The organism is Streptomyces sp. x-19 (genome assembly GCF_046549115.1).
Lineage (GTDB): Bacteria > Actinomycetota > Actinomycetes > Streptomycetales > Streptomycetaceae > Streptomyces > Streptomyces albulus_C.
The window spans coordinates 1-115,343 of sequence record NZ_JAJPWK010000018.1 but is presented as its reverse complement, the minus strand read 5'-3'; the positions used below and the strand labels follow the sequence as shown (position 1 = coordinate 115,343).

Annotated in this window: 80 protein-coding genes, 1 tRNA gene, 2 rRNA genes, 1 other RNA gene and 1 pseudogene (1 of these 85 running past the window's edge); 36 read left to right on the top strand and 49 right to left on the bottom strand. The window is 73.6% G+C overall.

The window, feature by feature from the left end; all coding sequences use genetic code 11:
* The 5 genes from ACLJT4_RS30800 to ACLJT4_RS30780 form a co-directional block, all read left to right on the top strand.
* A protein-coding gene (locus ACLJT4_RS30800) for an Lrp/AsnC family transcriptional regulator (protein WP_016576396.1) crosses the window boundary here: on the top strand, positions 1-30 show its 3' portion. 438 nt of this gene lie to the left of the window's left edge; only the last 30 of its 468 coding nucleotides appear in the window; the start codon falls outside the window, past its left edge; the stop codon is at positions 28-30.
* A gap of 46 nt (positions 31-76) precedes the next feature.
* Positions 77-724, top strand: a complete 648-nt coding sequence (locus ACLJT4_RS30795; protein WP_411127264.1) for an ABC transporter permease — start codon at positions 77-79, stop codon at positions 722-724.
* Positions 717-2,024: a betaine/proline/choline family ABC transporter ATP-binding protein gene (locus ACLJT4_RS30790; protein ID WP_411127262.1), complete on the top strand. Its 1,308-nt coding sequence runs from the start codon at positions 717-719 to the stop codon at positions 2,022-2,024. The genes ACLJT4_RS30795 and ACLJT4_RS30790 overlap by 8 nt, the downstream gene beginning before the upstream one ends.
* On the top strand, positions 2,021-2,905 hold the full coding sequence (locus tag ACLJT4_RS30785; protein WP_411127261.1) for an ABC transporter permease: 885 nt from the start codon (positions 2,021-2,023) through the stop codon (positions 2,903-2,905). Before ACLJT4_RS30790 ends, ACLJT4_RS30785 begins: the two co-directional genes overlap by 4 nt.
* 116 nt (positions 2,906-3,021) lie before the next feature.
* A complete protein-coding gene (locus ACLJT4_RS30780; RefSeq protein ID WP_411127379.1) occupies positions 3,022-3,918 on the top strand; it encodes a glycine betaine ABC transporter substrate-binding protein in 897 nt (298 codons plus the stop codon).
* 61 nt (positions 3,919-3,979) lie between these two features.
* On the opposite strand, the gene ACLJT4_RS30775 is transcribed toward ACLJT4_RS30780, so the two are convergent.
* The 4 genes from ACLJT4_RS30775 to ACLJT4_RS30760 form a co-directional block, all read right to left on the bottom strand.
* Entirely contained in the window at positions 3,980-4,765 is a 786-nt protein-coding gene (locus ACLJT4_RS30775; protein WP_411127260.1) for a S16 family serine protease, read from the bottom strand.
* A 157-nt stretch (positions 4,766-4,922) separates the two neighbouring features.
* Positions 4,923-5,564, bottom strand: a complete 642-nt coding sequence (locus tag ACLJT4_RS30770) for an IclR family transcriptional regulator (RefSeq protein WP_411127259.1) — start codon at positions 5,562-5,564, stop codon at positions 4,923-4,925.
* 402 nt (positions 5,565-5,966) lie between these two features.
* Positions 5,967-7,763: a DEAD/DEAH box helicase gene (locus tag ACLJT4_RS30765; protein WP_411127258.1), complete on the bottom strand. Its 1,797-nt coding sequence runs from the start codon at positions 7,761-7,763 to the stop codon at positions 5,967-5,969.
* 141 nt (positions 7,764-7,904) lie between these two features.
* On the bottom strand, positions 7,905-9,413 hold the full coding sequence (locus ACLJT4_RS30760; protein WP_411127257.1) for an MFS transporter: 1,509 nt from the start codon (positions 9,411-9,413) through the stop codon (positions 7,905-7,907).
* Between the two features lie 150 nt (positions 9,414-9,563).
* On the opposite strand from ACLJT4_RS30760, the gene ACLJT4_RS30755 reads away from it, so the two are divergent.
* Entirely contained in the window at positions 9,564-10,427 is an 864-nt protein-coding gene (locus tag ACLJT4_RS30755) for an alpha/beta fold hydrolase (protein ID WP_411127256.1), read from the top strand.
* Positions 10,428-10,550: 123 nt separating this feature from the next.
* Positions 10,551-10,622 (top strand) — tRNA-Cys (locus tag ACLJT4_RS30750).
* 251 nt (positions 10,623-10,873) lie between these two features.
* Here ACLJT4_RS30750 and ACLJT4_RS30745 read toward each other — a convergent pair.
* From ACLJT4_RS30745 to ACLJT4_RS30710, 8 genes and pseudogenes are all read right to left on the bottom strand, one after another.
* Positions 10,874-11,153, bottom strand: a pseudogene (locus tag ACLJT4_RS30745) (GntR family transcriptional regulator); the annotation flags it as partial.
* Between the two features lie 489 nt (positions 11,154-11,642).
* Positions 11,643-12,701: an HNH endonuclease gene (locus ACLJT4_RS30740; protein ID WP_411127255.1), complete on the bottom strand. Its 1,059-nt coding sequence runs from the start codon at positions 12,699-12,701 to the stop codon at positions 11,643-11,645.
* 539 nt (positions 12,702-13,240) lie between these two features.
* Positions 13,241-15,583, bottom strand: a complete 2,343-nt coding sequence (locus ACLJT4_RS30735; protein ID WP_411127254.1) for a xanthine dehydrogenase family protein molybdopterin-binding subunit — start codon at positions 15,581-15,583, stop codon at positions 13,241-13,243.
* Between the two features lie 106 nt (positions 15,584-15,689).
* The gene (locus tag ACLJT4_RS30730; protein ID WP_411127253.1) at positions 15,690-17,675 is read right to left on the bottom strand and encodes a 2Fe-2S iron-sulfur cluster-binding protein; all 1,986 of its coding nucleotides are present in this window, start codon (positions 17,673-17,675) and stop codon (positions 15,690-15,692) included.
* Positions 17,672-18,568, bottom strand: a complete 897-nt coding sequence (locus ACLJT4_RS30725) for an FAD binding domain-containing protein (RefSeq protein ID WP_411127252.1) — start codon at positions 18,566-18,568, stop codon at positions 17,672-17,674. The genes ACLJT4_RS30730 and ACLJT4_RS30725 overlap by 4 nt, the downstream gene beginning before the upstream one ends.
* 233 nt (positions 18,569-18,801) lie before the next feature.
* Positions 18,802-20,460 (bottom strand): beta-N-acetylhexosaminidase, encoded by a 1,659-nt coding sequence (locus tag ACLJT4_RS30720; RefSeq protein WP_411127250.1) that lies wholly within the window; start codon positions 20,458-20,460, stop codon positions 18,802-18,804.
* Between the two features lie 199 nt (positions 20,461-20,659).
* Entirely contained in the window at positions 20,660-20,947 is a 288-nt protein-coding gene (locus ACLJT4_RS30715; protein WP_078487141.1) for a DUF3039 domain-containing protein, read from the bottom strand.
* Positions 20,934-22,115: an MFS transporter gene (locus ACLJT4_RS30710; protein ID WP_411127377.1), complete on the bottom strand. Its 1,182-nt coding sequence runs from the start codon at positions 22,113-22,115 to the stop codon at positions 20,934-20,936. Before ACLJT4_RS30710 ends, ACLJT4_RS30715 begins: the two co-directional genes overlap by 14 nt.
* A gap of 133 nt (positions 22,116-22,248) precedes the next feature.
* On the opposite strand from ACLJT4_RS30710, the gene ACLJT4_RS30705 reads away from it, so the two are divergent.
* A complete protein-coding gene (locus ACLJT4_RS30705; protein ID WP_411127248.1) occupies positions 22,249-23,214 on the top strand; it encodes a LysR family transcriptional regulator in 966 nt (321 codons plus the stop codon).
* A gap of 47 nt (positions 23,215-23,261) precedes the next feature.
* Here ACLJT4_RS30705 and ACLJT4_RS30700 read toward each other — a convergent pair whose 3' ends face one another.
* Both ACLJT4_RS30700 and ACLJT4_RS30695 read right to left on the bottom strand, forming a co-directional pair.
* Complete coding sequence (locus ACLJT4_RS30700) at positions 23,262-23,945, bottom strand: hypothetical protein (RefSeq protein ID WP_411127246.1); 684 nt, start codon at positions 23,943-23,945, stop codon at positions 23,262-23,264.
* A gap of 268 nt (positions 23,946-24,213) precedes the next feature.
* On the bottom strand, positions 24,214-24,912 hold the full coding sequence (locus ACLJT4_RS30695; protein WP_411127244.1) for a YqgE/AlgH family protein: 699 nt from the start codon (positions 24,910-24,912) through the stop codon (positions 24,214-24,216).
* A gap of 295 nt (positions 24,913-25,207) precedes the next feature.
* Here ACLJT4_RS30695 and murA point away from each other — a divergent pair, with 295 nt between their 5' ends.
* Positions 25,208-26,554: a UDP-N-acetylglucosamine 1-carboxyvinyltransferase gene (gene murA / locus ACLJT4_RS30690; RefSeq protein ID WP_411127242.1), complete on the top strand. Its 1,347-nt coding sequence runs from the start codon at positions 25,208-25,210 to the stop codon at positions 26,552-26,554.
* A gap of 201 nt (positions 26,555-26,755) precedes the next feature.
* On the opposite strand, the gene ACLJT4_RS30685 is transcribed toward murA, so the two are convergent.
* The 4 genes from ACLJT4_RS30685 to ACLJT4_RS30670 all read right to left on the bottom strand — a co-directional run bounded on the left by ACLJT4_RS30685 (position 26,756) and on the right by ACLJT4_RS30670 (position 32,412).
* On the bottom strand, positions 26,756-27,037 hold the full coding sequence (locus ACLJT4_RS30685; protein ID WP_004951951.1) for an HU family DNA-binding protein: 282 nt from the start codon (positions 27,035-27,037) through the stop codon (positions 26,756-26,758).
* A gap of 245 nt (positions 27,038-27,282) precedes the next feature.
* Positions 27,283-28,716: an NAD-dependent malic enzyme gene (locus ACLJT4_RS30680; RefSeq protein WP_037634840.1), complete on the bottom strand. Its 1,434-nt coding sequence runs from the start codon at positions 28,714-28,716 to the stop codon at positions 27,283-27,285.
* 478 nt (positions 28,717-29,194) lie between these two features.
* Entirely contained in the window at positions 29,195-31,654 is a 2,460-nt protein-coding gene (locus tag ACLJT4_RS30675; RefSeq protein WP_411127240.1) for a HelD family protein, read from the bottom strand.
* A gap of 173 nt (positions 31,655-31,827) precedes the next feature.
* Positions 31,828-32,412 carry a CGNR zinc finger domain-containing protein gene (locus ACLJT4_RS30670; RefSeq protein WP_411127239.1) on the bottom strand — a complete coding sequence of 195 codons (585 nt, stop codon included), beginning with the start codon at positions 32,410-32,412 and terminating at the stop codon, positions 31,828-31,830.
* 455 nt (positions 32,413-32,867) lie between these two features.
* Between ACLJT4_RS30670 and ACLJT4_RS30665 the strand changes: the two genes are divergently transcribed.
* Entirely contained in the window at positions 32,868-33,641 is a 774-nt protein-coding gene (locus tag ACLJT4_RS30665) for a class I SAM-dependent methyltransferase (RefSeq protein ID WP_411127237.1), read from the top strand.
* Between the two features lie 78 nt (positions 33,642-33,719).
* Here ACLJT4_RS30665 and ACLJT4_RS30660 read toward each other — a convergent pair whose 3' ends face one another.
* Both ACLJT4_RS30660 and ACLJT4_RS30655 read right to left on the bottom strand, forming a co-directional pair.
* Positions 33,720-34,904 carry a uroporphyrinogen-III synthase gene (locus ACLJT4_RS30660; protein WP_411127235.1) on the bottom strand — a complete coding sequence of 395 codons (1,185 nt, stop codon included), beginning with the start codon at positions 34,902-34,904 and terminating at the stop codon, positions 33,720-33,722.
* Between the two features lie 208 nt (positions 34,905-35,112).
* Positions 35,113-36,522: an MFS transporter gene (locus ACLJT4_RS30655; protein WP_411127233.1), complete on the bottom strand. Its 1,410-nt coding sequence runs from the start codon at positions 36,520-36,522 to the stop codon at positions 35,113-35,115.
* 642 nt (positions 36,523-37,164) lie between these two features.
* Here ACLJT4_RS30655 and ACLJT4_RS30650 point away from each other — a divergent pair.
* Positions 37,165-39,069 (top strand): asparagine synthase-related protein, encoded by a 1,905-nt coding sequence (locus tag ACLJT4_RS30650; RefSeq protein WP_411127231.1) that lies wholly within the window; start codon positions 37,165-37,167, stop codon positions 39,067-39,069.
* A gap of 65 nt (positions 39,070-39,134) precedes the next feature.
* On the opposite strand, the gene ACLJT4_RS30645 is transcribed toward ACLJT4_RS30650, so the two are convergent.
* Together ACLJT4_RS30645 and ACLJT4_RS30640 are read right to left on the bottom strand one after the other, a co-directional pair.
* Positions 39,135-39,671: a DUF4232 domain-containing protein gene (locus tag ACLJT4_RS30645; protein WP_411127229.1), complete on the bottom strand. Its 537-nt coding sequence runs from the start codon at positions 39,669-39,671 to the stop codon at positions 39,135-39,137.
* 194 nt (positions 39,672-39,865) lie between these two features.
* A complete protein-coding gene (locus tag ACLJT4_RS30640) occupies positions 39,866-40,888 on the bottom strand; it encodes a LysR family transcriptional regulator (protein WP_411127227.1) in 1,023 nt (340 codons plus the stop codon).
* 123 nt (positions 40,889-41,011) lie between these two features.
* Between ACLJT4_RS30640 and ACLJT4_RS30635 the strand changes: the two genes are divergently transcribed.
* Positions 41,012-42,280: an MFS transporter gene (locus ACLJT4_RS30635; protein ID WP_411127225.1), complete on the top strand. Its 1,269-nt coding sequence runs from the start codon at positions 41,012-41,014 to the stop codon at positions 42,278-42,280.
* A gap of 88 nt (positions 42,281-42,368) precedes the next feature.
* Here the strand turns inward: ACLJT4_RS30635 and ssrA are convergent.
* The 5 genes from ssrA to ftsE all read right to left on the bottom strand — a co-directional run bounded on the left by ssrA (position 42,369) and on the right by ftsE (position 46,259).
* Positions 42,369-42,738, bottom strand: a transfer-messenger RNA (tmRNA) gene (gene ssrA, locus ACLJT4_RS30630).
* Positions 42,739-42,862: 124 nt separating this feature from the next.
* Positions 42,863-43,363: an SsrA-binding protein SmpB gene (smpB, locus tag ACLJT4_RS30625; protein ID WP_016572289.1), complete on the bottom strand. Its 501-nt coding sequence runs from the start codon at positions 43,361-43,363 to the stop codon at positions 42,863-42,865.
* 18 nt (positions 43,364-43,381) lie between these two features.
* A complete protein-coding gene (locus ACLJT4_RS30620) occupies positions 43,382-44,581 on the bottom strand; it encodes a S41 family peptidase (protein ID WP_411127223.1) in 1,200 nt (399 codons plus the stop codon).
* A 67-nt stretch (positions 44,582-44,648) separates the two neighbouring features.
* Positions 44,649-45,560, bottom strand: coding sequence for a permease-like cell division protein FtsX (ftsX, locus tag ACLJT4_RS30615; protein ID WP_016572291.1), 912 nt, complete (start codon positions 45,558-45,560; stop codon positions 44,649-44,651).
* A 9-nt stretch (positions 45,561-45,569) separates the two neighbouring features.
* Positions 45,570-46,259: a cell division ATP-binding protein FtsE gene (gene ftsE, locus ACLJT4_RS30610; protein ID WP_016572292.1), complete on the bottom strand. Its 690-nt coding sequence runs from the start codon at positions 46,257-46,259 to the stop codon at positions 45,570-45,572.
* Between the two features lie 318 nt (positions 46,260-46,577).
* On the opposite strand from ftsE, the gene ACLJT4_RS30605 reads away from it, so the two are divergent.
* Positions 46,578-46,769, top strand: coding sequence for a hypothetical protein (locus ACLJT4_RS30605; protein ID WP_016572293.1), 192 nt, complete (start codon positions 46,578-46,580; stop codon positions 46,767-46,769).
* A 142-nt stretch (positions 46,770-46,911) separates the two neighbouring features.
* On the opposite strand, the gene ACLJT4_RS30600 is transcribed toward ACLJT4_RS30605, so the two are convergent.
* From ACLJT4_RS30600 to ACLJT4_RS30585, 4 genes are all read right to left on the bottom strand, one after another.
* Positions 46,912-47,823, bottom strand: coding sequence for a hypothetical protein (locus tag ACLJT4_RS30600; RefSeq protein WP_411127220.1), 912 nt, complete (start codon positions 47,821-47,823; stop codon positions 46,912-46,914).
* Positions 47,824-48,158: 335 nt separating this feature from the next.
* On the bottom strand, positions 48,159-49,265 hold the full coding sequence (gene prfB / locus ACLJT4_RS30595; protein ID WP_016572295.1) for a peptide chain release factor 2: 1,107 nt from the start codon (positions 49,263-49,265) through the stop codon (positions 48,159-48,161).
* 137 nt (positions 49,266-49,402) lie between these two features.
* Entirely contained in the window at positions 49,403-50,707 is a 1,305-nt protein-coding gene (locus ACLJT4_RS30590) for a serine/threonine-protein kinase (protein WP_411127215.1), read from the bottom strand.
* Between the two features lie 181 nt (positions 50,708-50,888).
* Entirely contained in the window at positions 50,889-52,514 is a 1,626-nt protein-coding gene (locus ACLJT4_RS30585; RefSeq protein WP_411127213.1) for a protein kinase domain-containing protein, read from the bottom strand.
* 533 nt (positions 52,515-53,047) lie between these two features.
* Between ACLJT4_RS30585 and ACLJT4_RS30580 the strand changes: the two genes are divergently transcribed.
* From ACLJT4_RS30580 to ACLJT4_RS30560, 5 genes are all read left to right on the top strand, one after another.
* Positions 53,048-56,827: an FtsK/SpoIIIE domain-containing protein gene (locus ACLJT4_RS30580; RefSeq protein WP_411127375.1), complete on the top strand. Its 3,780-nt coding sequence runs from the start codon at positions 53,048-53,050 to the stop codon at positions 56,825-56,827.
* A gap of 1,080 nt (positions 56,828-57,907) precedes the next feature.
* Complete coding sequence (locus tag ACLJT4_RS30575) at positions 57,908-59,281, top strand: ABC transporter substrate-binding protein (RefSeq protein WP_411127211.1); 1,374 nt, start codon at positions 57,908-57,910, stop codon at positions 59,279-59,281.
* Positions 59,282-59,342: 61 nt separating this feature from the next.
* Complete coding sequence (locus ACLJT4_RS30570) at positions 59,343-60,677, top strand: carbohydrate ABC transporter permease (RefSeq protein WP_411127209.1); 1,335 nt, start codon at positions 59,343-59,345, stop codon at positions 60,675-60,677.
* Between the two features lie 8 nt (positions 60,678-60,685).
* Positions 60,686-61,606 carry a carbohydrate ABC transporter permease gene (locus tag ACLJT4_RS30565; RefSeq protein WP_411127373.1) on the top strand — a complete coding sequence of 307 codons (921 nt, stop codon included), beginning with the start codon at positions 60,686-60,688 and terminating at the stop codon, positions 61,604-61,606.
* Between the two features lie 236 nt (positions 61,607-61,842).
* Entirely contained in the window at positions 61,843-62,817 is a 975-nt protein-coding gene (locus ACLJT4_RS30560; protein WP_411127207.1) for a class I SAM-dependent methyltransferase, read from the top strand.
* Between the two features lie 42 nt (positions 62,818-62,859).
* Here ACLJT4_RS30560 and ACLJT4_RS30555 read toward each other — a convergent pair whose 3' ends face one another.
* A complete protein-coding gene (locus tag ACLJT4_RS30555) occupies positions 62,860-63,549 on the bottom strand; it encodes a class I SAM-dependent methyltransferase (RefSeq protein ID WP_411127205.1) in 690 nt (229 codons plus the stop codon).
* A 250-nt stretch (positions 63,550-63,799) separates the two neighbouring features.
* Between ACLJT4_RS30555 and ACLJT4_RS30550 the strand changes: the two genes are divergently transcribed.
* The 3 genes from ACLJT4_RS30550 (at position 63,800) to galE (ending at position 70,380) form a co-directional block, all read left to right on the top strand.
* Entirely contained in the window at positions 63,800-67,357 is a 3,558-nt protein-coding gene (locus ACLJT4_RS30550; RefSeq protein WP_411127203.1) for a CDP-glycerol glycerophosphotransferase family protein, read from the top strand.
* A gap of 313 nt (positions 67,358-67,670) precedes the next feature.
* The gene (locus tag ACLJT4_RS30545; RefSeq protein ID WP_411127201.1) at positions 67,671-69,350 is read left to right on the top strand and encodes a glycosyltransferase family 2 protein; all 1,680 of its coding nucleotides are present in this window, start codon (positions 67,671-67,673) and stop codon (positions 69,348-69,350) included.
* A 43-nt stretch (positions 69,351-69,393) separates the two neighbouring features.
* Positions 69,394-70,380: a UDP-glucose 4-epimerase GalE gene (gene galE / locus ACLJT4_RS30540; protein WP_411127199.1), complete on the top strand. Its 987-nt coding sequence runs from the start codon at positions 69,394-69,396 to the stop codon at positions 70,378-70,380.
* 67 nt (positions 70,381-70,447) lie between these two features.
* Here galE and ACLJT4_RS30535 read toward each other — a convergent pair whose 3' ends face one another.
* Entirely contained in the window at positions 70,448-72,136 is a 1,689-nt protein-coding gene (locus tag ACLJT4_RS30535) for a CocE/NonD family hydrolase (RefSeq protein WP_411127197.1), read from the bottom strand.
* Between the two features lie 69 nt (positions 72,137-72,205).
* On the opposite strand from ACLJT4_RS30535, the gene ACLJT4_RS30530 reads away from it, so the two are divergent.
* Entirely contained in the window at positions 72,206-72,907 is a 702-nt protein-coding gene (locus tag ACLJT4_RS30530) for a TetR/AcrR family transcriptional regulator (RefSeq protein ID WP_411127195.1), read from the top strand.
* Positions 72,908-72,970: 63 nt separating this feature from the next.
* On the opposite strand, the gene ACLJT4_RS30525 is transcribed toward ACLJT4_RS30530, so the two are convergent.
* On the bottom strand, positions 72,971-74,941 hold the full coding sequence (locus tag ACLJT4_RS30525) for a glycosyltransferase family 2 protein (RefSeq protein ID WP_411127193.1): 1,971 nt from the start codon (positions 74,939-74,941) through the stop codon (positions 72,971-72,973).
* A 147-nt stretch (positions 74,942-75,088) separates the two neighbouring features.
* Between ACLJT4_RS30525 and ACLJT4_RS30520 the strand changes: the two genes are divergently transcribed.
* From ACLJT4_RS30520 to ACLJT4_RS30510, 3 genes are all read left to right on the top strand, one after another.
* Positions 75,089-77,776, top strand: a complete 2,688-nt coding sequence (locus tag ACLJT4_RS30520; RefSeq protein ID WP_411127191.1) for a YfhO family protein — start codon at positions 75,089-75,091, stop codon at positions 77,774-77,776.
* Between the two features lie 84 nt (positions 77,777-77,860).
* Positions 77,861-78,847, top strand: coding sequence for a glycosyltransferase family 2 protein (locus ACLJT4_RS30515; RefSeq protein WP_411127189.1), 987 nt, complete (start codon positions 77,861-77,863; stop codon positions 78,845-78,847).
* Positions 78,847-79,311 carry a GtrA family protein gene (locus ACLJT4_RS30510; RefSeq protein WP_411127186.1) on the top strand — a complete coding sequence of 155 codons (465 nt, stop codon included), beginning with the start codon at positions 78,847-78,849 and terminating at the stop codon, positions 79,309-79,311. Before ACLJT4_RS30515 ends, ACLJT4_RS30510 begins: the two co-directional genes overlap by 1 nt.
* On the opposite strand, the gene ACLJT4_RS30505 is transcribed toward ACLJT4_RS30510, so the two are convergent.
* The gene (locus ACLJT4_RS30505) at positions 79,272-81,455 is read right to left on the bottom strand and encodes a PIG-L family deacetylase (protein WP_411127184.1); all 2,184 of its coding nucleotides are present in this window, start codon (positions 81,453-81,455) and stop codon (positions 79,272-79,274) included. The two genes, ACLJT4_RS30510 and ACLJT4_RS30505, sit on opposite strands and share 40 nt — an antisense overlap.
* A gap of 333 nt (positions 81,456-81,788) precedes the next feature.
* On the opposite strand from ACLJT4_RS30505, the gene ACLJT4_RS30500 reads away from it, so the two are divergent.
* The gene (locus ACLJT4_RS30500; protein ID WP_411127182.1) at positions 81,789-83,453 is read left to right on the top strand and encodes a serine/threonine-protein kinase; all 1,665 of its coding nucleotides are present in this window, start codon (positions 81,789-81,791) and stop codon (positions 83,451-83,453) included.
* A 76-nt stretch (positions 83,454-83,529) separates the two neighbouring features.
* On the opposite strand, the gene ACLJT4_RS30495 is transcribed toward ACLJT4_RS30500, so the two are convergent.
* Positions 83,530-84,171 carry a TetR/AcrR family transcriptional regulator gene (locus ACLJT4_RS30495; protein ID WP_233659378.1) on the bottom strand — a complete coding sequence of 214 codons (642 nt, stop codon included), beginning with the start codon at positions 84,169-84,171 and terminating at the stop codon, positions 83,530-83,532.
* 163 nt (positions 84,172-84,334) lie between these two features.
* Here ACLJT4_RS30495 and ACLJT4_RS30490 point away from each other — a divergent pair, with 163 nt between their 5' ends.
* Complete coding sequence (locus tag ACLJT4_RS30490) at positions 84,335-85,276, top strand: ABC transporter permease (RefSeq protein ID WP_411127180.1); 942 nt, start codon at positions 84,335-84,337, stop codon at positions 85,274-85,276.
* Between the two features lie 4 nt (positions 85,277-85,280).
* Positions 85,281-86,084 carry an ABC transporter ATP-binding protein gene (locus ACLJT4_RS30485; RefSeq protein ID WP_078487352.1) on the top strand — a complete coding sequence of 268 codons (804 nt, stop codon included), beginning with the start codon at positions 85,281-85,283 and terminating at the stop codon, positions 86,082-86,084.
* A gap of 223 nt (positions 86,085-86,307) precedes the next feature.
* Here ACLJT4_RS30485 and ACLJT4_RS30480 read toward each other — a convergent pair whose 3' ends face one another.
* From ACLJT4_RS30480 to ACLJT4_RS30470, 3 genes are all read right to left on the bottom strand, one after another.
* On the bottom strand, positions 86,308-91,269 hold the full coding sequence (locus tag ACLJT4_RS30480) for an NAD-glutamate dehydrogenase (protein WP_411127178.1): 4,962 nt from the start codon (positions 91,267-91,269) through the stop codon (positions 86,308-86,310).
* Between the two features lie 424 nt (positions 91,270-91,693).
* Complete coding sequence (locus ACLJT4_RS30475) at positions 91,694-92,356, bottom strand: HAD family hydrolase (protein ID WP_411127370.1); 663 nt, start codon at positions 92,354-92,356, stop codon at positions 91,694-91,696.
* A gap of 101 nt (positions 92,357-92,457) precedes the next feature.
* Positions 92,458-92,964 carry a DUF6912 family protein gene (locus ACLJT4_RS30470; RefSeq protein WP_016573116.1) on the bottom strand — a complete coding sequence of 169 codons (507 nt, stop codon included), beginning with the start codon at positions 92,962-92,964 and terminating at the stop codon, positions 92,458-92,460.
* 278 nt (positions 92,965-93,242) lie between these two features.
* Here ACLJT4_RS30470 and ACLJT4_RS30465 point away from each other — a divergent pair, with 278 nt between their 5' ends.
* The gene (locus tag ACLJT4_RS30465) at positions 93,243-93,959 is read left to right on the top strand and encodes an Rv3235 family protein (RefSeq protein ID WP_411127175.1); all 717 of its coding nucleotides are present in this window, start codon (positions 93,243-93,245) and stop codon (positions 93,957-93,959) included.
* An 86-nt stretch (positions 93,960-94,045) separates the two neighbouring features.
* On the opposite strand, the gene secA is transcribed toward ACLJT4_RS30465, so the two are convergent.
* Positions 94,046-96,868 (bottom strand): preprotein translocase subunit SecA, encoded by a 2,823-nt coding sequence (secA, locus tag ACLJT4_RS30460; protein WP_411127173.1) that lies wholly within the window; start codon positions 96,866-96,868, stop codon positions 94,046-94,048.
* Between the two features lie 320 nt (positions 96,869-97,188).
* Here secA and ACLJT4_RS30455 point away from each other — a divergent pair, with 320 nt between their 5' ends.
* A complete protein-coding gene (locus ACLJT4_RS30455) occupies positions 97,189-97,812 on the top strand; it encodes a GNAT family N-acetyltransferase (protein ID WP_411127171.1) in 624 nt (207 codons plus the stop codon).
* Between the two features lie 75 nt (positions 97,813-97,887).
* A complete protein-coding gene (locus ACLJT4_RS30450; protein WP_411127169.1) occupies positions 97,888-99,141 on the top strand; it encodes a winged helix-turn-helix domain-containing protein in 1,254 nt (417 codons plus the stop codon).
* A gap of 105 nt (positions 99,142-99,246) precedes the next feature.
* Here ACLJT4_RS30450 and ACLJT4_RS30445 read toward each other — a convergent pair whose 3' ends face one another.
* The 7 genes from ACLJT4_RS30445 to mtnA all read right to left on the bottom strand — a co-directional run bounded on the left by ACLJT4_RS30445 (position 99,247) and on the right by mtnA (position 108,588).
* Entirely contained in the window at positions 99,247-100,005 is a 759-nt protein-coding gene (locus ACLJT4_RS30445) for a response regulator (RefSeq protein WP_016574174.1), read from the bottom strand.
* 235 nt (positions 100,006-100,240) lie between these two features.
* The gene (hpf, locus tag ACLJT4_RS30440; protein ID WP_411127167.1) at positions 100,241-100,936 is read right to left on the bottom strand and encodes a ribosome hibernation-promoting factor, HPF/YfiA family; all 696 of its coding nucleotides are present in this window, start codon (positions 100,934-100,936) and stop codon (positions 100,241-100,243) included.
* Between the two features lie 689 nt (positions 100,937-101,625).
* Positions 101,626-102,327: a ComF family protein gene (locus ACLJT4_RS30435; protein ID WP_411127165.1), complete on the bottom strand. Its 702-nt coding sequence runs from the start codon at positions 102,325-102,327 to the stop codon at positions 101,626-101,628.
* Between the two features lie 395 nt (positions 102,328-102,722).
* Positions 102,723-104,618, bottom strand: a complete 1,896-nt coding sequence (locus ACLJT4_RS30430) for an LpqB family beta-propeller domain-containing protein (RefSeq protein WP_411127163.1) — start codon at positions 104,616-104,618, stop codon at positions 102,723-102,725.
* Positions 104,608-106,677 (bottom strand): MtrAB system histidine kinase MtrB, encoded by a 2,070-nt coding sequence (gene mtrB, locus ACLJT4_RS30425; protein ID WP_411127161.1) that lies wholly within the window; start codon positions 106,675-106,677, stop codon positions 104,608-104,610. Before mtrB ends, ACLJT4_RS30430 begins: the two co-directional genes overlap by 11 nt.
* 64 nt (positions 106,678-106,741) lie before the next feature.
* Positions 106,742-107,419: a two-component system response regulator MtrA gene (gene mtrA / locus ACLJT4_RS30420; protein WP_018542117.1), complete on the bottom strand. Its 678-nt coding sequence runs from the start codon at positions 107,417-107,419 to the stop codon at positions 106,742-106,744.
* Positions 107,416-108,588: an S-methyl-5-thioribose-1-phosphate isomerase gene (gene mtnA, locus ACLJT4_RS30415; RefSeq protein ID WP_411127158.1), complete on the bottom strand. Its 1,173-nt coding sequence runs from the start codon at positions 108,586-108,588 to the stop codon at positions 107,416-107,418. Before mtnA ends, mtrA begins: the two co-directional genes overlap by 4 nt.
* Positions 108,589-108,740: 152 nt before the next feature.
* Here mtnA and ACLJT4_RS30410 point away from each other — a divergent pair, with 152 nt between their 5' ends.
* The 5 genes from ACLJT4_RS30410 to ACLJT4_RS30390 are packed head-to-tail and all read left to right on the top strand — an operon-like array spanning position 108,741 to position 114,609.
* Positions 108,741-110,417 carry a hypothetical protein gene (locus tag ACLJT4_RS30410; RefSeq protein ID WP_411127156.1) on the top strand — a complete coding sequence of 559 codons (1,677 nt, stop codon included), beginning with the start codon at positions 108,741-108,743 and terminating at the stop codon, positions 110,415-110,417.
* Positions 110,418-110,421: 4 nt separating this feature from the next.
* Complete coding sequence (locus ACLJT4_RS30405) at positions 110,422-111,114, top strand: DUF4129 domain-containing protein (protein ID WP_411127154.1); 693 nt, start codon at positions 110,422-110,424, stop codon at positions 111,112-111,114.
* Positions 111,111-112,343, top strand: coding sequence for a DUF4350 domain-containing protein (locus tag ACLJT4_RS30400; RefSeq protein ID WP_411127152.1), 1,233 nt, complete (start codon positions 111,111-111,113; stop codon positions 112,341-112,343). The genes ACLJT4_RS30405 and ACLJT4_RS30400 overlap by 4 nt, the downstream gene beginning before the upstream one ends.
* On the top strand, positions 112,315-113,289 hold the full coding sequence (locus tag ACLJT4_RS30395; RefSeq protein WP_411127150.1) for an AAA family ATPase: 975 nt from the start codon (positions 112,315-112,317) through the stop codon (positions 113,287-113,289). The genes ACLJT4_RS30400 and ACLJT4_RS30395 overlap by 29 nt, the downstream gene beginning before the upstream one ends.
* Before the next feature lie 9 nt (positions 113,290-113,298).
* Positions 113,299-114,609 carry a DUF58 domain-containing protein gene (locus ACLJT4_RS30390; RefSeq protein ID WP_411127148.1) on the top strand — a complete coding sequence of 437 codons (1,311 nt, stop codon included), beginning with the start codon at positions 113,299-113,301 and terminating at the stop codon, positions 114,607-114,609.
* A 439-nt stretch (positions 114,610-115,048) separates the two neighbouring features.
* On the opposite strand, the gene rrf is transcribed toward ACLJT4_RS30390, so the two are convergent.
* Both rrf and ACLJT4_RS30380 read right to left on the bottom strand, forming a co-directional pair.
* Positions 115,049-115,165, bottom strand: a 5S ribosomal RNA gene (rrf, locus tag ACLJT4_RS30385).
* 72 nt (positions 115,166-115,237) lie between these two features.
* Positions 115,238-115,343: ribosomal RNA gene (locus tag ACLJT4_RS30380) — 23S ribosomal RNA — on the bottom strand; the annotation flags it as partial.

The window sequence follows — 115,343 nt, the reverse complement described above, 5'->3', positions numbered from 1 at the left end:
CCGTTGGTGAAGCAGGCCGCGGGCGACTGAACCGCGGCGGGCGGGCCGCAGCGGTGACGGACCGAGGAGGCGACGGGTGAGCTTCTGGGAGTACGTCGGCAGCCGGCACGCCCAGCTGCTGACGGACACGTTTCAACACGCCAGCGCCGTCTTCCAGTGCATGGTGATCGCCACCGTGCTGGGCGTCGCGCTCGGCGTCGCCACCTACCGCAGCGAGTGGGCCGGCGCGCTCGCCACCATGACCACCGCGACCATCCTGACCATCCCGTCCCTGGCCATGATCGGCCTGCTGATCCCGATCGTCGGCCTCGGCGTCGCACCGACCGTCGTCGCCCTGACGCTGTACGGACTGCTGCCGGTGGTCCGCAACGCCATCGTGGGGCTGCGCGGGGTGGACCCGGCACTGGTCGACGCCGCCAAGGGCATCGGGATGTCACGCGCCGCCCGGCTGTTCCGGGTCGAACTCCCGCTGGCCTGGCCGCCGATCCTCACCGGCATCCGGGTCGCCACCCAGATGCTGATGGGCATCGCGGCCATCGCCGCCTTCGCCTCGGGACCCGGCCTGGGCAACGAGATCTTCCGCGGGATCGCCTCGCTGGGCAGCGCCAACGCGCTCAACCAGGTGCTCTCCGGGACGCTCGGGATCGTCGTCCTGGCCCTCCTCTTCGACGCCGCCTACGTCCTGATCGGACGCCTGACCATTTCCAGGGGGATCCGTGCCTGAGCCGCCCGTGAGCGACCGGAGCGCCACCGGGGCGGCCGCCCGGCCGGCCCCCTCGACCGGCGCCGCCATCCACCTGGAGCACCTGACGAAGGTCTATCCGGGCACCCCGGCCCCGGCCGTGGACGACGTCAGCATGGAGATCAAGGCCGGCGAGACGGTGGTGTTCGTGGGGCCGTCCGGCTGCGGGAAGTCCACCACGCTGAAGATGATCAACCGGCTGATCGAGCCGACCTCCGGGCGGATCCGGATCGGCGACGAGGACGTCACCGCCATCGACCCGGTCGGGCTGCGGCGCAAGGTCGGCTACGCGATCCAGGCGTCCGGGCTCTTCCCGCACATGTCGGTGGCGGAGAACATCGCCCTGGTGCCGAAGATGACCGGCTGGTCGAAGGCGCGCACCCGGGAGCGGGTGGCGGAGATGCTCGACCTGGTCGGGCTGGACCCGGGCGAGTTCCACGACCGCTACCCGCGCCAGCTCTCCGGCGGTCAGCAACAGCGGGTCGGGGTGGCCCGCGCACTCGCCGCCGACCCCCCGGTGCTGCTGATGGACGAGCCGTTCGGCGCGGTCGACCCGATCACCCGCGACCACCTCCAGGACGAGCTGATCCGGCTCCAGCACGAGTTGCACAAGACGATCGTCTTCGTCACCCACGACTTCGACGAGGCGATCAAGCTCGGCGACCGGATCGCGGTGCTCCGCGAGCGCTCGCACATCGCCCAGTTCGACACCCCGGAGGCCATCCTGACCAATCCGGCGGACGACTTCGTCTCCGGGTTCGTGGGCGCCGGGGCGGCGCTCAAGCGGCTGAACCTGACCCGGGTGCGGGACGTGGCGGTGGTCGACTTCCCCACCGCGCAGGTCGACGACCCACTCCAGTCGATCTTCGACCTGCTGCGCGACGGCGCCACCAACGAGATGCTGCTGCTGGACCGGCACCGCCGCCCGTACAAGTGGCTGCGCCGCGGCGACCTCTCGCGCGCCAAGCAGTCGCTGGCCCGCGCCGGCACCCTGGTCACCGACACGGTGACCCGGGACGCGACGCTGCGCGACGCGCTGGAGGCGGTGCTGACCGACAGCGCGGGGCGGGTCGCGGTCACCGGTCGGCGCGGCGAGTTCCTCGGCGTGGTCGACATGGAGACGCTGATGAACAACGTCCACGAACTGCTGGAAGCGGACCGCCTGGAGGCCCTGGAGCACCAGCACGAACTCCAGACGCTGAGCGCCCACCGGACCCAGCTCGCCCAGGAGGGCCTGGACGGCGCCGGCGGGGCCGACGGCGGCCCGGGGGGCCGGGCGTGACGCCCGGCACGTCCCCGAGCCGCGGAGGCCGTCCGGGGCCCGCTGACGGGCCCGACGGGGCAACCCTCCCGGACGACGCGGCGGACGCGGAACGGGAGTCGGCGGCCTCAACCGCGCCCAGCGGGTCCGCGACCGCCGGCGGGCGCCGGATCAGCTGGCAGAAGTGGACGTTCATGCCGGCGTTCCTGACCGCCGCGCTGCTGGCGACCTGGCTGTGGTTCCGCGGCGCCCGGCTGGACTCCATCGCCCACCAGGCCGTCGACCACGGCAAGGTGTGGCTGGCGCTGCGCCAGCACATCCAACTGACGGCCGTCTCCACCTTCTTCGTGTTGGTGATCGCGATTCCGCTGGGCATCGCGCTGACCCGGCCCCGGCTGCGCCGGGCCACCCCGTTCGCGATGGTCGTCGCCAACCTCGGGCAGGCCGTGCCGGCGCTCGGCCTACTGGTGCTGCTGGTCATCTGGCTCGGCATCGGGGCCCGTTCGGCGATCGTGGGCATGGTGATCTACGCCGTGCTGCCGGTGCTGGCCAACACCATCGCCGGACTGCGCGGGATCGATCCGACGCTGACCGAGGCGGCCCGCGGGATCGGCATGTCCCCGCTGGGGGTGCTGGGCCGGGTCGAACTCCCGCTGGCCGTCCCGCTGATCCTGGCCGGCGTGCGCACCGCGCTGGTACTGAACGTGGGGACCGCGACGCTGGCCACGTTCGGCGGGGGCGGCGGGCTGGGCGACCTGATCTCGGCGGGCATCATCACCCAGCGGATGCCGGTGCTGATCCTCGGCTCGGTGCTGACCGTGGCGCTGGCGCTGCTGGTCGAGTGGCTCGCCTCGTTGGTGGAACTGCTGTTGCGGCCGCGCGGTTTGGAGGTGGCCACGTGAGGGGGTGGCGGGGGTCCCCGGGGCGGCGGGAGCACCGGGGGGCGCGGGGGGCGGTCGTCGCGGTGGTGCTGGCCGCGGCGCTGCTGGGCGGCTGCGGGCTGGTCAGCGGCAGCCCGATGACCGACGACGTCACCCCGGGGACGGTCGGCCGGGGACTGCCCCTCAAGGGCGCCGAACTGACCGTCACGTCGAAGGAGTTCACCGAGAACATCATCCTCGGCCAGATCATGGGGCTGGTCTTCAAGGCCGCCGGCGCCACCGTCATCGACAAGACCAACATCCAGGGCACCATCGGCGCCCGGGAGGCCGTGCGCACCGGCACCGCGGACGGCATGTACGAGTACACCGGCACCGGCTGGATCACCCACCTCGGCCACGTCAAGCCGATCCCGGACCCGCAGCGGCAGTGGGAGGCGGTACGGGACGCCGACCTGCGCAACGGCATCGTCTGGCTGCCGCAGTCCCGGCTGAACAACACCTACGCCCTGGCGCTGAACGCCGCCAACGAGAAGAAGTACCAGGTGCGCACCCTCTCCGACGTCGCCGCGCTGCTGAAGAAGGACCCGGGCGCGGTCACGCTCTGCGTGGAGAACGAGTTCGCCACCCGCAACGACGGCCTGCCCGGCATGGCGAAGGCGTACGGCATGAACGTCCCGCCCGGCAACGTCCGGCGGATGACCGGCGGCGTCGTCTACACCGAGACGGCGAAGGGCACGTCCTGCACCTTCGGCGAGGTCTTCACCACCGACGGCCGGATCAAGGCCATGGGGCTGACCGTGCTCGCGGACGACAAGCACTTCTTCCCGAACTACAACGCCGCACCGGAGATCAACGCCGCCGCGCTGCGCGCGCACCCGCAGATCGCCGCCGTCCTCGCGCCGGTCACCGCCGCCCTGGACAACGCGGTCGCCCAGAAGCTCAACGCCAAGGTGGACGTCGAGGGCCAGGATCCGCACGCGGTGGCCAAGGAGTGGCTCCTCAAGGAGGGCTTCATCAAGGAGGGCGGCCGCTAGGTGCACTCGGCCAAGAGGGAGGTCACCGCGACCCTCTGAGCGCGGTCGTCGGGCCCTCGGCTCAGTCGGTGCAGCTGGGCACCGCGCCGCCGGAGTTGAGGGCCTTCAGGGCGTCCACCGCCCCGGCCAAGGTGGTGATCGGGATCAGTCGCATCCCCTGCGGGAGCTCGGCGCGGGCGTCCGTGCACTCCTTGCGCGGGACGAGGAAGACGGTCGCGCCGTCGCGGTGCGCCGCCTGGGTCTTCAGGGCCACCCCGCCGACCGCGCCGACCGCGCCGTCGGCGTCGATGGTGCCGGTCCCCGCGATGGTGCGGCCGCCGGTGAGCTCGTGCCCGGCACCGTCCCCGTCGAGCTTGTCGACGATGCCCAGCGCGAACATCAGGCCGGCGCTCGGCCCGCCGACGTCCGCCAGGCTCAGCGTGACCTTGACGTCCTTGGGGGACTTCCCCAGCCGGTTCAGCGCGGCCCGGGTCGCGCTGTCCTGCGACTGCTTCATCTGCTCCGCGTTGTGCTCGGCGATCTCCTCGGTGTTGTTGCCGACCGGGTAGACCGAGTCCCGCGGCATCACCGCCTCGTCGGTGCGGAACCACGCGCGGACCACGTCCGGCAGGTGGACGGAGGCGGCCGGTCCGGTGGCCGTGATGGAGGTCATCCGCAGCTGCCCGCTGGTGTCGCGGGTGGGCACGCCGGAGACGGTGATCACCGGCTTGCCCTTGTCGTCGCCGAGGACGTTGGCCGTGATGCCCGGATACGCGACCGAGTACGGCAACGGGGCCAGGGCGGCGGTGACGAGGACGGCGAGGACGAGGGCGGTGCAGACCAACAGGGCACGGGCGCGTGAGGACACCCCGCCACCCTAAATGACCCCCGCCCCGCCCGCCCCGTGCGAGGCCCTGGTCACACGGCAGCGCCACAGGGTCCCCACACCGGGCACGCGAGCGTCGTCCTGCGCGCCGTCCGCCCACCGGGCGCCGGCTCGTCGGCCGGCGGCGGGCCCCGCGGCGTCAGCGCAGGGCCTCGGAGACCTCCCGGGCCGCGTCCAGCACGCGCGGGCCTATCTGCTCCGCGACGGAGTCGGTGAGCATCACCACGCCCACGCTGCCCTCTATGCCACTGACCCCGAGCAGCGGCGCCGCGGCACCGCTGGCACCGGCCTCCAACTCCCCGTGCGTCAGGGCGAGCCCGCCGTCCTGGAGGCGGCCCTGGCGGGCCTTGAGGATGGCCCGCCCGGCGGCCCCGCGGTCCAGCGGGTGACGGAATCCGGTGCGGTAGGCGACGTGGTAGTCGGTCCAGGTCGGCTCGACGACCGCGACCGCCAGCGCCTCGGTGCCGTCGACGAGGGTGAGGTGGGCGGTGGCGCCGACGTCCTCGGCCAGGGAACGCAGCGCCGGCAGCGCGGCCTCCCTGACCAGGGGGTGGACCTGGCGACCCAGGCGCAGCACGCCCAGTCCGACCCGGGCCCGACCGCCGGCGTCCCGGCGCACCAGAGCGTGCTGCTCCAGCGTCGCCAGCAGGCGGTAGACCACCGTGCGGTTGACCCCGAGCTTGTGGGAGAGCTCGGTGACGGTCAGCCCGTGGTCGGTGTCGGCGAGCAGTTTGAGGACGCGCAGTCCTCGGTCGAGCGTCTGGGAGGTCTCTGCGGTCACGACGCCCCCTCCTGGAGTGAGTGGCGGCGTCCGTGCGCGGCGCACTGCTCGTCCCGGAACAGCGCGCAAGAGCCGCCGGCCGCTTTGCACCGGCTGCGCTCCGCGGCGGCGCTGCCACGGGGCGTGTGCGTGACCGGGACAGTAGCGAGCGACTCCGGTCAGCGGAAGAGCGCGTCCAGAATCCGGGCTTTCGCGCCCGGAATATCCGCTCTCGTCCGTACCGTGGTCCCCTCCGGCGGGGTTCGAGTCACGCCACCGTGACCGGGGCGTTATCAAACGGCCGCGCTTCGGCGGGGCACCCGCGGCGCGCCGTGCACACCGCTTCCGCACCGGACCTGCACCGCACCTCCCCGGCCCGGCCCCGTATCCGCACAGGCCCCCGGGGCCGGGACCGGGACACGCTCAGCGCATGCGGGTGGCCCACTCCCGCACCTTCTTGATGCGCTCGCCCAGCTGCCCGGCCGTCGCCTCCGCGCTCGGCGGGCCGCCGCACACCCGGCGCAGCTCGGTGTGGATCACCCCGTGCGGTTTGCCGCTCTGGTGGACGTAGGCACCCACGAGAGTGTTGAGCTGCTTGCGCAGTTCCAGCAGTTCCTTGTGCGTGACCACCGGGCGCCGCTCGGCGGGCATCTCCAGCAGGTCCGCCTCGGCGTCCGGCTTCTTGCGGCTGTGCGCGATCTGCCGGGCCTGCCGCTTCTGAAGCAGCATCTGCACCTGGTCGGGCTCCAGCAGGCCGGGGATGCCGAGATAGTCCTGCTCCTCCTCACTGCCGGCGTGCGCCTGCATGCCGAACTCGGCGCCGTCGTAGAGCACCCGGTCGAAGACGGCCTCCGACTCCAGCGCCTCGAACGAGAACTGCTCCTGCTCGCCGGTGTCCTCGTCCTGCTCCTTGTTCGCCTCGTCCATCTCCTTCTCGGACTCGGCGTACGGGTCCTCCTCGGCGTCCTTCTTCGGCTTGTCGAGGACGTGGTCGCGCTCGACCTCCATCTCGTTGGCGAAGCCGAGCAGCGACGGGACGGTGGGCAGGAAGACGGACGCGGTCTCGCCGCGCTTGCGGGACCGCACGAACCGGCCGACCGCCTGCGCGAAGAACAGCGGGGTGGAGATCGTGGTGGCGTACACGCCGACCGCGAGGCGGGGCACGTCGACGCCTTCCGACACCATCCGGACCGCGACCATCCAGCGGTCCTCGGAGTGCGAGAAGTCGTCGATGCGCTGCGAGGCGCCCGCATCGTCGGAGAGGACCAGGGTCGCGCCCTCGCCGGTGATCTCCCGGATCAGCTTGGCGTAGGCCCGGGCCTGCTCCTGGTCGGAGGCGATCACCAGGGCGCCGGCGTCCGGGATGCCCTTGCGGACCTCGGTCAGCCGCCGGTCGGCGGCCCGCAGCACGTTCGGCATCCACTCGCCGCGCGGGTCCAACGCGGTGCGCCACGCCTGGGAGACCGCGTCCTTGGTCATCGGCTCGCCCAGCCGCGCCGCGATCTCGTCGCCGGCCTTGGTGCGCCAGCGCATGTTGCCGCTGTAGGAGAGGAAGATGACCGGCCGGACGACGCCGTCGCCGAGCGCGTTGCCGTAGCCGTAGGTGTAGTCGGCGGACGACCGGCGGATGCCGTCGTTGCCCTCCTCGTACGCCACGAACGGGATCGGGTTGGTGTCCGAGCGGAACGGGGTGCCGGTCAGCGCCAGCCGTCGGGTCGCCGGCTCGAACGCCTCCAGGCACGCCTCGCCCCACGACTTCGAGTCGCCGGCGTGGTGGATCTCGTCGAGGATGACCAACGTCTTGCGCTGCTCGATGCGGTTGCGGTGCAGCATCGGGCGGACCCCGACGCCGGCGTAGGTGATCGCGATGCCGTGGTACTCGCGACCCAGCGGCCCGGCGCTGTACTCCGGGTCGAGCTTGATCCCGATCCGGGCCGCGGCCTCCGCCCACTGCTTCTTCAGGTGCTCGGTCGGCGCGACGACCGTCACCTGCTGCACGACGTGGTGGTGCAGCAGCCACGACGCGAGGGTCAGCGCGAAGGTGGTCTTGCCGGCGCCGGGCGTGGCCACGGCGAGGAAGTCCCGCGGCTGGGTCTGGAGGTAGCGGTCCATGGCCGCCTGCTGCCAGGCGCGCAGCTTGTTCGCGGTGCCCCACGGGGCCCGTCCCGGGAAGGCCGGGGACAGGTGATGGCTGTTGGTGGCGCTGGTGGTAGTAGTCACGGTCTCCGTCGGCTGAGGTCGGCGATCGGCAACCGCGTCAGCCTACCGGTGCCCCGCTTTCCGCCCGGCGCCGAACGCCCGCTCCCGCCCCGCGGTGGGAGCGAGGTCACACCCCACCGGCGAACGGGGTGCGCCCCGGGCCTACTCGGCCTTCGGCCGCAGCCGGCCGGCCACCAGCGCACCGGCGGCCGCGACCACCGCCATCGCCGCGAAGACCGCCAGGAACGCCGCGGGGTGGCCCGCCGGTGCGGCGCCCGCGGCGCCGGCCGACGCAGCGCCGGCCGCGGCGATCGAACCGCCGCCGAAGGCCACGAACAGCACCCCGCTGACCCCGACGAAGGTCACGTTGCCCAGTGCGTCGGACATCTGCAGGGAGGAGGAGTTGCTGCCCGCCTCCTCCGGCCGTGACAACTTCAGCAGCAGCACGCCGCCGCTGGAGATGTTCAGCCCCATGCCGAACCCGCCGATCGTCCAGGCCGCGGCCACCGTCCAGACCGGCACCGCGTCGATCAGCACCAGCGGCACCAGCACGATCGCCACCGCCAGCAGCGCCATGCCCAGTCCCATCAACCGCTCGCGGTGCCGGTCCATGCGCGGGCGGCTCTGGACGTACGAGCCGAGCGCCCAGGTCAGGCCGCCGCCGGTGAGCGAGAGCCCTGCGAGGGTGGCGGACAGGCCCCGCTGGGTGACCAGCAGCAGCGGGATGAAGCTCTCGGCGGCCACCAGCGCCCCGGCGGCCAGACCGCGCATCAGCACCACCGTCGGCAACCCCCGGGCCGCCCGGAACGTGCCACGGGGCAGCAGCCGCACGATGGCCGGCACCAGCAGCACCAACCCGCTCGCGGCCGGCAGCAGCGCGAACCAGCTCGGGTGCTGGCCCGCGTACTGCACCAGCGAGGCGCCCACCGCGACCGCCAGGGCCAACAGGCAGCGGCGACTGCCGAGGATCCGCCGGAGGCCGGCGTCCGGCCCCGGTGCGCTGCGCGGCAGCTTGCGCAGCGCCGGCAGCATCACCCCGAGCGGCAGGAGTATCAGCACGGGTATGGAGAGGAACACCCAGCGCCAGCCGAACTGTTCGGTCACCGTCCCCGCGACCAACGGGCCGACGATCACCGGCACCACCCAGGCCGCCGAGAACGACGCCATCACCGACGGCCGCAACCGCTCCGGGTAGCCGCGGCCGACGACGACGTACAGCGACACCACCGCCAGCCCGCCGCCCAGCCCCTGGACGCCGCGCCCAGCGACGAACATGCCCATGCCCTGCGCCCCGCCGGCGACCAACAGTCCCACGCCGAACGCGGCGATCCCGCTGAACAGCGGCGCCAGCGGACCGCGCCGGTCGCTCCACACACCGGCGAGCGCCATCGCGAAGAGACTGGCCGTGAAGAACGCCGAGAAGGCGAAGGCGTAGAGCCCGATGCCGTCGAGGGCCCGGGCCGCCACCGGCATCGCGGTGTTCACCGCGCTCGCTTCGAAGGCGATGAGGGAGACGACGGAGATGATGCCGAGCGTCAGCGCCCGGTGCTCCCGGCCGAGGACGCCGCCGGAGCCGGCCGGGGGCGCGGTGCCGGCCGGGGCGGGTGCGGTCGTGCGGCCCGTCGCGACGCGGGCGGCCGCGTCCGCGGGGCTCGAAGGGTCAGCGGTCATCGGGCCAGCGTAAGGGCCGTAGGGCAGGTGCGCCCCTGTCCGGAGGCGGGGATCGCCTCGGCCGTCGGTCCTACGCCGCAGGTCGCCACCGCCGCCCGCCGCGGCATCCCGGAAACCCTCCCGTCCCGCACCGTCCGGCAAGCTGTCCGCATGCCCTACTTCCGCACCTACGACGACACCGAGCTGCACTACCGCGTGCTCGGCCCCGTCGACTCCGCACTGCCGCCCCTGGTGTGCCTGGCCGGCGGCCCCGGGCGGGACGCCGCGTACCTGGGGGACCTGGGAGGACTGGCCGGGCACCGGCAGCTGATCGTCCCGGACGGGCGCGGCACCGGCTCCTCCCCGGCCGCCGCGGACCCCGCGCGGTACGCCTTCCCGCACCTCGCCGCGGACGTCGAGGCGCTCCGCGCCCACCTCGGCCTGGAACGCTTCGCCCTGCTCGGCCACGACGCGGGGGCCACGGTGGCACAGGCTTACGCGGCGACCCACCCGGAGCGGCTGACCCGCCTGGTGCTGGTCTGCCCCGGCTCCCGCCTCCAGGGCGAACTCCCCGACGACGCCCAGGAGATCTTCACCTCCCGGATGCACGAGGAGTGGTGGCCGCGGGCCTCCGTGGCGGTGCAGGAGCTGGCCGAGGCGTCCGACCTGGCGCGGGTGCGCGACCTGCTGTACGCGGCGGCGCCACTGGCCTACGGCCGGTGGGACGAGCCGCAGCGGGCCCATGCGGCCACCGAGGGCGAGCAGTTGGGGCCGGTGCCGCGGGCCGGCTTCTGGCAGGGCGTGGACGAGTCGACCCGGGAGGCGCTCCTGGCGGGGCTGCGGCAGGTCGACTGCCCGGTCCTGGTGGTCACCGGCGACCGCGACGGCGTGGTCGGCATGCGCGCCGGCGAACTGGTCGCCGCCGCCTTCCCGCACGCCGAGGTGCGCCCGCTGCACCTCGTGGGGCACTACCCCTGGGTGGACGAGCCGGACCTCTTCCGCCCGCTGGTCGAGGAGTTCCTCAGGGCCTCCTGACGCCGGCGGACCGGCACCCGCCGCCCGTTCATGAACCGCGTGTTGCAGCCTTGTGGCAGTCGCCCCGCCACTCTTGCCGCGCCCCCCACCGGGCGGCCTACAGTCGGGACAGCACCGCACCCCGGCCGTGTGCCCGAGTGGTTTAGGGACTCGCCTGCAAAGCGAGTTACGTGGGTTCGATTCCCGCCACGGCCTCTACTGCCTTCACCAGGCAAGTCGTAAGGGTGGCACCCTCCGAGGGCGCCACCCTTACGCGCGTCCGTCTCGATTCCCGTCTCAGTTGGCCGGTACGAGGGCGCCAGCCGCACCGTCGTCATCGTCCGGCCGGTCCTCCTCGGCCTTCCAGATCAGACCGTCCACCTGTAAGAGAGCGCCCAACTCATTTACATGATTTAACCCGCCGCGCAAAATTCGTGCGACGGGCCAAGGCTCAGGAGGCGGACTGTTCAGCAGCCCGCAGGGAACCCGTGCTCCAAAACGAACTGTTCAGCAGCCACGAAGGTATCGCAAACCTCGACGACACGACCCGCTGTAGATTCTTCCTGCTACGTCGTCAGGCACACCCGCACCGTCTCTGTCAGCTCCGTCAGCGTGAGACCGTGCTCCTTCCAGCCAGGCGTAGATGCCGCCATCGCCAGGGTTCTCCTCGAATAGCTCCCGGATGTCCTCGGCGATGTCCCACGGCAGGTAGGAGATGGCTTACTCGGTCGAAGTGCCGTCCCTGAACTACAGGCGGCGCCCCAGCGCATTCCCGTCGGAACCGAGAGCCTCGGCGGGGTCCTTCATCTGGACGAGCGCCCACGAGATAGCGGTGGAACGCCTGACGGGGGTCTACAAGAGCATGAGCCGGAGCGTCGTCGTTCTCGAAGGGCCCGGAGCTCATCGGCCTCGCCCCTCGTCTCTGGGCTGAGACCTAGGCTCAGAGCCGCTCTGCCCTGGTCTTTGTCCGGTGCATTGGCGGACGCCACCGTGCACCTCAGCGCGCGCACCCTGCCCTACAGCCCCGCGAACCCTCGCGGACGCTCCTGTACAGCCAAGCGGACAGTTGGAAAGCGCGTTGGAAGCAACTCTCACGAGTGGGAATCTCGTATCCTCCACCAGCCCAGAGGGCCGGACGCGAAACCGCTCCGGCCCTCTGGGGTTTGTCCGTCTGCCCACGCCGAATTCCGACCGCCGGGGGCGACGGGTGGGACAGGAACGGATGCTGGACATCGCTCAGGTGGCAAGGGGGTCCCTTTCATCCGCCTCCAGCCGCGGCCTCGGTACCGCTGCTGCCATCACCCCAGCCTGTTCCTGCACCAACGCACGCAGTTGTGCCGGCGTGGGCCACGGCGCACAACGGTGGATCATGCGGTGGCAGTTCGAGCAGATCAGAGCGAGGTCTGCAAGCTTGGTTGTGCCTTCCCCTGCCTCATGGAGCGGCACCACATGGTGGCACTCGATGTAGCCCTGCCCCCGCTCGCCGTAGACCGCGCTGAAGTCGAAGCCGCACACTTCGCAGGCAAGGGTGCCGCCCTTCTTAAGGACAGCGGCGATCTTCCTCGCGCGGAGCGCCTTGTTCCGTTCGCGTGTGCGGTGGCGGCGGTAGAGCACGCGCCCCTCCGGCGCACCAACCTCATCGTCATCGGTGTTGTCATCCATGGGCAGCACAGGCTGAAGAGTCCCGGAGCGCAACCCCTCGCGCAGCAGTGCCGCAGCCCGTGCCATCTCCGCCGGGCGCTCAAGAAAGTCCTGCAACACCTCACGGTCCAGCTGCCCGCCGTTCGTCGGCGCGCCTTGGTAGTCAGGATGGAAACTGGCGATGTTAAGCGTCTTGTAGGCGGCACCGTTGCGGTTACGGTACTCAGCCGCACGCTCCTCCGGTGGATAGGCGCCAAGAAGTTGAAGAAGTTCGGACAGCTCCGCGATACGCGGATCGGAGGCAGACAAGCCCTGCCAGCCGGTCTGTGCAACGACGTCGCAAGCCAAAATCAGTTCGTCGCGCGTCCACTTCGGACTGCGCGATACACCGATCTTGAACCCTTCTCGCTTGAGCCAATCAACGGCGTGGCCTACGCCTCCGCTTAGTTCTTGCCACGTGAGGGGCCTGCCGTGCTGGTGCTTGTGAGCTACAGCCGCGATGGCTTTGGAGTCGTACTCCTTGCCATCGTGCAGGATGAGGAACTTTCTGGCCGCTTTAAAGCCGTACAGGCTGAGAAACGCCGATCTCCCCAGGTCGTCGTACTCCTGCATGGTCTTCAGAACGTCGTCCCGCGAGAAGGCTCCCTTTTCCATGGACGAAGCCTACGGTCCGGCTATGACAGCGTCCTCGCGGCTGCGTTACGTACCTCGGCATCCAAACGGCATGAGGCGTCTCGCGGCCCCACATCGTTGCATGCCTGAGGCCCCGGTGGGCAGTGCGCGGGCGCTTCGGCGCAGCCACCCGGAGGCGGTCCCCATCACCGTGGGGACCGTCTCCGGGCGCTTTCGCACCGCGTTCGTCCCCGCTGCGCGGCGTTCCCGGCGTTCCCGCTCTCCCCCGTGCATCCCGCTCGCCCCCTCCCCCGGCCGTGCCCGCCGCCGGGCGTCCCCCGCCGGTCGTCGTCCGGCGTCGCGCACGGAATCGCACGCTGGAAACAACGGTAAGTGACGGCACTGACAACGACCGTGACGGAGAGTGAAATCGCAGGTCGGGCAGGGGCGAGCGAAGGGGAATCGGGTGGGCGTGGGCAGGACCGTGCGGGCCGGGCGGCCCGCACGGCACGGTGTCCCGCGGGGTCAGTGCGGCGGCATCGGCACGGACCCGCCGCCGCCACCGCATCGCCACGACGGCGTCACTGCGCCCCCTGCGCCGACTGCACCGGCTGCGCCACCGCCGCCTGCGGACGGATCGGCAGGCGGCCGATCGGCCGTCCGGTGGCCGCCCGGACCGCCGACGCCACCGCGGCCGGCGACGTCACCACCGGCACCGCGCTGGCCGCCTTGGCGCCGAACGGCGCGACCACGTCGCGCTCCTCGACGAGCTTGACGATCCGGATGTCCGGCGCGTCCAACGCGGTCGGCAGCGCGTAGCCGGTCAGGTCGGGGTGGCGGACCTGACCGCGGGTGGTGCGGAGGTTCTCCATCAGCGCGGCGCCCAGGCCCTGGGTGACCCCGGCCTCGATGCGGGCCCGCAACTGACGCGGGTTGAGCACCCGGCCGACGTCCTGCGCCACCGACATCTCGACCACCCGGACGGTGCCCAGCTCGATGTCCACGTCGGCGACGCAGCGGATGGCGCAGAAGGCGAGGCCGACGAACGCGTCGCCCTGGCCGGTCTCGTCCAGCGGCTCGGTGGGATGCGGCCGGCACTGGGCGGTGGCCCAGAGTTCCTTGCCGTCCAGCGCCTCGGCGACGGTCGTGCTGAGCACCCCGTCGTACGAGGTGATCTTGCCGTCGGTGATCTGCAGCAGTTCGGTGGACATCCCGAACTTGTGGGCCAACGGCTGCAGGAGCTGGGTGCGGACCATCTTCGCGGCCCGCTCGACGGCGCCGCCGGAGACCCAGGTGTGCCGACCGTGACAGGCCCGACCGGCCGGCGGCTGGTCGGTGTCCACGCCCGCGACGTGCACCTCCTCGATGCCCAGGGTCTCCTGGACGATCTGCCGCGCCAACGTGGCGAACCCGGAACCGGTCTCCACCGCCGCGCAGATGACGGTGGCCACCGAACCGCTGACCTTCACGGTCGCGGTGGACACCTCGTCGGTGCCCTCCGCGCCCAGCATGTGCACCATGCCCAGCGCGTAGCCGACGCCGCGTCGGACCGCGCCCGGCTCCCCCGCGCCCTCGGGGCCGCCCGGCAGCAGCCACTCGGCCTCCGGGGTGTCCTTGGGCAGCTCGGGCAGCGGAGCCTCGGTGACGGCCCGCAGGAGCTCGGCGACCGGGGCGGGGCAGGTGACGGTCTGCCCGGTGGGCAGCAGGTCTCCGGTGGCCATGACGTTGCGCCGGCGGATCTCGTCGGGCTCCAGGCCCAGGTGGGCGGCGAGCCGGTCCATCTGCCCCTCGTAGGCGGCGCAGACCTGGAGCGCGCCCTCGCCGCGCATGTGGCCGGACGGCGGGTTGTTGGTGCGCACCGCCCAGCCCTCGACGACGGCGTGCGGGACGACGTACGGGCCGCAGGCGAACGACACCGCGGCGGCCAGCGCCTCTGCGGAGGTGTCGGCGTAGGCCCCGGCGTCCATCAGGATCTGCGCCTCCACCTTCACCAACTTGCCCTCGCCGTCCGCGTGGTGGCGGTAGCGCAGCAGCGTCGGGTGCCGGTGGGCGTGCGTGAGGAAGGACTCCTCACGGGTGGCGGCCAGCTTCACCGGGCACCCGGTGCGGAGCGCCAGCAGGCCCAGGGACAGCTGGATGCTGGGGTCCTCGCGGTCCCCGGTGGCGCCGGGCACGCCGGTCACCACGACCTTGACCTGCGCCGGATCCAGGCCGAAGGAGGCCGCGGCCAGATCGCGGTCGCCGTGCGGGTCGGTGGAGGCGGTGTAGATCTCCACCCCGCCGTCCGGACGCGGCACCGCCAGGCCGGCCTCGGCCCCGATGGGCGCCGGGTCCTGGCGGCCGATCCGGTAGAAGCCCTCGACCATCACCTCGCCGACCGCCTCCGCGTCGCCGAAGCGGAGCGGGATGTGCCGGATGAGGTTGCCGTCGGGGTGCAGCGGCTCGGCCTCGAAGGCGAGTTGGGGGTCGGTGACGGCCTCCAGGACCTCGTACTCGACCACGATGGCGGCGGCGGCGAGGCGGGCCGTGTCGGGATGGTCGGCGGCCACCGCGGCGATCGGCTCGCCGTGGTGGCGGACCTCGTCCCCGGCGAACACCGGACGGTCGGCGACGCCCCGGCCGTGCCCCTTGTCACCGGGCACGTCCTCGTGCGTGACGACGGCGCGCACGCCCGGCATCTCGGTGGCGTGCCGGACGTCCACGGAGCGGATCCGGGCCCGGGGGTGCGGGGAGCGCAGCACCGCCGCCCACAACAGGCCCTCGGCCCACAGGTCGGCGGCGTACGGGAAGGTGCCCTCGGTCTTGGCCGGCGCCTCGGCCGGCGTCAGGGAGACGCCCAACCCGTGCGGCGGCGGTTCGTCGGGAATCTGGACGCCCGCGGGGGGCGTCGCGGTGACGGCGGCGCCGTCGGTCGTACCGCTCATGCCGAGACCTCGCTCCGCTCACCCGCGCACGCGCGGGACGCGCACCTGTTGACGACACTCCCCCGGCCTGCGGCCCGGGGGACCCGGACCCCCGTGCTGCGCTCGCTCATCCAGCGCCTCCCGGCTGCGGATCCTGGTGGTGCGGTGCCCCGTCCATCGGGTCGGCGGGCCCCGCCTGGTGGGGGATGCGGGCGGTCGCGGCCGACGCCGGCGCCCCCGCGGACGGGTCGTTGGCCCCGGTGCGGGACTTCACAACCTCGGCGACGGCGTCCAGGACACCGCGGTACCCCGAGCAGCGGCACAGGTTGCCGCAGAGCGCCTTGCGGGTCTCCAGCTCCGTGGGGGCGTGGTTGCCCTCCAGGAGGTCGTGCACGGTCATCGCCATGCCCGGTACGCAGAAGCCGCACTGCACGGCCCCCGAGGCGGCGAGCGCCTGTTGGACGTCGGACGGCACGCCGTGCTGCGCCAGGCCCTCGACGGTGCGGACCTCGCTGCCGGCCGCGGTGGCGGCGGGCACCAGACAGGAGGCGACCAGCCGTCCGTCCACCTGGACGGAGCAGGCCCCGCACTCCCCCTGGGAGCAGCCGTCCTTGGCTCCGGCCAGGCCGAGCCGTTCGCGCAGCACGTACAGCAGCGACTCGCCGATCCAGGCGTCGGTGACCGGCCGGTCGGCGCCGTTGACGCGCAGCACGTAGGAGGCGGAGGGGTGTTCGTCGTGGTGGTCGAGGACGGCGGGGGCGTCCGGTGCGGCCTCGTCGTCGGCGGGGGCCGGTGCGGGAGCGACCGTCGCTGCGGCCTCCTCGGCCGGGTGGACGTCCGGGCCGGTCGGCGCGGCGGCCTCTGCGGGCACCGGCTCGGCGGGCGCGGCGGCGTCCGCGGCGGGCTCCAGCGGGTGGCCGGCGTCCGCGGCCTCCCCACCGTGCGCAGCGCCCGCGACGGGCTCCTGGGCGGCGACGGGCGGCTCCGCCACCGGCAGCGGGCCGGGATCCGGGGCCGCGGCGGGGACCTCGGGGGCCGCGGGCACCCCGTGCTCGACGGGGACGTGCCCCTCGACCGGGGCGGCGGGTGCGGCGCCGGCGTCGGCGGTCCCGTGACGGGCGTCGAGGACGAACCCGCCCGTGGTGTCGGACTGTTCGCCCTCCACCACCGGGACCGACCACGCTTCGGCGCCGCCCGGGGCGGGCACCTCCGCGGCGGCGTCCTGGCCGGCGGTCACGTCCTCGTGCTGGGTCGGGTGCTCGGCGGGCGGCCACTGGGCCAGCGCGTCGGCGGGCAGCGACCAGTGGCCGGTCGCCCCGCCCGGGGCGGTCACCGCGGGGTCCTGCGCGTACGGGTCGGCGGCGGGCGCCGGGAACGGCTCGCCCGCACCCGGGTCGACGGCACCGCCCTGATCGACGGTCCCGGTGTGCCCGTTGGTGGCGTTGAGTCCGGCGGTGAAGTTCCAGTGGCCGGTGGCGCCGGTCTCCGCGGGGCCGGTCGCGCCGGCGCCCTCGTAGCCGCCGGGGTAGCCACCGTCCTGGTAGGGCGCGGCGGTTGTGTGTCCGGGCAGTTGGTCGTCGCCGACCAGGTATTCGCCGGACTCCTCCAGGGTGTCGTCGGCCGCCGGGACGGTCCAGGCGCCGCCGGCCGCCTCCGGGCTGCCGGCGACCGGCCAGTGCACCTGCTCGCCGGGCCACGCCTGGGCGTTCTCGGGCGGGTTGGCGTGGTAGCCCGCGGACGGGTCCTGGTGCGGTGCGGTCGCGTGCTGTCCCGTGGCGCCGTAGCCCGCGGCGGGGTCGACGTAGCCGGCCGACGGGTCGGCGAACGGCATCGTCCACTGCCCGGTCGCCGCCGGGTCGGTGCCCGCGCCCGGTACCGGGGGCGTGGCGGAGTGCGCGGGGAACGAGGCGGGCGGGGTGTAGCCGTGCCCGGGGGCGGCCAGCGGGTCCGCGCCGGGAGTGCGGTAATCGGCGCCGTACGCGCCGGTGGTGAAGCCTTCGGGGAGTTGGACGAAGGCGGTGGCCTCCGACTCGTACTCGCCGCCCGGCGGCAGCGGCTGCCACCCCTGCTCGGGGTGCGGTTGCTGCGGGTGACGGTGGTCTTCGTTGCTCACGAGAGCGCCCTCCCAAGTGCGCGGCGGGCCAGGGCCGCCACCGTACGGCGCAGGTGCAGCGCGGCCGGCGGCAGGGTCGCCGGTTCGGAGCCGTCCTGCGGCGGCACCGGGTCGGGGATGCAGGCGGCCGCCACGTAGTCGCCGAAGGCAGCCAGCGCCTCGGGTACCAGGCCGCGTTCGCCGTCCCAGTCGATGAGCGAGGCCACCCACTGCTCGGCCTCCAGGGGGCGCAGCGGCATGGCGGCGACCGCGCCGACCGCGCAGCGCACCGCGCGCCGGGCCGGGTCCAGGACGAGCGCGACGGAGGCGGTGGCGCGGCCGGGGCCGGTGCGCCCGGTGGCCTTGAGGAAGGTCTGCGGGGCGTGCAGCAGCGGCACCCGCACGAAGCCGACGAGTTCGCCGGGGCTCAGCATCTCGCGGCCGGTGAGCAGGTGGCTGACCGGAATCTCGCGGCGGGCTCCCCCGGGGCCGGCGATGATCACCGTGGCTTCCAGGGCGGCCAGCACCGGGAGGGTGTCGCCGGTCGGGGCGCAACTGACGATGTTGCCGCCCAGGGTCCCGGCGTTGCGGATCTGCGGCGGGCCGGCGGCGCGGGCCGCCGCGGCCAGGCCCGGGATCAGCGCGGCGAAGTCGGGGCGCCCCATGCGGGCGAGGGTGAGACCGGCACCGAGCAGCGCATGACCGTCCAGGTACTGCCAGCCGCGGATCTCGCTGATCCGGCCGAGGCCCACCAGGCCGGCTGGTCTGAGGAGTCCGGCGTTGACCGCCGCCATGAGGTCCGTGCCGCCCGCCACCGGCACGGCGGCGGGCATGGCGGTCAGTGCCGCCACCGCCTCGTCGAGCGAGGCCGGCAACGTCACCGATGGCGACGCGTGCGGTGCGTGCGTGGTCAACCCAGCTGCCCCTTCCCCGGTGTCCCGGCAGTTCCGCTCCGCCGTACGGTACGTGCTCACGGCCCGGACGTGGCAACTCTGGCACATCTTCGCGGGCCCGGTACGCGCGAGGGTCCGCGAAGCGGTGTTCCGTCCTCGAAGAGGGCGCTGGTCCGGTTTCGTCCGGCGGTTCCGGTCACCGGGCACCACCGTTCCAGGGTCCGGCCGGACGAGCGCCCTCCTTGCACGGCGGCTCACACGTTTGGGGGCGCCCCCTCGAAGGGTCGTCCGAGGATGCCGGGGCGTTTCTGCCAGGGGTGGGGGCCGCCGGGCGGGCGGTAGCCGACGCCGAGGGCGTCGAGGCGGGCGTAGTGGTGGGTCATCCGGCGGGTGAAGTCCTGGTAGTCGCGGAGCTCGGGGCCGGGCAGCCGGGACCAGGCGACTTCGGCGAGCGCGGTCAGCCGCGGGAAGACCTGGTAGTCGAGGCGCTGCTGACTGTCCATCCCCTCGGACCAGGCGTTGGCCTGGGTGCCGAGGACCCGGGCGGCCTGTTCGTCCGTCAGGTCCGGCGGCACCGGTTCGAAGCGGTAGACGTCCTCCAGGGTCCGCACGTAGCCGATCGGCACCGGCTCGTCCGGGGAGGTGTCCTGACGGTGGTCCAGGTACACCTGCTGCTCGGGGCACATGACGACGTCGTGGCCGGCCTTGGCCGCGGCGATGCCGCCCGCGTACCCGCGCCAGGAGGAGACCGTCGCCCCCTCGGCCAGTCCGCCCTCAAGGATCTCGTCCCAGCCGACGAGCCGTCGGCCGCGCTCGGTGAGCCAGCGGTCGAAGTGGCGGATGAACCAGCTCTGCAGGCCGTCCTCGCCGTCCAGGGACAACTCGGCGATCCGGGCCTGGGCGGTGGGCGACGCCCGCCACTGGTCCTTGGGGCACTCGTCGCCGCCGAGGTGCACGAACCGCGCCGGGAAGAGGCCGAGCACCTCCTGGAGCACGTTCTCGTAGAAGCGCAGGGTGGTGTCGGTGGGGGCCAGGACGTTGGGGTTGACGCCCCAGGTGTCCCAGACCTTCAGGGCGGCGGTGTCGACGACGTCGGCGTTGCCCAGCTCCGGGTACGCCGCGATCGCGGCCTGCGAGTGCCCGGGGACGTCGATCTCGGGCACGACGGTGATCTGCCGCTCGGCGGCGTAGGCGACGATCTCGCGGATGTCGTCCTGGGTGTAGTAGCCGCCGTGCGGGCGCGGGTCCCACAGCGGCGAGTCGCGGTGGCCGAGTCTGCTGCGCTCGCGCCAGGCGCCGGTCGCGGTCAGCTCCGGGTAGCGGAGGATCTCGATCCGCCACCCCTGGTCGTCGGTGAGGTGGAAGTGCAGGACGTTCAGCTTGTGCGCGGCCATCAGGTCGAGGTAGCGCAGCACCCCCTCCTTGGGCAGGAAGTGCCGGCAGACGTCCAGCATCAGGCCGCGCCAGCCGAAGCGGGGGGCGTCCTCGATGGTCTGTTCCGGCAGGCCGACGGCGCGCTCCGGGTCGAGCGGGGCGCGGCGGAAGGCGGCGGGCCCCAGGAGCTGACGGAGCGTCTGTGCGCCCCAGAAGACACCGGCCGGGCCGCCGCCGGTGAGGCGGACGCCCCAGCGGGCGTCGGCTTCCAGCCGGTAGCCCTCCTTGGGGAGGGCCGGGTCGAGGGCGAGCGCCAGGGTGTCGGGGGCCTCGGGGGAGCCGGGCGGCAGCGGCAGCGCGAAGGCGGCGCCGAGGGTGGCGCGCAGCCAGCGGGCGGTGGCCTCGGTGCCGGGTGCGGCGGCCAACGCGGTGTGCGCGCCGAGCCGTACGGTCCGGGGGCGGGACTCGGCGTCGGCCAGGTCGTGGCTCAGCGGCGCCGGGATCAGACCCGTGTGGGCAGCGGTCTCCAGATCTGTCACGACGTCAGTCTTCACCGTGCCGCCGCGGAGGGAAACCCTTGATCGCCGGCCCCTCAGGAGGCCGGTGCGCCCGGGGGTTCGGGCGGGGCGGGTACGGCGACGGGCCCGGGCCCGTCAGGGACCCGGGCCCGTGCGGACCCCGGGCGCGGAGCGGTGCGCCGCGGCGCCGTGCCCAGCGGGCGGGCGCCGCGGCGGGCGGTCACTTCTTGCCGCCGCCGTCCTTGTCCTTGTCGCCACCGGCGCCCATGGACTCGAAGATCTCCTTGCACAGCGGGCAGACCGGGTACTTCTTCGGGTCGCGACCCGGGACCCAGACCTTGCCGCAGAGCGCCACGACGGGCGTGCCGTCGAGCGCGCTCGCCATGATCTTGTCCTTCTGGACGTAGTGGGCGAAGCGCTCGTGGTCGCCGTCGCCGTGCGACACCTGCGGTGTCGGCTCTACGAGGGTCCCCGTACCTGCCCCGCGCTCGGGCTCAAGAGTGCTCATAACTGCCAAGGGTACTCACGCGCGGCGCGGGTCGGGAGCGTCGGCCCGTCACCAGGTGCACCACCAGTGCCAGGGCCGCCACACCGGCCGCCGCCCAGGGCAGCGCGTCCGGCGCCACCCCCGCGGCCAGGGCCAGCCCGCCGAGCGCCGAGCCGACGGCACTGCCCAGGTAGAGCGCCGAGTTGTTCAGCGCGAGGGCGACGGTGCCGCGCTGCGCGCCGGCCCGGAGCAGCCGGTGCTGCTGCGGCACCTGGAACGCCCAGCCGGCCGCGCCCCAGGCCAGCAGGGCGACCACCGCACCGGGCAGCGCCACCGCCGCCAGGGTCGGCAGCAGGGCCTGGGCCACGGCGACCACCAGCAGGATCCCGCCGGCCAGCATCCGCACCCGCCCGGTCCGGTCGACCAGCGGCCCGGACAGCACGCTCCCCAGTACGCCGCCGGCGCCCCAGGCCCACAGGTACGGGGTGACCTCCTGGACGCCGCCGGCCGCGGCCAGCACCGGTGCCAGGTAGGTGTAGAGGCCGAGGCTGGCCACCGCGGCGAGGAAGGACACCGCGACCACCGGCGCCACCGCGCGGTCGGCGAGGGCCGTGAGCCGGGCCCGTACCGGGACGGCGGGCCCCGCGGGCACCTGCGGCAGCAGCGCCGCCAGTCCGCCCAGCGCGACCGCGCCCAGTGCCGTGACCAGCCAGAGCGTGGCCCGCCAGCCGGCGTGCTCGGCCAGCAGCACGCCGATCGGCACGCCCAGCACGGTGCCCGCGCTCATCCCGCCCATCACCAGGGCCAGCGCCCGTCCGCGCTTCTCCTGGGGGACGAGTGCGGCGGCGGCCGCGGTGGACAGCGCCGAGTAGACGCCCGCGCCGGCGCCCGCGACGATCCGGGCGCCGAGCAGCAGGCCCAGCGACGGTGCCAGCGCGGTCAACGCGTTGCCGACGGTGAAGACGGCGAGCGCGGCCAGGATCAGCAGTCGGGGCCGCGCACCGGAGAGCAGCCCGGCGACCAGCGGCGCGGAGATCGCGTAGGCCAGCGTGAAGGCGGTCACCAGTTGGCCCGCGAGGGACACCCGGGTGCCGACGTCCGCGGCGAGTACCGGCAGCAGCCCCGCCATCACGTACGCGTCCAGGCCGAGGGCGAAGGCCCCCAGCGTCAGTAGCCAGACCTTGCGCACCGCGCTCAACTCCCCTGGTGGTCCGGGGGTCCGGGGACCGTCCCCGGGCCCGGAGCGGACCGCCGCGGGGAAACGTAGGCAGTCTCCGGATGGCCGGGGAAATGCCCGTACGGAGCACTTATGCTGGGGCGGCATGAATGGTGACCGCGGCGTCCCGGACGACGCCGACGCCCCGGCCGGAGACGGCCCCGACCCCCACGACGCCGACACCCACGACCCCGACCCGTTCGCCGACCCGGTCCTCGACGGGATCGAACTGCGCCACCTGCGAGGCTTCCTGGCCGTCGCGGAGGAGCGCAGCTTCACCCACGCCGCGGACCGGCTGCGCACCGGCCAGCCGACGCTGACCCGCGCCGTACGGGCCCTGGAGGCCGCGCTCGGCGTACGGCTACTGGACCGGACCACCCGCCGGGTCGCCCTCACCGACGCCGGCCGCCGCCTCTACGCCGACCTCGCCCCCCTGCTCCCCCGGCTCGCCGCCGCACTGCGCTCGCCCGCCGGGCCGGGGACGCTGCGGCTGGGCTTCACCTCGCTGCTGCCGGCCGCCGGCCGCACGCTGATCACGGAGTTCAAGGCCGCGACCGGCGCCAAGGTCCGGCTCGTCCGCCGGGACACCCCACTGGCCGGACTGGAGACCGGGGAGTCGGACGTGGCGGTGCTCCGGGGCGACGTGCCACCGGACGCCGGACTGCGCACCGCGCTGCTCTTCCAGGAGCCGCGGGTCGCCGCCGTGCCGCGCGCCGCCACCCCGGGGAGCCTGGCCCGCCGGCGGGTGCTGGACTGGGCCGAACTCGCGGAGCTGCCGCTGGTCGTCAACACCGTCACCGGCACCACCCGGCCCGAGCTGTGGCCCGCCGGCCGACGCCCCCGACTCGCCTGCACCGCGGGCAACTTCGACGAGTGGCTGGAGGCGGTCGCGGCCGGCCACGGGGTCGGCGTGGCCCCGGAGGGGGTGGCCGAGCGCCACCCGCACCCCCAGATCCGCTACGTCCGGCTGAAGAACGCCCCACCGGTGCCCGTGCACCTCGCCCTACCCGCCCGCGACGCCGATCCGCTCGCCGAGCGCTTCTTCACCCTGGGCGGGCGGCACCGGAGCTGACGGCCCGCTCGCCCTTCGGGGATCCGCCGCCGCGCCCCGCGGCGCGCCTACGACGCCGCCGCCGGCACCCCGCCGCGGTCGCCGGCCGTCAGGCCCAGCTCGACGGCGAACGCCCAGGCGGCCTCCGGGCGGACCTCGTACCAGCAGTCCGGGCCGCAGACCGCGTCCAGCAGCGCCGAGACGTCCGCCGCGCCGACCGTGCGGGCCGCGGCGGAGGCGATGAACGCGCGGACCGTCGCCGCGGGGCGGACGTCGGTCTCCAGGAGCGCCACCAGGTGCTCGGTGATCTCCTGGACCGCCGCGTCACCCGGCGCCGCCCAGCTCATCGCCATCTCCAGGCCGTCGTCCGGCAGCGCCGCGGGGTAGGGGGCGCGGGACCAGGCGCCGCCCTCGTACCAGTAGGCGAAGCCGAGGAGGTTGCCCTGGGCGTCGTCCCGCAACTGCTCCCAGGGCAGCCACGCGGGACCACCGGCCAGGAAGTCGATCTGCTTGTCGCCGTTGTGCGTGTAGCTCCCGTCGGAGTCCTGGCCGCACAGCAGCGCGCGGCCGTCGTCGTACAGCTTCAGCCGCCACCAGTACGAGCCGCCGCAGTTCCAGCAGTGCAGACCGTCCGGGCCCCAGGAGTACTCGTCCCCGTCGTTCATGGCCGCGGCCACCACCGCCAGCGTCGCGGCGCGCGCCCACACCTGCTCCGGATGGTCCAGGTCCTCGGGCAGGCTCGGCCTGTGCATGGTGCTCTCCCCCGTCAGTTTCGGTCGCGGTCGCGAGCTCCCCTGTCCGCGCGAGGCTCAGGGTTCGGGGACGCGTCCGCGCAACGTTCTTGCCACCCCGAACGATAGCGACGGGGTCTGACAATTCCCCATGACGAAGCCGTCACAAAATGCCCCGACGATCGCCCGGGTGCACCACCCGGCGCGCGGCGTACGAAACGCGCTGCACGGCGGCGCCCGACACCGCCCGGCAACCGGACCGCAGATGCCCCGGCAACCGGCCTGCGGGCTAGTTCAACGACGGGTCGTCGGGGTACGTCGCCACCATCGCCAGCTCGTTGCGCTGCCGGCGCAGCACGGCCCGCCACAGCTGCTCCGGATCGGGCGAGGAGACGTCCCCCGGCTCGGACTCGACGACGTACCAGGCCCCCTCCACCAGCTCGTCCTCCAGCTGGCCGGGCCCCCAGCCGGCGTACCCGGCGAAGATCCGCAGGCTGCCGAGGACCGCGGCGAGCAGCTCCGGCGGGGCCTCCAGGTCCACCAGGCCGATCGCGCCGTGCACCCGGCGCCAGCCCAGCGGCTCGTCGCCCGGCCCGGCACCGCCGGCCGTGCCGGTGGCCTGCGGGTCGCCCCGGCGCGTGGAGCCCGGGGGCGCACCGGCCGCCCCGCCGACGGCGCCGCCGGTGCGGGTGCCGCTGCCCGACGGGGCGCCCTCGCCGGACGGTCCACCGGGCACCACGGCCACACCGAGCGCCGAGTCCAACGACACGGGGCCGCCCTGGAAGACCACCCCGGGCTCACCGGCCAGCTCGGCCCAGGGGGCGAGGATGTCGGCGACGCCGACCGGTGTGGGACGGTTCAGGATCACACCGAGGGAGCCCTCCTCGTCGTGGTCGAGGAGGAGCACCACCGCGCGGTCGAAGTTCGGGTCGGCGAGCGCGGGCGTGGCAACGAGCAGCCGGCCTGTGAGCGAGGACACCTCGGTCATGGCCACATGATCCCGCACTTCCGGCCCGAAGGGGGAGTCAACGCCCGGACCCGCCGGGAGAGCAGGGCCGGCGTACGGCGGCAGGCCCCGGCGCACGCGCTACGTACCCGGATGTCCCATTAGCGACATTGGACGCTTTCCAGGCAAAAGGTGATTACGAATCAAAGGTCGGCCGTAGCGGAGCGTGTTGTGACAAAGCCATTACATGGCCGGACCAGGGCCACCGCAACGGACACCCCCTCGGCCGCCCTTACCATTTCTCCTGGCCCTGACCGACTCCAGGAACGCGAGATCCATGACCGTCTCTACTGACGACGTACTGCTTGTCCACGGCGGCACCCCGCTCGAGGGCGAGATCCGGGTTCGCGGTGCGAAGAACCTTGTGCCCAAGGCCATGGTCGCCGCCCTGCTGGGCAGCGGTCCGAGCCGACTGCGCAACGTTCCGGACATCCGGGACGTCCGTGTGGTGCGCGGGCTGCTCCAGCTGCACGGCGTGACCGTGCGTCCGGGCGACGAGCCCGGCGAGCTGGTCCTCGACCCGTCGCACGTGGAGAGCGCCAACGTCGCCGACATCGACGCGCACGCCGGCTCCTCACGGATCCCGATCCTGTTCTGCGGCCCGCTGCTGCACCGACTGGGCCACGCCTTCATCCCGGGCCTGGGCGGCTGCGACATCGGCGGCCGGCCGGTCGACTTCCACTTCGACGTGCTGCGCCAGTTCGGTGCCAAGATCGAGAAGCGCGACGACGGGCAGTACCTGGAGGCCCCGCAGCGGCTCCGCGGCACCAAGATCCGGCTGCCGTACCCCTCGGTCGGCTCGACCGAGCAGGTGCTGCTGACCGCGGTGCTGGCCGAGGGCGTCACCGAGCTGTCGAACGCTGCGGTGGAACCGGAGATCGAGGACCTGATCTGCGTCCTGCAGAAAATGGGCGCGATCATCTCCATGGACACCGACCGGACGATCCGGATCACCGGTGTCGACAAGCTCGACGGCTACACCCACCGCGCCCTCCCGGACCGCCTGGAGGCCGCCTCCTGGGCGTCCGCGGCGCTGGCCACCGAGGGCAACATCTACGTCCGCGGCGCCCACCAGCGCTCGATGATGACGTTCCTGAACACCTTCCGCAAGGTCGGCGGCGCCTTCGAGATCGACGACGAGGGCATCCGCTTCTGGCACCCGGGCGGCTCGCTCAAGGCCATCGCACTGGAGACCGACGTCCACCCCGGTTTCCAGACCGACTGGCAGCAGCCCCTGGTGGTCGCCCTGACCCAGGCGTCGGGCCTGTCGATCGTCCACGAGACGGTCTACGAGTCCCGGCTGGGCTTCACCGAGGCGCTCAACCAGATGGGCGCCCACATCCAGCTCTACCGCGAGTGCCTCGGCGGCTCCGCCTGCCGCTTCGGCCAGCGCAACTTCCTGCACTCCGCGGTCGTCTCCGGCCCCACCCGGCTACAGGGCGCCGACCTGGTCATCCCCGACCTGCGCGGCGGCTTCTCGTACCTGATCGCGGCGCTGGCGGCGCAGGGCACGTCCCGGGTGCACGGCATCGACCTGATCAACCGCGGCTACGAGAACTTCATGGAGAAGCTCGTGGAGCTGGGCGCGAAGGTGGAGCTGCCGAACGGCAACCCGCGGGGCTGACGCCCACCGGCCCCCGGCCGCGCTGGATTCCGAAGGCGCCGCACAGTCCTCGCAGGAGGACCGTGCGGCGCCTTCGCCGTGCCCGCCCGCCCACCTGCCCACCCGGGGCCCGGCAAGGGCCCTGGGCCGGCCGTACGCGGGCACGCACGAAGGCGGCCACCCCCGGGAGGGGTGGCCGCCTTCGGTGCCGTCGGAAGGGCCTTACTTGCCCTTGGCGGCTTCCTTGAGCTTGGAGCCCGCGGAAACCTTCACGCTGTAGCCGGCCGCGATCTGGATCGGCTCACCGGTCTGCGGGTTCCGGGCGGTGCGAGCGGCACGGTGGGTGCGCTCGAAGGTCAGGAAGCCGGGGATGGTGACCTTCTCGTCGCCCTTGGCAACGACCTCGCCGACGGTCTCGGCGAGCGCGGCCAGAACGGCGTCGGCGTCCTTGCGGGTCACCTCGGCGCGATCGGCCAGAGCGGCCACCAGCTCACTGCGGTTCATGTATGTACTCCCGTGTTCTTCTTGCCAATGCGGCGTGAGATCGAAGCCGATGCTGCCAGGGCCCTCGGACGGCCCACCGAACCGGGTCCGTCCTTCAGCTCCCTCGCGCCTGAGGTCCCCCTGGACATTGTCCTTGGGAGAGCATCCTGCCCCCACCTGCGGCGGTAAAGCCAATCCGGCACCCTGGAGGGTCACCCGCCACCCTATGGGTGGCTCGCTGGGGGCAGGTCCCGCGACGCGCCGTCTCAGACGCCCGTGGCGGCCGTCACAGCGTCGCCCGCGGCCTTCGCCGCGTCACGCACCGCGCCGGCGACCGCACCCGCGACCTTCTCGTTGAAGACGCTGGGGATGATGTAGTTCGCGTTGAGCTCGTCGTCCAGCACGACGTCGGCGAGGGCGCCGGCCGCTGCCAGCATCATTTCGGTGTTCACCGTACGCGAGGCGGCGTCGAGCAGCCCGCGGAAGACGCCGGGGAACACCAGGACGTTGTTGATCTGGTTGGGGAAGTCGGAACGGCCGGTGGCGACCACGGCGGCGGTCTGGCGGGCGATCGCCGGGTCGACCTCCGGGTCGGGGTTGGCCAGCGCGAACACGATCGCACCCTCGGCCATCTGGGCCACGTCGTCGCCGTCGAGGACGTTGGGGGCCGAGACACCGATGAAGACGTCGGCGCCGACCACGGCCTCCTTGAGGGTGCCGGTGACGCCCTCGGGGTTGGTGTTGTCGGCGATCCAGCGCAGCGCCGAGTCGGGGTCGGCGTCGACGAGGTCGGGGCGGCCGGCGTGGACCACGCCGTGGATGTCGGCGACCACCGCGTGGTGCACGCCGGCGGCCAGCAGCAGCTTGAGGATGGCGGTGCCGGCCGCACCGGCGCCGGACATCACGACCCGGACGTCCTCGATCTTCTTGCCGACCACCCGCAGCGCGTTGGTGAGCGCCGCGAGCACCACGATGGCGGTGCCGTGCTGGTCGTCGTGGAAGACCGGGATGTCCAGGGCCTCGCGCAGGCGGGCCTCGATCTCGAAGCAGCGGGGCGCGGAGATGTCTTCCAGGTTGATGCCCGCGAAGCCGGGGGCGATGGCCTTGACGATCTCGACGATCGCGTCGCTGTCCTGGGTGTCCAGGCAGATCGGCCAGGCGTCGATGCCGGCGAAGCGCTTGAAGAGGGCCGCCTTGCCCTCCATGACGGGCAGTGCGGCCTTGGGGCCGATGTTGCCCAGGCCGAGGACCGCGGAACCGTCGGTGACCACCGCGACGCTGTTGCGCTTGATGGTGAGGCGGCGCGCGTCCTCAGGGTTGTCGGCGATCGCCTGGCAGACCCGCGCGACGCCCGGGGTGTAGACCATGGACAGGTCGTCACGGTTGCGGATGGGGTGCTTGGACGACATCTCGATCTTGCCACCGAGGTGCATCAGGAAGGTCCGGTCCGAGACCTTGCCGAGCGAAACGCCTTCGATGGTGCGCAGCTTGGAGACGATCTCCTGGGCGTGCGCGGTGGAGGTCGCGGCGATCGTGACGTCGATCCGGAGCTTCTCGTGACCGGATGCGGTCACGTCGAGGCCGGTGACCGACCCGCCGGAGGACTCCACGGCCGTGGTGAGCTGGCTGACGGCGGTGCCGCTTGCGGGAACTTCCAGTCGCACCGTCATCGAATACGAGACGCTAGGCGCCGTTGCCATGGCCGACTTCCTCTGCTTTCCCTGGTTTGGCTCTAAGCGGCTCCGGGACTCAGGGGTGCCCGAGCCGGAGCGCGTCGTTCGATCGTCCCACCTACCAGCCGGTATACGGTAACCAGCTACGAATTTCGGAAAGACTCTTCCACCATACGAGAGTTGCCCCGTCGAGCGGAACCCCCTCGGGCGACGCGAATCAGCCACGACGTGCACCGCGCCCGCACCGGCCGGGAAAACGACCGCGGGCGCCCCTCCCGAAGGAGGGGCGCCCGCGCCTCGCTGGCTTATGACACCGACCCGCCATGCTCGCCTCGCGGCAAGTGGTCGCTCGTAGCGACGATGGTTGGGCCCGGGGGCTTGGATCGAGCCGGTGCCGCCACCAAGGCTAACAAACCATCCCGGCAAGCGAATCCCGTCCCGCGCGACGGATTTCACAACCCCTCGGATGGCAGCACGACCGCACCCGCCGCGCCCCCGACCCGCCCTAGTCGCGCAGCAGGTCCGGCACCCCGTCCGCGTCCGGCTCGTCCGGGGCGGCGGAGAGCACGGTCAGCTGCTGGGTGGCTCGGGTCAGGGCGACGTAGAGCACCCGCAGCCCGGCCGGCGACTCGTCGGCGATCTCGGCGGGCGAGACCACCAGGGTGGCGTCGTATTCCAGGCCCTTGGCCTCCAGGGAGCCCAGCGCCACGACGCGGTCGCCGAGCCCGGCCAGCCAGGTGCGGGCCTGTGTGCGGCGGTGCATCGCCACCACGACGCCGACCGTGCCCTCGACCTCGGCCAGCAACCTCGCGGCCTCGGCGACGGTGGCCCGTTCCAGCGCCCCGTCGGCCGCGCCGCCCGAGCCGGCCGAGCCGGCCGAGCCGCCCGCGTATGCGCCGTCCACGACGGCGAAGCGCGGCTCCAGGCCGGTCGAGCGGACCGCCCGCGGCGACGGGGCACCGGGCATGGCCAGGGCCAGCACCTTGGACGCCAGCTCCGCGATCTCGGCCGGGTTGCGGTAGTTCACGGTGAGCGTGAAGCGGCGGCGCGGGCGGGTGCCCAGTGCCTCGTCGCGGGCCTCGGCGGCCTCGTCCGGGTCCGACCAGGAGGACTGCGCCGGGTCGCCGACCACGGTCCAGGTGGCGTGCCGGCCGCGGCGGCCGACCATCCGCCACTGCATGGGCGTCAGGTCCTGGGCCTCGTCGACGATGACGTGGGCGTAGTCGGTGCGCTCCTCCTCCAGCCGCTCGCGCCGGCCGCGGCCGGACGAGAACCGGTCCGCGTAGGTGGTCAGCTCCTCCAGGCCGGTGAGCTGGTCCAGCGGGTCGGCCTCGCGGGGGCGGGCCGGCCGGGCCGGAGCGCCCAGGACCAGCTGGAGCTCGTCCAGCAGCGCGATGTCGTGCACCGACAGCGGGCCCCTGCCGTCGTCGCCCAACCGGCGCAGCGAGCGGGCGAGTTGCCGGACCTCGCGCGGGTTGAGCAGGCGGCGCGCCCAGCGGCCGAGGCGGCGGTCGTCGGCCATCGTGGCGAGCACCCCGCGCGGGGTGAGTTCGGGCCACCAGCCCTCCAGGAACTCCTGGAAGTCGGGTTCGGTGACGAGGTCCTCGTCGAAGCCCTGGCGGGCCTCGGCGGCCAGCTCCGGGTCCGGGAAGCGGCGGGCCGCGCCGGACTTGGCCCACAGGGCGTCCAGGATCAGCCGGCGGGCGCGCGGGCGCAGCAGGTTGACCGGGGCGGTGCCGCCCAGGGCGGAGTGGCGGATGGCGCGCAGCTCGGCCTCGTCGAGTTCGAGCCGGGTGCCGAACGCGACGACCCTCAGGCGGGTCGGCGGGGCCGCCTCGTCGGTCGGGGCGTCCGCCCCCGCGGCGAGGTCCTCCAGGGACAGCTGGGCGTCCTCGGCGGGGCGGGCGCGCCGCGGGGCGGGAGGGGCCTCCAGCGCCCCGCGGGCGGCCTTGCGCAGCAGTTTGACCATCCGCGCCGAGCCCTTGATGCGGGAGACCGCAGGCGGGTCGTAGGCGGTCGCCTCGGCGCCCTCGACGAGCGAGCCGAGCGCCCGGATGGCGACCTGGCCCTCCTCGCCGAGCGACGGCAGCACGCCCTCGGTGTAGGCGACCAGCAGCGGGGTCGGGGAGACGATCAGGATGCCGCCGGCGTAGCGGCGGCGGTCCTGGTAGAGCAGGTAGGCGGCGCGGTGCAGGGCGACCGCGGTCTTGCCGGTGCCGGGGCCGCCCTCGACCTCGGTGACGGAGGCGGCGGGCGCCCGGATCACCAGGTCCTGCTCGGCCTGGATGGAGGCGACGATGTCCCGCATGGTGTGGCTCCGGGCCCGGCCCAGGGCGGCCATCAGGGCGCCGTCGCCGACCGCCGGGAGCTCGACGCCGTCCAGCGTCGCGGTGACCTCGGGGCGCATCAGGTCGTCCTCGACGCCCAGCACCTTGCGGCCCTTGGAGCGGATCACCCGGCGCCGGACGACCCTGCCGGGGGCGACCGGGGTGGCGCGGTAGAAGGGCGCGGCGGCCGGCGCCCGCCAGTCGATGACCAGCGGCGAGTAGTCCGCGTCCAGGACGCCGAGGCGCCCGATGTGGAGCGTCTCGGCGATGGCGGCGCGGCCGTCCTGGATGACGCCGTCGGCGGGCTCGACGGAGGTGTACGCGCCGTCCGGGCCCTTCTTGCCGTCCTTGCCCAGGAGCAGGTCGATCCGGCCGAAGAGGAAGTCCTCGTACTCGGAGTTGAGGCGGTGGAGGTGGACGCCGGCCTGGAAGACCTGGGCGTCGCGTTCGGCGAGCGCGCCGGGCGTGCCGACCTGGCCGCGCTTGGCGGCGTCGTCCATCAGGAACTCCGCCTCGTGGATCTTCTCCTCCAGGCGCCGGTAGACACGGTCGAGATGCGCCTGCTCGGACTCGATCTCACGGTCCCGAACGGAATCCGGTGTGTGGTCCGGTGCGTGCGTGGCGTTGTGCGCGGCCACCCAGGCCCCCTTCTGCTGTGCGTAGGCAGCCGTCAACCGTACGCGAAGCCGGCACCGCGCGCACCTGGAGGTACGGACAAAGCCGGACGTTGTCGGTCGGATGTTGACTCAGGACGCGGTTCGGTCCGACAGGTCCGGTCGCGCACCGCGTCCGGCTGCGGTCGCGGGCGCCGTCACGGGGTCCGGCCGGCCCGTCGCCGGTGCCGGGCCACTCGGGCGCGGTTGCCGCACACCTCGCTGGAGCACCAGCGGCGGCGTCGGCCGCGCGAGGTGTCGAGGTAGACCAGCGTGCAGCCCTCGCCGGCGCATTGGCGCAGTTGCCCGCGCACCGCCGGGTCGGTGAGCAGTGCGACGGCGTCCCGGGCCACCGCCGCCAGCAGCGCGGCGCAGTCGGGCGGGCCGGCCAGGATGCCGGCGAGCGCGCCGTCGGGGCCGCGGACGACCTGGACGGCGGGCGGCGGGGCGGCCCCGGCCGCGGCGTTCAGCAGCGTCAGGTCGGACGCGGCGGCCCGGCCGAGCAGTTCGGCGCGGACGGTCCGGGCCAGTAGGTCGCGCAGGGCCCGGAAGCGGGCGACCCAGTGGGCGTCGACGGCGTCGAGCGGGGCGCCGGGCGGCACCACGCCGGCGCCGACCAGCCAGGCGGCCAACGCCCCGGGGTCGGTGAGCCGTTCGACGGCGAACGCAGCGCCGCCGGCGGTGGCCGCCAGATCCAGGCTGGTCCGCCCGCAGTCGAACCGGAGGCCGTAGGGGGCTGCCATCGGGCTGTCACTCCTCGGGGACGCACGCGGGGAACGGGGAGAGGCGGGGGAGCAGGGAGAGGTGGGGAGAAGCGAGGGACAGAGGGGATGAAGGGAGCGAAGGGGAGGAAGGGATTGAAAGGGAGGAAGGGGGCGAAGGGATCGGGGGCGTGCGGGGAAGGGGGCGGAGGGGGCGGAGGGGGCGTACGGGAGCGTTCCCAGGGTGCCCGGCCGCGCCGCCCGCCGGAACCCCGCGGTCGGCCGCACCGTGCGCGGTCGGGGCGGCGGACCTGGGCACGGGGTGGTCGACTTCGCGACACGGAGGGGCGGCCGCGGCTCCGGGAAAGCCGCCCTGCCGGCCGTGTGCCGGCACGGGCACCGACGTACACCATGCATGTAGAGCACGGGCGTAGAGCATCCATGTAGACCACCCGTGTAGACACGCCGCGTATACATGTGTTGTATAGTCCGGCGACATGTCCACTCCGCTGCTCAAGAACCGCGCCAGCCTGACCCACAAGCTCGGTTACGCGGTCCGCAATCCGGCCCGGATCGCCCCCTACGTCAAGCGCACCGCCCGGGACACCTGGCTGCGCCTGAAGCACCCCGACCACGTCGCGTACTACCGCGCGGTGATGGCCTCGGACACCGACCGCAACCCGGAGGCCGCGGTCGGCAGCCGCAGCCACGAGCGCTGGCTGGCGCTGGGCGAGATGCAGTTCGACTACCTGGTGGAGCACGGGCTGGAGCCCCGGCACCGGATGCTCGACATCGGGTGCGGCAACCTGCGCGCCGGCTGGCGCTTCATCGCCCACCTGGACGCCGGCAACTACTACGGCATCGACATCTCGCCGGACATCCTGATAGCCGCCAAGCGGACCCTGACGACCTACGAACTCCAGCCCAAACTGCCGCACCTGACGATCACTCAGGACCTGACGCTGGAGTTCCTGCCGTCCGGGCACTTCGACGTCGTCCACGCGCACAGCGTCTTCTCGCACTCGCCGATCCACGTGATCGACGAGTGCCTGGCGCACGTCGGCCGGATCCTGGCCCCCGGCGGGTTCTTCGACTTCACCTTCGACCGCACCGAGGGCGCCGAACACCAGGTGCTGCGGGAGGACTTCTACTACCGGACCGAGACCCTGCTGCGGCTGGCCGGCAAGCACGGGCTCGAAGCCCGGTTCATGGAGGACTGGGAGACCCGGCCGCACGGCCAGTCCAAGATCCGGGTGAACAACCCGACCTGAGGCCCGGACCGCCGCCCGGACCGAGGCCCCGGGCGGCAGGGGGCGTGCGCACGGGCCCCGGGGCCTTCCGGACGGCTCCTAGTGGCCGCCGTACTTGTCGGTGTCCACGGGGGTGTCCAGCGCCAGCCGGTAGCCGCGCTTGACCACCGTCTGGATCAGCCGGGGCTCCCCCAGGGCGGTGCGCAGCCGGGCCATCGCAGTCTCCACCGCGTGCTCGTCCCGGCCCGTGCCCGGTAGCGCCCGCAGCAGTTCGGCGCGGCCCACCACCCACCCGGGGCGGCGGGCCAGGGCGCGCAGCAGCGCCATCCCGGCGGGCGGCACCGGGCGCAGCGCACCGTCCAGCACGGCGGCCCGGCCGCGGATCTCCAGGCGCTGCCCGGCGACCGGCAACGGCGGCACGCGGCCCGGGAGTTCCCGGCACAGCAGCTGTACCAGCGGCCCCAGCCGGAACCGCTCCGGCTGCCGGGTGGGCACCTCCAACGCCTCCAGCGGCAGCGCCGTCACCGGCCCCACGCACGCCACCAGCACGTCCTGCCGCAGCGCGGCCAGCACCTCCGGTTGGAGGCCGCGCTCGGCGGCCCGACGCAGCAACGAGGCGGCGGCCGGGGCACTGGTGAAGGTCACCGCGTCCACCCCTCGGGCCAGCACCGCGTCCAGAAGCCGGTCCACCGGCCCGAGGTCGGCCGGCGGCATCCACCGGTACACGGGCACCCCGACCACCTCGGCGCCGCCGGCCCGCAGCGCCTCGACGAACCCCGGCAGCGGCTCCCCGTGCAGTTGGACCGCGATCCGCCGCCCGGCGACGTCCCCGGCCAGCAGCCGGTCCAGCACCTCGGCCATCGACTCCGAAGCCGGCGACCACTTCTCGGTCAGCCCGGCGGCCCGGATGGCGCCGCGCACCTTCGGGCCGCGGGCCAGCAGTTCCACCCCGGCCAGCCGGTCCAGCAGCGCCTCGCCCAGCCCCCAGCCCTCCGCCGCCTCGATCCAGCCGCGGAACCCGATGGCGGTGGTGGCCACCACCACGTCCGGGGGGTCGTCGGTCAGCGCGCGGGTGGCGGCGAGCAGTTCGGTGTCGTCCGGCAGCGGCACGATGCGCAGCGCCGGGGCGTGCACCACCTGGGCGCCGCGGCGCTCCAGCAGTGCGCCCAGTTCGTCCGCCCGGCGGGCCGCGGTGACCCCGACCGTGAAGCCGTCCAACGGGCGCACCGCCCGCTCCGGCTCCGCGGGCCGTTCCCGCCCGGCCGCCTCCTGCTGATCGTGCATCGGTCCGTCCCGCTCCGCCCGAGTGGTTTGCTGCGCCGCGCCTTGCCGGTGCCGCCGGCGCTCCCGTCCGTCGTACGCCCTGGTACCGCCGCGGATCCGGCGGCACCGGATGGCGCGGCCAAGGTGTCGAGCCTGCCAACGGCACATGACAGACCCGGTGCGCCAGTATTTCCCGCCTGTTACGGACGCGCCTGCTGGGGCACGGTTTTCAGACGTCGGCGTACGCCGGACGGACCGTCGTCCCGGCCGGATCCGCGGCGGTCGGCCCGGGTTCCGGGCGGCGCAGGTACGCCGCCCAGGTCACCGCCCCGCACACCCCGTAGAACGCCAGGAACGCGGCGAACGCCGGCACCCCGGAGCCGGTGGCCGCGAACGCCTCCCGGAAGGCCAGGTTGATGCCCAGGCCGCCGAGTGCCCCCACCGCGCCGATCAGCCCCATCGCGGCCCCCGAGAGCCGGCGCCCGGCCGCCGCGGCCGCCTCGCCGGTCAGCCCGCGGCGCCGCGCACGGGCCAGGAAGATGCCCGGGATCATCTTGTAGGTGGCGCCGTTGCCGAGGCCGGTCAGCAGGAACAGCGCGGTGAAGCCGACGAGGAACAGCGGCAGCGAGCGCACCACCGAGGCGACCAGCACCACCGAGGTGGCCAGGCCCATCGCCGCGAAGTTCGCCAGGGTGATCCGCGCCCCGCCGCACCGGTCCGCCAGCCAGCCGCCGAGCGGCCGGGCCAGCGAGCCCAGCAGCGGCCCGACGAAGGTCAACGACGCCGCCTGGAGGGGCGTGCGCGCGAACTGGCCCTGGAGGACGAGCCCGAAGGCGAAGCTGTAGCCGATGAACGACCCGAAGGTCCCGACGTAGAGCAACGCCATCAGCCAGGTGTGCCGCTCCCGGGCCGCCGCCACGGCCGCCCCGGTGTCGTTGGCGACCGGCGCGAGGTTGTCCATGCGCAGCGCGGCCAGCAGCGCCGCGAGCACGATCAGCGGCAGGTAGCCGGCGAGCAGCAGCCGCGGGTGCGCGGCCCCGGCCGTCCCGATGACCAGCAGCCCCAGCAACTGGACCACCGGCACCCCCAGGTTGCCGCCGCCGGCGTTCAGCCCCAGCGCCCAGCCTTTCCTCCGCAGCGGGTAGAAGGAGTTGATGTTGGTCATGGACGAGGCAAAGTTGCCGCCGCCGACCCCGGCCAGCGCGGCCACCGCCAAGAACGTCCCGTACGACGTCCCCGGCCGCATCACCACCGCCGCCGCGACCGCCGGCACCACCAGCAACAGGGCGCTGAACACCGTCCAGTTGCGCCCGCCGAACCGCGCCACGGCGAACGTGTACGGCACCCGCAGCACCGCCCCCACCAGCGTCGGCACGGCGACGAGGAAGAACTTCCCGGCCGGGTCGATCCCGTACTCCGGGCCCATGAACAGCACCAGCACCGACCACAGGCTCCACACCGAGAAGCCGATGTGCTCGGTCATCACGGAGAAGACCAGATTGCGCCGGGCGATCCGCGCCCCGGACTCCCGCCAGAACACCTCGTCCTCCGGGTCCCAGCGCTCGATCCAGCGCCGCCCCTTCCGCACCCGGCCACCCGCCGTCCCGGTGCCGGTGGCCTCCGTCGCGGTCTCGGTCATCGCGCCTCCCAAGGGTCGCTCCGGTCCCCCAGACCGGGTCCGTCCCGACGCTAGGGACGACGGATTACCGCCCTGTGGCCGCACGTGACCAGCGCGAAACCTTGCGCTCACGCACCACGGATGCACGCAGTGAGCCACCGCGGCACACACGCGGCGTACGCGGCACAGGAGGTGCGCCGCGATGCACCACGCGCCCCCGCGTTCACCCGAACGGGGTAATGGCACGTGCCGCGGACACTGCCAGCCTGTTTATCCGACGCACGGAGTGACCAGCCCACCACGCTCCGTCGCCGACGCGGAGGCGCCTCCCGCCCGGCGGCGGCCGTTCGCCCCTGCCAGGGCGCCACACCCACCCCCGCAGGGATGCCGGGCACCCCGGACACCGGAAGGAAGGGATGCGATGCACCGAACACCACAGCGGATCACCGGCGGACCGTACGGCTCCTGACGCGTCCCCCACCCGCCGCGCGATCCCCCGGCCGGGCGCCTCCCCGCCCCGGCACGCACCGAGGGCCGGTCCGGTCGGTCGCCCCCGACCGACCGGCCCCGTGCCCGTCCACCCGCCACCCCACCACCCCGCACCGGCACCGCCACGCGGCGGCACCGGCCCGCACGCCCGAGGCCAAGGAGCGGTAACCCCCCGTGGATTTCCTGGTGTTCCCCGACCACCCCGTCACCGACCGGCTCGCCGCCTGCCTGCCCCGGACCCGGGCCACCCGCACCGTCCACCACCTCTCCGGCCGCCCCTGGATCGTCGGGCACTGGCGGCGCGAGGAACTGGTCACCGCGCGCGTCGGCCCGCGCTGCGCGGTGCTGCTCGGCACCACCTCGGCCACCACGGACGCCCTGACCCGGCTGCTGCGCCGGCTGCGCGACCTCGACGACCTCACCGGGCTGCGCCACGAACTGCCCGGCAGCTTCTTCCTGTTGGCCTGCACGGGCGGCGAGATCCGCGCCCGGGGCAGCCTCTCCGCGGTCCGCCGGCTGCACCGCACCGACCTCGGCGGCCGCACGGTGCTGGGCAACCGCCCGCAGGACCTGGCCGCGCTGGCCCGCGCCGCGGCCGACGCCGGACTGTCCTGCGCCCCTCGGACCGGGGCGCTCGACGAGGAGGCGCTCGCCACCCGGTTGCTCGCGCCCGGCGCCCCACTGCCGCTCGCGCTGCGCACCCCCTGGCACGCGGTGCACGCCGTACCCCCCGGCCACTGCGCCGCCCACGACCCGACCGGCCAGTACCGCGAGGTCCGCTGGTGGCACCCGCCGCAACCGGACGTGCCGCTGCCGGACGCCGCCGAGGGCGTACGGGAGGCCCTCGGCGCTGCCGTGCACGCCCGGACGCGCCGGGCCACCCTCAGCGCCGACCTCTCCGGCGGCCTGGACTCCACCAGCGTGTGCTTCCTGGCCGCCCGCGACACGACCGAACTGGTCACCACCGCCTGGGAGGGCCGCGACCCGGCCGACGACGACCCCCTGTGGAGCGCGCACAGCGCCTACCGCCTCAGCCGGGTCCGCCACGGCGGCCGCCACCTCGCCCTCCCCTACACCGACGCCCCCACCTGGTACACCCCGCCCGCCGAGCCCGACCACACCGACCCCGCCGGGCCGCTGGTCGCCGTCCGGGAAGCGGCCCGGCTGGTCCACCAGGCGCGGCTGGTCGCGAAGTTCGGGTCCCGGATGCACCTGGCCGGCGTCGGCGGCGACGAGTTGTTCGCACTCCGGCCGATGGCGTTGAACTCGCTGGCCCGCGGCGACCTCCGCGCCGCCGCACGACTGGCCCGCCGGGCCCGCCGGCTCGCCCCCTGGACGCTGCCGGCCACCGTGCGCATCCTGCTCGGCGGCCGCAGCTACCCCCGGTGGCTGGCCGCCGGCGCCGACCGGATCGTCCCCGGCGCGCGCCGCCGGCCCGGCCGGGCGGACTGGGAGGAGCTGGCGGCGATGCCGCCCTGGGCGCACCCGGACGCCCTCGCCACGGTCCGCCGGCTGCTGCGGGAGGCCGCCGCCGCGGCGCCCGCGCCCTTCGACCCGTTGCGCGCCCAGCATGAACTGGCCGCCGCCGCGGTCCGGGCCGGCGAGCGGGTCCGCGGCATCGACGCGCTGACCTCGGTGCACGGGGTGGCCTACGAGGCGCCGTTCCTGGACGACGCGGTGATCGAAGCGGCGTTGGCGGTCCGGCTCGCCGACCGGGTGCCGGGCGGCGGCGGAAAACCGGTGCTGGCCGCGGCGATGCGCGGCACCGTGCCCGGACCGGTGCTGGGCCGCGGCGGCCGGCGCGCCCACAGCGCGGAGCTGCACGCCGGGCTGCGCCGCAACCGCCGGGCGCTGGCGGCACTGTGTGAGGACTCCCGGCTGGCCGCCCTGGGCCTGATCCGCCCGGACGTGCTGCGTCCGGTCCTGACCTCCCTGCAACCGGACACCGGTGCGCTGCGGCCGCTGGACCCGACGCTGGCCGCCGAGTTCTGGTTACGGGCGCTACCGGCCCACCCCGCACACGACGCCGTCCCGGCGCCCGCCGCCCGGACGTCCGCACCGGCCGGCGAGGGCGACTGACCCGCGCCCGGCGGACGACCCGGCCGACGACGCGGCGCAGGCCGACCGGGCCGGTGCGTTCGGCGTCAGCCGGTCCGTTCGGCCGGCGGCGCCATCCAGATCGTCGACTCGCAGACGTTCATCCGGGTCTTCTTGCCCTTCTCGTCCCGGACCTTTATGGCCTTCTGGTGCCGGTCGCGGGGCGCGCCCACGATCGCCTCGTCATTGCTCACCAGGCAGTCCGCGGGCGTCATGCCGGGCCCGTGGTCCTTGTAGCGCAGGCTGGTGGTCACCATGCCCCCGCGCGCGAGGTCTATCGGCATGGTGCGGCCCTGCCCCTTGCCGTCCGACTCCGGCCCCTTGCCGACGTGCACCGCGAACGAGGGGAAGCCGTCGAAGACGCACGGCTGCGAGCCCTTGTTCACACCCGACAGGCGGGCCTCCCGGTGGGTGCTGTGCGGCGCCGCCTGGAGAACGGTGATCTTCCAGCTCAGGCCCCTGGTCTTGCAGTTGGCGTGCAGGGCCGCCATCCGCCCCGATCCGCAACCGGTCAGAGCCAGTCCGGCGGTGACGGTCAAGGCGAGTGCGGCCACCGTCGTCGCGAGCACGGAACGTCGCTGCACGACTCCCCCCTGTTCCATCCGTTTGTCTTGTTCGCACACATCGTTCGCACACGATGTCTTTCCGTAAGGAAGGAATTCCGGTGCCGTTGGTTGCCTGCACCGGGAACGGATATGCGCCGGGTAAGGAGACGTCGGTCACGTCGCGGTGGTGCGCGCACCCTCGTCCGCCCGGCGCCCGGCGGGAGTTGCCGCCCTCAGACGCCCGGCGCGGCCCCGTCCGCCACGGCGTCCCTCGCCGCCGGCCGCGTCGCCACGCCCATCGCCGCACCGTCCGCCGCCGGCAGCCACCAGTCGACGTCCGGGAGCGCGCGCCAGCCCTCCCGGGCGCCCACTTCCCGGGCGGCGGCGCGCAGGGCGTCCAGCCCGGGATGCCGCAACCCCCTGCGCCACGCCATCCCCACCGGCGACAGCGGCACCGGATCCACCAACGGACGCAGGACCATCCCCGGCACCTCAATGAACTCCGTGCTCGCCAGCACCGACCAGCCGTGCTTGCGCACCACCCGGACGAACTCCTCCGCCCCCTCGATCTCCGGGAACGGCTCCGCCATCGCAATCCCCCGCCCGTCGAAGAGCCGCGCCGCCAGGTCCGTCCACTCCGCGGTGTGCGGGTTCCCGGCCGCCGCGTAGAGGGTCTCGCCGGCCAGCCCGCCCAGCGGTACGACGGCGGCGCCGGCCAGCGGATGGTCCGCGCGCAGCAGCACCGCCATCCGCTCCAACCGCACCGGCTCGTGGTCGAGCCCGGCCCGGGCCGGCGCCGGCAACCCCGCGAACCGCCCGAAGGAGACGTCCAGCCGCCCGGCCGCCAACGCCGCGGCGGCCCCGGTCAGCCCGCTGTGGAAGCGCGCCACCAGCTCGCAGCTCTCCGGCACCCGCCGCCGGGCCTCCGCCAGCACCCGATGCGCGGTCCCGACCGGAGCCCCCACGTCCACCACCAACGGCCGCGCGGGCTCCGCCCGGAAGGCCGCGGCCAACTCCTCGTGGGCCGCCAACACCCGCCGCGCGTACGGCAGTAGCCGCTCGCCCTCCGCGGTCAGCGCCACCTGCCGAGTGCTCCGGACGAACAGCTGGGCCCCCAACTCCCCCTCCAGCCGCCGGACATCACGGCTGAGCGCCTGCTGGGCGACATAGAGCCGGGCGGCGGCCCGGGTGAAGTGCAGCTCTTCGGCGACCGCGGCGAAGGCCCGCAGCAGCCGGGGGTCGATGTCGTACGGCACCGCCCCATCCTCACACCGCTCCCCGCCCGACGGACGCCCCGCCCGGGACTCACCACTGCACTGCGTGAATCGCTCCGACCAGGTGTTGGACGGTCCCCGACCCGCACCCCGATCGTGGCAGGCGTGATCCTCTTCCTCGCCGCCCGCCCGGTCACCGCCCCGCCGGTCCGCCCGACCCGCCGTCGCCGCTCGCCCTACGCCCGGCTCTTCGCCGTCCCCGGCACCCGCGCCTTCGCCGCCGCCGGTCTCCTGGCCCGGCTCCCGATGGGGATGCTCGGCGTCAGCGCCCTGTTGATGATCGCCGGCAGCCGCGGCTCCTACACGCTGGCCGGCGCGGTCACCGGCACCGGGCTCGCCGCCACCGCCCTCGTCGGCCCCTGGACCGCCCGGCTCGTCGACCGCCACGGCCAGGCCCGGATCGCCGTCCCGGCCACCGCCCTCGCCGTCCTCGGCTCGTTCTCGCTGCTGCTGTGCGTCCGCGCCGGCGCCCCGGACTGGACCCTGTTCGCCTCCTACGCGGCCACCGCCACCACCCCCAACACCGGCGGCATGTCCCGCGCCCGCTGGGCGCACCTCTTCCGCGACGACCCGGCCGCCCGGCACACCGCCAACTCCTTCGAGCAGGCCGCCGACGAACTGTGCTTCCTGCTGGGCCCGGTCCTCGCCACGCTCCTGTGCACCGGCGTCGCCCCCGAGGCCGGCACCGCCGTCGCGGCCGCCCTGCTGCTCACCGGCGTCCTGCTCTTCGCGGCCCAGCGCCGCACCGAACCCCCCGTCGCCCCCGCCCGCACCCCCGCCCGGCCCTCGTCCGGGAGGACACCCGCCCCGCTGCGCTCCCGCGGCCTGCCCCCGCTCCTGCTCACCTTCCTGGCCACCGGCGCGGTGTTCGGCTCCCTCGAAGTGGTCACCGTCGCCTACGCGGACGCGCACGGCTTCCGTCCGGCGGCGGGCGGCCTGCTCGCGCTCCAGGCGGCCGGCTCCGGCGCGACCGGGCTGCTGCTCGGGCTGCTGCCCCCGGCGGCCCGGCCCGGGCGGCGGTTCCTGGGCTGCGTCGCCGCGATGGCCGCGCTGCTCACCCTGCCGCTGGCGGCCGCCGCGAGCGGCGCACCGGTGCTGCTCGCCGCCGCCCTGCTGACGGCCGGCACCGCCACCGCTCCGGCGATGGTCACCGGCATGGGCCTGGTCCAGTCCCGCATCCCGGCGGGCCGGTTGAACGAGGGGATGGCGCTGGCGGTGACCGCGCTGCTGGCCGGCATCGCCACCGGCTCGGCGGCCGGCGGCTGGGCCGCCGAACACCTGCCGTCGCCGACCGCCGGGTACGGGGTACCGGCCGCGGCCGCGGCCCTGGCGATCACCGCGGCGGCCACCGCGATCACGGCCCGGCGGTCCTGAGGGCCGGTCCGTGGCCTGCGCCGGGCAGGCAAAACGAAAGCCCCGCCGCTCCGTTTCCGGAACAGCGAGGCTGTCATTCACATGGGAATTGTGGAGATGGCGGGAATCGAACCCGCGTCCAACGGTGCAGAATCAGGGCTTCTCCGAGTGCAGTCCGCTTCGATTTTCTCAGCCCCGGAGATCACGCGGACAAGTCTCCGACGGGCTCAGTCACTGTTAGATGTCCTTCTGGACCCCGTGACCGGGCTCAGAAGTGAAGTCCCCTAGCTGATGCCAGGATCCGGGACGGGAACGGCCCCGGGCTGACACTTCGCAGGTCGCTACTTAGGCAGCGAGGGCGAAGGAATCGCGCTTGGTGTTGGCGATTATTGGTTTCGGCATATGGTTAACGAGATCATTGCCGCTTCCTCGACTCGCTTCCCCTGCTTCGACATCCGCTGTCGAAACCGATCATCCCCATGTTTTCTTTTCAAGGTGGTGCCACACCCTCGCGGGGTGTGTCCCCATCGTACGTGACCAACACGCGCGGGTGCCAGCACATTCCCGGCGGCCGTCGCGGACGCCCCTCCGGCCGCCGGTGCCTCAGGCCCGCTGCCGGCGCCGGATCGCCGACATCGTCCGCTCCGCCTCGCGGCGGTCCTGCTGCTCGCGCAGCGTCTGCCGCTTGTCCCACTCCTTCTTGCCCTTGGCCAGCGCGATCTCGACCTTGGCCCGACCGTCCTTGAAGTACAGCGACAGCGGCACGATCGTGTGACCCGAGTCCTGGGACTTGGCCTCCAGCTTGTCGATCTCCACGCGGTGCAGCAGCAGCTTCCGCTTCCGCCGGGCACTGTGATTCGTCCAGGTGCCCTGCGCGTATTCCGGAATGTGCACGTTGTGCAGCCACGCCTCGCCGCGGTCGATCTGGACGAATCCGTCCACCAGCGACGCCCGGCCCTGACGCAGCGACTTCACCTCGGTGCCGGTCAACACCAGACCACACTCGTAGGTGTCCAGAATGTGGTAGTCGTGCCGCGCCTTCTTGTGCTGCGCGACGAGCTTGCGCCCGTCGTTCTTCTCTTTGCCCTTGCCCTTGGTAGCCATAGTGCGGCCATTTTCGCACTACGCACCGGTGCCGAGGCCACTCAATACTGTGCGGGCCCGTTTTTCCGCATGGTCCTCGACGATCAGGTCCGGGGTGATCCCGGCACCGTCCACGGCCCGGCCGGCCGGGGTCCGGTAGTGCCCGACGGTCAGCTCGGCGACCGAGCCGTCCGGCAGCTCGCTGGGCATCTGGATGGAGCCCTTGCCGAACGTCGGCGACCCCACCACGACCGCCCGGCCACGGTCCTGGAGAGCACCGGACAGCAGCTCGGCGGCGCTCATCGTGCCCCCGTCCACCAGCACGACCAGGGGGATCCGGGTGTCACCGGGGCCCTCGGCGTACAGGGCGCGCTGGCTTCCGTGCACGTCGTAGGTGGCGACCAGCCCGCCGTCCAGGAAGACGGAGGCGGTGGCGACCGCCTCCGTGACCAGGCCACCGGTGTTGCCACGCAGGTCCAGCAGCAGCCCGTCGCGCGGATCGGCGGCGCGCACCGCGCGGCGGACCGCGGCGCCGGTGCCCTTGGCGAACGCGCTGATCTTGATGCGGGTCGGCCCGTCCGCGCCGGCCGGGCGGTCCACGGTGACGTTGGGGGTGCGCAGACGGGTGCGGTGCAGGGTCACGCTCCGACTGCGGCCGCCGCTGTGCAGGTCCAGCCGGACCGGGGTGCCGGCGGCGGCGCCGGAGCCCCGGGGGCCGTCGCCGCGCAACCGGGCCACGGTCTCGGTGACCGGGCGGCCACGGGCGGGCCGGCCGTCGACGGCGTCGAGGCGGTCGCCGACGGCGATGCCGGCGCGGGCGGCGGGGCCACCGGGCTGGACCCGGGAGACCGTGATCGCACCGCCGTCGTCCTGCCGCACCCACAGCCCGACGCCGACGTAGGCGCCGCCCAACTGGGCCTGGAAGTCCTCGAATTCGCCGTGGGTGTAGACCGTCGACCAACGGTCGCCGCTGCGGCTGACGACCTCGGCGGCGGCCTCGGCACCGGACTTGCCGTCCGCGGCGGCCCGCGCCGCGGCCCGCGCGGCTCCGTCGGCGGTGGCCCGTCCGGCGACCGCGCCGCCGGCGGGCCGGCTGCGGGCGGCGGGCTCCGCGACGTCACCGGGGTCGTCCCAGGTGCCGGTGGCCGCGCCCGCGGCGAGCACCCCGGCGAGGAACAACGTCAGGGCCGCCCCGCGGCGGATGCGGCGGGGCCGGTCGTACGCACACGGGCCCGACATGCCGGTGAGTCTAGGCGACGCAAGGGCGCCGTACGGGGAGTTGCCCGTACGGCGCCCTTGGCGAAGCTCACACCTTGAGGTACTTGCGCAGCGCGAAGAACGCGGCGAGCGCGGGCATCAACAGGCCGATGAGCAGGACCAGCGGCAGCACCGCCAGGACCGAGTCCCAGCCGATGAAGTTGACCACCTGGATCTGCTTGGCCAACCACTGGTTGATCATGAAGTACTTGCCGCCGACCAGCAGCACGCAGGCGAACACCGCACCGATGAGGCCGGCGATGGCGGCCTCCATGATGAACGGCAGCTGGATGTAGAAACTGGACGCACCGACCAGCCGCATGATGCCCGTCTCCCGGCGGCGGCTGAAGGCCGAGACCCGCACGGTGTTGACGATCAGCATCAGCGCCACGACCAGCATCAGGCCCATGACGCCCAGGGCCGCGTACCGCATGCCGTCCAGCAGACGGAACAACGGCTCGACGGTGTCCCGTTGGTCCTGCACCTGCTCGACGCCGGGCCGCTCGGAGAACGCCGACTTGATGACGTCGAACTTCGTCGGGTCCTTGAGCTTGACCCGGAAGGACTCCGGCAACTGGTCGGGCGTCACCAGACCGGCCACGGGGGTGTCGCCGAACTGCTCCTTGTAGTGCTTGTACGCCTGGTCGCTGGTCTCGTGCTCCACGTTCTGCACCAGCGGCAGCCGGTGCAGTTCGGCGAGGATGTCGTTCTTCTGCTGCTCGGTCGCCGCGCCCTTGGCGCAGTTGGCGGCCGTTTCGGCGTCGTTCTTGTTGCAGAAGAAGATGGAGACGTTGACCTTGTCGTACCAGTAGCCCTTCATCGTGCTCACCTGGTCGCGCATCAGCAGCGAGGCGCCGAACAGGCCGAGCGAGAGGGCTACGGAGACGATGACGGCGAAGGTCATCGTGAGATTTCGGCGGAGACCGACACCAATCTCCGACAGGACGAACTGGGCGCGCATGGCGTCCTTTCAGTGCTGGTAGCCGTACACGCCGCGCGACTGGTCGCGTACGAGCCGGCCCTTCTCGAGTTCCATGACCCGCTTGCGCATCTGGTCGACGATCTGCTGGTCATGGGTGGCCATGACCACCGTCGTCCCGGTGCGGTTGATCCGGTCCAGCAGCTTCATGATGCCGACGGAGGTCTGCGGGTCGAGGTTGCCGGTGGGCTCGTCGGCGATGAGCAGCAACGGGCGGTTGACGAAGGCCCGCGCGATGGCGACGCGCTGCTGCTCACCACCGGACAGCTCGCCCGGCATGCGTTCCTCCTTGCCGCCGAGGCCGACGAGTTCGAGGACTTCGGGCACCGTCTTGCGGATCTGGCCGCGCGGCTTGCCGATGACTTCCAGGGCGAAGGCGACGTTCTGTCCCACCGTCTTGTTGGGGAGCAGTCGGAAGTCCTGGAAGACCGTGCCCACCTGGCGCCGCATCTGCGGCACCTTCCAGTTGGAGAGCTTGGCCAGGTCCTTCCCCAGTACGTGGACGGCGCCATGGCTGGCGCGCTCCTCGCGCAGGAGCAGTCGCAGGAAGGTGGACTTACCGGAGCCCGAGGAGCCCACCAGGAAGACGAACTCGCCGCGCTCGATCTCCAGGGAGACGTCCCGGAGGGCGGGGCGGTTCTGCTTCGGGTAGGTCTTGGAGACGTTGTCGAATCGGATCACAGATGCACCACGGTCGACCTGGGTAGGGGCACGGGTTGCCGATCACGGCTCCCGTCGGTGAGCGTGACCATACGCGAACCTCGGGTGGGGGCGAAGTCGCCGACGGGGGTTGGTGCGTTTCTTCACGGCGCCTATGGGACAAAACGAGCACAATTCCGGGCGAGCGGGCGCGGAGGGGACGGCGGGATCCGGTCGGACGGGAGGGGTCTGGGAGTGGTAGCCGTCCGTGGGGCGCGCCGTCCGGCTGCGGAGCTGGCACAGTGGTAGAGGGAACCGACGCGCTTCCCGGTGCGTTGGTGCAGTGAGTAAGGAGGTCGCATGACGTACGACCGATTGGTGTGCGCCAACTGCGCGGCCCCTGTGAGCGAGGGCCGCTGCCCCGTGTGCCGGGCCAGTAGGGAACGCCTCCAGCGGCAGGCAGGCATTTTCGGCCAGCTCAATCCCGTGGTACTGGCGGCCCTGCTGATCGCGCTGATCGCGGTCGCGGCGCTGCTCCACCAGGCCGTGTGACGGTCCCGCGCTCGACCGCGGCGCCATGGCGTGACGGCGCCGCCGCCCAGCGTGTTCGGATCCTTGCACGCCTCAGCCGTACGCCCGAGGGGCCCGGGACGGTCATGCCGTCCCGGGCCCCTCGTCGTGCGTCGCGCCAGCGTCAGGCAGCCGCCGCGCCGCCGCCGTTCTTGTTGATCAGGCGGGGCAGGACCCGGAAGCCCACGCCACCGGCGATCATCGTGGCCGCACCGATGAGCAGGAAGGTGGTGCCGGACGAACCGGTCTCCGCCAGCTGCTGACCGCCCTTGGCCTGCTGCTTGGCCTGGCCCGGAGTGTCGACGACCTGCTCCTTGCCCTGGCCGGGCTGCTCGATCGGCTTGGAGCCCTCGTTGTCGGTGCCGGTACCGGTGCTGTCGCCACCGGTGCTGCCGCCGCCGGAGTGGCTACCACCGGTGCTGCTGCCACCGGAGTGACCGCCGGTGCTGCTGCCGCCCGAGTGACCGCCGGTGCTGCTGCCACCGGTCTGGCCGCCGGAGTTCTGGCCGCCGGTGGTCTCACCACCCGTGGTCTGACCACCGGAGCTGTGGCCACCGGTGGTCTCACCACCCGTGGTCTGACCGCCGGAGTTGTCGCCACCGGTGGTCTCGCCACCCGTGGTCTGACCGCCGGTGGTCTCGCCACCCGTGGTCTGACCGCCGGTGGTCTCACCACCCGTGGTCTCGCCACCGGTGGACTGACCGCTGGTGGACTCGCCGCTGGTGGACTCGCCGCCGGTGGACTCGCCGCCGGTCTGGCTGCCGATCTCACCGCCGGTGGACTCACCACCGGTCTGGCTGCCGATCTCACCGCCGGTGGTGTCACCACCGGTGGACTCGCCACCGGTGGAGGTGCCACCGCTGGTGTCGTGGCAGAACAGCTCGAGCACGTCCCACGGCTTGCAGACCTTGCCCGCAGCCTGGCCCTGTCCGGTCTCGGCGGCCGATGCCGCGCCGGCCGCGGTAAGCGACGCACCGGCCGCGATCACCGCACCGGCCGCAATGCGCGCAACGCGCAGCCGCGTCTTCTTCGTCATGTACTGCTACCCCCAGTAGCTGAACTCGTCAATGGAGCACCGCCGCACGGGGCAACGACCGATGGGGTTGTGCACACCACGGCCGCGCAGCGCCTGCGGACCGTTCGCCTCCCCGTTCCTGCACGCGCCCCATGACACACGCATGCCGCGCTCAGCCTTCCCAGTTCTCGGAACATCGTCAAGGCCGAATAAAGGCTTGATGCCTGAATTGCCATGAGTTGGGCGATACATGGACGTACGACTGTGACCTAACCGCCATGACAAAAGGCAACTGCCTCCCCGAGGGAGGCAGTTGCCGGGAGGTTTCGCGGGTTTTTGTCCGCTTGCGTCGGCGGTTACTTCGCCTGCTGCTTGCGCCAGCGGATGCCGGCCTCCAGGAAGCCGTCGATGTCGCCGTCCAGCACGCCCTGCGGGTTGCCGACCTCGAACTCCGTCCGCAGGTCCTTGACCATCTGGTACGGGTGCAGGACGTACGAACGCATCTGGTTGCCCCAGGAGTTGCCGCCGTCGCCCTTGAGGGCGTCCATCTTGGCCTGCTCCTCCTGGCGGCGCCGCTCCAGCAGCTTCGCCTGGAGGACGTTCATGGCGGAGGCCTTGTTCTGGATCTGCGAGCGCTCGTTCTGACAGGAGACGACGATGCCGGTGGGCAGGTGGGTCAGGCGGACCGCGGAGTCCGTGGTGTTGACGCCCTGACCGCCGGGGCCGGAGGAACGGTAGACGTCCACCCGCAGGTCGCTCTCGTCGATCTCGATGTGGTCGGTCTGCTCGACGACCGGCAGCACCTCGACGCCCGCGAACGAGGTCTGGCGGCGGCCCTGGTTGTCGAACGGCGAGATGCGCACCAGGCGGTGCGTGCCCTGCTCCACCGAGAGCGTGCCGTAGGCGTAGGGCACCTGGACGGCGAAGGTGGTCGACTTGATGCCGGCCTCTTCGGCGTACGAGGTCTCGTACAGCTCGGTCTTGTAACCGTGGCGCTCGGCCCAGCGCAGGTACATCCGCTGGAGCTTCTCGGCGAAGTCGGCGGCGTCCACCCCACCGGCCTCGGCGCGGATGCTCACCAGGGCCTCACGGGCGTCGTACTCGCCGGACAGCAGCGTGCGGACCTCCAGCTCGTCCACCGCCCTGCGGACGTCGGTCAGCTCGCGCTCGGCCTCGGCGCGGGTCTCCTCGTCGCCCTCGGCCTCGGCGAGCTCGAAGAGCACCTCGAGGTCGTCGACGCGGCCGCGCAGTTCCTCGGCCCGGCGCAGCTGGCCCTGGAGGAAGGACAGCTTGCTGGTGATCTTCTGCGCGTTCGCCGGGTCGTCCCACAGGGACGGCGCCGCGGCCTGCTCCTCAAGCACGGCGACATCGGCCCTCATCTTGTCGAGGTCCAGGACGGCCTCGATCGACCCCATGGTCGAGGAGAGGGACTTCAGCTCTTCGGATACATCGACGACTGCCACGCACCCAGCCTAACGGCTGCCACCGACAATGTGCCCCGGCCCCGGCCCGCCGGCCGGGGCGAAGCCGGCCCGCGCGGGCCCGCCGCCGGGCCCGCGCGCGGTGTCCGCGCCCGCGCCGCGGCGGCGTCCGGCCCAGGTCACGGCGTTCCGTGCGGCTGGTGCACGCCCGGCCGGGCGTCGCCCGGTTCGCCGCCGCCCGAGGCCAGCAGACCGCCGATCGTGGCGGCCACGACGACCAGGGCGGCCACCGCGCCCACCTTCAGACGACGGCGACGCACCGCCTCCGGTGACGAACGGTGCCGGGCCGAACCCGCCCGGCGCTCCCCCGCGGCCCGCGGGGCGCGGGCCGTGCCGTGCGCGCCACCGGCCAGTTCGTCCGGCTCGGGCACCCGCATGCTGGTGTGCGTCTCCCGGCTGGAGTCCGGGGTGGCTCCCTGGACGAGGGGGACCGCGCCGCGCGGCGGGCCCTCCGGCTCCGTCGTCGGGTAGTGCGCCTCCTGGCGGGACCCGGCGGGGCCGCCCTCCGGGTCGTCCGCCGGCGGCTCGTCGCCGGGCTCGTCGATGTCCAGGGGCGGGATGCCGGCCAGGCCGGGCAGGATCTCCCTCAGTCGGGCGGCCAGTTCCGGGGCGCGCAGCCGGGAGGCGGGCGCCTTGGCCAGGCACTGGAGCAGCAGTTGCCACAGCTCGTCCGGGATGCCGGGCAGCGGGGCGACGCTCTCGGTGACGTGGCGGCGCAGCACCGCGCCGGGGTGGCCGCCCCCGAAGGGCGTGAAGCCGGCGAGCATCTCGTACAGGACGGTGGCCAGCGCGTAGACGTCCACCGAGGCGCGTGGCGGGAGCCCTTCGATGATCTCCGGGGCCAGGTAGTCGGGGGTGCCGATGACCTTGGTCGAGCGGAGCGAGAGGGTGGTGCCCCCGGTCGACGACTGGGGCAGGGTGCGGCGGGCGGAGTCCACCAGGCGCGCGATGCCGAAGTCGGTGAGCAGCGCGGGGTGCGCGCCACCGGGGCCGAGCGGTCCCTGCATGTCCAGCAGGACGTTCTCCGGCTTGACATCGCGGTGCACGATCCGGGCGGCGTGCGCGGCCGCAAGGCCGTCGGCGACGTCGGCCGCGATGGCCACGGCGGCCTCCGGGGCGAGCCGCCGCTCGCGCTCCAGACGGGTGCGCAGGTCCGTCCCGCGGACCAGGTCCATGACGAGCGCGAGGTCGGCGCCGTCCACGACGAGGTCGCGGACGCCGACGACGCGCGGGTGCTCCAGGCTCAGCAGCGCCGCCCGCTCCTGCACGAAGCGGCCGACGAGCTCCTGGTCGGAGGCGAGATCCTCACGCAACAGCTTGATGGCCACGGCCCCTTCGGGACCCTCGCCCAGCCATACCGTGCCCGCACTGCCGCGCCCCAGGATCTGGTGGGCGGTGTACCGGCTGCCGATCTTCCGTGCCAAGACTGCTCCGACGTGTCGGGCCCCCGAGGCGTCCTGCGGGGGCTGAGGTTGGCGTCAAAGCTACGCGGGCGCCAGAGGGTTCAGTGCCCCCAATAGCGGCAACCGTCACTTCTGTCCGCGAATTCACCGGCCGGAAGTCGACAAAGCGACGATGCCGCCACCGCTCCGTCCGTACGGGCCGTCAGCCACCGACTTTCTGTACGAAGTCCTTCACGCTGGTGAAGACGTCGCCGATCTGCTGGAAGAAGCCCTTGGTCGTCCCGATCCACTCCTGGAGCGGGGTGAACTCCCAGATCAACCAGGCCGCCACGAACAGCAGCAGCAGCGTGAAGAGGCAGCCCTTCAGGCAGCCCAGGCCGGGGATCCGCATCGGGTTGGCGCTGCGCTGCCGCGGCTCGCGCGGGGGCCGGGGCTCCCGGGCGGGCGGCGGGGGCGGCTCGTAGCGCTGCGGCGGCGGCTCCTGGCGGCGCTGCGGGGCCGGCGGCCGCTGCGCGGCGTAGCCGGCCGGCTGGCCGCCGTACTGGGGCTGCTGCTGCGGGGCGGGCCCCGGGCGGCGCTGCGGGCGGCGGCGCAGCGGGTCGTCCTGCGGGTCCAGGTACTGCACCTGGGTCTGGTCGTTGCGGTCGCGGGCGGCCCGCAGCTGGGACTCCCACGGGTGCGGGCCCTCGGGCTCCGGCGGGCCGGCGGGCGAACCCATCGGCATCGGGGGCACCGGCGGCATCGCGCGGGTCGGCGCCGGGCCCTGGCCCACGGGGCCACCGGCGCCGGTGGCCGGCAGCACGCTGGTCGGGGCGCCCGGGTCGTAGGAGGACGCGTTGGTCGGCAGCACCTGGGTGGGCGCCGCGGCACCTGCCCCCTGGGAGCCCTCGGTGCCGGGGACCGTGGCGGGGTCCGGGTCCGGGGCGAGCAGCACGGCGACGCCCAGCGCCGCCTGGGCCTGCTCCGGGGTGGCCTGCGCGCCGACGCCCGCCGCGACGGTGCGCAGCCCGCGGGCGAGGTTCTCGGCGCTGGGGCGCTCCTCGGGGCGCTTGCGCAGGCAGCGCTCGATGACCGTCCACATCGGGTCGGGGACCGAGGCGGGGCGCTGCGGCTCCTCGGCGAGGTGCTTGTGCAGGACCTCCAGGGCGGTCGCCCCGGCGAACGGCGGACGGCCGGTGACCAGCTCGTAGAGCAGGATGCCGGCGCCGTAGACGTCCACCGCGGAGGTCTGCGGGCGCCCCTCGGCGGACTCCGGCGCCACGTAGGCGGGGGTGCCGACGAACTCGTGCGTCCGGGTCAGCCCGGGGGAATCGGCGAGCCGGGCGATGCCGAAGTCGGTCAGCATCGGGTGCATCTCGCCGCTGCCGTCCGAGCCGGCGAGCAGGACGTTGGCGGGCTTGAGGTCGCGGTGGACGACGCCGTCGGCGTGGCTGGCGGCCAGCGCGTCGGCGATCTGCGCGGTGAGCAGCGCCGCCGCCACCGCGCTGAACGGGCCGTTGTCGCGCAGGTAGCGGTGCAGGTCGGGGCCGTCGACCAGGTCCATGACGAGCGCCAGCAGGTCGCCCTCGACGACCAGGTCGCGGGTCCGGACGATGTTGGGGTGGGTGAGCCGCAGCAGGACCGAGCGCTCCCGCAGGAAGCGCATCACCACGTCGGCGTCGGACGCCAGCTCCTCCTTGAGGACCTTGATCGCGACCGTTTCGCCGGGCTCCCCCGGGACGGCGGCCTCGGCACCCGCCGTCTCCCTCTGGCGGGCACGCCAGACGGTGCCCGTGGCGCCGCGTCCCAGCGGCTCCTCAAGCAGGTACTTGCTGCCTACCGGCCGCACGTCATGCGCTCCCTGGTCGTGGTGGATCCTTGCCTGGCCCGCTGGGTCAGCTCGCGGCCCGTCCGCCCCACTGTAGTGCCGTCGCACAAACATCTCGGTGCGCCGGACGGGGCGGGGCTCCTCGGAAAGACGCCGGTTCCGGGCCGTTGGTTGCCCCGGTCGCAGGCGCCGCACGGCCCGGCGGGCACGGCGCGGGCGGCGGGCGCGTCAACTCGGCCGGAACCCGCTTCAGCGGTCCGGGTGCCGTCCGCCACTGATCGCTTCCTCGGCATCCGATGATCGAAATCGGCCGGTTCAATGCGGGTAAGCAGGCAGTTTTCCGCCGGGCGCCGACCAATCAAGATCATTAATGGGCGGTCGACGGGCGTGTTGTCAGCGGCAGGTGCGAGGATGCATCCCAGCACGCACGCGGTGGGGGCGCGCGGTCACTGTCGCGACGTGCATGGGACATGTCCGTGCCGACGTGCCCGGGGTGCGGTGGGGGAGCGAGCGAGCCCCTGCCGGATTCCCGGCAGAAGGGACCGTTGACGGCGATGCAGATCCGGCTGACCGTCCTCGGGCCGCGCAGCGGCCCCACCACGCGGGCCTGCGACGTCCTCGTGACGGCCCCCGCCGGCACCGCCCTCGCGACGGTGGCCGGCTCCCTCGCGGCGGCCGTGGCGGGCACCGGCGCGGACGTCGGCACCACCGGCAGCAGCGCCCCCGTCATCCTCTACGCCGGCACCGAACGCCTCGACCCCCAGCGCGCCGCCCTCGGCGAGCCGCCCCTGATCGACGGCGCGGTGCTCTCCCTCCAGGGCCCCGGCCCCGCCCCCGCACACGGCCTGCCGCACGGCTCCGCCCGCCTGCGCGTCGTCTCCGGCCCCGACGCCGGCGGCGTCCACCTCCTGCACGGCGGACAGATCCGCATCGGCCGCTCCGCCGACGCCGACGTCCCCCTGGACGACCCCGACGTCTCCCGCCTGCACTGCGCCGTCACCGTCGAGCCCGACGGCGCGGTCTACGTCGCCGACCTGCGCTCCACCAACGGCACCGCCGTCGACGGCACCGAGCTCGGCGACCGCGCCGTCCTCCTGCCGCCCGGCGCCCTGCTGCGCATCGGCGAATCGGCGCTCCGCCTCCAGTCCCCGCCGCGCACCCCGGACCCGGCCCTGAACGCCACCCCCGACGGCGAGGGCCACCTCCGCGTCGCCCCCGGCCAGCTGGGCCCCGGCGCCACGGCCACCGGGGCGACCACCTCGGGCGCCCTGTACGCCGGCCCCGGCCACTCCCCCACTCCGGCCACCACCGGCACGGGCCGCCGGGGCACCCCGCTGCGCGGCGTCCCCGCCCCCACCAGCCGCGCCGCACACGACACCGCACACGACGCCGACGTGCCCCCGGGCCCGCCCGGCTCCCCCGCCCCGGCACCGGGCGGACCGGCGGGCGGCGGCCTGTTCCCGCCCGCCGCACCCCACCAGCAGACCGCCCCCGGCCCCGCCCCGCACACCCCGGCCGCACCCGACCCCACGGCGCCCGGCGCCGTCCCGCCGCCGCACGCCCCGACCCACGCCACGTACGGCACCGGGCCCACCCACCCGGCAGCGGCCTACGGGACGAGCCCCGCGCCCGTGTCCGGCCACGGTGGCGCGCCCATGGACGGGCAGACCCACGGCGGCCAGCAGTCCCTGGTCCCGGTCGACCCGATGGCCCGCAAGGCCGGCCGGCGCGGCGGCATCGGCGCCTGGGCCCGCCGACTGGCCGGCGGACGCCCCGTGGTGGACCCGGACGCCCCCGAGCCCGGCCCCCCGTACGACGACGACGGGCCGGCACCCGCCGGCGAACCGGCCCGCAGCACCGCCGTCGCCGCGCCCACGGCCACGGCCACCGCCACCGCCACCGCCGCCGCCACCGGCCCGGCCGACCACGAACGCTGGCCGGACGCCGCCGCGGTCCTGCTCACCGTGCTCGGCCCGGGCCCCCGGCTCTGGGAGCGCGGCCCGGACCACCCCGACGCGCTCACCGTCCGCCTGGGCACGGCCGAGCGGGACGGCGGGCGCACCGTCGCACCGGTCACCGTCGACCTGCGCCGCGCCGGCGCCCTCGGGCTGGCCGGCCCGCGCGGGCGCCTCGTCGGCCTCGCCCGGTCCGTCACCGCGCAGCTCGCCGCCCTGCACTCCCCCGGCACGCTGGAGATCGTGCTGCTCGGCACCGACCGGGCGCAGGCCACCGAGGAGCGGGTGGCCGACTGGTCCTGGCTGGGCTGGCTGCCGCACGTCCGCCCGACCCGCGGCCAGGACTGCCGCCTCCTGCTCGCCTTCGACAAGGAACAGGCCACCGCCCGCACGTCCGAACTGGTGCGACGCCTGGACGACGGCCCCCTGGGCCCCGGTTGGCCCAGCGCCGACCGCGCCGAAGTGGCCTCCGCCGCCGCCCGCCACCACGGACCGCACACCCTGCTGATCGTGGACGGCGACCCCGGTTCGTCGGCGCTGCGCGAGACCACCGCACGGCTCGCGGCGGGCGGTCCGGCGGCCGGCATCCACGTGCTCTGCCTGGCGGAGACCCCGGCCGCCTCCCCCGCCTTCCCGCTGGCCGCGACGTACGAGGCGGCGCGCGTCGCCTCACCCGCGTTCGGCGAGTGCGGCGCGGTCGCGGTGCTCAGCGGCGACGTCGCCACGGCCCTGCGGGTGGTCCAACCCGGCTCGGGGCCGAACGGCGCGGTCGCGACCGTGGACGCGGTCTCCGCCGCCTGGGCCGAACGGTTCGCCCGGTCGCTGGCGCCGCTGCGCGAGACCGAGACGGGCGCCGGCGCGGGCGGGCCGACGGCACCGCGCGCCGCGGTGCCGCTGCCGGACGCGACGCGCCTGCTGGACGAGCTGGGGCTGGCCCGCGCCACCCCCGCGTCCCTGCTGGCCCGTTGGGCGGCGGCCCAGGACACCGACCGTCCCAGCGCCGCCGCGGTGCTGGGCGCCGGACCGCACGGCCCCGTGGTCGCCGACCTCGCGGCCGACGGCGCCCACCTGCTCGTCGAAGGCGCCCCGGCCACCGGCAAGACCGAACTGCTGCGGTCGCTCGCCGCGTCGCTGGCCGCCGCGGACCGCCCGGACCGGCTGTCGCTGGTGCTGGTGGACGGCGCCGGCACCGAGCGCGGCGACGGCCTGCGGGCCTGTACGGAACTGCCGCACGTCACGACGCACCTGGCCGCCTCGGACCCGGTGCGGATGCGGGAGTTCGCCCAGGCCCTGTCCTCCGAGCTGAAGCGGCGCGCCGAAATACTGGCCGGCACCCCCTTCTCCGAGTGGCGCACCAAGCACCTCCCGGCCCCCCGCATCGTCGCCCCCCGACGCTCCGCCGAAAGCACCGCCACCCACGGCGCCGCCACGGCGAACGCCCGCGCTCCGCACACCGCGAACGCGACAGGGCCGAACCCCTCCGGCCCCTCAAACACCACCGGGATCACAGGCACCGCCAGCGCCTCCGCCACCACCTCGGGTGCGCGTCCCGCGACGGCCCGCGCTTCCGCAGCCGCGCCGCACCAGCAAGCCAACTCCACCCCACCCACCCCACCCACCTCATTCACACCGAGTAACGAAACGCCGGAACAATTCACTCTCCGTAATCGTTGCCGTAATGAGGAAGAGGGCGGCGGCACCACGGCCGGACCCGCGGACCCCTCCCGCACGGGCACCCTGCGCCTCCGCACCCGCACGGAAGCCTCCGAGCCCGGCCCGGCGGCGTCCCAGGCGCCGACGCAGGGCCCCACCCACACCTCCGCCCCGATGCCCCGACTCTTCGTCCTGGTCGACGACTTCGACGCGCTGGTCTCCCCGGCGCTGGGCAGCACCGGCCGCCCGGCCGCCGGTTCCGTGGTCCGCGCCCTGGAGGCGGTGGCCCGGGACGGCGCGGCGCTGGGCGTGCACCTGATAGCGGCGACCGGCCACCCGGACCGCACCGAAGGCACCGCCACCGCCGAACGGGCCGCCCTGCGCATCCAGTTGGGACGCATCCCGTCGGCCGTCGGCCGCGCCGGCCCGGCCGAGTCGGCACCGTCCGACGCCGAGCCGGTGCCGCCGGGCCGCGGGTGGCTGCACCGCGCCGAGGACGGCGCGTCCACGCCGTTCCAGGCGGGTCGGGTGACCGGCCGGATACCCCGTACGTCCACCCTGCGGCCGACCGTCGTGCCCCTGGAGTGGCAACGGATGGGCGACCCGCCGGCCCGGCGCCCGCTCCGGGAGCTGGGCAACGGCCCGACGGACCTGGCGCTGCTGGCCAGTGCGCTACAGCGGGCCGCACAGTCCTCGGGCGCGCCGGCGGGGCCGTCGCTGATGTGAGGCCGGCGCTGGGGCCGGTGTTGACGTGAGGCCGGCGCCGCTTCGTGGCCGACGCTGGGGCCGTCGTTGACGTTCGTTTCCGGAGCTGGGGTGCGGGAGGCGCTGCTTCGTGGCCGGCGCTGCTCTGTGGTCGTGGAGGGCTGTCGTGGAGGACTTCGGCCGATAGGGGCTCGGGTTTTAAGGGCCTGGGCCTTCGGGGGTTGTGCCTTCGGGGCCTGGGGCCCTTGGGGTAGTGGCCGGCAGGGTGGGGCGGAGGCTGCCCGGGGGTGGCGGCTGCAGTGGGGGTGGCGGCTGCGGTGGGGGGCGAGGTCGGGTCGGCTCGGGCCCGTAACAGGCCGATCACAAAAGGGCAGTTGGCGAGGGCGGCGGTATTGCGGAGCCGGTGGTGGGGGCGTAGGACTGTCGCACGTGCCGCGGTCCCGGTCCGCTTCGCGATCTCGGTCTTCGCGATGCTGGTTTCGGGGATCTCGGTGGTCTTGGTGATCTCGGTGGCCCCGGTGCCGGTGTGGTGTCGGTAGTGGTGTCGGTGTCGGGCCCGGTCGTGGTTGCCGGGTGGGCATGGACCGGGCCGAGCGGGTGGGTCGGCCCCTGCGGGAGCCGCGGGGTGCCGGGTGCCGGCAGGACCGGTAGGGAACGGCAGAACAGCTGTAGAGACCGGTAGAACAGCTACGGAACGACTGCACCGCCAGTACGGACAGCACCGTCAGCACTGCCAGCACCGCCAGCACGGACAGCACCGCCAGGTTCGCCAGCACCGCCGGTAACGACGGCTCGGACAGCGCCACCGGCACCACTGCCAGCACCACCGCCGGCGCCAGCCGCCGGCACGGTTGGCGCCAGCGATGCCGTCAGCGCCACCGGCACGGAGCACGGCAGCACCACACCGCAGCACGGCACAGCTCAGCGACGCCGCAGCGCGGCACAGGCGCGGCGGCGCCGGAGCACGGCAGCACAAGCACTCAGGCACTCAGGTCAAGCAGGTCAGGTCAGGCAGGTCAGGTCAGGCAGCTATGTGGGCGGATGGGCTGGGCGGGATCGTTGGGTGAGCGCTCGGTCAAGGGCTACGGAGGGGCTACGGGGATGCGTGGACGAGTCGGGCGGGGCGGGCGCGCGGGGGTGCGGGTGGCGGCGGCCGTGGCGGTGGTGGCGCTCGGGGCCGCCGGGTGCGGGGGCAGTGGGAGCGGTGGGGGTAGTGGGAGCGATGGGTCGGGAGGTGGGAGTACGGCGCCGACGGTGGCGTTGCCGAAGTTGAGCGGGCAGCGGTTGCAGGTGACGGCGGTCTGGACGGGGGCCGAGCGGGACAACTTCACGAAGGTGTTGGCGGAGTTCGAGAAGCGCACCGGGGCGAAGGTGGACTTCGTGCCCAGCGGCGATGACATGGCGGGCTTCATCGGGTCCAAGATCGCTGGTGGTGGGCCGCCGGACGTGGCGCTGTTGCAGCAGGTGGGGGTGTTGAACGAGTTCGCCGGGAAGGGGTGGCTCAAGCCGCTCGGGGCGGACGCCAAGGCGCAGTTGGCGAAGAACTTCAGCAAGGGGTGGCGGGAGCTGGGGGCCCACGGGGGCACCGAGTACGGGGTGTACTTCAAGGCCAGCAACAAGTCGTTGGTCTGGTACAACGCGAAGGTCTTCGAGAACGCCGGGGTGTCCGAGCCGAAGACGTGGCCGGAGTTCTTGAAGACGGCGCAGACGATCTCCGAGTCGGGTGTGGAGCCGGTGTCGGTGGGCGGGTCGGACGGGTGGACGCTGACCGACTGGTTCGAGAACGTGTACCTGTCGCAGGCCGGTCCTCAGAAGTACGACCAGTTGGCGAAGCACGACCTGAAGTGGACGGATCCGTCGGTGACGCGGGCGCTGACCACGTTGGGGCAGTTGTTCGGCCGCAAGGAGTTGTTGGCGGGCGGCAATGCGGGGGCGTTGCAGACGGACTTCCCGACGTCGGTGACGCAGACGTTCACCGGGGGTGACGCGCCGAAGGCGGCGATGGTGTCGTCGGCGGACTTCGCGGCGGCGAACATCGCGCAGACGAAGGCGAAGGTGGGGACGGACGCGAAGGTGTTCCCGTTCCCCGCGGTGGGTGCCAAGTCGCCGGTGGTGACCGGTGGGGACGTGGCGGTGGCGCTGAAGGACTCCAAGGCGGCGCAGGCGTTGTTGACGTTCCTGGCGTCGACGGACGCGGCGAAGATCTGGGCGCAGGCGGGCGGTTTCCTGTCGCCGAACAAGGAGTTGGACCGGGCGGCGTACGCGGACGACGTGATGCGGAAGATCGCGCAGGCGTTGGTCGCGGCGGGGGACGACTTCCGGTTCGACATGTCGGATCAGGCGCCGGCGTCGTTCGGGGGGAAGCCGGGGCAGGGCGAGTGGAAGGACCTGCAGGACTTCTTGAAGGACCCCAAGGACGTGGCGGGGACGCAGCAGCGGTTGGAGCGGGACGCGGCCAAGTCCTTCGGGCACTGAGCGGGCCGGGCAGTACCTCGTTGGGTGGGGCACCTCGATCGGGAGCGGGGGTTCGTCGGCGATGAGCGAGGCGGGTACGGGTGCGGGGCGGGCCGGGGCGCGGCGGCGCGGGGTGGCGGGGACGCGGTGGTGGGTCGCCGCGGTGTTCTTGTTGCCGGCGTTGGTGTTGCTGGGTGCGCTGGTGGTGTATCCGATCGGGTTCTCGGTGTACCGGAGTCTGTTCGATGCGTCCGGCGACGGCTTCGTGGGGCTGGGGAATTACGGGGCGATGTTCTCGGACGAGGGCATCCGGACGGCGTTGCGGAACAACGTGGTCTGGGTGGTGGTGGCGCCGACGGTGTCGACCGCGCTGGGGTTGATCTTCGCGGTGTTGACGGAGCGGGTGCGGTGGGGCACGGCGTTCAAGTTGGTCGTCTTCATGCCGATGGCGATCTCGATGTTGGCGGCCGGGATCATCTTCCGGTTGGTGTACGACCAGGATCCGCAGCGCGGGGTGGCGAACGCGGTGTGGGTGGGGGTGCACGACACGTTCGCGGAGCCGGCGCCGTTCCCGGGGGCGAAGCCGCGGCCGAACGCGGAGTTGCGGCCGTCGGGGGGCGGGGCGTTCACGTCGCGGTCGGTGGTGCGGGCGGGGGCGCAGGTGGCGCTGCCGTTGGTGGCGGTGCAGCCGTCGGACGTGCGGGGGGCGCGGTCGGCGGTGGTGGCGCGGCCGCGGGCGGGTCAGGTGACGGGTACGGCGTGGTTGGACTTCACCCGTGGGGGTGGGGGGCGGCCGAACGTCATCGATCCGGGTGAGAAGGCGTTGGCCGGGCTGAGGGTGGAGGCGGTGAAGGACGGCCGGGCGGTGGCGTCGGCGGTGACCGCGGCGGACGGGACGTTCGCGTTGCCGGCGGCGGAGGCGGTGGGGGCGCGGGTGCGGTTGCCGGCGGCGGATTTCGCGGCGGCGTACAACGGGGTGGACTGGTTGGGTCCGGCGTTGGTGACGCCGGCGATCATCGGTAGTTACGTGTGGATGTGGGCTGGTTTCGCGATGGTATTGATCGCGGCGGGGTTGGCGGGGGTGCCGCGGGAGTTGTTGGAGGCGGCCCGGGTGGACGGGGCCGGTGAGTGGCAGGTGTTCCGCCGGATCACGGTGCCGTTGTTGGCGCCGGTGCTGGTGGTGGTGTTGGTGACGTTGATGATCAACGTGCTGAAGATCTTCGATCTGGTGTACATCATCGCGCCGGGGTCGAGTCTGCGGTCGGCGAACGTGTTGGCGTTGCAGTTGTTCCAGTCGTCGTTCGGGACGGATGTGGACGAGGGGCTGGGGAGTGCGATCGCGGTGTTCTTGCTGGTGCTGGTGGCGCCGGTGATGTACGTGAATCTGCGCCGGATACGGAAGGAGCGCCGTCGATGACGTCGTCGATGTCGACCGTGGGCGGGGGCTTGGGGGCGGCTGGTCGTGGGGGTCGTGCGCGGGGGCGGGCGGCTGGTGGGCCGTCGGTGGGGGCGCGGCTCGCGGCGCGCGCCGGTGGTGGTGCGGTGCGGGTGTTCCTGGTGTTGGTGGCGTTGTTCTGGTTGATGCCGTCGGTGGGGTTGTTGGTGTCGTCGCTGCGCAGTCCGGCGCAGATCGCGGAGTCGGGTTGGTGGGAGGTGTTCACCCGGCCGGCGCAGTTGACGTTGGACAACTACAGCCAGTTGTTGTCGAACGGGAAGGTGACGGGGTCGCTGGTGACGACGGCGGCGATCACGGTGCCGTCGACGGTGCTGGTGGTGGTGATCGGGTCGTTGGCGGGTTATGCCTTCGCGTGGTTGGACTTCCCGGGGCGGGACGGGTGGTTCATGGTGGTGGTGGGGCTGCTGGTGGTGCCGGTGCAGGTGGCGTTGATTCCGGTGGCGAAGTTGTTCGGTGCGGTGGGGCTGTTCGAGACGACGGCCGGGGTGGTGTTGTTCCACACGGCGTTCGGGTTGCCGTTCGCGGTGTTCCTGTTGCGGAACTTCTTCGCGGAGATCCCGCGGGAGTTGTTGGAGGCGGCACGCCTGGACGGGGCGGGTGAGCTGCGGTTGTTCACGCGGGTGGTGATGCCGCTCGGCGGGCCGGCGATCGCGTCGTTGGGGATCTTCCAGTTCCTGTGGGTGTGGAACGACATGCTGATCGCGTTGATCTTCGCGGACAGCGGGCATCCGCCGATCACGGTGGCGTTGCAGCAGGAGGTGCGGCAGTTCGGCAACAACATCGACGTGTTGGCGCCGGGGGCGTTCTTGTCGATGGTGGTGCCGCTGATCGTGTTCTTCGCCTTCCAGCGGCAGTTCGTGTCGGGGGTGATGGCGGGGGCGGTGAAGTGACCGCGGGCGGGCGTGGTCCGGGCGGTGGGGCGGGTTCGGGGGTCGGGCGGCGGAGATGACCGGAGCGCGGCGCGACGCTCACCTTCCGTTCATGTTGCTGCCCCACGATGGCGCCGCTCCGTGAAACGCATGGTGCGACCGGGGTGCTGCGCGCGGCCGGCCGGATCCCGGGGCCGTGCCGTGCCCCCGTGTCGTACATCGCCATCGATTCCCGACCGTCTGGAGACGGACCGCACATGACTGCCGCTATCGCAGGCCACAGTGCCGACCAGCTGCCGCGCCCGACCCGGTTGTCCGAGGTCAAGGGGTGGTTCTTCACCGCCGATCAGTTGCTCTTCGACTGGTTCCTGCGTGATCAGCAGGACCGGGGGGTGGCGGGGGACCTGCTGGAACTGGGCGCGTACATGGGCAAGAGCGCGATCTTCCTGGGTGCGCGGTTGCGTCCGGAGGAGCGCTTCACGGTCTGCGACCTGTTCGACTCGCCGGCCGAGGACGTGTCGAACTCGCGGGAGATGGCGAAGTCGTACGCGACGTTGACGCGTCGTGCCTTCGAGGCCAACTACCTTTCGTTCCATGAGGAGTTGCCGGTCGTCGTGCAGGGGTTGAGCTCGTCGGTGAGCGAGCACGTGGCGGCGGGCAGCGTGCGGTTCGCGCACATCGACGCGTCGCACCTGTACGCGCACGTGCACGGCGACATCCTGGCGGTGCGGGAGCTGTTGGCCGATGCCGGGGTGGTGGTGATGGACGACTACCGGGCGGAGCACTGTCCGGGGGTGGCCGCCGCCACGTGGCAGGCGGTGACGGACCACGGGCTGCGGCCGATCTGCGTGACCGGCACCAAGTTCTACGGCACGTGGGGGGACCCGGAGCCGTACCGGGCGGGGCTGTTGGCGTGGTTGGCGGAGCGCGGTGACGTGTGGCACGAGGTGCAGGAGGTCAACGGTGCTCCGCTGGTGCGGTTGAGCGCCAAGGGGGCGAAGGAGCCGGCGCACCCGGTGTCGCGGCACGAGGCGGCGCCGGCACGGGCGGCGGATGCGGCGAAGCCCGGGAAGCCCGCGGAGGCGGCGCAGCCGGTGGTCGGGCGGCCGGCGCCGCGGCCGGCGCGGGGTGCGTTGCGCCGGGTGGCGCTGGACGTGTTGCCGCCGGTGGTGACGCGGGCGCTCGTGCGGGCCCGGAAGCGGGCGCGGGCCCAGGGTCCCGCCGGGCGCTAGCCGGGGCGTGGGGGCGGGCCGGTGGGGGTCGGCCCGTCCGGTTCAGCCGCGGGGGACCTGGCCGACGAGGACGAAGGAGTTCGCGCGCAGGACGCGGCCGGCGGTCCGGGGCAGCGGGTGGGAGTAGGTGCGGCGGACGGCGAGTCCGGCGGCTTCGGCGAAGGCCCGCAGCAGGGTGAAGTCGGTGAAGCGGACGGGTTCCGGGCCGGTGCGGTGGCCGGCTTCCTGGGCGGTGATCAACAGGACGCCGCCGCCGGGCCGGACGTAGGGGACGTAGGCGTGCAGGAGTTCCTCGACCTGTTCGTCGTCGAGGTGTTCCAGGACGTGGGCGGTGAGCAGCGCGTCGAAGGCGCCGGGGCGGGCGTGCGGGCCGGCGAGGAAGGCGTCGGCGGTGTAGGCGGTCAGGCCGCGGGCGCGGCAGTGGGCGACGGACCGCGGGTCGTGGTCGATGCCGACGCTGCCGGGGGCGCAGGCGGCGAGGGTGTCGCCGTCGCCGCAGCCGATCTCCAGGACGCGGCCGGGTCCGATCCGGCGCAGTTGCCGCGCGAACGGGGGCCGGGCGGGCAGCAGCCGGGTCAGGGGGTGCCGTGCGTGGCGGGCGGGCAGGCGGGCGGTGGAGGCGGCCGGGGCGGTGCCGGCGGGGTGTGGGGGGCGGGCGGCGGGGGTGCCGGGGGCGGGGGCCGCGGTGTCGGGGCGGTCGGTGGCGGCGGAGCTGTCGGTTCGGCCGGGCATCGCGGGGCGGTCACCTTCCTGGGCGGCGGGCGGTTGCCGGTGTCCGGTGGGTGGGGCACCGGGCACGCTGTCCACGGTCTACGCCATTGCGGGGGCCGGGCCGCTTCGCCGCACCTTCGCCTCACCCTTTCAGCGCAGCGTCGGTGACCGGGTCGGCGATGGACGAGTTGAGGGACGAGTCGGCCGCATCGTCGCGTGTGTGACGTGGGGTTGGTCCCGTGGTCCGCCTGTCCGGAAAGGCTCGTCCGCCATGAAGCCTCGGCTCACCGTCGTCGTCCCGGTCCCGCGCGGAGCGGGGTCCGCGCGCCATGTGGAGGAGTGTCTGGAGTCGGTGGCGGCCCAGACGTCGGAGGCGTTGGACGTGGTGGTGGTGGACGACGGGCCGGCCCGGGGTGCGGCGGAGTCGCCGCCGGGCGGGTGGCGGCGGTGGGTGGAGCGGGATCCGCGGTTCCGGGTGGTGCACGATGGCGGCGGCGGGGGGCGGGGCGGGGGGTGGAACGCCGGTGCGCGGCATGCCTTTCCGCACACCGAGTATCTGGCGTTCCTGGCGCCGGACGACGTGCTGCTGCCGCGGGCGTACGAGGACCTGATCGGGTTGTTGGACAAGTCTGGGGCGGATCTGGCGACCGGGAACGTCTACCGGTTGGGGGCGGCGGGGCGGAGCCAGTCGGCGTTCCATCCGGCGGCCCGGGAGACGGTGTTGCGCACCCACGTCCGCCGGGATCCGGTGCTGCTCGGTGACCACTTCGTGCGGAACAAGGTGTTCCGGCGGGCGTTCTGGGACCGGCACGGGTTCGTCTTCCCCGACGGGGACGGGTGCGACGGTGCGGCGGTGGCGCTGCCGGCGCACGTGCTGGCCGAGGCGGTGGACGTGCTGCACGAGCACGTCTGTTACTGGCGGCTGCCGTCGGGGGCGGGGCGGTCCGGGCGGCCGGGGGCGCAGGAGGTGCGGGACCGGTTCGCGGCGGTGGCGCGGATGCGGGCGCTGCTGGCCGATCCGGTGCACCGGGTGGACGCCGGGCTGCGGGCGGCGTACGACCGGGCGCAGTTGACCGGGGGGTTGTTGGACCTGGTGGCGGCGGCGCCGGGGGCGGCGCCCGAGGTGCGGACCGCGTTCTTGGACTGTGCGCGGGACTTCCTGGCGGGGACCGATCCGCGGGCGTTGCGGGCGCTGCCGGTGGAGTTGCGGATGCGGTGGTACCTGGTGCGGTCCGGGCGGTTGGCGGACTTGGGGACGCTGTTGGCGCACGAGGCGCGTAATCCGGGGGGTTTCGCGGTGGCCGGGCCGCCGTTGCGGCGGCGGGCGGTGCTGCCGGTGGAGTTGCCGGCGGGGGTGGTGCGGCTGGAGCGGTCGGACTTCCCGGTGCGGGCGGAGGTCCGGGAGGCGGTGTGGCGGGGCGGGGTGCTGTTGCTGCGGGGTTGGGCCTACGTGCGGAACCTGCCGGCCGCCTCGCGGCACGGGGCGCTGCGGACGGTGGTGTTGTCGTGCGGGCGGCGGCGGGTGGTGCTGCCGGTGCGGACGGTGGCGATGCCGGAGGCGACGGCGGCGTCCGGGCAGGAGCTGCACTGTTACGACTGGTCGGGGTTCGAGGTGCGGCTGGATCCGGCGCGGTTGCGGCGCGGGGGGCGGCTGGTGCCGGGCGAGTGGCGGGTGGAGGTGCTGCTGGCGTCGGCGGGGGCGGTGCGGTCCGGGGAGTTGGCGGCGCCGGACAGCGGGTCGGGGGCGGCGCCGGCCGGGCACGAGGGTGCGGACGGGGTGCGGGTGACGCCGCGGTACGTGGACGGGCGGTTGCGGATCGCGGTGTCCCGCCCGGTGCGGCGGCTGGTGGGGTCGCCGCGGGTGGCGGGTGGCGCGTTGGAGATGGCGGTGGCGGCGCCCGGACCGGTGCCGCTGGGGCTGCGCCTGACGCACCGGGGCACGGGGACGGTGGTGTCGTTCCCGGTGGAGGCGGCCCGGGCTCCCGGGGAACCGGCCGGCGGCGGGAGCGGCGCGGCCGGTGGGGCGCGGTGTGTGGTGCGGGTGCGGTTGGACGTGTTGGCCGCGGCGCGGCCCGCGCGGGACGGGGAGCCGGCCGCGGTTCCGCCGCCGCACACCGAGACCTGGTGGCCGGAGCTGGTGCTGCCCGGCGGCGGCACCGATCGGGTGGTCTGCCCGCCGGGGATGGTTCCGGTGGCGCATCCGCTGCCGCACGGCCGGGAGGTGGTGGCGTCGGCGTCGCCGGCCGGGGAGCTGGTGTTGCAGGACCGGGTGCCGCAGGCGTACGCGGACCGGGTGGTGTGGCGGGCGGACGGCACGTTGCTGCTGGCGGGGACGCTGCCGGATGCCGCGCCGACCGCGCCGGAGCTGGTCCTGAAGCACACCGTGCACGCCACCGAGGTGGTGTTCCCGGCCGCGCATGACGGCGGGCGGTTCCACGGGGCGCTGCCGTTGGCCGCGGTGCCGTCGCTGGCCGGGGAGGTGCCGTTGCGGGAGGGCCGTTGGACGGTGCATCTGCGGGAGCGGGGGGCGGTGGGGTCGCCGCTGGATCCGCCGGTGCGGTGCGCGCCGTCGGTCGTCGACGGGCTGCCGGTGTCGCGGACGGTGCGCGGCAAGCCGTTCTCGTTGGACCGGCTGGGGCAGGACGAGGTGTTCGTGGCGGCGGGGCCGGCGGTGCCGCCGGTGGACCGGGGTCCCTACCGGCGGCGGGTGCTGCGCGAGCAGCACTATCCGCTGCACCGCTCGCGGCCGTTGCGGGACACCGTCCTGTACAGCAGCTTCGGCGGCCGGGCGTACGGGGACTCGCCGCGGGCGGTGCACGAGGAGTTGGTGCGGCGGGGGGTGGACGTGGAGCACCTGTGGGCGGTGCGGGACGCGCAGGCTCCGGTGCCGTCGAGCGCGCGGCCGGTGGTGGTGGGCAGTGCCGCCTGGCATGGGGCGCTGGCGCACAGCCACTGGATCGTGACCAACACGCACCTGCCGCGATGGTTCGTGCGGCGGGCCGGGCAGCGGGTGATCCAGACGTGGCACGGGACGCCGTTGAAGCGGATCGGGGCGGATCTGGCGGGGACGCTGTGCGGCGGGTTGGCGCATCTGGCGCCGCGGCCGCGGCTGGGGCGGCAGTGGAGCGTGCTGTTGTCGCCGAACGCCGCGAGCACCCCGGTGTTGCGGTCGGCGCTCGGCTATGCCGGGAAGCTGGTCGAGACGGGGTTGCCGCGGACCGATGCGCTGCACGCCCCGGACCGGGACGAGGTGGCCGCCGCGGTCCGCGCGCACCTGGGTGTGCGGCCGGACCAGCGGGTGGTGCTGTACGCGCCGACGCCGCGCGACGACGTGGCGTACGACGCCTCGCACCACCGGTTGCACCTGCCGCTGGACCTGGACGTGGCGCGGGCGGCGTTGGGCGAGGACCACGTGGTGCTGGTGCGCAGTCATCCGCAGGTGCCGGACCGGTTGCCGGCGCACCACGCGCCGTTCGCGCGCGATGTGTCGTCGTACCCGGATGCGACGGAACTGCTGCTGGCCGCGGACGTGTTGGTGACCGACTACTCGTCGTTGGCGGCGGACTTCGCCGGGACGGGTCGGCCGATGCTGTTCCTCACGCCCGATCTGGCGCACTACCGCGATGCGCTGCGCGGTTTCAGCCTGGACTTCGAGGCGCGGGTGCCGGGTCCGTTGCTGTCGTCGACGGACGAGGTGGTGCAGGCGTTGGGGGACCTGCCGGCGGTGGCGCGGGAGAGTGCGGCGGCGTACGCGGAGTTCCGGCGGGCGTTCTGTCATCTGGACGACGGTGGGGCGGCGGGGCGGGTCGCGGACCTGGTCGTGGAGTGAGGGGGCCGGCGGCGGGGTGAGGGTGTCGGGGCGCGGGCGGGGGCGCGGGCCGGTGGGGTGCGCGGCGGCCGGATCGGCATCTCCCGGCACCCGCGTCGTTACAGCATGTGCAGGCGCCCTCGCGGGGCGTCCGCGCGGGCGAACGCACGGCCTCGCTGCGGGGTCCGGGGGGTTACGAGACGGCAATGAGGCGGAAAAAGAAGGCGGCCGCTGCAACCACTCGGTGGATTTCGCCCTCTGACCCTGGAGAACAGGGGTCCGAACCTGCCCGCGCCACGAGCTGCTGTCGACACGAAATGTAGATTTAGTGACTGTGAATGACGCCCTTGAGTCACAGCCTGGGCCCGCCCCCACGCCCGCCGCGCAGGTCAGCGTCGTCGTCATCGCCTTCAACGATGCCGTGCACGTCGCCGATGCGGTGCGTTCGGCGCTCGCGCAGGGGGACGCGGTCGCCGAGGTGATCGCGGTCGACGACGCCTCCACCGACGGCACCGGCGCCGCCCTGGACGCCCTGGCGCGCAGCGAGCCGCGGTTGCGGGTACTGCACCGCGGCGAGAACAGCGGGGGGTGCGGGTCCCCGCGCAACGACGGGTTGCGGGCCGCCGCCGGCCGGTACGTGATGTTCCTCGACAGCGACGACGTGCTGCCGCCGGGTGCGGTGCCGGCGCTGCTGGCCGCGGCGCTGCGGCACGGGGCGCCGGTCGCCGCGGGCGCCTGCGTCCGCCGGGAGCTGCCGGCCCGCCGTGACGTGCCCTGGCAGCCGGCGCTGTACCGCGAGCCGGCCGTGTACGACACCCCGGAGGCCGCGCCGCAGCTGGTCCGCGACACCCTCTGCGTCAACAAGCTCTACGCCCGGGACTTCCTCACCGGCCACGCCATCACGTTCCCCGAGGGCCGCTACCACTACGAGGACTTCGTCTTCACCGCCCGGGTGCTGGCCGCCGCCCCGAAGATCGCCACGGTGCCCGACACCGTGTACGTCTGGCACGTGCGGCGGGCCGCCGCGAAGCAGTCGATCTCCCTGGACCGCAAGGACGTCGCCAACTGGCGGCAGCGCCTGGAGGCGCACCGCACCGTCCTGCGGATCCTCCGGGACGCCGGACGCAAGGCGCTGGCGCGGGCCGCGGCCACCAAGTTCCTCGACCACGACCTGCGGATGTACGTCCGTGAGCTGCACACCCGCGGCGCGGACTACCGGGCCGAGTGGTGGGAGCTGACCCGCGAGCACCTGGCCGGCTTCGAAGAGGCCGAGGTGGCCGCCGCGCAGGCCCCGGCCCGCTGGCTGGCCCGGGTCGTCCTGGCCTCCCCCGCCCCGTGCGACCTGGACCGGCTGACGCAGCTGGCGGCCCGCCCGGGGCGGCTGCTGCCCCCGTACACGACGGGTCCCGACGGCGCCCCCGTCTGGTCGGCGGAACTGCCCGAGGTGCGGTTGGACGGTCTGGCCGCGGGGGACGCGGTGAACGCCGCGGACGAGGACGTGCCGGGGCTCGACGCGTCCCCCCGCCTGCCGGTGGCGGTGGACGCCGATCCGGTACTGGGCGCCACCCGCGGGCTGCTGCGGCTGCGCGTCCACGACCTGTACGGCCGGCTGGCCGCGGCCGGCCCGGTCAGCGTCGACGTCGCGCTGCACCGTCGGCGCGACGACCGGCCCGGCCCGGTGCACACCGCGACCCTGACCCCCACCGCCGACGGCACGGCCTGGACGGCCACGGTGGCGCTGGACCTGGCGCCGCTGACCGAGCTGCCCGGCTCCCGGCCCGCCGAGCCCGAGCCGTGGGACCTGACGGCCCGGCTGACCTGCACGGACGGCACCGCGATCGGGGTCGGGCTGCGGGCCGTGGGCACCGGTCTGCGGCGGCACGTGCTGCCCAGTCGGCGCCAGCTGGTGCTGTTGGCGCAGCCCTACCCGACCACCGGCGGCGCGCTGGCGCTGCGGGTGGCGTCGGGACCGCGCAGCGTCTGGCGGATCGCCGCCCGACGGCTGCGCCGCTGACCCGCAACCCCTGTCCCTCTGTTCCCTGCCTAGGATTGGCGCTATGTCTTACCTGATCACGGGTGGTGCCGGTTACATCGGCTCCCATGTCGTAAGGGCCCTGCGGCAGGCCGGCGAGACGGTCGTCGTCCTCGACGATCTGACGACGGGCGTCCGCGCCCGGGTCCCCGAGGACGTGCCGCTGGTCGTCGGCTCGACGCTGGACCGCGCGCTGCTCGACACGACCCTCGCCGAGCACGCCATCACCGACGTCGTCCACCTGGCCGCGAAGAAGCAGGTCGGCGAGTCGGTGGAGATGCCGCTGCACTACTACCGAGAGAACGTGCACGGCCTGCAGACGCTGTTGGAGGCGATGGCCGCCGGCGGCGTGCCGCGGTTCGTCTTCTCGTCGTCGGCGGCCGTCTACGGCATGCCGGACGTGGACCTGGTCACCGAGGACACCCCGTGCGTCCCGATCAACCCGTACGGCGAGACCAAGCTCGTCGGCGAGTGGATGGCGCGCGCCGCCGGCAAGGCCCACGGCATCAGCACGGCCTGCCTGCGGTACTTCAACGTGGCCGGTGCCGCGACGCCGGAGCTGGCCGACACCGGCGTCTTCAACATCGTGCCGATGGTCTTCGAGCGGCTGACCCAGGGCGCCGCGCCGCGGATCTTCGGTGACGACTACGACACCCCCGACGGCACCTGCATCCGCGACTACATCCACGTCGCGGACCTCGCCGACGCCCACGTCGCGGCGGCCCGCAGCCTCGCCGAGCCGGGCCCGGTCCGGGACCTGACCCTGAACATCGGCCGGGGCGAAGGCGTGTCGGTCCGCGAGATGGTCGACCTGATCGCGGAGATCACCGGCCATCAGGGGGTCGTCCCCGAGGTCACCCCGCGGCGCGCCGGCGACCCGGCCCGGGTGGTGGCCGCCGCCGACCGCATCACCAAGGAGCTGGGCTGGCAGGCCCGCCACGACGTCCGCGACATGATCACGTCGGCGTGGGCGGGCTGGCAGCACCACCACCCCGAGGCCCGTCAGGGCTGACGGCCGCACGTGTGCCGGCGGGCCGCCCGCTCCCGTTCCCGGGGGTGGGCGGCCCGCCGCGTTGCGCTCAGGGCAGTTCCAGGGCCGAACCCGGGTGCAGGGCGATCCGTACCGGGCCGGCGCCGTGGGCCCCGGGCGGCAGCGCGTAGCGGGGGAACGCGCCGCCGCTGACCTGCAACCGGACCCGGTGTCCTGCGGCGAAGCGGTGCGCCGTGGCGGTCATCGGCACCTCCACCGCCAGCGGTCGTGCCGCCCCGCCGGGGACCCGCACCAGGCCGTCGCAGACGTTCACCGAGCGGCCCCGCGGGTCCACGTCGCACAGGCGCGCGAAGACGTCGAAGGGCCGGTCGGGCGGGGTGCCGTCGGGGCCGGTCGCGGTGATCCGCAGTCGGGCCGCGACCGGGCCGAGGACCTCCGAGGGCGCGGTCAGCTCCGGCCCGGTGAACGTCAGCACGTCCGGCCGGGCCTCCAGGGCCGCGTTGTCGCGGCGCCCGCCGCCCTGGGGCGCCGGCCCGCCGACGGACGGGGTGGGGTCGGCTGGGTCGTGCCGGAACTCCCCCACCGGTGCCGCGTCGCCGGGGGCCCGGCGCCCGAGCCCGCCGCCCGCGGTGAGGTACCGGGGGCCCGCCGCGTCGCCCGGGGGTGGCGGCCAGTCGGGCAGGTCCCGCCACCCGCCCCCGCCGCCGACGTGCACCCGCACCGGCGCGGTCCGCGGCTCGTCCGCCTCCCCGCCCAGCCGTGCCCGCAGCCACGTCAGGCTCTCCGCGAACACCTCCGGCCAGCCCACCTGGAGCGCCGAGGCGTGCGTCCAGGACCCGATGAGCAGCGTCGTCTCGCAGCCCGCCCGGCGCAGCCGCCGGTACTGCTCGATGCTCTGGTCGAGGAAGACGTCCTGCCACCCGCCGACCAGGCACGTGGGCACCGTCGACCGGTCCAGGACCGCGCTCTTCGACGCGGCGCGCCAGTATGGGTCGGTCCCGTCCGTGCGGGTGAACGCCTCGGCCAGCCAGGGGAGTTCGGCCGCGGGGCCGGACGACGTGTACGGCGGTTCCGCCCGGTGTGCCCCGCGCAGCCACCGCCGAAGCCGCAGCGCGGCCCGCAGGAAGGGGCGCCACCCGCGGTGCTGGTACGCCATCCCCATGCTCGACACCAGCGCGTTCTGCAGGTGGAGCGCGCCGCCGCCGTGGAAGTACGGATGGGGGTCGTGGAATCCGATCTGCACCACCATCGCCCGCAGTTCCGGCGGCGGTTCCTCGGCCAGGGCCCACTGCACGTACCCCAGGTAGCTGGGCCCGATCGTGCCCAGCGCCCCGGTGAACCACGGCTGTGCGCGCAGCCAGGCCACCGTGGCGCGGCCGTCCGGCGCCTCGTGCCGCCACGGGTGGAAGTCGCCGCCGGAGCCGCCGGTCCCCCGGCTGCTCTGCACCACCACGTGGAACCCGTGCTCGGCGAAGAGGAGGCCGTACAGCGCCGCCCACGGCACGCCCCGCCCGTAGGGCGAGCGCACCAGCAGCGTCGGGAACCGGCCGGCCTCCGGCGCCAACTCGCCTTCTGCGCATGGGAAGTAATGGTCCGTCAGGAGTGAGACGTCATCGTCGGCCGGCACCGCCAGTCGCGCCTCGTACCCGACGCGGTACGGGCCCGCCGGTACGTTGCGCCACGTCGCGCGCAGCCAGCGCGCGGCCCGTGGCGCCCGCCCCGTCGGCGCGGTCCGCGGCCGTCCCGTCACCGCGCCGCCGCCCTCGGTCTCCGCCATGGTGCCCCTCCCTCACGAAAGCCTATTCTCGTACTGCGTACGAGAATAGCGGATGCTTGGATGGGACGAATGGACCCCCAGGAGCTCTGGCTGACCCCCGACCGCCCCCGGCGCGGACGCCGCCCCGCCTTCAGCCGCGAGGCGGTCACCGCGGCGGCCGTCGAGCTGGCCGACGCCGAAGGGCTGGACGCGGTCACCATGCGGCGGGTCGCCGCGCAGGTCGGCGCGGGCGTCATGTCGCTCTACAGCTACGCCCCCGACAAGGAGACGCTGGTGGACCTCATGGTCGACCGCGTCAACGGCGAACTCCCCGTCACCGGCGCGCTCTTGGGCGACTGGCGCACCGACCTCAAGACCGTCGCCCACCACCAACGCGCCTTGATGCTCCGCCACCCCTGGCTGCCCGCCGCCCTGTCCACCCACCGCAGCCTCGGCCCGCACGCCCTGGCCTTCCTGGAACACGCCCTCGCCGCACTCCGCCCCACCGGCCTCGACGGCGCCGCCAAACTGGAGGTCTTCAGCCTCCTCACCGGCTTCGTCGCCTCGCACGTCAGCCACGAACTCACCCGCGCCACCACCGCGGAATCCCCCGACCGGGCCGCCGCCGAGGTCCGCTACCTCACCACCGTCGCCGCCGACGGCCACCACCCGGAACTCGCCCGGGCCCTCGCCGCCCCCGGCCACCCCCTCACCCCCGAGGCCACCTTCACCCGCTTCCTGGACCGGCTGGTGGACGGCCTGGACGCCGACCCGGAGGCACAGCCCGGATGACACCGCCCCCGAGACACCGCCACGCGGGCTCGCGTGCGGGGCGGGCGTCCGCCCGTCGCCGGGCTACGGCACCCGGAGCGTCAACGGGCCCGTGCCGTCGGCCGATTGGACCGGCAGCTCGCGGCGCAGCCCGCCCGCGGTGAGACGGAGGGCGACCCGCCAGGTGCCCGGCGGGCTGCTGCGCAGGCGGGCGCGGGCGCGGTAGCGGTCGCCGGCGGCGCGTTCGACGGTGGTGCGCAGGGCCACGCAGCGGGTGGCGTCGCGCAGCACGAACTGGAGGCCGGCGTCGACGGGGCAGCCGGGGAGCGTGACGCCGGCGGCGACCGTGGCGCGGCCGGTGCGGGCGCAGGCCGCGGCGCCCCGCAGGTCGGCGCCGAGCGGGCGGCGGGCCCCGTCGTGGTCCAGGTCGAGGTGGAGGTGGCCGTGCGGGGAGGAGAGGAACAGCGCGGCGACGGTGGGACCGGTGGGGCCGTGGCTGACGACCCGCGGGGCGGTGTCGGTGGCCGCCGCACCGCCTTCGGGGACGAGCCAGGCTTCCCGGCGGACGGCGGCGGGAGGCGGGGTGTCGGCGGCGCCCGCGGCGTCCGGCCCCTCGGGCGCCGCGGCGTCCGCGGCGTCGGTCCCGTGCGCCGTGACGGCGATCTTCAGGCCCCAGACGCCGTCCGCCATCGGGGCGCCGTGGACCGCGGTGGCCGGGTCCAGGGCGGCGTGCCAGGCGCCGTCGGGGCCGTACGTGGCGGGGACGCCGACGTGGGCGCCGCTGCGGTGCAAAACCACCTCCACGTGGTCGGCGCCGACGGCCCGCAGCGTGGCGCTGCCGTGGAGGTGCAGGACGCCGCCGACCCACTGGAGGTCGGTGAGGCGCTGCTGCACCCCGATGCGGGAGGTGAGGTCGTACAGGGCGTCCGGCAGCGGGTGGTCCGGGTCGCGGAAGTGCGGGTACGCGGCGTAGGCGCGGCCGTCCTGGAGGTGGGGCGGGCCGGGCGTGCGGCCGGTGTCGGCCCGGACGACGGCGGTCAGTTCCGCGTCGAGGCCGGCGCGCAGGCAGTGGGCGCGGAGGCGGAGGCCGGGCGGCAGGGCGGCGAGCACCCGGTCGGTGAGGTAGCGGTCGACCAGGGGGCGGGCGGCCTCGCGCATCGCGCGGCGACCGGCCTCGTCCCGGGCCAGGTAGGGGGCCGCGAACGGCATGAGTATCTCGCCGTGGAAGTGCCGGACCATGAGCGTGTCGCGGTCGGGGCCGGGCGGGACGCCGGCGGCGACGTCGGCCAGCACGGTGTCGATGTAGGCGAGGTAGGCGGGCCAGTCCATGTCCTGGCGGGAGGCGTTGCTGTCGTCGTCGCGGCCGTGGAGGTAGTAGCAGTCGTAGTCGGCGAGGACCGAGACGGTGTCGGCGCGCAGCAGGGCGGCGATGCCGAAGGGGAGGTCCTCGGCGAGCAGGCGGCCCTCGACGAAGCGCAGCCGGTGGCGCTCGACGAAGGAGCGGCGGAAGAGCTTGTAGGCGGCCAGGCTCCAGTAGACGGGTGAGTCGAAGAGCGAGACGCGGGGGTTGGTGGTGCGCAGGTCCACCGGGGCGCCGCGGCCCTCGGCGCCGACGATCCGGCCGTAGACGACGTCGGAGTCGTGCTCTTCGGCCATCCGGGTGAGGCGGGCCAGCGCCTCGGGGCCGAGGTGGTCGTCGGAGTCGAGGAAGAAGACGTAGTCGCCGGTGGCGCGGTCCAGGCCCACGTTGCGGGGTTTGCCGGCGCCGCCGGAGGGCGGCTGGTGGACGACGGTGAGCTGGGGGTGGGTGGCGGCGGCCGCGTCCAACCAGGCGCCGCTGCCGTCGGTGGAGCCGTCGTCGACGGCGATGACCTCGATGCGGTCCGGGTCGAGGGTCTGGGCGAAGACCGAGCCGAGGCTGCGGTCGAGGTAACGCCGGGTGTTGTGGACCGGCACGATCACGGTGACGGTCGGGGCCGGCCGGCCGGGGGAGGCGGCCTCCTCCGGATGCGCGGAGCGGGTGGGGCTGGTGGGGTGTGTGGGGTTGTCGGACACGGGAACAGTGGCCTCCGTTCCTTTCTGCGGGTCCTCGCCCTACCCCGCCCCCTCCGGGGTAAAACGGACTATCAAGACATCAAGCCATATAAATCGTTCGCTGCCTGTCTGAGCGCGGAGCACCGCGCCGACCTCGGAGGAGCGCCGGTGAGCCCGACACCTTCCGCACCCCAAGAGGGGACCCGGGCCCGCGAGGTTGCCCGCACCCCGCCCGGCGCGACGTGCGCCACACCCGCGGGCCGGACCCGCTGGCGCCGGCCGGCCGGGCCCGGGCTGGCCGCGCTGCTGTCCATGGCGGCGTACTGCCTGGCGCTGGCCGTCCACGGCAGCTACCCCTTCGGGCCGCGCTCCCGTGCCGTCAACGACCTGGGCAACCAGTTCGTGCCCTTCCACGCCCGACTGTGGGACCTGCTGCACGGCACCGCCCACGGGGACCTGTTCGTCAACTGGGGCAGCGGGTACGGCGTGCCGTTCCTGGCCGACTTCGTCACGTACCTGATGAACCCGTTCTCGCTGCTGGTGGGGGCGTTCCCGCGGGCGCTGGTGGACCTGCCGGTGTTCTTGGTGACACTGCTGAGCATCGGGCTGGGCGCGGCGCTGATGACCGTCCTGCTGGGGCGGCTGCGCCCCGGCCCCGGGTGGCTGCGGGCGCTGCTGGCGGTGGGGTACGGGCTGTGCGCCTGGGTGCTGAACGACGGGTTCGCCGATCCGATGTGGATGTGGGGGCTGGTCTCGCTGCCGCTGCTGGGGATCGCCGCGGACTGGTGCCTGCGGCGGGTGCGGTGGGTGGCGGGCACGCTGCTGGTGGCGCTCGCCTGGGCCGGGAACTTCTACACCGCGGCGATGGCGACCCTGGCCACCGGGCTGGTGCTGGTGGTACGGCTGCTGGTGGACGACGCCGTGGCCGCGGGCCCGGGGCGCGGGCGACTGCGGGCCGCGGGGCGCGCGTCGACCATGGCCGCGGCCGGGATCGCGCTGGCCGCGCCGGTGCTGACGGTGACGCTGCGGGCCAGCCGGGCCGCCGAGCCGCCGCCCACCGCGGTGTACCGGGGCGCGCCGCCGCTGCCGGACCTGTTCGCGCAGTTGCTGCCGGGCGGGCACGGGGCGGTGCCGGCGCCCAACGTCTTCGTCGGGGTGCCGGCGCTGCTGCTGGTGGCCGCCTTCCCGTGGGTGCGGGCGGTGCCGCCGCGGGTGCGGATCGCCTGGACGCTGCTCGCGGCGGCCATCGCCATGTCGTTCGTCTGGCGGCCGACGATCCTGCTGTGGCACGGTCTGGCGCTGCCCAACGGGAGCCCGTACCGGGCCTCCTTCGTGCTCAGCGGGGTGCTGGTGATGATCGCCTGGCTGGCACTGGCCCACCGCCCGCGGCCGCGCGAGCTGGCCGCCGGGGCCTCACTGGTCGCGGTGCTGCTGTGGTGCTGCCGGGACCGGGGCGCGGTGGGCGGGCCCACCTGGCTGGTGGTGGTCGGCGGCGGGGCGGTGGTGCTGGCGGCGCTGACCGCCCCGGCCCGGTTGCGGGCGCGGCCCGCGGGGCGGGCGGCCGTCGCCGGGGCGCTGGCCGGTGCGACGGTGCTGACCGCGGCGTACACCGCGCTCTCGGTGGCGACCGTCCGGGACGGCATCGCGTGGTTCTCGCCGAAGCTGACCCTCACCCAAGGGGCGCTGGCCAGCCGGCGGGGGCTGACCGCCCGCGACGACTGGCCGCGTTCGCGCACCGACCCGGGCCCGCACGAGTTCGCCAACAACGATCCGCTGCTGCTGGGCGGCGAGGGCGGCGCGTACTACAGCAGCTACGTGCCGGCGGCGACCGCCCGGGCGCTGCACGGCCTGGGCGCCGGCTGGTACATCCGGGGCCGGCACACGCTCAGCTTCGAGGACCCGGTGGGGCGGGCCCTGATGGCGGTGAGCAGCGCGCAGGTGCCGCCGGTGCCCGGCGGGCCGCGCGGCCGGTACGTCGTGCGGCGCGACCGGGCGGCGCCGCTGGTGACCGTCCGCCGCGGCCCGCTGCCGGGCCCGGGCACCGGCCCGGACACCGTCTTCGCCCGCCAGGAGCGGGTGCTGGGCGCCCCCGGCGCCCCCGTCTACGAGGTGCCGCGGCTGGCGCCCGGCGCGGGGCCGGGCCCGGCCCCGGAGCGGGCGCCCGGCGGCTGGGTGCTTCAGGGGCCGCGGCTGCCCACCGCGCCCCCGGGTGCGGTGGCGCCCCGGGTCGGCGGCACGGTCTTCACCGCCCGGTGCGCCCCGGGCGGCGCGGTGCTCTGGTATGCGCCGTGGTTCGCGGGCGAGGTCACCGGGCCGGGGGCCGTCACCCGGTCGGTGGGCCGGTGGGACGTCACCGCCGCCCCGCTGCGGCCGCTGGGCACCGTACCGGCCGACGGGGTGGTGCGGGTGCGGCTTGCCGGGGAGGGGCACCAGTACGTGCCGGAGCGGGCGGTGGGCTGCCTGCCCGCGGGCCGGCTGGACGCGGCGGTGCGGGCCCTGGAGGGGCCGGTGCGGCTCACCGCGGGCGGTCACGACCTGACGGCGCGGCTGCGCCCGGGGCGCGCCGGGTCGGCGGTGCTCGCCCTGCCGGCGGTGCCCGGGTGGGGCTGTTCGGTGGACGGCGGGCCGCCTCGGGCGCCGGGGGCGTTCGGTGGTCTGCTGGCCGTTCCCCTGGGGCCGGGGGCGACCCGGCTGCACTGCGCGTACGCGCCGCCGGGACTGGCCGCGGGGCTGGTGGCGAGCGGGGCGGGGGTGCTCGCGGTGGGCGCGGTGGCCGGGGCCGTCGCGGTCCGACGGCGGCGGCCGCGGACCGCTCCCCCGACCTGCCCGGCCCACTCCACCCACCTTCCCAAATAGTGCGTTTCCCCCGGGTTTGTAAAACTGCCTTTCAGGGGGCGGCCGCCTCAGCCGTCCCCTGGCCCCCGGCGAAAAGGCCCGCCCATGAAGCTCTCCGTCGTCGTCCCCTGCTACAACGAAGAAGCCGTGATAGGCCGCTTCGACGCACAGCTGCGCACGGTGCTGGACGGCCTCGCGGTCGCCTACGAGCTGTGCTACGTGGACGACGGCAGCCTCGACGGGACCCTGCCCCGACTGCGCGCCCTCGCCCAGCAGCACCCCGGCACCACCCGCTACCTCTCCTTCAGCCGCAACTTCGGCAAGGAACCGGCGATGCTGGCCGGGCTCAAGGCGGCCACCGGCGACGCCGTGATCCTCATGGACGCCGACCTCCAGCACCCACCGGAGCTGGTCGAGAAGATGCTCGACCTCTACCAGCTCGGCCACGACCAGGTCATCGCCCGGCGCAGCCGCGACGGCGACCGGCGGCTGCGCACCATGCTCAGCCGCCTGTACTACCGCGCCGTCAACACCTGGATCGACGTCGAACTGATCGACGGCGCCGGCGACTTCCGCCTGCTGTCCCGCAAGGCGGTGGACGCACTGCTCGCGCTGCCCGAGTACAACCGCTTCTCCAAGGGGCTGTTCTCCTGGATCGGCTTCGACACCGTCAGCTTCGACTACCGCAACGCGGCCCGGGAGGCCGGCGAGACCAAGTGGCGCTTCGGCGCGCTCGTCAACTACGGCATCGACGGGATGATCTCGTTCAACTGCCGTCCACTGCGCGCCGCCATCTACACCGGGCTGAGCCTGGCGTCGCTCGCCGCCCTCTACGCCCTGTGGGTGGTCGGCGCGGCGGTCGTCGGCGGGGTCACCGCGCCCGGCTACGTCACGCTGGTCGCCATCGTCGTGGGGCTGGGCGGCCTCCAGATGGTGATGCTGGGGCTGATCGGCGAGTACATCGGGCGGATCTACTACGAGACCAAACGGCGACCGCACTTCCTGATCAAGGAGAGCGACGGCGCCGCCCCGGCCCCGGTGCGCGCGCCCGCCTCCTCCGGGACCACCGCCGTCGGCCAGCGGCCCCGCTGATGCCCGGGCCGCTCGCGGCGCTCCCCTGGGGGCAGGTGGCCCGGTTCACGGTGGTCGGCGGCGTCAACACCGCCACGTTCTACGCCTGTTACCTGCCGCTGCACCGCCTGCTGCCGTACTTCGCCGCCTACACCGCGGGCTTCGTCCTCAGCCTCGTCGGGTCGTTCTTCCTCAACACCTACTTCACCTACCGCACCCGCCCCACCTGGAAGAAGTTCCTGCTCTTCCCGCTGACCCAGGTCACCAACTACGCGGTGCAGAGCGCCGGTCTGGTGGCGCTGGTGAGCTGGTGGGGGATGAACAGCGTGGCCGCGCCGCTGGCCGCGGCGCTGCTGGCGCTGCCGGTCACCTTCGTCGTCTCCCGGCGGATCCTGCGGCCGCCGGCCCGCCGCGGCGACGGCCCCGACCAGGGCGGCCAGCCCGATCAGGCCGAGCCGCCGGTGCGCTCAGGCCGGCCGGCCTGAGCCCGCCAGGCCAAAAACGGCGCGGTCTGTCCGGCCTTCGCCTGCCTGGCCGCGTACAGCAGGCCGTCGTTGCCGAGGGCGACGAGCACCGCCCGGCCGGCCGCGTCGGGCACCACACCGGCCGCCGCCGAATGCGCCAACCGGCACCGCTGCCAGGGCTTGGGCGCGGCCTGCGCCATCGCCACCCGGACGTCTCCGGCGTCGTCCCGGGCGGCCAGCACCATCCGGTCTCCGCTGCCGGTCGGCGCCAGCGCCACCCGCCCGTAGCCGCCGGCGCGTTCGCACTGCGCGGCGACCCGCCAGCTGCCGATCGCCTTCTGCCGCTCGGCGATCAGCACCCGCGCGGTCTCCGACTGCCGGTAGGCGATCCGCACCACGCCGCCGGCCAGGGGCGCGATACTGACCGGCCCGCCCGGCTCCGGCAGCCCGGTGGCGGCACCCGGCCGGGGCGTCTGGCCGGGCTCCTTGGACACCCAGTGCTGCACCGTGCGGACGCTGGGCGCGACCAGGTGGATGAGCCCCTCGGAGTCCACGCAGGCGTCGATCCCGTCGACGATCTGCGGGGACGCCCTGAGGGTGCCGACGCCGGCCGGCCCCTCCAACACGTCCCAGGGCGACCACTGCCCGCCGTGCGGCCCGCTGCGGTGACCGATCCCGCCGTCCCAGGTCCGCACGAAGACGTGCACCGTGCCGTCCGGGGCGGCCACCGCGGCCGGGAAGCCGATCTCCAGCGACCGGACCGGGTCCCGCTCCGGGGAGCCCAGCGACTCCCACTCCCCGAAGGCGGGCACCCCGTCGCGGCCGGGTCCGGTCTGGCGCGCGGTGACCACCTCGCGGTGGTGGTCGACGTCGGGCCCGGGCAGCACGGTCCGGGACCCGAACAGCTGGAGGGTGCCGTCCGGGTGACGCACCGCGTGCAGCTGCCCCTGGAGCAGCTGCCCGCCGAGCCCGGTCGGTGCGCCGAACCGCCCGCTGCCCACGCCGGTCTCCGCCCAGCCGTACGCGGCCCCGCCCAGCACCGCGAACGCGGTCAGCCGGCCGTCCGCGGCCGGCCGCACCCAGGCGTTGGAGCCGGGCGCGCGCAGCCGGGTGCTGCGGGTCCAGTTGCGCGGGCTTCCGTTGAGGGCGGAGCCGCCGACCTTGCGGTCGCCGCAGCCCGCCGGGTCGGCGCAGCGGCGGTGGTCGGCCCAGCCGTAGACGTTCAGCGTCCCGGCCTTGCGGCGGGCCGTGGACAGGTCGAGGTCGTTGGGGAGCACGCCGAGTTCGTAGCCGAGGTAGTTCTCCACGATGGCCGGGGCGGGGCGGCCGTGCCCCCAGTAGCGGGCCAGCGCCGCCTGGGTGAAGTGGGCGGAGGCGGTGTGGTCCTGGTGGTCGAAGTAGCGCAGGCCGGCCAACCGGGGGTCGGGGGTGGCCAACGATCGCTTGCCGGAGTGCACCGCGTTGGGGTCCAGGGTGCGCACGACGGTGGGCCGGACCCAGTCCAGGACCGCCGTCAGGGTGTCGGTGACCTGGTCGCGGGTGTAACGGAACTGCCGCTGGACGGGGCTGCCCTCGGGGCGCAGCGTGGGGATCGAGTCGGCCACCCCGAGCCAGAGGCCGCGCAGACTGGTGGCGCGCGGCTGGTAGACCGCGCGGGCCTCGACCAGCTCCAGGAAGACCAGCTGGTGCTGGGGGGCGGCGCGCAGCGTCTGGACCTCCACCTGGAAGCCGCGGAGCAGGGTGCGGGCCTCGGCGTCCCAGGCGCTCTCGCGGTCCCCGGTGGCCATCTGGGCGTGCGCGGCGAGCAGCCCGTTGACCCGGGCCCGGGCGAACGCCGGCCGGTTCGGGATCGTCCGGCGGTACAGCGCGCTGCCCCGGGGGGCGTTCCGGCCGTCGGACTCGCCGCCCGTCAGACAGACCGTGACGGTGCGCGCACCGCTGCGGATGGCCTGCTCCAGACCCGGGTTCATGAAGAACAGACCGTCGTCGGGGTGCGCGATGACGTGCAGGAACACCTGCTCGTCCGGTTCCTCGGCGGACTCCTGCTCACGGGCCGGCGCCGCCGGGCGGGTGGTGTCGGGGGACAGCCAGGCCCATACGCCGGCCCCGGCCGTGGCCGCGAGGACGGCACCGCCGGTGGCCTGGAGCAGCCGGCGGCGCGACATCGACGGTCCTGGGGGTCCTGACCGGGGCACCTCCCCAGTATTTGCGGGCCCCGGCGATCCCGCGCGCCCGCAGGCCCGGCCCGGCCCGTTCCCGCCCGGCCGGGCGCCCGCCGGCCGCGGACGGCAACCCCGCAGGATGGCCGTTCGGGTGAAGGCGCGTCAGCCGGCCGGCACCGGCGGACTTCCGGCGGGACGGACGGAGTTGACGGACCGGGCCGTCCCCCGGACGGGTGTACGGATAGCATCCCCCGGTAGTTCTCTACCGGGGGGTGGCTCCACATCAGCACGCACGACGACGTCTTCACGCCCCTGCGACCCGACGATCCGCGGGAGGTGGCCGGCTACCGGCTGTTGGCGCGGCTCGGCGAGGGCGGCATGGGCTCGGTGTACCTCACCCGCACCCGCGGCAACCAGCCCGCCGCGCTGAAGGTCATCCGCCGGGAGTTCGGCCGGGACCCGGACTTCCGCAACCGCTTCGAGCAGGAGGTCCGGGCCGCCCGGCGGGTGCAGGGCTACCACGTCGTGCCGGTCCTCGACCACGACACCAGCGGCGAACTTCCCTGGTTGGCAACGGCGTTCGTGCCCGGACTGCCGCTCGACGAGGCGCTGCGGGACGGCCCGCTGCCGCTGCCGGCGGTCTTCCAGCTGGTCGGGGCGGTGGCCGGCGCGCTGGGCTCGGTGCACGCCGCCGGGGTCGTCCACCGCGACCTCAAGCCGAGCAACGTCCTGCTCGGCCCGCAGGGCCCCTACGTCATCGACTTCGGGATCGCCAGGGCCGCCGACGCCACCCAGCTCACCCGCAGCGGCGGCTTCATCGGCACCCCGCAGTACATGTCCCCCGAGCACGCCGGCGGCGAGCAGGTCACGCCGGCCGCCGACGTGTTCTCGCTGGGCCTGATCGCGGCGGTCGCGGCCACCGGCCGGCACCCGTACGGGGACGGCGCGGCGATCACCGTCGCCGCCCGGATCGCCAACACCGCACAGGCCGCCCCGGACCTCGGCGCCTACCCGGACGCGCTGCGCCCGCTGCTCGTCCGCTGCCTGGCCGCCGACCCCCGACAGCGGCCGGAGCCGGCCGAGTTGGCGGAGCTGTGCCAGGCGGCTTCCGGGCGCGGGCCGCGGGACTTCGACGAGTGGCTGCCGGCGGCCCTGGCCGCCGAGATCGCCCGGCGGGGGCGCGCCGCCGGGGAACTGCCCGAGCCGCCGCCGGCCGCCGCCCCGCCGCCGCCCGGCTACACCCCGACCCAGGGCCCGCCCGGCTACACCCCCACCCGGGGGACGGGGCCGCACGCCGACCCGACCCAGGGAGCCACCGGGCCGGCGCCCGGCGGCCTGCACGCCATGCCGACCGTCGGCCCCGGCGCGCCCGCGCCCGTCCCGCGCCGCCGCCCCGCACTGCGGGTCGCGCTCGGCGCGGTGGCGCTGGCCGCGGTGGTCGCGATCACCTGGTCGGTGGCGCGCGGCAGCGGCAGCAGCACCGACAACCGGGTCGCGGGCGGGTCGGGCGGGCCCACCGCCTCGCCCACGCACCACGGGGGCGGCTCCGGCGGCCCGTCCCCCACTCCGGACCCGAACGCCGGCTACCGGGTGGTCTTCAAGGACCGCCCGTTCGCGCTGCGGGCGCCCTCCGCCGCCGGCTTCAACTACATCGACCTCGACGTCCCCAAGGCCGTGCCCGGCGCACAGATCGACGAGTCCCCGTACGAGATCACCTACAACGGGGTGTCCGGCATCGGCCTGGAGTTCCACACGCCCATGGGCCGCAGCACCGGCCGGACCGCCCAGGCGTGCCTGGACGGCTCGCACTCCGACGTCCTGCCCGACCAGGTGCGCCGCGAGGAACTGGACAAGGGCCGGACGATCCACGTCGGCACCCTGCTGTGCACGGAGACCACGGACGGCAATCTGGCGATGATCGAGATCACCGGCATGACCCCGAACCGCGAGAGCGAGATGCCGAACTTCGCAACCAAGGTGACGCTCTGGGAGAAGAGCTGACGAGCCAGCGAAGGCCCGGGCGCGGGGCGGCGGGCGGCGCGGATCCCGTACGGTCCGCGCCCGGCCCGCCGGGCCACTAGTCGGCGCCCAGCGCCGCCGTCACCGATCCCGCCAGCGCGTCCAGGTAGCCGGCGGGCACCTCGTCGCGGACCACCAGCAGCCGCCAGTACAGCGGCCCGGTCAGCAGGTCGAGCGCCAGTTGGGGATCCACGTCCGGCGGCAGTTCGCCGCGCTCCACCGCCCGGGCCACCACCGCCGCGGCCACGCCCTGCTGACTGTCGTGCAGCGCGGTCTTCAGCGCCGCGGCCAGCTCCGGGCTGCGCGCCGCCTCGGCCAGCAGGTCCGGGATGATCTGCGAGGCCATCGGGTGCCGCAGCGCACGGGCCGCGACCTCCAGCACCGTGCGGACGTCGCCGCGCAGCGACCCGGTGTCGGGGGCCGGCAGCCCCGCCGCGGCGACCGCCGCGACCACGTCCAGGACCAGGTGCAGTTTGGAGCGCCAGCGCCGGTAGACGGCGGTCTTGCCGACCCCGGCCCGCCGGGCGATGCCCTCGATGGACATCCGCGCGAAGCCGACGGCGGCCAGTTCCTCGAAGACCGCCGCGCGGATCGCGGCGGTCTTGTCCTCCCGTAGCACGGCGGCGCCGGCCGGGGCCCGGCGCGTCCCGGCCGCCGCCGGACCGCTCCCGTTCTCGGTGCCATCCCCATCTTTTGCCATGCCTTGATCCTAGCGTCACGACGCTACGGTTGCGTTTCGACGTGGACCCGCCCTACTGTCGACGTCGCGACGATACGGCCCCGTTCCGTCGTCGCAACGGACTCCGACGTCCTCCCCCTGACCGGACTCTGACGTCCCCCGTACGCAAGCGAAAGCGGCCTCCATGCCCCAGACCCTGGCTCCCCCGGCCCCCGCCCCCGACCCGACCGACGTCCGGCCGTCCGGCAGCGCACCCGACCCGGAGCTGCGCGCCCTGGCCGAACGCCACGGGCTCACGGTGAGCGGCGCCCGCCCCTCGCTGGTCGAGTACACCCGCCAGCTGTGGCACCGGCGGCACTTCATCACCTCGTTCGCCACCGCCAAGCTCACCGCGATGTACACCACCGCCAAGCTCGGCCAGCTGTGGCAGGTGATCACTCCGCTGCTCAACGCCGGCGTCTACTACTTGATCTTCGGTGTGCTGATCGGCACCCGGAAGGGCGTCCCGGACTACATCCCGTACCTGGTGACCGGCGTCTTCGTCTTCACCTTCCTGCAGAACTCGGTGATGACCGGCACCCGGGCGATCTCCGGCAACCTCGGCCTGGTGCGCGCCCTGCACTTCCCGCGCGCCTGCCTGCCGATCTCGTTCTGCCTGGCCCAGCTCCAGCAGCTGCTGTACTCCATGGCCGTGCTGGTGATCATCCTGTTGGCCTTCGGGCAGGTGCCGACCTGGTCCTGGCTGCTGGTCTTCCCGGCGCTGACGCTGCAGTTCGTCTTCAACACCGGCCTGGCGATGGTCATGGCCCGACTCGGCAGCAAGACGCCGGACCTGGCGCAGCTGATGCCCTTCATCATGCGGACCTGGATGTACGCGTCCGGCGTGATGTTCAGCATCAGTCTGATCACCCAGGGCAAGCACCTGCCGAAGGTCGTGCTGGTGCTGCTGAACGGCAACCCCGCCGCGGTCTACATCGACCTGATGCGCTTCGCCCTGATCGACAGCTTCACCGCGCACCAGCTCCCGCCGCACGTGTGGGCGTTCGCGGCCGGCTGGGCCCTGGTGGCCGGCTTCGCCGGCTACGTGTACTTCTGGAAGGCCGAGGAGCAGTACGGACGTGGCTGAGGACATGACGGAACACCACGACGGCCGCCGCCCGGCGGTGGCGGCCGAGCACCGCGCCCCCACCGTGATCGCGGACGACCTGCACATCGTCTACCGCGTCTACGGCACCGGCGCCGGCAAGGGCAGCGCCACCGCGGCGCTCAACCGCATCATCCGACGCGGGCCCGCCACCAACGTGCGCGAGGTGCACGCCGTCAAGGGCGTCTCCTTCACCGCCCGCAAGGGCGAGTCGATCGGCCTGATCGGCTCGAACGGCTCCGGCAAGTCGACGCTCCTCCAGGCGATCGCCGGCCTGCTGCCCGCCGAACGCGGCAAGGTCTACACCCACGGCCAGCCCTCGCTGCTGGGCGTCAACGCGGCCCTGATGAACGACCTGACCGGCGAGAAGAACGTCCTCCTGGGCGGCCTGGCGATGGGCATGTCCCGCGAGCAGGTCCACGAGCGCTACGACGGCATCGTCGACTTCTCCGGCATCAACGAGAAGGGCGACTTCATCTCGCTGCCGATGCGCACGTACTCGTCCGGCATGGCGGCCCGCCTGCGGTTCTCCATCGCGGCGGCCAAGGACCACGACGTGCTGCTGATCGACGAGGCGCTGGCCACCGGCGACCGCGCGTTCCAGAAGCGCTCCGAGGCCCGCATCCGCGAACTCCGCGAGGAAGCCGGCACCGTCTTCCTCGTCAGCCACAACAACAACTCCATCCGCGACACCTGCGACCGCGTCCTGTGGCTGGAGCGGGGCGTCCTGCGGATGGACGGCCCCACGGACGAAGTCCTGGAAGCCTACGAGGACTTCACCCAGGGCTAGCCAGCCCCCCCACGCACCCCCGTCGAGCGCCGGACGACTCTTTCGTCCGGCGCTCGCGGCATGCCGCGAGCGCCCGGCACCGTCTGCCGGGCCGCCCGGGGGTGCGCACCGACGCCGCCCGCGCGCCGCACGGGCCCCCTACGCACGAGCGCCGGACGGGCCTCACCAGCCCGTCCGGCGCTCGGGGCGACGGGGCGGCGCCGCAGCGCCGCCCCCGCCCGGTTCAGCTGTGCGTGCGCAGCAACGTGCGCATGGTCCGCATGGCCACCGAGAGGTTCGCCAGGTCGAAGCCCTCCGACCCGTGGATCTCCTCCAGCGTGGCCCGCGCCCGCGTCAGGATCGCCGCGTTCGTCTCCTCCCACGCGGTGAACCGCTCCTGCGGCGACGCGGTCCCGTCGCCCACCGCCAGCACGTCGGAGGTGAGCGCGGCGTGCGCCGCGAAGAGGTCCTCACGGATGGAGGCACGGGCCATCGACTGCCAGCGGTCGTTGCGCGGCAGCTCCAGGATCCGGTCCAGCAGCTGGTTGATCCGCAGCCGGTCGCCCAGGTCGTAGTAGACCTCCGCGACGGCCAGCGGCTCCTTGCCCGTCCGGTCCGCGATGGCGACGATGTCCAGCGCCGGGAAGACCGACGAGAAGCCGGACACCTGGACGGCGAGCTGCTCGGGCACCCCGGCGTCGGTCAGCTCCTCCAGGATCGTCTGGTACCACTCCAGGTCACTGCCCTGGAGCAGCTTCGGCAGCTCCGCCCAGACCTGCGCCACCCGCTCCGAGAAGAAGTCGATCGTCCCGGACAGCTCCAGCGGCTGGCGGCGGTTGTTGAGCAGCCAGCGGGTGCCGCGCTCGACCAGCCGGCGCGAGTGCAGCCGGATCCGGGTCTGCACGTCGGCCGCCACGACGTTGTCGAGCGCCTCGACGTCGTCCCAGACCTGGTTGAGCCGGAAGATCGCACGGGCCGCGGTGTGCGCCCGGACGACCTCTTCCAGCGACGCGCCGGTCTCCTCCCGCATGCGGTGCAGGAAGCTCGTACCGCCGGTGTTGACGGTGTCGTTGACCAGCACCGTGGTGACGATCTCGCGGCTCAGCGCGTGCCCGTCGACCTGGCCGGTGAACTTCTCCCGCAGCGCGGTCGGGAAGTAGGCGTGCAGCAGGCGCTGGAGGTAGGGGTCGTCCGGCAGCCCCGTGTGGATCAGCTCGTCGGCCACCGTGATCTTGGTGTAGGCGAGCAGGACCGCGGTCTCCGGCTGGGTCAGACCGCGCCCGGCGCTCAGCCGCTCCCGGATCTGCCGGTCGGTGGGCAGGAACTCCAGGGCCCGGTCCAGGTGCCCGTCGCGCACCAGGCGGCGCATGAAGCGCTGCTGGGCGTGGAGCATGCTGGAGGACTGGGCGAGGGCCAGCGCCAGCGCGGTGTTCTGCGCGTAGTTGTTGCGCAGCACCAGCGAGCCGACCTCGTCGGTCATCTGGGCCAGCAGCTTGTTGCGCTGCTTGACCGTCATGTCGCCGTCGGAGACGACGGAGTTGAGCAGGATCTTGATGTTGACCTCGTGGTCGGAGGTGTCCACGCCGGCGCTGTTGTCGATCGCGTCGGTGTTGATCTTCCCGCCGGCCGTGGCGAACTCGATCCGGCCCAGCTGGGTCAGGCCCAGGTTGCCGCCCTCGCCGACGACCTTGACCCGCAGGTCCTCGCCGTTGACCCGGATCGCGTCGTTGGACTTGTCGCCGACGTCGGTGTGCGTCTCCGTCGACGCCTTCACGTAGGTGCCGATGCCGCCGTTCCACAGCAGGTCCACCGGGGCCTTGAGGATGGCCTGCATCAGGTCGGCGGGCGTCATCTTCTTCACGCCGGCCTCAAGGCCCAGCGCGGCCCGCACCTGGGCGTTGATCGGGATGGACTTGGCCGACCGCGGGTGGATGCCGCCGCCCTGCGACAGCAGGGCGGTGTCGTAGTCCGCCCACGAGGAGCGCGGCAGCTCGAACAGCCGGCGGCGCTCGGCGTACGAGGTCGCCGCGTCCGGCTTGGGGTCGAGGAAGATGTGCCGGTGGTCGAAGGCGGCGACCAGCCGGATGTGCTCGCTGAGCAGCATGCCGTTGCCGAAGACGTCACCGGACATGTCGCCGACGCCGACGACGGTGAAGTCCTGGGTCTGGGTGTCGTGGCCCAGCTCGCGGAAGTGCCGCTTGACCGACTCCCAGGCGCCGCGGGCGGTGATGCCCATGCCCTTGTGGTCGTAGCCGGCGCTGCCGCCGGAGGCGAAGGCGTCGCCCAGCCAGAAGCCGTAGGACTCGGCGACCTCGTTGGCGATGTCGGAGAACGTCGCGGTGCCCTTGTCGGCGGCGACCACGAGGTAGGTGTCGTCCTCGTCGTGCCGGACGACGTCCTGGGGCGGGACGACCTCGCCGGCGACGAGGTTGTCGGTGATGTCCAGCAGACCCGAGATGAAGGTCTTGTAGCAGGCGATGCCCTCGGCCAGCCACGCGTCGCGGTCCGCCGCCGGGTCCGGCAGCTGCTTGCCGACGAAGCCGCCCTTGGCGCCGACCGGCACGATGACGGTGTTCTTGACCATCTGCGCCTTGACCAGGCCGAGGATCTCCGTGCGGAAGTCCTCCCGCCGGTCCGACCAGCGCAGACCGCCGCGGGCGACCTTGCCGAACCGCAGGTGGACACCCTCGACGCGGGGCGAGTACACCCAGATCTCGTACGCCGGGCGGGGCGCCGGCAGATCGGGGATGGCCTGCGGGTCCAGCTTGATGGACAGGTAGGAGTGCGGCCGGCCCTGGCCGTCCCGCTGGTAGTGGTTGGTGCGCAGGGTCGCCTTGATGACGGTGAGGAAGGAGCGCAGGATGCGGTCCTCGTCGAGGGAGGCGACCTGGTCCAGGGCGCCGTCCAGCTCCTCCAGCAGCCCGTCGATCAGCTCGGTGCCGGCGCTCTGCCGCTCCGGCGACATCCGCGCCTCGAAGAGCGAGACCAGCAGCCGGGTGGTGTGGACGTTGTTGGAGAGGGTGTCCTCCATGTACGTCTGGCTGAACGTCGAGCCGGCCTGCCGCAGGTACTTGGCGTACGCGCGCAGCACCATCGCCTGGCGCCAGTCGAGCCCGGCCCGCAGCACCAGCTGGTTGAAGTCGTCGCTCTCGGCGGCGCCCGTCCACACCGCGGTGAACGCCTCCTGGAAGCGCTCGCGGGCGTCGTCGCCGGAGAGGTGCTCGGGCATCCGCAGGCCGAAGTCGTAGATCCAGGCGAGGGGGGCGTCGGCGCAGCGCAGCTCGTGCGGGCGCTCGTCGACGACCTCGACGCCGAGGCGGTTCAGGCCCGGCAGCACCTTCGACAGCGAGACCGGCTCGCCCCGACGGTAGATCTTGAAGCGGCGCTCGCCGGGGCCGGCGTTGACCGGCTCGTAGAGGCTGACCGCGATGTCGTGGCCGGGCTCGCCGGTGAGCTTCTCCAGGTGCTGGAGGTCGGCGACCGCGCTGCGCGGGTTGTTGTCGGCCTTGTAGCCCTCGGGGAAGGCGTGGGCGTAACGGCGCAGCAGCTCGGCGGCGCGCTCCTCGCCGACCTCGGCGGTCAGCGCCTCGACGAAACCGTCGGCCCAGGAGCGCGCGGCCTCCACCAGCCGGGCCTCGACGCGGTCCACGTCCGCGTCGGTGAGCTCGGACAGGGCGGTGCCGGGCTCGACCCGGATGAGGAAGTGCAGCCGGGACAGGACCGACTCGGTGTTCCAGGCGGTGAAGTCGACGCTGGTGCCGCCCAGCTCCTCCTTGAGGATGTCGATCAGCCGCAGGCGCACGGCGGTGGTGTAGCGGTCGCGCGGGAGGTAGACGAGGGCGGAGTAGTAGCGGCCGTACTCGTCCTGGCGGAGGTAGAGCCGCAGGCGCCGGCGCTCTTGGAGGTAGAGCACGCTGGTGGCGATGGACCGCAGCTGGTCGGCCGGGATCTGGAACAGCTCGTCGCGCGGGTAGGTCTCCAGGATCTGGAGCAGGTCGCGGCCGTCGTGGCTGTTCGGGGTGAAGCCGGCGCCCTCCAGGACCTCGGCGACCTTGCGGCGGATCACCGGCACCCGGCGGACGGACTCGGTGTACGCGGCCGAGGAGAACAGGCCCAGGAAGCGGCGCTCCCCGATGACGTTGCCCGCCTTGTCGAACTTCTTCACCCCGACGTAGTCGAGGTAGGAGGGCCGGTGGACGGTGGCGCGGCTGTTGGCCTTGGTGAGGATCAGCAGCTTGTGCTCGCGGGCCTTGGCGCGGGCGTCCGCCGGCAGCCGGTTGAACGACGGCGAGACGGGGTGGCCGGCGTCGCTCTCGCGGTGCGCCGGGTCGGAGCGCAGGATGCCCAGGCCGGTGCCGGGGACGGCGGTGAGGACGTCCTCGTCCGTGCCGTCCTCGCAGGGCGCGGAGGCCAGCTCGTACTCGCGGTAGCCGAGGAAGGTGAAGTGGTCGTCGGAGAGCCAGCGCAGCAGCTCCCGGGCCTCCTCGACCTCCTCCGCGCGGATGTCGTCGGCGATCGGCTCGGCCGGCAGCTCGTCCGCGATCCGCAGGGCGGTGGAACGCATCTTGTCCCAGTCCTCGACGGCCTCGCGGGCGTCGGAGAGCACCCGCAGCAGATCGGCGGTGATCTGCTTGAGGTCGTCCTTGTCGGTCTCCCGGTCGATCTCGACGTGGATCCAGGACTCGACGACCGCGTCGTGCGGCAGCTCGGTGGCCTTGCGACCGCCGCCGGCGCCGTGCACCTCGCCGTTGACGTCGAGGATCTCGATCAGCTTGCCGGTGACGTCCCGGCGGACGAGCAGCTGCGGGTGGATCACGACGTGGATGCCGCGCCCCTGCCGCGAGAGCTCGTTGGTGACCGAGTCGACCAGGAAGGGCATGTCGTCGGTGACGACCTCGACGACGGAGTGGCTGCTCGTCCAGCCGTTCTCCTCGACGGTCGGGGTGTGCACCCGCACATTCGCGGTGCCCTGCGGCCGCTGCTCGGCGAGACGGTAGTGGGAAAGCGCAGCACCGAAGACGTCGACCGGGTCGCGGTCGGCGAGGTCCTCGGGGGCGGTGTGCAGGTAGTAGCGCTGGAGGTATCCCGCAAGGGTGTCCGGGTCCAGCCCGCGAGCCGGGGGCTTGCTCCCGGCCGGGCTGCTCTCACCTACCCGGGTGGCCCTCGCGAGCAGCTCGTTCTTGGCTTCGTCCAGCTTGGTCTGCATGTCCTCTGGCTCCTGTCGCGCGCCGTTGCGTGACGTTGTGGCAAAACGTGGGAAGGGCTGTGGAAGCCGCACAACGCCAGCACGACGCGGGGTGTCCTGTCGCTGTCGACGCTATGCCGCGGTGGGGGAAGGCCGAGCCGCCGTCGACGAGTTTTGACGAAGTCGACATGGATTGGCGGCCGCAACGATCAGCAGTCGCCCGGTCACGGTGGTGTCCCGGGCGCTCGGCGGGGGCCTTGCCGCCCCCGCGGACTATCGCGCTGATCACGGTGCAAGGCTATCTCTCCCGGCAACTGCCCCGTTATGCGCCGTGCACGTAAAACCACACCCTTAACTTGGCCCTTCTGGACAATGGGGCGCCGGGGTGGCGTATGTAGCGCGAACGGCCTGTGGGGCCGTCCCGGAGAATCGGGACCGGCCGGCCCTACGCCGCGATCTCCTCCGCGACCTGCACGGCCTCGGTGAGACTGTCCACCACCGGCACTCCGGCGGCCGTCAGACTGCCGCGGCTGTGCGAACCGCCGGTGTAGAGGACCGCGCGGGCCCCCGCGTCACGGGCGGCCACCGCATCGTCGACGGCGTCCCCGATCACCACCGTACGCCCCGGATCGACGCGCCCCAGTGCCGCCAGGTGACGGACCATCTGCGCGCTCTTCGAACCCCCGGACGGTCCCGTGCGGCCCTCGACCCGGACGAAGCGCGAGGCGATGCCCAGGTCGCGGACCAGGGGTATCAGCTCGTCGTGGCCGAACATGCTGAGGATCGACTGGCTCCGCCCGGCCGCCTGCCAGGACGCGAGCAGCGTCTCGGCGCCCTCGGCGAGGCCGCAGCCCGCCCGGTGCTCGGTGTAGTACCGGTGGAAGGTGGCGTCCATCACCAGCCACTCGGCCTCGGTCGGCAGCCGCCCCATCAGCCGCTCGTAGAACCGCGGCACCGGCACGCAGTACAGCTCGCGATACCGCTCCAGCGTGATCGGCTCCAGGCCGATCTCCGCGAAGGCGGAGTTGGTCGCCGCGATCACGGCGTCGATGTCGTGGAACAGGGTGCCGTTCCAGTCCCACACGATGTGTGCGGTGGGCTTCGCCATGCCGTCCCCCCGGTCCTTCGCCCGCGCGGTTGCCATGGAAAGACGGTACCCGCCGGCACTGACAACGGCGCCGGGCAGCGTCCCGACCACCGCGCCGGGCGTCACCCCAGCAACTGCGGGATCTCCTGCACCCCGAACCACATCAGGTCGTGGTCCTCGGCACCGTCCACCGTGAACTGCGCGTCATCGTCGCCGAGGTCCGCCGCACCCAGCGCCGCCGCGGCCGCCGCCACGTCGTCGGTCGCGTCCGCGCCGTCCACGTGCACCGCCGCCGCCTTCGCCAGCGGCACCGGCCCGGCGATCCGCACCTCGCCCAGCGCGGACTGGTCCAGCCCCCGGTCCGGGTCCACGGCCGCACTGCGGTCCGGCACGTCCACCGCCACCACGACCCGCCGCCGGGGCACCTCCGGATGCCCGGCCAGCAGCCGCAGCGACGCCTGCGCCGCACGGTTCAGCGCCGCGTACTCCAGCTCCTCGATGTCGTCGGAGACGTACCACTCCCGCAGCGCCGGGGTGACGGCGTACGCGAGCAGCGGGCCGGTCCCCAGCTCACCGCTCTGGTGTGCCGCAGCGAGCCCGGAAAGCGTCAGGGGGACGTAGACACGCATAACAGCCGCTCTCGCTAGATCCAGAACAATGCCCAGCCAGCATACGGCCGTGCGTCCCCCTTCGTGCCGCCCCGGCGCCGCCCGTCGCACCCGGCCAGCGGCCCTCCACCGCCCCGGCCCCGGCCCGCGATCCCGGGCGCGCGCCACGGACGGGTGAATGTCTGTCGCCGCGTGCGGCCGGCCCGCGCGCCTTGCTGCGCCCGACGCCCGCCGACAAGATCCACACCACGAGCTACCGCCCGGTAACGACGCCGGGCCCGGCACGAGGGGGCACCGCGATGACCGACACCACCCGCGAGCACACCGCCGCGACCGGCGCCACGACGGGCGCGCGCCCGGCCCCGGCGGAACCGGCCCCGCGGCCGGACGGCACGCCACCGCACCCGCCCGCCACCGGCCCGGCACCCGCCCCGACCGTTCCCCGCCCGCGCCGCTCCCCCACCGACGGCGCGCCGGCCACTCCGCCCGCGCCGGCACCCCCGCTCGCCGCACCGCGCCGCGGCACCCGCCGCCCGGCCGGCCCCGCCGGCCGCGGCCCCGGCTCCCCCGGCAACCGCGGCCCCACCCGCACCCCACACCTCACCCGCACCCCCACGCAGCGCCGCCCGACCACCACCCCGAACACCCCGCTGCCCACCCCCGGCGCCCGGCACCACGCCCTGGAAAACCGCCCGCACCTGTGGTTCGCGCACCAACTCCTGCTCGCCCTGAGCGGCCAACGCCCCGTGCACGCCCTCCTCGGCCACGCCCTGCCCGCGGCCTACGACCGGCTCGCCGAACTCGCCCCGCTGTCGCCCCTGCGCCCGTACCTCGCCCCCGGCCTGCGCGCCCCCGTCCCGGCCCTGCACGCCTGCGGCCTGTGCCGCCCCCGCGACGGCGTCATCGAGGCGTTCGCCCGCATCACCACCGGCGCCCGCCTGCGCGCCCTGGCGTTCCGCCTGGAACGCGGCGGCGACGCCCGCTGGCGCTGCGCCGCCCTCGACCTCGGCCCCTAGCGACCGCACGCGAAGAGGGCGCCCCGGCCGGGACGCCCTCCACTTCCGCCTCCGCACCGCGGAGCGGACCGCTCACCTCATGCGGCTCACTTCTTGCGGCGGCGACCCGCGCTCTTCTGCGCCTTGCGCCGCTCCGCACGCGTCAGCCCGTCGGCCTCCGAACGGGCCGGCCCCTCGCCGTCCGCGTCGCTGACGAAGTCGCCCTCGACGACGCTGCCGTCACCGTCGACCTTGGGCGCGGTGAAGTGCAGCCGGTCGGGCCGCTGCGGCGCCTCCAGGCCCTTGGCGTGGATCTCCGGACGTCCCGCACCGGCCGCCGCCGGGACGGCCTCCTCGGCGACGTCCGCGGACTCCTCCACCGGAACCTCCTCGACCTGCTGCTCCACCTGGACCTCCAGGTTGAACAGGTAGCCGACGGACTCCTCCTTGATGCCCTCCATCATCGCGGTGAACATGTCGAAGCCCTCGCGCTGGTACTCGACCAGCGGGTCCTTCTGGGCCATCGCCCGCAGGCCGATGCCCTCCTGGAGGTAGTCCATCTCGTAGAGGTGCTCACGCCACTTGCGGTCCAGGACCGACAGGACCACGCGGCGCTCCAACTCCCGCATGATCTCCGAGCCGAGCTGCTCCTCGCGGGCCGCGTACTGCTCGTGGATGTCGTCCTTGATGGCGTCGGCGATGAACTCGGAGGTCAGGCCCGCGCGGTCGCCGACCTCCTCCTCCAGCTCCTCGATGGTCGCCTTGACCGGGTAGAGCTGCTTGAACGCGCCCCACAGGCGGTCCAGGTCCCACTCCTCGGCGAAGCCCTCGACGGTCTCCGCCTGGATGTAGGCGTCGATCGTGTCTTCCATGAAGTGCTTGATCTGATCCTGGAGGTCCTCGCCCTCCAGGACCCGACGGCGCTCGCCGTAGATGACCTCGCGCTGGCGGTTGAGGACCTCGTCGTACTTCAGGACGTTCTTGCGGGTCTCGAAGTTCTGCTGCTCGACCTGCGACTGGGCGGACGCGATCGCCCGCGTCACCATCTTGTTCTCGATCGGCACGTCGTCGGGCACGTTGGCCATCGCCATGACCCGCTCGACCATCTGGGCCTTGAACAGCCGCATCAGGTCGTCGCCCAGGGAGAGGTAGAACCGCGACTCGCCCGGGTCGCCCTGCCGGCCGGAACGACCGCGCAGCTGGTTGTCGATGCGCCGCGACTCGTGCCGCTCGGTGCCCAGGACGTAGAGCCCGCCGAGCTCCTTGACCTCTTCGAACTCCGCCTTGACGGCCGCCTCGGCGCGCTCCAGGGCGGCGGGCAGCGCGGCCGCCCACTCCTCCACGTGCTCGACCGGGTCCAGCCCGGCCTGGCGCAGCTCGGTCTCGGCGAGGTCGTCGGGGTTGCCGCCGAGCTTGATGTCCGTACCGCGGCCGGCCATGTTGGTGGCGACCGTCACCGCGCCCTTGCGGCCCGCCTGGGCGACGATCGTCGCCTCCCGGTCGTGCTGCTTGGCGTTGAGGACCTCGTGGGCGATGCCACGGTTCCTGAGCTGCTGCGAGAGGTACTCGGACTTCTCGACCGAGGTGGTGCCGACCAGGATCGGCTGCCCCTTGTCGTGCTTGTCCGCGATGTCCTCGACGACCGCGTCGAACTTCGCGGGCTCGGTGCGGTAGATCAGGTCCGCCTGGTCCTTGCGGACCATCGGCCGGTTCGTCGGGATCGGGACGACACCGAGCTTGTAGATCTGGTGGAACTCCGCGGCCTCGGTCATGGCCGTACCGGTCATGCCGGAGAGCTTGCCGTAGAGGCGGAAGAAGTTCTGGAGGGTGATCGTGGCGAGCGTCTGGTTCTCGTCCTTGATCTCCACCCCCTCCTTCGCCTCGATGGCCTGGTGCATGCCCTCGTTGTAGCGGCGACCGGCGAGGATGCGGCCGGTGTGCTCGTCGACGATCATGACCTCGCCGTCGATGACGACGTAGTCCTTGTCGAGCTTGAACAGCTCCTTGGCCTTGATCGCGTTGTTGAGGTACCCGACCAGCGGCGTGTTGACCGACTCGTACAGGTTGTCGATGCCCAGCCAGTCCTCGACCTTGCCGACGCCGGACTCGTGGATGCCGACGGTGCGCTTCTTCTCGTCGACGTCGTAGTCGCCGGTCTCCTCCACGCCGCGCTGCGGGTTGGCCGGCTCGCCCCGCTTGAGGCGCTGCACCAACTTGGCGAAGTCGCCGTACCACTTGGTGGCCGAGTCCGCCGGACCCGAGATGATCAGCGGCGTACGGGCCTCGTCCACCAGGATCGAGTCGACCTCGTCGACGATCGCGAAGTTGTGGCCGCGCTGGACCAGTTCGTCTTGCGACCAGGCCATGTTGTCGCGCAGGTAGTCGAAGCCGAACTCGTTGTTGGTGCCGTAGGTGATGTCGCAGCCGTACTGCTCGCGGCGCTGCGCCGGCGTCATGTCGGCCAGGATGCAGCCCACGCTCAGGCCCAGGAACTTGTGGACCCGACCCATCATTTCCGAGTCACGCTCGGCGAGGTAGTCGTTGACCGTGATCAGGTGGACGCCCTTGCCGGACAGCGCGTTCAGATACGCCGGGAGGGTACCCACCAGGGTCTTGCCCTCACCGGTCTTCATCTCCGCGACGAAACCGAGGTGCAGGGCCGCGCCACCCATCAGCTGCACGTCGTAGTGCCGCTGGCCAAGCACCCGCTTGGCGGCCTCGCGGACCGTCGCGAACGCCTCGGGCAGCAGGTCGTCGAGGCTCTCGCCGTCGGCGTAGCGCTGCTTGTACTCGTCGGTGAGCGCCCTCAGCTCGGCGTCGGAGAGGGCCGCGAAGTCCTCCTCGATGGAGTTCACCTGGCCCGCGATGCGGTGCAGCTTGCGCAGGATCTTTCCTTCGCCTGCACGCATGATCTTCGTCAAGACGGACACTTGGGCTGGTCTCCTTGCCGGTCGGGCCTGCACGGTCGAGTGCGCGGGCGCGGCATGTTTCCAGGGGGCAGGCCCCGCCGCAACGGCCATCGTAAAGGAGGACGCTGTCCGGCCGGGAGGTCCGCCGCAGCCGAGCCCGCCGACCCCTTGCCACGTCAACGCACGAGCCCGCGAGAAGGTGCCGGGCAAGTTTCCGCCGAACGACGGTGATCCCGGCCGCACTCGGCCCCGAAAGGCACCCGCTTCCCCTCCGCCGCGACGGGGCGGAAACACGACGAAAACGGCTCGCGGCGTCCCGCCCGGCGCAGCAGACTCGCCCCATGATGCCCGTCACGCTCACCACCGACCGCCTCCTGCTGCGCCCCTTCGAGCCCTCCGACATGCCCGCGGTGCTCGCCGCCTGTCAGGACCCCGACATCCCCCGCTGGACCGCGGTCCCCTCGCCCTACGGCCCGGCCGACGCGGAACGGTTCGTCGGCGCACTCGCCCCCGACGGCTGGCGCGACGACACCGGCTACACCTTCGCCGTGGTCGCCCGCACCGACGGGACCCTGATCGGCTCCATGGCCCTGCTCCGCCTCGACCGGCTGCGCACCACGGAGCGGCAGGCGGAACTCGGCTACTGGACCGCCAAGGCGCAGCGCGGCAACGGCTACACCACGGAAGCGGCCGACGCCGTGGCCCGCTGGGCCTTCCGCGAGCTGGGCGTGGAACGCCTGGAATGGCTCGCCGAGGCCGGCAACGAAGGCTCCTGGGCCGTCGCCCGCAAGGTCGGCTTCCAACGGGAGGGCACCCTGCGCGCCAAGCTGGTGCACGAGGGCACCCGCCGGGACGTGTGGATCGGCTCCCTCCTGCCGTCCGACCTGCCCCGCGAACCCGCTCCCGCCGGCTCGACCGCCCTGCCGCTGCCGGACCCCACGCCGTACCTCCCGCACCCGCGCTGACCCCCGGAACCGCCCGGCCTGCGGGAACGCCCGACCGCGGGAGCGTTGTCAGTGGCCGCCCCTACGCTGTGCGCCATGACCGGAGTGACGCAGCGCCAGCCCGCACCACGCCCCGTGACCGACCTGTCCGCCGACGACGCCCGGCGACTGGCGCTGCGGGCGCAGGGCCTGCTCGGGGCACCGGACCGCCGGGCCGGCGTCCGCGGCATGCTGCGCCACCTCGGCGCCGTCCAGCTCGACACGATCTCCGTGCTGGCCCGCTCCCACGAGCTCGTCCCCTACGCCCGCCTCGGCGCGGTCGGCCGCACGGCCGTCGAGAGCGCCTACTGGTCGGCGACCCCCGAGGGCGACTCCCCGGCCCGACCGCACAGCTTCGAGTACTGGTCGCACGCCGCCTGCATCCTGCCCATTGAGGAGTGGCCGCTCTTCGCCTTCCGCCGCCGCGCCCGGCGCGCCAAGGGCCACCGCTGGCACGTCATGAAGGACTCCGCGCGCTCCTGCGCCGCCGTCCTGGACCGCCTCCGGGCCGACGGCCCGCTCACCACCTCCCAACTGGGCGGCGGTCGCAACGGCGGCGAGTGGTGGGACTGGTCCGAGACCAAGATCGCCGTGGAGTGGCTGCTGGACACCGGCGACGTGGTCTGCACCGAACGCCGCGGCTGGAAGCGGATCTACGACCTCGCAGAGCGCGCCGTCCCCGAGCCGCTGCTCCACGACGACCTCGACGACACCGCGTGCACACGGCGCCTCGTCGCCCAGGCCGGCGCCGCGATGGGCGTGGCCACCCGCGCGGACCTCGCCGACTACCACCGCCTCAAGGGCGAGCAGGTGGACGCCGTCATCGAGGACACCGGACTGGTGCCGGTGACGGTCGAGGGCTGGGCCAAGCCTGCCTGGGCGGACCCGGCGGCGCTCGCCGCCCCGTCCCGCGGCCGGCACCGCACGACCCTGCTCTCCCCCTTCGACTCCCTCATCTGGGACCGCCCGCGCACCGAGCGGATCTTCGGCTTCACCCACCGCTTGGAGGCGTACGTCCCCAAACCCCAGCGGATACACGGCTACTTCGCGATGCCCCTGCTCGCCGGCGGCAAGCTGGTCGGCCGCGTCGACCCGGCCCGCGAGGGCCGCACCCTCGTCGCCCGCCAACTCTCGCTCCAGGGCCCCAAGGCCGTCGGGCCCATGTCCCGGGCCCTGCACGAGGCCGCGGCCTGGGTGGGCTGCGACACCGTCCGCGTCGAGCGCTGCGACGACCCGCAGCTGGCCGCCGCCCTCCGCGCCGAACTCACCCGCGCCGACGGCGAACGCCTCGCGGAGGACCCGACGGCCTGACCCGCCACCGGCCCCGGCCCAGTCCGGGTCCGGCCCCGGCCCGGCGGCGGCCACCGGCAATCCCACGGCAATCCGGCACCGCTCCGGGGGCACCCGGCCCCGGCTTCACCGGATTTCGAGAATCTTCTCCCGCATCGCATACACCACGGCTTCCATCCGGGAATGCAGTTGGAGCTTCTCCAGGATGTTGCGCACGTGGTTCTTCACGGTGTTCTCGGAGATGAACAACTCCTTGGCGATATCGCGGTTGTTCATGCCCGTGGCAACGAGTTTGAGGACCTCCAGCTCACGGTCGGTGAGCCGGGGCGCCGGCACCAGACGACGCTCGTCGGTGCGCTGGATCATGGACTTGAACTCCGTCAGGAGCTTGGACGCCATCGACGGGCTGATCTGCGACTGCCCGTCCGCGACGGCCCGGATCGCGGTGGCCACCTCGTCGGTGGAGATCTCCTTGAGGAGGTAGCCGGTGGCGCCGGCCTTGATCGCGTCGTAGAGGTCGGCCTCCTCGTCGCTGATCGTGAGCATGATGATCTTCGCGCTGGGGGCCACCTCCTTGAGGGAGGTGCACGCCTCGATCCCGCCGCGGCGGGGCATCCGGACGTCCATCAGCACGATGTCGGGCAGCAGGTCCGCGGCCTTGTCGACCGCCTCCGCGCCGTCTCCGGCCTCGCCGACGACCTGGATGTCCTCCTCCTGCGCCAGCACGATCTCCAGACCGCGACGGAAGAGCGCATGGTCGTCCACGACGAGGACCCGGATCGGCTCCTTGCGCGGCACGCGCGCGGCACCGTCCCCGTCATCGGCCCCCACACCGCAGACGTCGCCGTCCGCGCCACCCCGTGCGGGCCCGAAACTGTCCCCCATTGATTCCTCCCCGTCAACTACTCGGCCGAAGGGCCAGAGTTTGGATATAAGGCTGGTTGACTACAGCCCTTTTCGGCCGGCCCGATCAATGCCATACGACCGTCTCCCCGGCATGTCGCCGTTTCGCGTCCACATACTCCCCGGCTGGCACAAACACTATACGGCTTCAACTCCAGCCCTCCGCAGGCACGATGGTGCCCCCGGGCGTACGCCGGGGGCACCGAACGGGTGGGGGTCAGCCGCCCAGCGCGCCGCCTGCGCCGCCGGGCGATTCCTCTCCGAACGCGTCGGAATTCAAGTGGATGACGCCGTAGTCGTAAGCGTGCCGCCGGTAGACGACACTCGGCTGCTTGGTCTCGGCGTCGACGAAGAGATAGAAGTCGTGTCCGACCAACTCCATCTCGTAGAGCGCCTGGTCGAGCGTCATCGGCGCCGCCGAGTGGGTCTTCTCGCGGACGACCACGGGCCCTTCGCCCTGGATCTCCAGCGATCCCATCCGGGTGGTCGGCACCTTGTCCTGCTGCGCGGCCTCCTCCGCGGCCGTCAGGCCGTGGCCGTTCAGCCGTGCCGCGTCGGGGACGGTGACCGCGACCTCACTCGCGGGGATGCGCCCGTTGCCACGGCGCGAGTGGCGCTTGTCGTGCTCCTTCCGCAGGCGCGCCTCCAACTTGGCCGTTGCCAGGTCCAGCGCTGCGTACGGGTCGGCTGCGGCCGCCTCGGCCCGGACCACCGGGCCACGGGAGCGGAGGGTGATCTCCACTCGGTCGGAACGGTCGGCCTGCCGCGGGTTGGGCTCCTTGGACACCTCGACGTCCAGGCTGATCACCTTGCCGTCGAGCTTCTGGACCTTGTCCAGCTTCAGCTTCTCGGCCACGTGCTTGCGGAACCGCTCGGGCACCTCGGTCTTGCGGCCCTTGACGACGATGTCCACGCAGAACTCCGTTCCCGGATCGCCCCGCTCAACAAGCGGAGCAGCTCCTTCTTGCACCAGGCCCCGGTGGGTGCCGGAGCCTCGGACTGGCGACGTTCACCTCCTCCTCCCCCAGAGGTGAGATCTCCATTCCCACGTTTTCAGAATCGCCGAAAAACCCTGAAAAGCATGCAACACGACATCGGAGGCAAAGCGTCCGCCAAGTCCTCACAACCGAACATAGCTCTACTGGACGGGTGTCGGCACCCCCTCAGCACGCCCAGCTCCGTTTGAGTGAAATTCGGCGCTTACTACCAGCAACGACCGGCCGACCCGGCCGGTTCCCCCTCACCAGCCGTCCGCACGAGCACTCCGCCGGTCCCCCAAGGCCCCACCCCCGCCCGTCAACGGCCCGACGCCCCCGTCCCCCGCCCGGCGGGCATCACACAGGGCTACCAACCCGCCGGAGCGTGACCGCGAACCGGTCGAAGGTGACGCACGGCCGGCCGGCTCGGGACCGTCGGTCCACCGTGCGTCGGCCGCCGCGGCAGGGCGGCGAACGGGCCGGAGCCACGCCTGCCGCGCGGGCCGAAGGGCCCACCCCATCCGAAAAGGCGCCGTCAGCCCCAGCGGCCCGACCTCCCGTCGCATGGCCGGACACCGCCGCTCCTTTGGCCGGACTCCGCCCCCTTCACCTCTCGTTGAACGCCTCAGGAGCTGTTGAAAGAGAAAGAACTGCCGGGTGCGGCCACCACCGCGGCCCCCGTCACCCGTCCCCCGGCGACCCGCACCGCCCGCGCCGCCTCGGCGAGCGTGGCCCCCGTCGTCACCAGATCGTCCACCAACAGCACTGACGCCCCCGCCAGCAGCCCGCCGACCGCGCCCGGCACCTCCAGGGCCCCGGCGACGTTCACCAGCCGCTGCCCGGCGTCCAACCCCGCTTGATCGACCACCGCACGCCGCTGCCGCAACCCCGCCAGCACCCGCACTGCCACACCCCTCCGCCGCAACTCGGCCGAAGCAGCCAACGCGATCCTGCGCACCGGATCGTGACCACGCCCGGCAACCGCCCACCGCGCGGAGGGCACCGGCACCAGGAGGAGGGGGCCGCCCCCTCCCCCCACCCCCCGCACCACCCCCGCCAGCACCGCCCCCAGCGGTGCGGCCAGCCGCAGGGCGCCCCGCTCCTTGTGCGCCAGCAGCACCGCGCGCACCTCGTCGGCGTACGGCGCACCGGCCCACACCCGCGGCAGCCCCGGCGGCACCGGCCGCGGCCGCACCCGTGCCGCGCCGCGTCCGCCCCGCCACAACGCCCGCTGGCACGCCGCACACAGCTCCGTACGCGGCTGGCCACACCCCGCACAGTCGACCGGCAGCACCAGGTCCGCCAGCTCTCGCCACACCCCCCGCATGACTCCACTGTCGCGCGACGCGGGGCCGGCGACCACCCCTGTGGATAACTGCCGGCGCGGGTGGTCAGCGCGTCGACGTCGATGGTCATCCGCGTCATGGTCGCCGCGCGGGCGGCGGTGGGTGCCGGGCGCGCGGACAGCATTCCGAGCCGATACCCGTGCGGGGTCGGAGAAGGCCGCGGATGCGCACGCGAGCGGCGGGCACGCCGGCGAAGGGGGCGCAAGAGACCGCAGCGCCCTACCCGCGCCCCGCCCCACCGGCGCGCGTCCGCCCCGCTTCCCTACGAGCGCCCCGGCCGGCCGCGCGACGCACGCCCCTGGCGCCCCGCTGGGCAGACGCGCACGAGCCGGCGCCGGCCGCCCTTCCCGGGCCGGTCGGCGCCGCTCGCCCGCGTTCAGCCCGGATAGACCGGCGCCGTCCCGTCCTTGGCCACCGTCTTCCAGTTGGAGTCCGGAGGCAGCCGGACTATGCCCTCCGTGGCATCCGCGATCAGCGGGCGGGTTTCGTCCTCCGAGGCCGCGACCGCCTTGACCCCGTTGACGCCGGGCAGCGTCTGCGCGTCGGACGCCGAGCCGTCGGTCTCCATGAACTGCATCTGCTGCACCCCGCCGGCCTCCCGACCGACGACGACCAGCCGGCTGCCGCCCGCCCACGACGCCGCCACCACGTCCTCCAACTGGGGCGCGATGGGACGGAGTTCCTGGACCGAAAGCGTCGGGTGCACGGACGTGCCGTCCCGCTCGACCCGGCCGAGCTGGAGCGTCGTACGCCCCTTGTCCTCCACCAGGATCGCGATCCGGATGCCGTCCGCGGCCACCTTGATCGCCTTGATCCGCCGCTGGCCGAGGCCGGGCACCGCGACCTCCTCGGGGTCGCCCTTGCCCTCACGCATCCGCAGCAGCCGGGAGTGGTGCGCGTCCCGGTCGGCGATCCACAGGTCGCCCAGCCCGTCCCAACTCGGCGCGGTCAGGCCCTCGTTGGCGCTCTTGGCCGTACTGACGCTGGTCAGCAGTGGTCCGCTGCGTTCGACGCCGTCCTCCAGGCCGGACACGTACAGGTAGCGGCCGTCGGCCGACACTCCCGCCGCGGTGGTCTCCCCGCGCGAGATGGCGACGGAGCGCAGCGGGGTCTTGCCGGTGCCGAACGGCCCGCGGACCGGGGCCGGTTCGCCGGCCGCGTCCGACATCGCGACGACGCGGTGCTCGGCGTCGATGAAGTACTCCTTGCCGGCGTTGCCGGTGTGGCCCGGGGCGGCGAAGTCCCGTTCGGCCTGGTCCTGGGTCAGCGCGCACAGCGAGTTGCCGCTCGGGTCCTGGAGTTCGACCTCGCTGATCTTCGAGGCGCGCGTCATGTCCTGGACGGTGAAGAAGAGTTGTGCGGCCATCCGCTTGCACTGGGCGGTGTCGGTGTTGACCGCCTGCTTGCTGAGCTTGACCTGCAGGGCGTTGGAGTCGTCCAGCGTCAGGTCGCGGGCGGCGAGCCGGGTGCCGGGCGGGAACGCCGACGTCGTCACCCGGTCCAGCCAGTCGGTGGGCCCGGTCAGCAGGGCCTCCACGCTGGAGGTGATCGGTTTTATCCGCTGCCGCAGGTAGACCGGGTCGGCGACGAGTACGTTCTTACCGGCCTTGGGGTCGTCCGACTCGGACTTGTAGGACGCGAAGTAGTACTTGTTGACGGAGCGGTAGATGCGCTGGAAGTCGGACTGGCCCAGCACCAGCCCGTCGGGCAGCCGGTCGATGCGCCACTGGTCCCCCTCCTTGATGAGGTGGATCGTCGCGCGGTACGGCTTCTCCTCGGGGGTGTAGGCGTGGTTGGCGTCGACCATCGCCACCTGGCTGCCGGCGAGGGCGACGGTGTAGCCGTCGGCGTCCTCGCGGTTGGGCTGGGCCTGCGGCTCGGACTTCGGCCGCTCCTGGAGGACGTTGGTGACCAGGAACGGGCGCCAGGTCTGCCGCGCCGACTTGGCGAGGTACATCCGGGCCGTGCGGAAGTCCGCCTCGTCGCTGGTGGTCGCGTCGAGGAAGCTGCGCACGATGTTGGTGGGTTGGGCGCCGTCCTGCGGCGGCACGCCGTAGACCCGCACCTGCGAGTCGCCGTCGGCGCGCGGGGAGGGGTCGACCGCCGTGACGTCGCCGCCGTCGGGCATGGAAGCGCAGCCGGCCAACAGCGCCCCGGCGCAGCCCAGGAGGACGGCATGGCGTCCGGTGCGGGCGACCGGGCCGCCCTTGGGCGCGAGTCGGCGCAGCCGCGGGCTGCGCGCCGTGCGCTCGTCTTCGTGTTCAGCGCCCACGCCGTCCGCCTTCCCGCTCCGCGTCGCGTTCGGTCCTGTGGTCCGTGTCGTCGGTGGTCGGGCCGTCGGGCCCGTCCGGGTCGGTGGTCGGGGTCGTGCCCGGTGGGGCGTGGACCGGTGGCCCGGCGTGGTGGCCGGCGTCGTCGCCCGTTTCCTCGGGCCGGTCGACGGTGGCCTGTTGGGGCACTGCGCGCGAGCTGGCACCGGGGGGTGTCGTGGGCCGGGCCGGGGCCTTGGCGGCGCCGGGCCGGGGCTGCGCCGGGACGGTGGACGTCGGGCGGCCAGCGGCGGCGCGGGGGCGGCCGTCGGCGTCCAGGCCGCGGTTGCGCCGGGAGTCCTCGGGTTCCAGGGGGATCGGGGAGCCGCGCAGCGTCTCGCCGGCCGTACGGGGCAGCGTGAGCCGGAACTGGGAGCCGCCGCCGGGCTCGCCCCACGCCTGCAGCCAGCCGCCGTGCAGCCGGGCGTCCTCGATGGCGATGGACAGGCCGAGGCCGGTGCCGCCGGTCGTGCGGGCCCGCGCCGGGTCCGCGCGCCAGAAGCGGTTGAAGACCCGGGTCGCCTCACCGGGTTTGAGGCCGACGCCGTAGTCGCGGACCGCGACGCCGACCGCGCCGTCGCTGCGGCCGCCGGCGGACGCGAGCCGGATCACGACGTCGCGGCCCTCGCCGTGCTCGACGGCGTTGACGACGAGGTTGCGCAGGATGCGCTCCACCCGGCGGGGGTCGGCCTCGGCCATGACGGGGTGGTCGCCGCCGCGCACCACGAGCCGGCTGCCCTTGCGTTCGGCGAGCGGTTCGGCGCCCTCGATGACGCGGTGGACGACGTCGCGCAGATCGACTGGTTCGGCTTCCAGGGCCGCCGCGCCGGCGTCGAACCGGCTGATCTCCAGGAGTTCGGCGAGCAGCGACTCGAAGCGGTCGAGTTGGCCGCGCAGCAGTTCCGCGGAGCGTGCGGTGACCGGGTCGAATTCGTCCCGCACCTCGTGGATGACGTCGGCGGCCATCCGCACGGTGGTGAGCGGGGTGCGCAGTTCGTGCGAGACGTCGGAGACGAACCGGCGCTGCATCCGGGACAGGTCCTCCAACTGTTGGATCTTGAGTTGGAGGTTCTGGGCCATCTTGTTGAAGGACTCGCCGAGCCGGGCGAAGTCGTCCTCGCCGGTGACCTTCATCCGCTCCTGGAGGAGGCCGGCGGCCAGCCGCTCGGAGATCCCTGCGGCCATCCGCACGGGCGTGACAACCTGCCGCACCACCAGCCAGGCGATGGCGCCGAGCAGGATCACAACGAACACCCCGGCGGTCGCCAGCGTCCCGGTGACGAGCTTGAGGGACTCCGCTTCCTGACTGAACGGGAAGAGGTAGTACAGCTGGTACTGGTTGCCGTTGACGTCGTTGAGGCGCTTGCCGATGATCAGCGCGGGCACGCCGTCGTTGGACCCGGTGCGTTTGATCTGGGTGTACTGGCGGAACGTGCCGGACTTGCTGTCCAGCTTCCGGCGCAGCTCGGACGGGACGCTGCGTTCGGGGTCGACGTCCCCGGAGGCGCGGGGGCCGCGGGTGCCGGGGGTGGAGTCGCCGAACGGCTCGTCGGTGTCGGAGCTGAGCGCGACGACCGAGAAGACGCCCTGGCCGCCACTGGCGAGCTGCTCGACCAGGCTGGTCAACCAGGTCGCGGAGTCCTGGGAACCGCGACTGGCGGTGCGGCTGTTGTCGTCGGTGCGGTTGTCGTCGCCGCCGTCGGCGAGTTTCCGGGCGACCTCGAAGCCTCCGACGGCCTGGCTCTGGGCGGCCTGGGCCTTGGCGGTGAGCAGTCCGTTGCGGACCTGCCCGACGACGACGACGCCGAGCAGCAGCACCACCGCCAGCGACATCAGCAGGGTGGTGGCGACCACGCGCAGCTGGATGTTGCGGCGCCACAGTCGCAGCGCGGGCAGCAGCGGCCGTCGCACCCACCGGCTGAAGAGTCGCAGCAGGGGGTGGACGGGGCCGCTCACCGCGCCGTCGGGCAGGAGTTGTCCGCCGCGCAGCAGGCGCGCCGCCACGCGATCCGAAAAGGACATTTTGCCCACCGGGTCGACGGTGCGCCCCCGCTGTCCCTCCGGGGTCGAACCGTCCCGGGTCATCTCAGCTGGGTCCGGCCTTGTAGCCGACACCGCGCACGGTCACCACGATCTCCGGGCGCTCCGGGTCCCGCTCGACCTTGGAACGCAGCCGCTGCACGTGGACGTTGACGAGCCGGGTGTCCGCGGCGTGCCGGTAGCCCCAGACCTGCTCCAGCAGCACCTCGCGGGTGAACACCTGCCACGGCTTGCGGGCCAGCGCCACCAGCAGGTCGAACTCCAGCGGGGTCAGCGCGATCGACTGCCCGTCCCGCTTCACGGAGTGCCCGGCCACGTCGATGACCAGGTCACCGATGGCCAGCTGCTCGGGCGCCGGCTCCTCCGAGCGCCGCAGCCGCGCCCGGATCCGGGCGACCAGTTCCTTGGGCTTGAACGGCTTGACGACGTAGTCGTCCGCACCCGATTCGAGGCCGACGACCACATCCACCGTGTCGCTCTTCGCGGTCAGCATGACGATCGGCACGCCCGACTCGGCCCGGATCAGCCTGCACACCTCGATGCCGTCCCGTCCGGGCAGCATCAGGTCGAGCAGCACAAGATCGGGCTTGGTCTCGCGGAACGCAGCGAGCGCCTTGTCGCCGTCCGACACGAACGACGGTTCAAAGCCCTCGCCGCGCAGCACGATGCCGAGCATCTCTGCCAGTGCGGTGTCGTCGTCGACGACCAAGACGCGTCCCTTCATTCGGCCATCATCCCATTACCTGATCGTGACTTTCTCCATCGTGAGACGGAACACACGTCCGCCAACCGCTCGCGGGTCACCGGCGACACCACTCCGGCCTCCGTCACGATCGCCGTCACCAGCTCGGCGGGCGTGACGTCGAAGGCCGGGTTGTAGGCCAGCGAGCCGAGCGGCGCCACCGCGACCCCGGTCCCGGGCGCCGCACCCGCGCCCTGCCGATGCGGCAACGAGAACTCCGTCACTTCGCGGCCCGGCCGCTGCTCCACCTCTATGGCGGCGCCGTCCGCCGTCGCCAGGTCCACCGTGCTGGTCGGCGCGACGACCACGAACGGAACGTGGTGGTAGCGGGCGAGCACCGCCAACGGATAGCTGCCGATCTTGTTGGCGACCGCGCCGTCCGCCGCGATCCGGTCCGCCCCGATGAGCACCGCGTCCACCTCACCGGCCGCGAACAGCGAACCCGCGGCGCCATCCGCCAGCACCGTGTACGCCATCCCGGCCCGCGCTGCCTCGTACGCGGTCAGCCGTGCCCCCTGCAACAGGGGCCGGGTCTCGTCCACCCACAGCCGCCGCAGCTCGCCGGCCCGGTGCGCCGCCAGCGCCACGGCCAGGGCGGTGCCCTCGCCTCCGGAGACCAGAGCACCGGTGTTGCAGTGCGTGAGGATGCGGTGCCCGCCGCCCGGCAGCAGCTCGCCCAGCAGTTCCAGACCGCGCTCCGCCATGCGCGCGCTGGCCTCGATGTCCTCCGCGTCGACGGCCCGCGCCTCGGCCAGGGCGGCGGCCGCCGCCTCCTGCGGACCGGCGCCACCGGCCACCGCGCCGCGGTACGCCTCAGCCGCGCGCCGGACGCCGTAGCCGAGGTTGACCGCGGTCGGCCGGGCGCCCGCCAGGACGGCCGCCGCCTCCTCGACGTCGAATCCCCGCGCAGCGGCCAGCGCGATGCCGTACGCGCCCGCGATGCCCAACAGCGGCGCCCCTCGCACCGCCAGCGTCTGGATCGCCTGCACCAACGCCGGAACGTCCGTGCAGACCAGCTCGACCTCCTCTGCCGGGAGCCGGGTCTGGTCGAGCAGGACCACCACCGGGCCCTCGGGCAACTCCCCCCAGCGCAACGACGGGACCGCGGGCGACGTGGCGCCCGCCTCCGATACCTCGTGCCGATCAGCCATTCCCTCAGTCTGCCGCCCATCCCCCACCGAACAGAAGGTCCCCTTCCTCTCAGGGCCCCGGTACAGAGCGCCACCGGCCATGACACGATGAACGGCACCGCGGACCCCGGACCCCGACCGCCTCGGCGGACGGGCAGCAAGAAGGAGCGACGATGAACAACTCTCCGGGCTGGGCTTCGCCCGGATCCGCCCCCTCCGACGAGCCGGGCCGCGGCACCTCGGAGCAACCCACCGCATCGCCCGCTCCGCAGGACCGTCCCGACGCGTCCCAGCAGCCGACCCCGCCGAACTGGTCCAGCGACCAGCCGCCGCCGGGCCAGTGGACGGCCCCGGCCGGCGTCCCCGGCCAGAGCGGGCCGGGCGGCCACAACGCCCAGGAGGGCGCCGGGGACCGCACCCGCGCCTCGTCCGGCGCGGCACCGGGTGGTTGGACCGCTCCTCCGGGCCCCGGCAACCAGGGCGCCTGGGGCGGCGGTTCTGGTTGGGGCGGTGGCTGGGGCGGCGTGCCGCAGGCCGCCAAGCCGGGGGTCATCCCGCTGCGTCCGCTCGGTGTCGGCGAGCTCCTCGACGGCGCCATCGCCACCATGCGCACCCACTGGCGCACCGTGCTCGGCGTCTCGCTGATCGTCGCGCTCGTCTCGCAGACCACGGTCACGCTCGTCTCCGGCCTGTGGCTCCCCAACTCCACCCGCCAGCTGACCCCCGAAGACGGCGCCGCGCCCCCGCTGCGGGAGATCATGAACGATGCGGCGACCTCCCTCGCCGGCACCACCATCACCACGATCATCGGGCTGCTCGCCACGATCATCGCCACCGGCATGCTGACCATGGTCGTCAGCCGCGCCGTCCTGGGCCGCTCGGTGACCGCCGGGGAGGCATGGAGGGGTGCCCGCGGCCAGCTCCCCCGCCTGCTCGGTCTGCTGCTGCTGTTGCCCCTGATGCTCTTCGCCATCTTCGCGGTCGCCATGACCCCGGGCTTCATCGTCACCGGCACGGGCCCGGTCGACCTCGGTCTCCTCCTCGTCCTGCTCGGCCTGTTCGCCGGCGGCGTCGTGAGCATCTGGCTGTGGGTCCGCTTCAGCCTCGCCTCCCCCGCTCTGATGCTGGAGAAGCAGGGCGTCATGGCCTCCATGCGGCGCTCCGCCAAGCTCGTCCGCGGTGCCTGGTGGCGGGTGCTGGGCATTCAGCTCCTCGCCTACCTGCTGATCGTCATCGTCCAATTCATCATCCAGATCCCGGCCACCTTCATCGCCTTCCTGATAGGCGGCGAGAACCTCGTGGACTGGGCGAGCGGCGCCAACGCCTCGACCGGCTGGCCGTTCCTCATCGTGCTGGGCATCGGCTCGGTCATCAGCTCCGCGATCACCTTCCCGATCAGCGCCGGGGTCACCGCGCTGCTCTACGTCGACCAGCGCATCCGCCGCGAGGCCCTCGACCTCGAACTCGCCCGCGCCGCCGGTCTCCCCGGCTACGCCCCCGAAGCTCCCGCCACGCACCCGGCCGCCGGCACCACCACCCCGGCCCCGAGGACCGCCCCCGAGGCAACCGCCGGCGCCGAGAACACCGCTGACGCCCCGTCCGGCACGTCTCCCGCCGAGCCTGCAGAGCCTGCAGAGCCGACGGTCTCCCAGGCCACGGGCCCTCAGGCGACAGGCCCTCAGGCAACGGGGATTCAGCTGACGAAGTCCCAGGAAACCGCGACGGCGGACGCGGGACCGGAGCAGTCCGAGCCTGCCGCCGCCGAGGCCCCGGACACTCCCGACGCACCCACGGGTGCCGCGCCCGGCGTCCCCGGGCCGCGCCCGAGCGACACCGCACCGGGAAGCTGATGCGGTGACCACAGGGGGGAAGATCGCCGCGCTCGCACGGCTCACCGCGCGTTCCGACGACGACATACCGGTCCGGATCCCACGTGTCCCTGCCCACGAGGCAGCGGAGCGCGAACTGTCCGATCCCCGGTACCACCAGCACGACCCGAACCTGATCCAGCGCGCCCTGGATTGGCTCTGGGACCGCATCGGGGAACTCTTCCATGCGGCCTCCGGCGCCACTCCGGGCGGCTGGGCCGGGCTCATCGCCATCGCCGTGTTCGTGCTGCTGGTGATCCTCGCCCTCCGGCTGCGACTGGGTGCGGTGCGCCGCACCCCGACCACCCGGGGCGCCCTCTTCTCCGACGTGCCCCGGACCGCCGCCGAACACCGCACTGCCGCCGAACAGCACGCGGCCCAAGGCCGCTGGAACGAAGCGATCCAGGACCGCATGCGCGCCATCGTCCTCGGCCTCGAAGAACGCGCCCTGCTCACCCCGGGCCCCGGCCGGACCGCCGACGAGGCCGCCGCCGAAGCCGGCCTGGTCCTGCCCGCACACGCCGGACAACTCCGCACGGCCGCCCGCACCTTCGACGACGTCGCATACGGCGGCCGCCCCGGAACGGATCGGGCGTACGCCCTCCTGAGCACTCTCGACACCGAGCTGCAACGCGCCAAGCCCCACCTGGCCGCCACCCCGACCGGGAGCCCCGGATGACGACGGCCACCACCGACACCACCGTGCCCGGCCACACCGCACGCCGCCTCTGGGCCCGCTCCCGAGCCGTCCTGCTGGCACTGCTGCTGCTCGTCATCGGCGGGCTGACCCTCGCCGCCCTGCAGTCCGGCGAGCAGCACGGACAGCTCGACCCGCGTTCCGCGGACCGCGCCGGCAGCCGGGCCCTCGCCCAACTCCTCGCCGCCCACGGCGTCACCACCCGGGTCGTGACCACCGCCGACGAGGCGGCCGCCGCAGCCGGCCCGCAGACCACGCTCCTCGTCACCACCCCTGACGTGCTGACCCCCGATCAGCTGACCGACCTCCGCACCGCGACGGCCCGTACCCCAGGTCGCACCGTCCTGCTCGCACCCGGCACCGCTTCGCTGGAGCTCCTCGCACCTGGCGTCCAGGCCGATCCCCAGATCAGCAACGCCGCCCGTTCGCCGGGCTGTTCGCTGCCGGCCGCCCGCCGCGCGGGCGACGTCCTCCTGGGCGGCATTCGTTACACCACATCCGCCACCACCGCCGACCGCTGCTACGAAGCCGGCGGCGCCCCCACCCTGCTGCGCATCCCGGCCGCCCACCCGGACCGCGACACCGTCCTGCTGGGCTCCGCCGATTTCCTCTACAACTACCGCCTCGCGGACGAGGGCAACGCCTCGCTGGCCCTCCAACTCCTCGGTGCGCACAAGCATCTGGTCTGGTACCTCCCCTCCGTCAGCGATTCGTCCGCCACCGCCCCGGACGCTCAGCCCGGCTTCTTCACCCTCCTTCCCACTGGCTGGCGCTGGGCCCTGCTCCAACTCACCCTCGCCGCCGGCTGCGCGGCCCTCTGGCGCGCCCGCCGTCTCGGCCCCCTGGTGCCCGAGCGGCTCCCGGTCACCGTGCCGGCCGCCGAGACCACCGAGGGACATGCCCGCCTCTACGCACAGGCCCACGCCCGCGACCGGGCCTCCGCCGTCCTGCGCACGGCGACCCGCACCCGGCTCGCCCCCCTCCTCGGCGTGCCCTCCGCACACGCCCACGACCCGGACCTCTTCCTCCCCGCCGTCCGCACCCACGTGGCAGCCTCCCTGCTGGCCACGAGCGACCTCCAAGCCCTGCTCTTCGGCCCGACCCCGGCGGACGACAAGGCCCTGGTGCACCTCGCCGACCAACTCGACGCGCTTGAAAACTCGATCGTTTCCCAAGAGAGGCATGCCCCCCGTGAGCACCCCGACCGCTGACAGCGCCCGAGCCTCCCTTGAGGAACTACGCACCGAGATAGCCAAGGCCGTGGTAGGCCAGGACCCCACCGTCACCGGTCTGGTCGTCGCGCTGCTCTGCCGCGGTCACGTACTCCTCGAAGGAGTCCCCGGCGTCGCCAAGACCCTGCTCGTGCGCGCCTTGTCCACGGTCCTCGAACTCGACACCAAGCGCGTCCAGTTCACCCCCGATCTGATGCCCAGTGACGTCACCGGTTCGCTGGTCTACGACACCCGCAACGCCGAGTTCTCCTTCCAGCCCGGCCCGGTCTTCACCAACCTCCTGCTCGCTGACGAGATCAACCGCACGCCGCCCAAGACCCAGGCGTCCCTGCTCGAAGCGATGGAAGAGCGCCAGGTGACCGTCGACGGCACGCCCCGTCCGCTCCCCGAGCCGTTCCTGGTCGCCGCCACCCAGAACCCCACGGAGTACGAGGGCACGTACCCCCTCCCCGAGGCGCAGCTCGACCGCTTCCTGCTCAAGCTGACGGTGCCCCTGCCTGCCCGCCAGGACGAGATCGACATCCTCAACCGGCACGCGGCCGGCTTCAGCCCGCGCGACCTCAACGCCGCAGGTCTCCGCCCCGTCGCTTCCGCCGCCGACCTCGAAGCCGCCCGGGCCGCGGTTGCCGAGACCGCCGTCTCACCCGAAGTCACCGGCTACATCGTCGATATCTGCCGTGCCACTCGTGAATCCCCCTCGCTCTCCCTCGGCGTCTCCCCCCGAGGAGCCACCGCCCTGCTCTCGACCTCACGTGCCTGGGCCTGGCTCACCGGTCGCGACTACGTCACGCCCGACGACGTCAAGGCCCTGGCGCTCCCCACCCTCCGGCACCGCGTACACCTTCGGCCCGAGGCCGAGATGGAAGGAGTCACTGCTGACTCCGTGATCAACGCCGTGCTCGCTCATCTCCCCGTCCCCCGCTGAGGCAAGACCGTGGCCCTCACCGGACGCACCGCCCTCATCTCCGCGCTCGGAGCCCTGGTCGTGGGCTTCGCGCTGCCCAGCTGGCTCGGGATCCTCACCGTTCAACTCGTGCTGCTGCTAGCAATCTTGTGCGATGTCGCACTCGCCGCGCCAGTGCGAAAGCTCCTTTTCACCCGAAGCGGTGACACAAGCGTTCGACTAACAGGTGAAGCCCACATCCACCTCACCGTCACCAACCCGAGCCGGCGCCCGCTCCGCGCCCAGGTCCGCGACGCCTGGCCCCCCAGCTCCTTCCAGCCCGGCGACGACATCCCGGCATCCCGCCACACCCTCAACGTCCCGGCCGGGGAACGCCGTCGCCTGACCACGACGCTCCACCCGACCCGCCGCGGCGACCACCACGCCGTCCGCGTCACGGTCCGCTCCTACGGCCCCCTCGGCCTGGCCGCACGCCAAGGCAACCACCACATCCCCTGGACCCTGCGCGTCCTGCCGCCCTTCGCGAGCCGGAAGCACCTCCCCGCCAAACTCGCCCGGCTCCGCGAACTCGACGGCCGCACCAGCATCCTCACCCGCGGCGAAGGCACCGAATTCGACAGCCTCCGCGACTACACCCCCGGCGACGACACCCGCTCCATCGACTGGCGCGCCACCGCCCGCCAGCAAACCGTCGCCGTCCGTACCTGGCGCCCCGAACGCGACCGACGCATCCTCCTCGTCCTGGAGACCGGCCGCACCTCGGCCGGCCGCGTCGGCGACACCCCCCGCCTCGACGCCTCCATGGACGCCGCCCTGCTCCTCGCGGCCCTCGCCGCCCGTGCCGGCGACCGCGTCGACCTCCTGGCCTACGACCGCCGGATCCGCGCCTCCGTACAAGGCCGCACCTCCCGCGACCTCCTCCCGGCCCTCACCGACGCCCTGGCTCCCCTAGAACCCGAACTCGTCGAAACGGACGCCCGCGGCCTGGCTGCGACCATCCACCGCCACGCCACGCGCCGCTCCCTCATCGTGCTCTTCACCGGCCTCGACACGGCCCCCATGGAGGAGGCACTGCTGCCCCTCCTGCCCACGCTCACCCAACGCAACGAACTGATCGTCGCGGCGGTCGCCGACCCTCGCATCGAAGAACTGGCCGCCGGCCGCCACACCCCCCAGGCCGTCTACGCAGCCGCCGCCGCGGAACAGACCCGCGCCGCCCGCCGCCACACCGCAGACCGCCTCCGCCGCCACGGCATCACGGTCATCGATTCCACCCCGGCCCACCTGGCCCCCGACCTCGCCGACGCCTACCTCACCCTCAAGTCCACCGGCCGCCTGTAAAGCCCCCCCCCCCACGGCCCGCCAGGCCACCCCACGGGCATCCACGTACATCCACATCTCATCTCCACCGACGCCCATCGCCATCACCCCCCTTGGCACGTCGCTCCCGATCGGCGACCGGGCGCCTCCGAGCCCCATCCCCCGCCCTCCATACGAAGCCTCACAGCCCTCAAGACGAGTGACCGAACGGAACCTCAGCCACGGGGGCGGAGCCCTCAGCTCATTCAGATCGCTACACAGGGCCAGCCGTGCCCCCTCCCCCACCAGCGGCTACACCAGCGCCTGGATACCGCTCTCCCGTGCAGTGGCGGTCCGACGGAGGCCGTCCGGCGCACAACGCAAAAAGGCTTCGTTTCCAGGCCCATACACCGGCCTGGAAACGAAGCCCAAAAACAAATATGCCCCGCACCTTGCCGGTGCGGGGCATATTTCAAATTTAGTTCGGCGGCGTCCTACTCTCCCACAGGGTCCCCCCTGCAGTACCATCGGCGCTGAAAGGCTTAGCTTCCGGGTTCGAAATGTAACCGGGCGTTTCCCTAACGCTATAACCACCGAAACACTATGAAACTTTAGAACAACCGTTGGTCTGTTCGTGGCTTCAGAACCAACACAGTGGACGCGAGCAACTGAGGACAAGCCCTCGGCCTATTAGTACCAGTCAACTCCACACCTTACAGTGCTTCCATATCTGGCCTATCAACCCAGTCGTCTACTGGGAGCCTTACCCTCTCAAG

Coding starts and splice junctions, on each gene's coding strand:
- ACLJT4_RS30535 (WP_411127197.1), bottom strand. CDS start 72,136: ATGGCGGAGACCGAGGGCGGCGGCGCGGTGACGGGACGGCCGCGGACC.
- ACLJT4_RS30505 (WP_411127184.1), bottom strand. CDS start 81,455: ATGTCGCGCCGCCGGCTGCTCCAGGCCACCGGCGGTGCCGTCCTCGCG.
- mtnA (WP_411127158.1), bottom strand. CDS start 108,588: ATGGCTGATCGGCACGAGGTATCGGAGGCGGGCGCCACGTCGCCCGCG.
- ACLJT4_RS30600 (WP_411127220.1), bottom strand. CDS start 47,823: ATGACGAAGAAGACGCGGCTGCGCGTTGCGCGCATTGCGGCCGGTGCG.
- ACLJT4_RS30685 (WP_004951951.1), bottom strand. CDS start 27,037: ATGAACCGCAGTGAGCTGGTGGCCGCTCTGGCCGATCGCGCCGAGGTG.
- ACLJT4_RS30755 (WP_411127256.1), top strand. CDS start 9,564: ATGCCCTACTTCCGCACCTACGACGACACCGAGCTGCACTACCGCGTG.
- ACLJT4_RS30410 (WP_411127156.1), top strand. CDS start 108,741: ATGAACAACTCTCCGGGCTGGGCTTCGCCCGGATCCGCCCCCTCCGAC.
- ACLJT4_RS30655 (WP_411127233.1), bottom strand. CDS start 36,522: ATGACCGAGACCGCGACGGAGGCCACCGGCACCGGGACGGCGGGTGGC.
- ACLJT4_RS30570 (WP_411127209.1), top strand. CDS start 59,343: ATGAGCGAGGCGGGTACGGGTGCGGGGCGGGCCGGGGCGCGGCGGCGC.
- ACLJT4_RS30660 (WP_411127235.1), bottom strand. CDS start 34,904: ATGCACGATCAGCAGGAGGCGGCCGGGCGGGAACGGCCCGCGGAGCCG.
- ACLJT4_RS30580 (WP_411127375.1), top strand. CDS start 53,048: ATGCAGATCCGGCTGACCGTCCTCGGGCCGCGCAGCGGCCCCACCACG.
- ACLJT4_RS30620 (WP_411127223.1), bottom strand. CDS start 44,581: ATGTCGGGCCCGTGTGCGTACGACCGGCCCCGCCGCATCCGCCGCGGG.
- ACLJT4_RS30435 (WP_411127165.1), bottom strand. CDS start 102,327: ATGCGGGGGGTGTGGCGAGAGCTGGCGGACCTGGTGCTGCCGGTCGAC.
- ACLJT4_RS30400 (WP_411127152.1), top strand. CDS start 111,111: ATGACGACGGCCACCACCGACACCACCGTGCCCGGCCACACCGCACGC.
- mtrB (WP_411127161.1), bottom strand. CDS start 106,677: ATGTCCTTTTCGGATCGCGTGGCGGCGCGCCTGCTGCGCGGCGGACAA.
- ACLJT4_RS30515 (WP_411127189.1), top strand. CDS start 77,861: ATGAAGCTCTCCGTCGTCGTCCCCTGCTACAACGAAGAAGCCGTGATA.
- ACLJT4_RS30780 (WP_411127379.1), top strand. CDS start 3,022: ATGACCGACGACGTCACCCCGGGGACGGTCGGCCGGGGACTGCCCCTC.
- ACLJT4_RS30735 (WP_411127254.1), bottom strand. CDS start 15,583: ATGAGCGGTACGACCGACGGCGCCGCCGTCACCGCGACGCCCCCCGCG.
- ACLJT4_RS30555 (WP_411127205.1), bottom strand. CDS start 63,549: ATGCCCGGCCGAACCGACAGCTCCGCCGCCACCGACCGCCCCGACACC.
- ACLJT4_RS30495 (WP_233659378.1), bottom strand. CDS start 84,171: ATGGCAAAAGATGGGGATGGCACCGAGAACGGGAGCGGTCCGGCGGCG.
- ACLJT4_RS30680 (WP_037634840.1), bottom strand. CDS start 28,716: ATGGCAACGGCGCCTAGCGTCTCGTATTCGATGACGGTGCGACTGGAA.
- ACLJT4_RS30740 (WP_411127255.1), bottom strand. CDS start 12,701: ATGGAAAAGGGAGCCTTCTCGCGGGACGACGTTCTGAAGACCATGCAG.
- ACLJT4_RS30485 (WP_078487352.1), top strand. CDS start 85,281: ATGACGGAACACCACGACGGCCGCCGCCCGGCGGTGGCGGCCGAGCAC.
- ACLJT4_RS30605 (WP_016572293.1), top strand. CDS start 46,578: ATGACGTACGACCGATTGGTGTGCGCCAACTGCGCGGCCCCTGTGAGC.
- ACLJT4_RS30510 (WP_411127186.1), top strand. CDS start 78,847: ATGCCCGGGCCGCTCGCGGCGCTCCCCTGGGGGCAGGTGGCCCGGTTC.
- ACLJT4_RS30575 (WP_411127211.1), top strand. CDS start 57,908: ATGCGTGGACGAGTCGGGCGGGGCGGGCGCGCGGGGGTGCGGGTGGCG.
- ACLJT4_RS30480 (WP_411127178.1), bottom strand. CDS start 91,269: ATGCAGACCAAGCTGGACGAAGCCAAGAACGAGCTGCTCGCGAGGGCC.
- ACLJT4_RS30715 (WP_078487141.1), bottom strand. CDS start 20,947: ATGAGCACTCTTGAGCCCGAGCGCGGGGCAGGTACGGGGACCCTCGTA.
- ACLJT4_RS30530 (WP_411127195.1), top strand. CDS start 72,206: ATGGACCCCCAGGAGCTCTGGCTGACCCCCGACCGCCCCCGGCGCGGA.
- mtrA (WP_018542117.1), bottom strand. CDS start 107,419: ATGAAGGGACGCGTCTTGGTCGTCGACGACGACACCGCACTGGCAGAG.
- murA (WP_411127242.1), top strand. CDS start 25,208: ATGACCGTCTCTACTGACGACGTACTGCTTGTCCACGGCGGCACCCCG.
- ACLJT4_RS30470 (WP_016573116.1), bottom strand. CDS start 92,964: ATGCGTGTCTACGTCCCCCTGACGCTTTCCGGGCTCGCTGCGGCACAC.
- galE (WP_411127199.1), top strand. CDS start 69,394: ATGTCTTACCTGATCACGGGTGGTGCCGGTTACATCGGCTCCCATGTC.
- ACLJT4_RS30565 (WP_411127373.1), top strand. CDS start 60,686: ATGTCGACCGTGGGCGGGGGCTTGGGGGCGGCTGGTCGTGGGGGTCGT.
- ACLJT4_RS30665 (WP_411127237.1), top strand. CDS start 32,868: ATGTCCACTCCGCTGCTCAAGAACCGCGCCAGCCTGACCCACAAGCTC.
- ACLJT4_RS30670 (WP_411127239.1), bottom strand. CDS start 32,412: ATGGCAGCCCCCTACGGCCTCCGGTTCGACTGCGGGCGGACCAGCCTG.
- ACLJT4_RS30705 (WP_411127248.1), top strand. CDS start 22,249: ATGAATGGTGACCGCGGCGTCCCGGACGACGCCGACGCCCCGGCCGGA.
- smpB (WP_016572289.1), bottom strand. CDS start 43,363: ATGGCTACCAAGGGCAAGGGCAAAGAGAAGAACGACGGGCGCAAGCTC.
- ACLJT4_RS30445 (WP_016574174.1), bottom strand. CDS start 100,005: ATGGGGGACAGTTTCGGGCCCGCACGGGGTGGCGCGGACGGCGACGTC.
- ACLJT4_RS30550 (WP_411127203.1), top strand. CDS start 63,800: ATGAAGCCTCGGCTCACCGTCGTCGTCCCGGTCCCGCGCGGAGCGGGG.
- ACLJT4_RS30490 (WP_411127180.1), top strand. CDS start 84,335: ATGCCCCAGACCCTGGCTCCCCCGGCCCCCGCCCCCGACCCGACCGAC.
- ACLJT4_RS30395 (WP_411127150.1), top strand. CDS start 112,315: ATGCCCCCCGTGAGCACCCCGACCGCTGACAGCGCCCGAGCCTCCCTT.
- ACLJT4_RS30760 (WP_411127257.1), bottom strand. CDS start 9,413: ATGACCGCTGACCCTTCGAGCCCCGCGGACGCGGCCGCCCGCGTCGCG.
- ftsX (WP_016572291.1), bottom strand. CDS start 45,560: ATGCGCGCCCAGTTCGTCCTGTCGGAGATTGGTGTCGGTCTCCGCCGA.
- ACLJT4_RS30465 (WP_411127175.1), top strand. CDS start 93,243: ATGACCGACACCACCCGCGAGCACACCGCCGCGACCGGCGCCACGACG.
- ACLJT4_RS30560 (WP_411127207.1), top strand. CDS start 61,843: ATGACTGCCGCTATCGCAGGCCACAGTGCCGACCAGCTGCCGCGCCCG.
- ACLJT4_RS30695 (WP_411127244.1), bottom strand. CDS start 24,912: ATGACCGAGGTGTCCTCGCTCACAGGCCGGCTGCTCGTTGCCACGCCC.
- ACLJT4_RS30475 (WP_411127370.1), bottom strand. CDS start 92,356: ATGGCGAAGCCCACCGCACACATCGTGTGGGACTGGAACGGCACCCTG.
- ACLJT4_RS30700 (WP_411127246.1), bottom strand. CDS start 23,945: ATGCACAGGCCGAGCCTGCCCGAGGACCTGGACCATCCGGAGCAGGTG.
- ACLJT4_RS30450 (WP_411127169.1), top strand. CDS start 97,888: ATGACCGGAGTGACGCAGCGCCAGCCCGCACCACGCCCCGTGACCGAC.
- ACLJT4_RS30455 (WP_411127171.1), top strand. CDS start 97,189: ATGATGCCCGTCACGCTCACCACCGACCGCCTCCTGCTGCGCCCCTTC.